This is a genomic window from Palleronia salina (assembly GCF_900141995.1).
Taxonomy (GTDB): domain Bacteria; phylum Pseudomonadota; class Alphaproteobacteria; order Rhodobacterales; family Rhodobacteraceae; genus Palleronia; species Palleronia salina.
Genome location: NZ_FQZA01000003.1, coordinates 279,304 through 381,548 on the forward strand (window position 1 = coordinate 279,304; position 102,245 = coordinate 381,548).

Below are 102,245 nucleotides of genomic sequence, written 5' to 3' on the forward strand. Positions count from 1 at the left end.
GATGGCCGGCAGCCCGTCCAGTGCCGCGGCGGCGCTTCCGTGTTCGGTCATGAGGCGGAAAAAGGTGCTGACGCCCACCCGGCGTGAGCGCAAGAGACGGAGCCAGTCGAGCCATTCTTCCTCGGAGTGGGGTGGGGTGAGGGGGGTGATGGAAGGGAATAAATCCAAGACCGTCCTGGCTCCGTCAATTGCACGAGGACTGTGCGTGCCGGATGGTTAAGCGTGTCTTAATGGCGGGCGGGCGGAGCAGCGCTTTTTGCTATCCATCTGTTAAGCCCGGTGAATTTTCTTCTATTGCAGCATTCGCGGGCGCGGTCGGTCTTGCGGCGCGTCGCTTGGGTACGGCGCCTGCATATCTGGACGCGGCCCCCATATCTTGTGGATAAGCTGCAAACGCTCGGCGGATTTTGGGGCTCTTGCTTGACAGCCCAGCCCCCTGGCCCGGACACTGGCCCCGATTCCCGCCGGACCGGATCTCCCATGCGATTTACCCGACTTCGACTCAATGGCTTCAAATCCTTCGTGGACCCGACCGACCTGGTCATCCACGACGGGCTGACCGGCGTGGTCGGGCCCAATGGTTGCGGCAAGTCGAACCTGCTCGAGGCGCTGCGCTGGGTGATGGGCGAGAACCGCCCGACGGCCATGCGCGGCGGCGGGATGGAAGACGTGATCTTCGCCGGCGCCTCCAGCCGGCCGGCGCGCAATTTCGCCGAAGTTTCCCTGCATATCGACAACGCCGACCGGCTGGCGCCCGCCGCCTTCAACGAGCACGACCAGATCGAGATCGTGCGCCGCATCACCCGCGACGCGGGCTCGGCCTACAAGGCGGCGGGCAAGGACGTGCGCGCGCGCGACGTGCAGATGCTGTTCGCCGATGCCTCGACCGGCGCGCATTCGCCCGCGCTGGTCCGGCAGGGCCAGATTTCCGAGCTGATCAACGCCAAGCCCACCGCGCGCCGCCGGATCCTGGAAGAGGCGGCTGGCATCTCGGGCCTCTACCAGCGGCGGCACGAGGCGGAGCTGAAGCTGAAGGGGGCCGAATCCAACCTGACCCGGGTCGATGACGTGATCGAGAACCTGGCGGCGCAGCTGGCACAGCTGGCCCGACAGGCGAAACAGGCCGCACGGTACCGCGAGATCGGCGCGCGGTTGCGGCAGGCCGAGGGGCTGCTTCTCTATATACGCTGGCGCGATGCCGACGCCGCGCGGGCCGAGGCCGAGGCCGCGCTGTCGGGCCACGTGACCGAGGCCGCGCGCGCCGAACGCGCCGCGGTCGCGGCCGCCCGCGCCCGCGAAGCCGCCGAGACCGCCCTGCCGCCGCTGCGCGAGGAGGACGCCATCGCCGCCGCGCTGGTGCAGCGGCTGGGCGTCGAGCGTGGCACGCTGGACGAGCAGATCCGCCGCGCCGACAGCACGATCGAAACCCTGTCGAAACGGCTCGACCAACTGTCCCGCGACGCCGAGCGCGAGCGCGCGCTGAACGCCGACGCGGGCGACAGCATCGCGCAGCTGGAGCAGGAACGCGCCGAGCTGGTCCGCGCGGCGGACGGCTTCGAAGGCGACCTCGCCGGGGCGGCCGAGGAGGCGCGTTCAGCGGGTGCCGTCCTGTCCGAACGCGAGGCCGCCCTGGCGCAATTGACCGAGGACGTGGCCCGGCTGGCGGCCCGACACCAGTCGGCCGAGCGCATGGTGGCCGACGGGCGCAAAACGCTGGAGCGGGCCGAACGCGGGGCCGAGGCCGCGCGCGGTTCGGTCGCCGAGGCCGAGGCGGCGCTGGAGAATGCCCACGGGGCCCAGGAGGAGGCGGCCGCCGAGCAGGATGCGGCGCAAGCCCTTGCCGCCCGGGCCGAAGCCGCGCTGGCCGCCGCCGAGGACGCCCGCGCCAAGTTGCAGGCCCAGGAATCCGATGCCCGTGCCGCCCGGTCCGAGATCGAGGGCGAGCTGGGCGCGCTGGGCGCCGAGGCGGCCGCGCTGGAGAAGCTCGTGGCCCGCGACACGGCCGAGGGCGGGCAGGTGATGGACAGCCTGTCGGTCGATCCCGGTTTCGAGGCGGCGCTGGGCGCGGCGCTGGCCGACGACCTGCGCGCGCCGGTGGTCACGCAGGGCTCGGGCTGGCACGCGCTGCCCGACTATCCCGCGCCGCAGGCCCTGCCCGACGGCGCTGCGCCCCTGTCCGACCACGTCCGCATGCCAGACGTGCTGCGGCGCCGGCTGGCTCAGGTCGGCGTTGTCGCGCCCGAGGACGCGGCGCGGCTGCAGCCGCGGCTGGCGCCGGGACAGCGGCTGGTCAGCACGGCCGGGGACCTTTGGCGTTGGGACGGATACGTCACGGCGGCGGCCGATGCGCCGTCGGCGGCGGCGCTGCGGCTCCAGCAGGTGAACCGGCTCGAAGGGCTGCGCAAGGACCTGGCGGCGCTGCAGTCGCGCGCGGCCGAGGCCAAGGCGGCCCACGACGCCCTGCGCGAACGGCTGGACCAGTTGACCGCCGCCGACCGCGACGCGCGGCAGGCCCGGCGCGAGGCCGACGCGCGGGTGGCCGACCTGGGCCGTCGCCTGAGCCGGGCCGAGGCCGACCGGACCTTCGCCGAGGGCAAGCTCGAGACCGCGCGCCTGGCCGTGACCCGTCACGACGACGAGGCGATGGCGGCACGGCGCGCGGTGACAGAGGCCGAGCGCGCCCTCGAGGGCCTTGCCGACCTGTCCCAGCAGCGCGCCCGCGTCGAGGACGTGAAGATGACGGTCGAGGCCGCGCGCATGACCATGATGGCGCGCCGGTCCGCCCATGACGAGCTGAAGCGCGAAGGCGAGGATCGCGCCCGGCGGCTGGCCGCCATCGACAAGGACCTGGGCGGCTGGCGCAACCGGCTGGAGAACGCTGGCGCCCGCCTGTCCGAGGTCGAGCGTCGCCACGCCGAGACCAAGGCCGAGCTGGCCGAGGCCCGCGCGGTTCCCGAGACGCTGGCCGCCAAGCGATCCGAGCTGGCCAGCGGGATCGAGGCGGCCGAGGCGCGGCGCAAGGCATCGTCCGACGCGCTGGCCGAGGGCGAGACGGTTCTGCGCGACGCCGCCCAGGCCGAGCGGGACGCCGAGCGCGCCGCCGGCACCGCCCGCGAGGCCCGCGCCAGCGCCGAGGCCCGGCGTGACGCGGCGCGCGAAACCGTCCAGGCCGCCGAAGCCCGCATCGAGGAAGTGCTGGAGCGCACGCCGGATCAGCTGCGCGACACGCTCGACACCGGCCCGGACGAGCTGCCCGCGGCGGACGCGGTCGAGGAAGAGCTCGCCAAGCTGCGCCGCCAGCGCGACGGGTTGGGCGCGGTGAACCTCCGGGCCGAGGAGGACGCGCGCGAGGTCGAGACCGAGCACGCGGCGCTGGTCAACGAGAAGGCCGATCTCGAGGCCGCCATCGCCGAGCTGCGCAAGGGCATCGCCGGGTTGAACCGCGAGGGGCGCGAGCGTCTGCTGACCGCGTTCGAGCAGGTGAACGGCAACTTCGCCATGCTGTTCACGCACCTTTTTGGCGGCGGCGAGGCGCGGCTGGAACTGGTCGAATCCGACGACCCGCTGGACGCCGGTCTCGAGATCCTGTGCTGCCCGCCGGGCAAGCGGCTGTCGACCCTGTCGCTTCTGTCGGGGGGCGAGCAGACACTGACCGCCATGGCGCTGATCTTTGCCGTGTTCCTTGCGAACCCCGCGCCGATCTGCGTGCTGGACGAGGTCGACGCGCCGCTGGACGACGCCAACGTGACGCGGTTCTGCGACATGCTGGACGAGATGACCCGCCAAACCGAGACGCGGTTCCTGATCATCACCCACCACGCGGTGACCATGGCGCGGATGGACAGGCTGTTCGGGGTGACCATGGGCGAGCAGGGCGTGTCGCAGCTGGTCTCGGTCGACCTGAAGAAGGCGGAACAGATGGTCGCCTGACCCGGCCGCGGTGGGGGCCAGCCCCCACACCCCCGGAGGTATTTGCGGAAAGATGAAGCGGGGACGGGACCGCGTTGACAAGCGGCGTCCGGGCTGCAGGTGTGGGGCACGCCGCAAATTGGAGGGTCCCCATGCCGCTGTCGATGTCCCGGAAAGACTTCCCCGAAGGTTTCGAGTTCGGCGTCGCCACCGCCGCCTACCAGATCGAGGGCACGCGGAACGGCACCGTGGGCCGGTCCCACTGGGACAGCTACGCCGCGACGCTGGGCAACGTGGCGAACGGCGAGAACGGCGATGTGGCTTGCGACCACTACAACCGCTATGCCACCGACCTCGACCTGGTGAAGGACGGGAATTTCGATACCTACCGGTTCTCGTCCGCCTGGACCCGTGTGATGCCCGACGGGCGCACGGTCAGCGAAGAGGGGCTGGTCTTCTACGACAAGCTGGTGGACGAGACGCTGGCACGCGGGCTGAAGCCGTCGCTGACGCTTTATCACTGGGAACTGCCCGAGGTGTTCGCCGACCGGGGCGGCTGGTCGAACCGCGACACCGCGCTGGCCTTCGGCGATTACGCCCGCGCGGTGATGGACCGGCTGGGCGACCGGGTGCAGGCCGTGGCCACCATCAACGAGCCGTGGTGCGTCGCGTGGCTGTCGCATTTCCTGGGGCTTCACGCGCCGGGGGTGCGCAACATCCGCACCGCGACGCGCGCGATGCACCACATCACCCTCGCCCACGCGGAAGGCATGAAGGCAATCCGCGACAGCGGCTCGACGGCCGACGCGGGCATCGTCCTGAACTTCGCCTGGCCCAAGCCGGACACCGACGCCGACACCGACGCCGCGCGCCGGTTCGACGGGATCCACAATCGCTGGTTCCTCGAGGCGATCACCAAGGGTCAGTATCCGGACGACATCCTCGAGGGGCTGGGCGCGCACATGCCCGCGGACTGGCAGGACGACATGGCGGCGATCTCGGCGCCCATCGACTGGCTGGGCGTGAACTACTACACCCGCACCACCCTGCGCGATCTGCCGGGCGCCGTCTGGCCCGCTTTCGAGGACGTGCCGGGCCCGCTGCCCAAGACCGACATGGGGTGGGAGATCTACCCCGGGGGCCTGGGCGACATGCTGAGCCGCATCGCGCGTGAGTACACGCAGGACACACCACTGATCGTGACCGAGAACGGCATGGCGGGGGACGACCACCTCGATGACGGCGCGGTCGAGGACCCGGTGCGCGTGCGGTACTTCGACGATCACCTGAAATCGGTCCTGCGTTCAATCGGCGAGGGCACCCCGGTGCGCGGCTACTACGCCTGGTCGCTGCTGGACAACTACGAGTGGTCCTTCGGCTACGACAAGCGGTTCGGGATCGTCTACGTGGATTACGACACCCAGGAGCGAATCCCGAAGGCGTCGTATCACGCGCTGAAGGACGCGATCGGCTGAGTGGCGCGGCGCCGGGCTGCGAACCCGGCGCCGTCGATCAGGCCGCGTGGGCGCCCTCGGCCAGCGAGGCGAGCTTGGCCCAGGCGATTTCCGGATCCACCGCGCCGAAGCCGGCGAAGGTGCCGAACCCGCAATCGCTGCCGGCGATGACCCGTTCGGCCCCGACGATATCGACGAAGCGGCGGGTGCGCTCGGCCACCAGTTCGGGATGCTCGACGAAGTTGGTGGTAGTGTCGACAACGCCGGGCACCAGCACCTTGTCGTCGGGGATATCGGCCTTGCGGTCGCGGAAGACCGACCATTCGTGGCCGTGGCGGGGGTTCGACGTCTCGAACAGCACATAGCGCGCGGGCACCGACATCAGCGTGTCGAACATCTTGGCCATGGGGATGTCGCAGACATGGGGGCCCTCGTAATTGCCCCAGCAGATATGGACGCGCACCCGGGCCGGATCGACATCCGACAGCGCGTGGGCCAGCGCCTCGACATGGGACTGCGCCACCTTCACGAAGTCCGCGTCGCTCAGGTCGTTGAACAGCATGTGCCGCGACAGCGCCAGGTCGGGGCAGTCGAGCTGCAGGTCCAGCCCGGCGCCGACGATGGTCTCGTATTCCGCCTTCATCGCGTCGGCCAGCGCCGCCAGGTAGGCCTCGCGCGTCTTGTAATGCGCGTTCTGCAGGAACAGCGAGATCACGCCGGGGCTGGCCGCGTTCATGAAACCGCGGGTGGCGCCGTGCGCGTCCATCGCGGCCTTGAGGTTGGCGATGTCCTTCTCGAGCTCGCCCTGGCCCTTGGACTTCACCTCGCCCACGCACATGGGACGGGCGTATTTCGGGGTGCCGCCACCTTCGGCCAGGCGCTTGAGGAAGGTCGGGAACCGCTTCAGGTCCGCGGGCGCGTTGCGGGGGCTGTCGCCGTCGAAGCCGGTATAGCGGTCCTTCACGTAGGTGGCGTAGCTGATCTTGCTGGTCTCGCCGTCGCTGACGATGTCGATGCCGGCCTCGACCTGCCGGCGCACCACGTAATCCACGCCCTCGGCCATGGCGGCGTCGAAATCGGCGGGGTCATATGGTTCACCGCGTTCGCGGGCGAAAATGAAGTCGACGATCTTCTGGCTGCGCGGCAGCGATCCGACGTGGGTGGCAAGTGTCATGGTCGGGGTCCTTTTCCTGCGCCCCGCCACGCGGGGCCTAGCTTGATCGTGTGGCAACCGCCGGGGCCAGCCGGTCCAGCACCATGTCGGCATGGGCGAAATTCGATTGCGCGTGCATCCGGCCCGGAAGGGCGAAACAGGTCAGCCCGGCGTCTTTCGCCGCCGTCACGCCGTCCCGATTGTCCTCGATCGCGATGGATCCGTCCGCGGTGCAGTCGAGTGCGGCCAGCGCGCGGTAATAGGCATCGGGCGCCGGCTTGGACTGGACCACGTCGCCGCGGGTCACGACGGTGTCGAAGGTGCCGCGCGACAGGCCCGTCGCGTCCAGCACGCAGTCGACATTCGCCGCCGATGTCGAGGTCACGAAGCCCAGCCGCCATCCGGCGGCGCGCGTCTCGGCCAGCGTTTCGGCCACGCCCTCGCGCAGGGGCACGCCCTCGGCCAGCTTGTCGCAGAAGATCTCGGTCTTGCGGCGATGGATCTGGCCCACGTCCAGACGCTGGTCGCGGTTGTCGGCATAGTCGCGGATGCGCTGCGCCCCTCCGGATCTGGTCAGCATTGCGGCATAGGCGTCCTCGCTCCAGTGCCAATCCAGCCCCGCCTCGCGGAAGGCGAGGTTGAAGGCGTCGCGTTGCAGGTGCGAGGTTTCGGCGAGTACGCCGATCGATCCGATAAGGAAGGCGGGCATATGGGGGCTCCGGTCGGGGATGCGTTGAGTCTCCGACCAGCGCGCAGGCGCGCGGGATTGTTCCGCCGGATCGCGTGTCTGCCCCTAGGCGCCGGGTCATGCCGTCCCCCTGCGACGGCGGGCCAGGAGCACGCTGTGCCCGCCGCAGGTCGCGTCCGACAGGGTCAATCGCTCGACCACCAGGCCCGCCTGCCGGGACAGCCGCCGGTAAGTGCGGGGGGAGAGGCTCGCATGGTAGACCGCCTCGCCGGCCACGCGGCCCGTGGTTTCGCCGGCCACCGGGCCGACGGTCAGCATCAGCCGGCCACCGGGGCGCAGGAGCCGCGCGAGGCGACGGAAACACCGTGCCTGCTGCAGCGGGCGCAGGTGGAAGAAGCCGTTCCACGAAACGATGCCGTGGACCTTTTGTCTTGGAACGAACGTGCGCATGTCGCCCGACCGCAGGGGCGCGACCGGGCCGCGCCGCCGGGCGATGGCCAGCATGTGGCGCGCGATGTCGATCCCGGTGACCGGCATCCCGCGACGGCGCAGCCAGCCGGTGATGGGCGTGCCGGTGCCGCAGCCCAGGTCGAGCACGCGGGCGCGGGGTGGCAGGGGCGCGGCGAAGCGTTGCAGCCAGCCGGCCTCGGCCACGTGCCGCGACCGGTCCCGGTCGAAGGCGCGCGCGTGGGCCGCGTAGACCGCGCCCGTCCGCCGCGCGAGGCTGTCCAGGTACCCCGCCGCCGTCATCAGCGCATCGACGGTCCCGCAGGGTCGTCGGTGGCGACCACGTGGTACAGCGCGGCCTCGCCCGTCATGGACGGCAGCGCGTTGTGGGGCAGGTCGGCGGGCACCGACATGGTGTCGCCGGGGGCGATCACCTCGGAGCCGCCGGGCCAGTTCACCCGCCAGTGTCCGCGCACCGGCATCAGGACCGACGGCCGGTCGTGCTGGTGCATCTCCTCGCGCGCCGATGACCGGGTCAGCAGGTCGACTTCGAAGCCCGGCTTGTCGCGGATGATCCCGGTTTCGCCGATCACCTTGCAGGCGCGGTCCTTGGCCAGCGCGGCCATGTCGTTGTAGCGGCGCACGCCCCAGCCCACGACCTGCATCGGCGTCAGCTCCTCGAACGCCCCGAGCTCGTCGTCGGTCAGGACCGGCATGGGCTTCACGCCCTCGGGAAGGGTCTGGCCCTTCTTCGTGTCGTAGAGCTTGCCGTTTTCGCCCAGCACCAGGCCATGGTCGCGCGCGTCCTCGATCACCTGCGGCGCCCAGATGACGCCGCCGCCCGCGTCGTCCCCGCCGAGGATCGCCATGATCATCCCGTAATCGGTGCCCACGTTCTCGAACCCGCGGAAGATGCCGGTGGGAATGTTGATGATGTCGCCCTGTTCCAGCAGCACCTCGCCCGCGTCGCCCCAGCGGCCCCAGAAGAACCGCCAGCGGCCCGACAGGACGAAGAACACCTCGGCCGTGCGGTGGGAATGGAGCGAGTTGCGGCAGCGCGGCGGCTGGCCGGCCGCGCCGATGTTGAAGCCGTGGGGTTCGTTGATGTGCACGTGCTGGTCGGCGGACTCGCTCACGCCGCCGCCGATGATCGTGAAGTTCTCCTTCTGGTCCGATCCGGGCGTGTGCGCGTCGATGAAAGCGGTCTTGCAGGGGATCAGTTCGCCGTAGCGGACGGTCGTCGGAATGGTCATGTTGCGTCCTCGTTCAGAAGGGTCTCGAAACGGTCGAGCATCGTGGCCCAGCCCTCGGTCACCTGCGACTCGGTCGGCTGGTCGTCGAGCGCGGCGATCTGGCTGGTGCAGTGCATCCGCGTGCCGTCACCGTGCGGCTCGACCTCGACGAGCGTCTGCATGGTCATCCGGCAGGCGCCGCCGAAGACGCCGCGGCCCTGGACCAGCAGGCGGTGGGGTGGGTCGCAGACGCGGATCTCGTCGATCATCTCGCCGATGCGGGTGCCCTCGTGCTCGATGGCGACGATCTCGGTGCCGCCGGCGCGGGTGTCATACCCTTCGTGCCGCATGCCCGACCCCTCGGGCGTCTCGAAGCGGGCGCGCCAGTCGGGGTTCGTCCAGCCCGCGAAGATCGTCTCGGGCGGCGCGAGAAAATCCCGGGTCAGGTGGACGGTGAAATGCCGCATGGCGTCATCCCTGTGCCAGGAGGATCTGCTTCCAGATCGCGATTTCGTCGTAGTAGCCGTATTCGCGCCGAAGGCCCCAGGGCCCGTATTCGGCATGGCTCATCCCCATGACGTGGACGCGCGCGCCGGTGGGCCGGCCGAAGGCGCCCCAGCCGTCGTGGGTCCCGTCCAGCGACCAGCGGATCGCGGCGCGCGGGGGCAGCATGTCGCCCTCCATCCCGATCTGATGGTGGATGGTGAAGGTGGCCGAGGGGAAGGACGATCGCAGACCGACCCAGAACCCGGTCGCGTCCTCGCGGCCCAGCGTCGCCAGCCCACCCGCGTAGTCGCCGATCACCGCGCGGTCATAGCCCTTGAGGATATGGGCGAAGTCGGCCTCCATGATCCGGGTCAGGGTCGCGGCGTATCGCTCGCCCCAGGCGTTGTCGTTGCCGCGCCCGTGGTAGCCGCCGTCGATGTCGTCCTCGGGCCGGAACGGCATGGTCGCGCTGCCCGGGCCGCCCTCGGCCTCGATCAGGCCTTGCGCATAGGCGCGCGGGTCCATCCCCAGGGCGCGGACGATGCCGCCATAGTCGCGCACCAGCCATTCGTCGTAGATCGTCTCGTCCCGCGCGGCGCAGTCGGCGATGACGCGCACGGTCCAGCCGCGGCCGGTGGCCGGACCGAACTGCCCGTCACGGGTATGGGTCGCCGTGGTGATCAGCCGGTGCGACGACAGGTGCCCGTGGGCGGGGTCGTTGGACCAGATCACGTCCTCGCCGAAAAGCTGCCGGTCCGGGAACTCGTGCACCGTCGCCATGGTCGAGGCGATCACCGCCTTGTTGCCGCGCTGGATCCCCATGGGCGAGCGCACGACGATGTCGTCGCTGTAATAGCGGTTCAGCGTCTCGATCCCGCGGTCTTCCCAGATCTGCTTGGTGATGCCGATGATGTAGCTGGGAAAATCGGCGAACTGTGCGGAATAGCTCATTCGGTCCATCCTTCGGGGCAGCGGGCCGAGCCGCGCAGGACAAGCGCGGCGTCGATCCGGATCGATTGCGGGGCGCGGTCGGGCTCGGCGATCTGGGCCACCAGGGTCTCGACCGTGGAATCGACCATGCGGCGCACCGGCTGGCGCACGGTGGTGAGATCGTAGGCGGGCCAGGCGGCCATGGGCACGTCGTCGAAGCCGACGACCGAAACGTCGCCCGGCACCGACAGGCCCAATTCGTGGCGCAACGTGTCCATCACGGCGAAGGCCATGTGGTCGTTGCCGACGAAGATGGCGTCGGGTGGCGTGGCGGTGTCCATCATCGCCAGCGTGGCCGCGCGGGCCGCGTCGCGGTCGTAAAGACCGTCGATCACGGCGACCGGCGCCGTCCCTGCCTCGGCCAGCCCGGCCTCGAACCCCAGCAGGCGGTCGCGCCCGGTCGAGGATTGCTGCCATCCCGCCACGTGGGCGATCCGCTGGTGCCCGCCCGCGACGAGAAACCGCGCGACCTGCCGCGCGCCCGCGTCGTTGGCCGAGGTGACCGAGGACAGGCCGACCCCGTCCTGCCCGCGGTTGAACAGGACGATGGGAATGCCTGCCTGCGCGCAGCGGTCGGTCAGGTCGTTGGTCATCGCCACCGACGCGGTGATGATCCCGTCCACGCGATAGGCCGTCAGTTCATCCATGACGCTTTCGATCTCGGCCGGGCTGTTGCCGACGGTGAAGACGAGGATGCGGTAACCCTCGGCCTTCAGCGCCCGCGACAGGAGTTCCAGCGCGACCGGGTAGAACGGGTTGTCGAAATAGGCGACCACCAGCCCGATGATGCCCGACCGCCCGGTGATCATCGCCCGGGCCCAGGGATTGGGGCGATAGCCCAGCTCTGCGGCCGCGCGGCGGACCTTCTGCGCCGTGGCCGCGCTGGCCGAGGCGCCCGAGAACACGCGGCTGACCGCCGACTGGCTGACGCCCGCCAGCCGGGCCACGTCCAGCGATGTGACCTGGCTGTTCATTCCGCCGTCCACCCTCCGTCCACCAGGAGAGATGTCCCGGTGACCAGCGCGCCGGCGTCAGACGCCAGGTAGACCACGGCGCCCATGATGTCCTCGACCGTGCCGACGCGCCCCAGCTTGATCTTGGACTGCACCCAGGCCACCCGCTCGGGGTCGCTGAAGGTGGGTTCGGTCAGGGGCGTGCGGATGAAGGTGGGGCAGATCGTGTTCACGCGGATGCCCTTGGGCCCCCACTCGATCGCCATGGACTTGGTGAAGCCCTCGACCGCGTGCTTGGTGGCGCAATAGACCGCGCGGTCGATCCCGCCCACATGGGCCATCTGGCTCGAGATGTTGATGAGGCTGCCCGGTTTGTCTGCGGCCAGAAGACCGTTCGCCACGGCCTGCGTCAGGAAATAGGCGGCGCGGATGTTCAGCTGGCTGACAGCGTCGAAATCCTGCGCCGTGGTGTCGGTGGCCGCGCTGTGGCGGGCCAGCCCGGCCGAGTTCACCAGGACGTCGAAGGGGCCGCGCCCGGCGACTGCCCGCGCCGTCGCGTCGATGTCGGTGATGTCGAGCGGCAGCGTCTCGGCCCGCCAGCCCTCGGCCCGCATCTCGGCCGCCAGCGCGTCGAGCTTGTCGGCCGAGCGGGCGACCAGCGTCACCTCGGCGCCCGCCTCGGCCAGCGCCACGGCGCAGCCTTCGCCGATGCCCGAGGAGGCGCCGGCCACCAGCGCGCGGCGCCCATTGATCCGGAAGGACGGTGTGCGGGGCAGGGTCATGCGGCCTCCGGGTACTGGATGCCCCGGAAGGGCGGGAAATCGGCATAGCGGGCAGCGCGCGCGGCCGTGGGTTCGGACGGTGCGTCACCCGCCGCCAGAAGCGTGCCGCGCGGCGCGATGTAGCTGGCGATCTTGCGCTTCGGCCGCTCGGACCAGGTGAGGTTCAGGGCCGCGAGCCTGGGGAAGAACTGCTGCTCGGAATAGGGCAGGTGGTCGTGGATCCACCAGGCGAGGTCGCGCCAGTCGCGCCCCCGCGCGTAGCCATCCGCGAACCACGGCGCAACGATGCAGACGGTCGCCCCCATGGCGCCGTCCGCGTCGCGCCGGTCCCAGATGTGGCCGCCGTAATTCAGTTCGTTGCGCGAGCATTTCTGCGGCCGTACCTCGGTCGCGCCGAAATGGTTCAGGTCGGGCGAACGATAGCCCGACCGCACGTGGATCGGGCCGAAGGTCTCGACCAGCGGGTCGAGCAACTCCACGCACAGCCGGGTGCCGGCCGTGACCAGCAGGTCGGGATCGTCGGGGATGTTGGCCTGCCCGTAGAAGCACCCGATCTCGGAGAACAGGAAGTCGCGCAGGAAGAAATGGCGCGACAGCCGCACGCGGCCCAGATCCTCCAGCGCGGTGTAACTTCGCGGGCGGCGTCTCATTCCGCGGCCTCGCCGTAGGGCACGTTGCGACCGCCATATCGGCGGACGCGCAGGTTGCACTGCTCGGCATGGCCGACGAACCCTTCCAGCATGCACAGCCGCGACCCGTAGGCGCCGATCATCGCGGCCGCCTCGTCGGTCAGGATCTTCTGGTAGCTGTGGGTCTTCAGGAACTTGCCGACCCAGAGACCGCCGGTATAGCGCCCGGCCTTCTTCGTGGGCAGAGTGTGATTGGTGCCGATCACCTTGTCGCCATTGGCCACGTTGGTGCGCGGCCCCAGGAACAGCGCGCCGTAGCAGGTCATGTTCTCGAGATACCAATCGTCGCGGTCGGTCATGACCTGCACATGCTCGGACGCGATGTCGTCGGCCAGCTTCAGCATCTCGTCGTGGTCGTCGCAGACGATCACCTCGCCGTAGTCGCGCCACGAGGCGCTGGCGGTGTCGGCGGTGGGCAGGATCGCCAGCAGGCGGTCGATCTCGGCCAGCGTCGCCTCGGCCAACTTGCGCGAGGTGGTCAGCAGGACGGCGGGCGAGTTGTAGCCATGCTCGGCCTGGCCCAGCAGGTCGGTGGCGCAGATCTCGGCGTCGACGGTCTCGTCGGCGATGACCAGCGTCTCGGTCGGGCCGGCGAATAGGTCTATGCCCACGCGGCCGAACAGCTGGCGCTTGGCCTCGGCGACGAACGCGTTGCCGGGACCCACCAGCATGTGGACGGGGTCGATGGTCTCGGTCCCCAGCGCCATGGCGCCCACCGCCTGGATGCCGCCCAGCACGTAGATTTCGTGCGCGCCGCCCAGGTGCATGGCGGCGATCACGGCCGGGTTGGGCTTGCCCTTGAAGGGCGGGGTGCAGGCCACGATGCGCGGCACGCCCGCGACGCTGGCCGTGGCCACGGACATGTGGGCGCTGGCCACCATGGGGAACTTGCCGCCGGGCACGTAGCAGCCCACCGATTGCACGGGGATGGTCTTGTGACCCAGGATCACGCCCGGCAGCGGCTCGACCTCGAGATCCAGCATGGTGTCGCGCTGGGCCTGGGCGAAGTTGCGCACTTGCTCCTGCGCGAACTTGATGTCGTGCAACTCCTGTTCGGACAGCTCGGCCATCAGGGCGTCGATGTCCGACTGGCTCAGCCGGAAGGATTCGGGCGTGTAGTTGTCGAACTTTTCCGCCAGCTCGCGCACGGCGGCATCGCCGCGCGTCTCGATCTCGCGCAGGGTCGTCTCGACCGTGGCGCGCACCTGTGCGTCGTCATCGGCGCGCTCGGACTGGGACTTGGCGGTCTTCAGATATTCCATCGGTCTACTCCGGCTCGGACGGTGTGGCGCGGCCTTCGTCGAAGGCTTCCCAGCCGTGGCCGTCGAACACGTCCCGGCCCAGCTGCGCGCAGACTGCGGCGAAATCGACCGAGACGGGGTTGTCGGCGATGCGCCCGTCCTCGACGCGCCAGAAATCCATGTACGGGATCCTCACGCGTTTGCCGGTGGCGGGGATGCCCATGAAGGTGCCGGAATGCGTGGCCTCGATATGACCCCAGCAGGCGGCCCAGTCGCCGTCGGCCATGAAATGCTCGGTCCTGTAGTCGCGGTCGGTGAAGGCCGCGCGCAGCGGCAGTTGCCAGTTGCGGCGGAATTCCTCGACCCCGCGCTTGGTGCCGCAACCCTGGTTGCCGCGCCACAGGAAGTCCTCGTGGAAATAGCGGGTCATGTCGTTCTCGCCGGCGGCGAGCCCGTCCTCCATCCGCTTCACCGCGTCGAGCGTGGCCTGCGATCTCGCGTCCCGGCTGCTCATCGGTTCGTCCCCAGCCGTTCGCCGCTGTCGCGGTCGAACAGGTGGCAGATGCCCGGCGGGATCGACACCGACACCTCGGTCCCGATTTCGGCGCGGTAGTCCTTGTCGGCCTTGACCGAGACCAGCGTGCCGCCCGCGCGCATGGTGACCATCGTCGCCTCGCCCAGCAGTTCGAGCGAGTAGATCGGCGCGCGCAATTGCCCGTCCTCGGCCAGTGCCGCGTCCTCGGCCCGGAAGCCCAGCGTCACCGGGCCATCGGGGCCGGTCAGGCCCGGTATGCGAACCTTGTCGGCCTCGAACGTGCCGTCCTTCAGGGTGCCGTCCATCAGGTTCATGGCCGGGCTGCCGATGAAGCCCGCGACGAAGGTGTTGGACGGGTTGTCGTAGATCTCGGTCGGGGTGCCCACCTGCTGGATCACGCCCCGCTGCATCACGACGACACGGTCGGCCAGCGTCATCGCCTCGATCTGGTCGTGGGTGACGTAGATCGTGGTGACCTTCAGCTCGTGGGACAGGTTCTTGATCTGCGCGCGGGTGCTGACCCGCAGCTTGGCGTCGAGGTTCGACAGCGGCTCGTCCATCAGGAACGCGTTGGGGGTGCGCACGATGGCACGGGCCAGCGCCACGCGCTGGCGCTGGCCGCCCGAAAGCTCCTTGGGGCGGCGATGCAGGAAATCGGTCAACTCGACCATCTCGGCGGCGCGGCGCACGGCGGCGTCGTGGTCGGCCTCGTTCGTCTTGCGCACTTTCAGAGGGAAGCGGATGTTCTCGTAAACATCCATGTTCGGGTAGAGCGCATAGGACTGGAACACCATGGCCACGTCGCGGTCCTTGGGGTCGAGGTCGTTGATCCGCCGCCCGTCGACCAGGATGTCGCCGCTGGTCACGTCCTCGAGCCCCGCGATCATGCGCATGGTCGTGGTCTTGCCGCAGCCCGACGGTCCCAGCAGCACCAGGAATTCGCGGTCTGCGATGGTCAGGTTGAAATCCGCCACGCCGACGAAATCGCCCCAGCGCTTGTGCACGTTCTTCAGCTGTATCTCGGCCACGGCGCACCCGGTGTTGCATACGTTTGCAAGCACCTTAGCCGCGGCAATTTGACTGCGGCAACCCTATTCCAAGGGGAATTTCGCACTCACGTGAGAAATTTGGTCTTGCCAAGTGGCCGCCCGGTCGCCCTTACTTGCAAGCGTATGCAAGTTTGCCGCGCCTTGCGCGCGCGTCCGAGCTGAAACACCGAAGACCCGGGGTCACCGGGCGCGAAACCATCTAGGGAGACCCGATACCATGAGCTTCATGAAAACCACCGCCCTGGCATCGGTGCTGGCCGTGACCGGCACCGCCGTGCTGGCCGATTGCCCCGTGACCGAGGGCCGCCTGTCCATCGTGGGCAACGAATTTCCCGCCATCCAGTCCGTCGCCGCGCTGGCGCAGGAGTGCATGGGCGAGGGCACCGAGGCCAGCGCCAACCTGACCGCCGACCACCAGAAGATCAACGTCGCCGGCATGAGCGGAAACCCGGCGGAATACACCAGCGCCATCATCGCCAACTCGTCCATCGTCGCGCTGATCAACGAGGACGTGATCCGCCCGCTGGACGACCTGATCGCCGAGTACGGGCAGGACATTCCGGACCTTCAGAAGATCACCATCGACGGGCAGGTCATGGCCATCGCCTTCATGGCGAACGCGCAGACGCTGGTCTATCGCGCCGACGTGCTCGAGCAGATCGGCGTGGACGTGCCCGAGACCTACGAAGAGGTGCTGGAAGCCGCCGAGATGATCCGCGAGCAGGGGATCATGGAGAACCCGCTGGGCGGGGCCTACGCCGCGGGCTGGAACCTCGCCGAGGAATTCGTGAACATGTATATCGGCCATGGCGGCCAGTTCTACGAGGCTGGCACGCCCCAGGTCGCCATCAACAACGAGGCCGGGGTCAAGACGCTCGAAATGCTGAAAGCGCTGAGCGAGTACATGAACCCCGACTACCTGACCCACGATTCGAACGCGACCAGCGCCGAGTGGGAAGCGGGCAACGTCGCGCTGATGAACATGTGGGGCTCGCGCTCGGGCGTGCTGATGGACGAGGAAGGCTCGGAGCCGCAGGTTTACGAGAACACCAAGGTGGCGCCGCCGCTGACCGTCGATGGCGGCGATATCCCGGCCTCGACCCTGTGGTGGGACGGCTGGACCGTCGCCAAGAACATCAGCGACGAGGACGCGGCCGCGACCTTCCAGGCGCTGGCCCATGCCACGTCGCCCGCGCTTCTGAACGACAAGACCATGGGCGAGGCCGTGTGGCTGATCGACGGCTACGAGCCCGCGCCGGTGAACGAGGGCGTGCTGGCCGCGACCCGCATGGGCACCCAGCCCTACCCGATGCTGCCCTACCAGGGGCTGCTGCACACCGCGCTGGGCGACAACATCGCCGACTACCTGCAGGGCAACGAGACGGCCGAACAGGCGCTGTCCGACATCGAGGCCGCCTACACGGCCGCCGCGCAGGAAAAAGGCTTCCTGAACTAAACGCGCCCCGGACGATCCGGCGGGGCGGCCACGCGCACGCCCCGCCACCCCCGGCAAGGACGACCCGCCATGAAACACAAGAGCTTCTTCTGGTTCGTCCTGCCGTCGAGCATCGCGATGCTCCTGTTCATCTTCTTCCCGATCCTGTCGGTGCTGCTGCAATCGGTCTTCACCGAGCATGAGCAGGTCATCAAGGAGGTCCGCAACTGCGGGCCCTTTGGCTGCCAGACCACCACCTCGATCGACCAGGAGGCGACCGCCGCCCTGCGCGAGGCCGAGCCCCTGGGCCGGTTCGTGGGTCTTGGCGTCTATTTCGATCGCGGGCACCTGGCCTTGTCCGAGGTCTCGCAGCTCTGGCGCGAAAGCGCGGGACTGGGCGCGTTCTTCGACCGCCTGCTGAACCTGCCGTTCTACAAGGCCATCGCCTTCACGCTGACCTATACCTTCGTGGTCACGCCGCTGACCATCGTGCTGGGCTTCGTCATCGCCGTGGCGGTGAACTCGGCCGCGCGGGCCATCCGCGGACCGCTGATCTTCGTGTCGCTGCTGCCCTTCATCATCACGCCGCTGGTGGGCAGCCTCGTGCTGTTCTGGATGCTGGACGCGCGGGGGATCATCGGCTCGGCGATGCAGGTGCTGGCGGATGATCCCGACCTTTCGGTGAAGGCGTCGACGCCGCTCATGTGGACGATGCTGATGGTCTACGGCGTCTGGCACAGCGCGCCGTTCGCCTTCATCGTCTACTACGCGGGGCTTCAGACGGTGAACCAGGACACGCTGGAAGCGGCGATGGTCGACGGTGCCTCGCGGTGGGAGCGGATCCGCTACGTCGTCATCCCGCACCTGCTGCCGATCACGACCTTCATCGCGCTGATCCAGCTGATGGACAATTTCCGCGTCTTCGAACCCATCGTCAGCTTCTCGGCGCAGGCCCATGCCACGTCGCTCAGCTGGGCGATCTACAACGACCTGTCGGGCGAGACGCGGCAGCTGAGCTCGGCCGCCGCGACGTCGTTCCTGACGATCATCGGCGTGGCGATCCTGCTGTCGCCGGTCATCGTGCGCACCTACCGCGATTTCACCAGGAAATAAGCCATGGCGTCCAAGGCCTTTCGCAAACCCCTTCCGCTGCAGGCGCTGCTGATCTTCTTTCTCGTGGTCTGGGTCGTCATGGCGGCCTTCCCGTTCCTCTGGACGGTCTGGGGATCCTTCAAGGTCGAGGGCGATTTCTTCTCCAAGGCCGACTGGGCCAACGCGATCTTCGGGACGCGGACCCGGGCCGAGACCGGGGACCTGTTCACCGGGCAGGGCTACTACGGCGCGTGGGTGCAGGAAGAGTTCTGGCGCGCGGCGCTGAACACGCTGATCGTCTGCGCGGCAACGGTGATGATCTCACTCACCTTCGGCACGCTGGGCGCCTATGCGCTGTCGCGGTCGACCTACCGCTACGCGTTCTGGTTCCTGATCATCGCGCTGATCTTCCGGGCCATGCCGCCGATCACGCTGGTGTCGGGATACCTCCCGGTGTTCTTCGACTGGAACCTGTGGGGTCACCTGCCCACGGCGATCATCGTGCTCGTGGCGATCAACCAGCCGTTCACGCTGTGGATGCTGCACAGTTTCTTCAACAACATCCCCAAGGACCTGGACGAAAGCGCCATGGTCGACGGCTGCACCCGGTTCCAGGCGTTCCGGCACGTGATCGTCCCGGTGATGTGGCCGGGGGTCATCACCACGGCCCTGTTCTCGTTCCTGCTGGCCTATAACGACTTCGCCATCACCGCGCTGGTCCTGTCGAAGGAGAACCAGACAATGGTGCCCAAGATCGCCAGCTTCCTCGGCACCACGCAGACCAAGGGCAACGTCATGTTCGCCGTGGCGGCGGTGGTGTCCGTGACCGCGCCGCTGTTCGTGATGATCATGTTCTTCCAGCGCCAGATCGTCAGCGGCCTGACCGCGGGGGCGGTGAAGGGCTGAGGCCGCGCCCCCGCACCGCGACGCGGCCATTCCACGTCCCCAGGGCCGCCATGCGAAATCGGTGCTTCATCGTGTCCCCGCCGCGCGCTAGTGTCGCACCGCCCACGGTGGAGCGTGGGCGCATGCGAAGGTTGCCGAGATGTCCTTCCAGGCGGAAAAGGCCCTGGTCCTCGACCACTACGACGCACTGTCGAGGGCGACGCCCGATACTGTCGCCGAAATACTGTCCGAGCGAACGGCGCCCGACTGGCTCTGGCGCGGCGTGCGCCCGTTCGAATCGCGCTGCGGCGCGCGCGACGTGGCCGAGACGCTCTGGCAGCCGCTTCTGGCCGCGATGCCGGGGCTGCAACGGCGGCCCGACATCTTCTTCGCGGGCCACTCTGACCGGGCCACGGGCGGTGTCTGGGTCGTCCAGATGGGCCATCTCATGGGGCTGCTGGACCAGCCCTTCCTGACGATCCCCGCCAGCCGCAAGATCGCGATGCTGCGCTATGCCGAGTTCAACCGTGTCGAGAACGGCCGGATCACCGAGACCGCGTTCTTCTGCGACCTGCTGCACATGGCCCGGCAGGCGGGCCTGAACCCGTTGCCACGGCAGACGGCGCAGCACCTGGTCCAGCCCGGCCCGCTGACCCATGACGGGCTGCTCTACCGCGACGCCGACCCGGCCGAGGGACGGGAGACCCTCGACCTGATCGAGCGGATGATCGGCGACATCAACACCCGCGCGCGGTTCGAGACGCCCGAACAGGAACTGGCGCAGACCTGGCACGACGACATGATCTGGTGGGGCCCCGAGGGGATCGGCGCGACCTACACCATCCCGCGCTATATCGAGCAGCACCAGCGGCCGTTCCGCACGCACCTGTCGGACCGCGTCTTCAACGGTCACGTGGCGCGTCTGGCCGAGGGAAGTTACGGCGGCTTCTTCGGCTGGCCCAACCTGTCGCTGACAAATTCGGGCGCCTTCATGGGCGTGCCGGGCGACGGGGTGACACGCGCCGACATGCGGGTCGTCGATATCTATCGCCGCGCGGGCGACAGGCTGGCCGAGAACTGGATCTTCATCGACATGCCCCATTTCCTGGCGATGCAGGGCGTGGACGTGCTGGGGCTGGACGCGCTGGTGCCGACGGTCTGAGGAAAATCAGGGCGCCTGGCGCAGCGCCTCGGCCCGGTCGTAGACGATGAGACCCAGTCGCTTGCCCGCGGCCACGCTCAGCGTGTCGCTGTCGATGCCCTGCTTGGCCTGGAAGCGCCGGATCGCGGCGCGGGTGGGCGCGTCGATCTCGCCCGAGGGTGGCCCCTCCAGCAGGTCGCGGACGATCAGGGCGCGCTGCACCGACAGGATGAACTCGGGCGTCCATTCTTCGCGGCAGGGGGTCTCGAACCAGATTTCCTTGCGGTCGCTGACGATCCGCTGCGAGGTCTGCGTGCGGTAGAGCGGGCCGTCCTCGAGCGTGCCGTCGGGCCGGCGGCGCGGGGGCAGGGCGGTCTGCTGGGTAATGGTCTCGATCACCGCGGGCGTGTCGTCGCGGCTGTGGCAGGCGCGGGGGCGTTCGGTGGCGATACGCTGGCTGCCGGTCGCCTCGAGCGCGGGTTCGATGAAGCGCGACACGCCGACCCCGCCCGCGCCGCAGGCGGACAGGCCAAGGCACAGGGCCAGGGGGGTCAACAAGGATCTCATCTGCTCGGCGGGCCTCTTGCGGGTCCGTATCGGCAGCACGCTAGCGTGGATCGCCGGCCGATCCTAGCGTCCAGCGGCCACCGGCGCGGGATCGGCGGCGGATGTGTCTTCCGTGCGCAGCAGGTCGTCCAGCATCCAGCTGATATCCTCGATCACCTCGGCGATGACATGGGTCACGCCGCCTTCGCGTTGCAGCCGCCCGGTCACCCGCAGGCAGCGCCCCGCGATGACGGCGCGGCGGAACGTCTCGTAGAGCGCTTTCCAGACGATGACGTTGCAGGTCCCCGTCTCGTCCTCGAGCGTGATGAAGATGACCCCGTGGGCCGTGCCGGGCCGCTGGCGCACCAGGACCAGCCCCGCCACCGCGACCCGCGCGCCGTTGGGGGCGCGGTCGAGCATGCCGTGCGGGATGCAGGCCGGCGGGCGCGGCCAGTCGTCGGGGCGGGGGGCGAAATCGGGCATGGGAACAATAATAGAACATCGCGCGCGCCGCGCCAAGATCGTCAAATCGCGTCTGGCCCTCGGCAGGGCGAAAGCCTACCTATGGCGCGACCGTAGGAACAGCATGGGAAGACCGCGCAAATGGCGAAGATCACCTATATCGAACACGGCGGAAAGGAGCACGTGGTCGACGTGCCCAACGGGCTGACCGTGATGGAAGGCGCGCGCGACAACGGTATCCCCGGAATCGAGGCCGATTGCGGCGGCGCCTGCGCCTGTTCGACCTGCCATGTCTACGTGGCCGAGGAATGGGTCGACAAGCTGCCGCCCCGCCAGGACATGGAAGAGGACATGCTCGATTTCGCTTACGAGCCCGACGCCAACCGTTCGCGCCTGACCTGCCAGTTGAAGGTCAGCGACGCGCTGGACGGTCTCGTCGTGCAGATGCCGGAAAAGCAGATCTGATGCGGCGCGCGGCGGCGGTGCTGGCCCTTCCGCTGGCCGCTGCCGCGCCTGCCGGGGCCGAGGGGATTGCCGCGGCCCGGTTCACCGACCCCACGACACGCTATGACCACGCGGTGCTGGGCGACGCAGTGGAATACGGCGCGCTGGAGATGCGGACCGAAACCGGTCGCCGGATCACCGTGACCCTGCCCGAAACCCGCGTGTTCGAGGACCTGGCGCCGCGGCTGGTCGATCTCGACGGCGACGGCGCGTCCGAGGTCCTGGTGATCGAGACCGACATTGCCCGCGGCGCGCGCCTGTCGGTCTACGGCGCGGACGGGCTGATCGCGGCGAATGACTTCATCGGCAGCAGAAACCGCTGGCTGGCCCCGCTCGGCGCCGCCGATCTCGACGGCGATGGACAGGTCGAGATCGCCTATATCGACCGGCCGCACCTTGCGAAGACCCTGGTGATCCTGCGCCGCGCGGGCGATCGGCTGGTCGAGGTCGCGCGCCATGCGGGCCTCACCAACCACCGTATCGGTGACGACTGGATCTCGGGCGGCATCGCCCGGTGCGAAGATGGGCGCATGGTGATGCTGCTGGCCGATGCCGATTGGCGGCGGGCCCGCGCGGTGACATGGGACAGCGCACGCTTCGCTATCAGGGATCGTGGCCTGATCCGGGGACGCGACGACCTGGCCCCGCGCCGCGCCTGCGGCTAGACGCCGCTTACGCCGGCCCGTGGTCGTCGTCCGGGGCCCCGAAGGCGCCCTGTGCCCGCAGTCGTGATACCTCGTCTTCCGACAGCCCCCAGCCGGACAGCGCATGCGTATCCGGCCGGGCGGCCTCGGCCGGCGACCGCCCGATGGCACCGGGCGTGCGCGACAGGCGCGGGGCGGGTGCGGGCTGTGTCACCCCGTCGATGCGCGTGAACACGTCTCGCGCGCGGTTGGCCGGATGCGCCGCCGCCTCGGGCTGCGACAGGACCGGCGTCACGCAGCCATCGCTGCCGTCGAACAGGGCCACCCAGTGGTCGCGCGGCTTCTGCCGGAAGATCCGCGCCAGAACGTCGGCGCAATGGGCGTCGTCCTCGGGGCGGGCCGCCACCATGCGCGGGTCGGAATCGAGGCCAAGGCGGGACAGCAGGATCTTGCGGAAGGCGGGTTCGATCGCGCCCACGACCAGCCATTCCCCGTCGGCACACTGATAGGTGCGGTAGAAATGCCGCCCGCCATCCAGCGGACCCGCGCCCGGCGTCGCGGCGCCCGCCGCGCTGGCCGCGCCGAGTGCGGTCACAAGCGAAGCAAGGTTCGCCGAGCCGTCGACGATGTTGGCATCCACCACCTGGCCCGTCCCGGTGGCCCGCGCCTGCATGACCGCCGACAGCAGCCCGATCACGGCAAACAGCGCCCCGCCCGCCATGTCGCCCACCAGCGGCGGCATCCCCCGCGGGGGCGCCCCGTCGCGCCCGAACAGCGACAGCACGCCCGACAGCCCGAGGTAATTCAGGTCATGTCCGGCCATTCCCGCCATGGGGCCGTCCTGCCCCCAGCCGGTCACGCGGACATAGGCCAGCGCCGGGTTCCGCGCGTGACATGCGTCCGGTCCCAGCCCCAGCCGTTCCATCGTGCCGGGGCGGTAGCCCTCGATCAGGGCCGAGGCATCGCCCGCCAGCCGCAGGATCAGGTCGCGGCCGGCCTGCGACTTGAGGTCCACCTGCACCATGGGGCGCGACCGGTAGAAGATCGCGGCCTGTGTCATCGCGGCGAAATCGAGACCGTCGCCCAGCGATGGATACCCGCCGGGCCGGTCGATGCGGATCACCTGCGCGCCCAGGTCGGCCAGCACCATGGCGGCGTAGGGCACCGGTCCGATGCCCGTCATCTCGATGATCTTCACGCCCGCGAGCGGACCGGTCGGCTGCTCCATGCCGCCAAGCCTAGCCGCGCCCGCGCCGCCTGCGCGACCCCGAAAATCGCGCGCGGGCCCTTCCATCGCCGCCCGGCCCGGTTAGGCTGCATCCCGGGCACAGTCGGGGAGGGGCGCATGCCGGGACAGTATTTCGACGAGTTCGAGGAAGGCCAGGTCTTCGATCACGAGTGGAGGCGCACGATCAGCCAGGCCGACAACCAGTGGTTCTCGCTGCTGACCATGAACCCGCAACCGCTGCATATCGATCACCACGCGGCGCAGGCGACCGAGTTCGGGCGTCCGCTGGTGAATTCGCTGTTCACGCTGGGCTGCATGGTGGGGATGAGCGTCAACGACACCACGCTGAACACCACGGTCGCCAACCTGGGGATGGAGAAGGTGAAGTTCCCCCATCCCCTGTTCGAGGGCGACACGATCCGCATCCGCACCACGGTCCTGGGCAAGCGCGAAAGCGCGTCGCGCCCGAACGACGGCATCGTCACGCTGCGCCACGAGTGCTTCAACCAGGACGACGTGCTGTGTGGCACCTGCGAGCGGGCGGCCCTGATGAAGAAACGGCCCGCCGATGGCTGACCTGGCGGGACGGCGCGCGCTGCTGGTGGGCGGAAGCTCGGGGCTGGGGCTGGCCGCGGCGCGGGCGATGCAGGCGGCGGGCGCCACGGTGACCATCGCCGGACGGAACCCCGACCGCGCGACCGAGGCGGCGCGCGCGCTGGGCTGCCACGTGGTCACGGGCGACGCGGCGGATCCGGACCAGTCGGCGCGCATGGTGGCCGAGGCGGCATCGGCCATGGGCGGGCTCGACACGCTCTGGTCCTCGGCGGGCGGGGACCCGATGCCCCGGCTCCAGCGCGACACGCCGCTGGCCGAGGTCATGGGCGACCTGACCGGGACGCTGGCCCCGGTCATCCTGCCGGCGCGCGCGGCCTTCGACCACTTGGCGGCGACCGGGGGCGGCAGCCTGATCCTGGTCGCGTCCGACGCGGGCAAGATCCCGACACCGGGCGAGACCGCCATCGGCGCGGCCATGGCGGCGATCATCCAGTTCGCCCGCGGGCTGGCCGTCGAGGGCAAGCGCGCGGGCATCCGCGCCAACATCCTCACGCCGTCGATCGTGCGCGGCACGCCGCTTTACGACCGGTTGATGGGCGATGCCTTCGCGGGCAAGCTGTTCGCCAAGGCCGAGTCCATGGCCAGCCTGGGCGTGGCCGAGCCGCAGGACCTGGCCGACCTGGCGGTGTTCCTGGCCGGTCCCGGCGCGCGGCGCATCACCGGGCAGGCCATATCGGTGACCGGCGGCATCTCCGCCCTGTAGCAAAGGAGGGCCGCGCATGGCCAAGGACCACGGCACGTTCGAGACGGCGAATAACAGCCCCGTCTTCTTCGACGACACCCACCGCATGCTGCGCGACCAGGTGCGCCGTTTCGTCGAGACCGAGATCAAGCCGCACGGCGACGCGTGGGAAGAGGCCGGGATGGTCCCACGCGACGTGCTGCGCCGGATGGGGCAGCTCGGATTCTTCGGCATCCGCTATCCCGAAAGCCTGGGCGGCGCGGGGCTGGACGAACGCGCCACCGTTGTCTGGGCCGAGGAGCTTGGCCGCTCGACCTTCTCGGGTGCGGCGATCACGGCGCTGGTCCATACCGACATGGCGTCGGTCCACATCTTCAACGCGGGCAGTGAGGCGCAGCGGCAGGATTGGATTCCCCGCTGCATCTCGGGCGACGCGATCAGCGCCGTCGCGGTGACCGAGCCCGGCGCCGGGTCGGACGTGAAGGGCATCCGCACCACCGCGCGCCGCGACGGTGACGACTGGGTCCTGGACGGCACCAAGCTGTTCATCACCAACGGGGTCCATGCGGACGTGTACTGCGTCGCGGCGCGCACCGATCCCGACGCGCGGCCCAGCCAGTCGGTCAGCATGTTCCTGGTGGAAAAGGGCACGCCTGGCTTCACCGTGTCCCGCGCGCTGGACAAGCACGGCTGGCTGAGCTCGGACACCGCCGAGCTGAGCTTCTCGGGCGCGCGGGTGCCGGCGGATGCGATGCTCGGCGCGCGCGGGCGTGGCTTCTACGAGATCATGAAGAACTTCCAGAACGAACGGCTGGTCCTGGGCGCCATGGCCATGGGCGAGGCGCAGGCGGCGCTGGAGCTGACGGTGGCGCAGGTCAAGCAGCGCACGGCCTTCGGCGCGCCGCTGTGGGACAAGCAGGCGATCCGGCAGCGGCTGGCGATGCTGGCCGCGCGGGTCGAGGCGTGCCGCCAGATGGTCTACGCGACCGCCGCGCGGATGGCGGGCGGCGAAGAACAGACCCGCGAGGTGTCGATGATCAAGGCGCTGGCGGGCGAGCTGGTGAACGAGGTCATGTATGACTGCGTGCAGTTCCACGGCGGCATGAGGTTCATGCGCGGCACGGCGATCGAGCGCATGGCCCGCGACGCCCGCGTGCAATCCATCGGCGGCGGCGCGACCGAGGTCATGCTGGAAGAGGTCGCCAAGCGGATGTGACCCGCCGCATCGTGCCCGACGATCCGTGATCATCCCGCCACCTGAAAGGAACAGCCATGGCCCCGCCCTTCATTCCCTACGACGCCGCTGCGCGCCTGACCTGGCCGGACGCGGTCGAGGCGATCCGCGCGGGCCACGAACGGCCGCGCGCCGACCTGGGGGACATCTTCCTGGGCCCCTCGGACGGCACGCTTCTGACCCGCGCGGCCTTCATCCCCGGGCTTGGCTACGGCGTGAAGGCGGTCAGCGTCATGCCGGGCAACCCGGGCCGTGGACTGCCCTCGGTCCAGGGGGCGATGACGGTCTTCGATCCCGACAGCGGGGCGGTCACCGCGCTGATCGACAGCAAGCTGGTGACCGAGTTCAAGACCGCCGCCGACTCGGTCCTCGGCGCCCGCCTCCTGGCGCGCCCGGACAGCCGGCACCTGCTGATCGTCGGGGCCGGTACGGTCGCGCGAAGCCTGGTCCACGCGTATGCCGCCGCCTTCCCGGGGCTCGAGCGCATCACGCTCTGGGCGCGCCGGGCTGAGCAGGCGCGAGACCTCGCCGACGACATGAAAGACGCCCCCATCCCGCCCGGGGTGGCCGAAGATCTTTCCGCCGCACTGGCCGAGGCCGACATCGTCTCGACCGCGACCATGGCGACGGAACCGGTTCTGCAGGGCGAGCACGTGCGCCCCGGCACCCACGTGGACCTGATCGGCGCCTTCCGCGCCGACATTCGCGAGGGCGACGACGCGTTGATGCGCAAGGGACGCCTGTTCGTCGACAGCCGCGACACCACGATCGGCCATATCGGCGAGCTGACGATCCCCATCGCCGCGGGCGTGATCGGTGCCACGGACGTGCTGGGCGACTTCTACGACCTCGTGCAGCCCGGGGCGGCGGCGCGTGGGGGCGACGATGAGATCACCGTGTTCAAGAATGGCGGCGGGGCGCATATGGACCTGATGATCGCCGACTACATCGCCCGCGCCATCGGCTGAGCCGCGCGGGAAGGAGCCAGAGCCATGACCGACACCTGCCCCCGATCCTGGCTGTTCGCGCCCGGCGACAGCGCGCGCAAGATGGAGAAGGCCCTGGGCTCGGGCGCCGACGCAGTGATCTTCGATCTCGAGGACTCGGTCGCGCCGGACGCAAAGGATGCCGCCCGCGCGACGACGGCAGAGGCGCTGGCCGCACCCGCGACCGGGGCCGCCCGCTGGGTGCGGGTGAACGCGCTCGACACCGGGCGGACGGACGCCGACGTGGCCGCCACCGTGGGGGGCGGGCCGGACGGCTATGTCCTGCCGAAATGCGAGGGGGCCGAGGATATCGCGGCGCTGGCCGCGATGATCGACGGCCATGGCGGCGCGACGGATCTGCCGATCCTCGTCATCGCGACCGAGACGGCGCGCGCCGTGCGCAACCTCGCCCATGCCGACTGGTCGCATCCAAGCCTCTACGCTATGGCGTGGGGGGCCGAGGACCTGGCGGCCGACCTGGGCGCGCTGGCCAACCGGGGCGAGGACGGGGCCTTCCTGCGCCCGTTCCTGCACGCGCGCGACACGATGCTGTTCGCGGCCCGTGCCGCCGGGGTCGCGGCCATCGACACCGTCTTCACCGATTTCCGCGACAGCGCCGGGTTGCGGGCCGAGGCGGCGGCGGCGATGACGCTGGGCTTCGCGGGCAAGCTGGCCATCCACCCGGCGCAGGTCGCGGCGATCCACGAGGCCTATACCCCGACCGCGGCGCAGGTCGACTGGGCCGAGCGGGTGGTCGCCGCGCTTGAGGGAAAGGCGGGGGTGGCGCAGCTGGACGGGCGCATGATCGACCAGCCGCACCTGCGCGCGGCGCGGCGGATCCTGGCGCTGCGCGACGCGGCGTGGGCTTGACGCCACCGCGCCCCGGCGCGACCTATGCGCCGAACCCAGATGAAGGAGCCCCCAATGTCCAAACCGGCAATCGACGATGTCCAGCTTGACCGGCTGGCCGACGTGGCGGTCCGCGTCGGGCTGAACCTGCAGGAGGGCCAGGACCTGATCTTGACCGCGCCCGCCGAGGCGCTGCCGCTGGTGCGGCGGGTGACGGCCGCGGCCTACCGCGCCGGGGCCGGGCTGGTCACGCCGCTGCTGTCGGACCCCGAGGTGACGCTGGCGCGCTACCGCGAGGCGGGCGATCACAGCTTCGACCGCGCGCCGGACTGGCTTTACGGCGGGATGGCCGAGGCGTTCGGCAACGGCGCGGCGCGCATGGCCATCGTCGGCGACGACCCGATGCTGACCGCCGACGAGGACCCTGAGCGCGTGTCGCGCGCCGGCAAGGCGAACTCGATCGCCTACAAGCCCGCGCTGAGCCACATCTCGAACTTCAAGATCAACTGGTCGATCCTGGCCTGGCCGGGCCGCGCCTGGGCCATGCGGATGTTCCCCGATCTCGACCCCGACGCGGCGCAGACGAAGCTGGCCGAGGCCATCTTCGCCGCCTCGCGCGTGTCGGACGAGAACGCCGTCGCCAACTGGCAGGCGCACAACGCCCGGCTGGCCGAGCGGACGGCGTGGCTGAACGACCAGCGCTTCGACGCCCTGCACTACAGCGGCCCGGGGCTGGACCTGACCGTGGGACTGGCCGACGGGCACGAATGGATGGGCGGCGCGTCGCGCGCGCAGAACGGCGTGGTCTGCAACCCGAACATCCCCACCGAAGAGGTCTTCACCACGCCCCACGCCGCCAGGACCGAGGGCCGGGTGCGCGCCACCAAGCCGCTGTCGCACCAGGGCACGCTGATCGACGGGATCGAGGCCACCTTCCGCGAGGGCCGCATCGTCGAGGTCAGCGCGACCAAGGGGCAGGCGGTGCTGGAGAAGCTGCTGGATACCGACGAGGGCGCCCGGCGGCTGGGCGAAGTGGCGCTGGTGCCCCACGGCTCGCCCATCTCGCAATCGGGCCTGCTGTTCTACAACACGCTGTTCGACGAGAACGCGGCCTGCCACATCGCGCAGGGGCAGTGCTATTCCAAGTGCTTCCTCGACGGCGACTCCATGAGCGAGGAGGACGTGGCCAAGGCGGGCGGCAACAGCTCGATGATCCACGTGGACTGGATGATCGGCGGACCCGAAACGGATATCGACGGCGTGCGTGCCGACGGCAGCAAGGTGCCGGTCTTCCGCAAGGGCGAATGGGCGTGAGAACAATCGGCGGGCGGGACCGGTGACGCGGATCGCCGTCGCCGGCGCCGGGCTGATAGGCACGCGCCACCTGGACGCCCTGCGTCTGGCGGGAATCCCCGTTCATTCGGTGATCGATCCGGACCCGTCCGCCGCCGACATCGCCGCGCGCCATGGCGTGCCGCATCACGCCGATCTTGCCGCGGCGCTTGCGACCCGGCCGGACGGCGTGATCCTGTCCACCCCGAACACTCACCACCGCGACGGCGCGCTGGCCTGCATCGCCGTCGGCGTGCCGGTGCTGGTGGAAAAGCCGCTGGCCGCGACCGTCGAGGACGCGCGCGCCATCGTCGCCGCCGGGCAGGCGGCGGGCGTCCCGGTCCTGACCGGCCACTATCGGCGGCACCAGGGCGTCGTCGCCGCGGCCAGGGAACGGATCGAGGCCGGCGCGCTGGGCACGCCCGTGGCCGCCCACGCGATGTTCTGGATCGCCAAGCCCGACGGCTATTTCGACACGGCCTGGCGGCGGGCCCCGGGGGCGGGGCCGCTGCTGGTGAACCTCATCCACGATCTCGATTTGTTGCGCTTCCTGCTGGGCGAGGTCGAAAGCGTGCGGGCCATCGCGTCGAACCGGGTGCGCGGCTTCGAGAACGAGGATCACGCCGCCGCGCTGATCGCATTCGACAGCGGCGTGATCTGCACGGCCCAGGTCTCCGACGCCATCGTCGCGCCCTGGAGCTGGGAGATGACCAGCCACGACAACCCCGCCTATCCGCCGACCGACCAGAACGCGCTCTGGATCGGGGGCACCCACGGATCGCTCGCCCTGCCGCGCGGCGATCTGTGGGACGACGGTGGCCGCCGCGACTGGATGACCCCGATCCGGCGCGAGACGCTGACGCGCGCCACGCCCGACCCGCTGGTGGCACAGGCGCGCAATTTCGCGGACGTGATCGCGGGCCGCGCGACACCGGTCTGCTCGGGCGCCGAGGGGCTGGCGACGCTGGCCGCGCTCGACGCGCTGATCCGCGCGACCCGGTCCGGCGGGGTCGAGCGTCCGACGCCCTGAGATGGGCTGGACAAGCCCGCGCCAAGGGGGCCATCTGGGGCCATGACCGATCCCCTTCCGCACCTCGAAACGCGCATCGCCCAGGCCCGCGGCGACGCGCCCGCCGACATCGTCCTGCGCGGGGGGCGGGTGCTGGACCTTGTGACCGGTGACCTGCTGGACGGCGACGTGGCCATCGCGGGCGACCGGATCGTGGGCACCTGCGACAGCTACGACGCCGCGCAGGTGATCGACGTGACGGGCCTGACGCTGGTGCCGGGCTTCATCGACACCCACCTGCACGTGGAAAGCAGCCTGGTCACGCCGCTGGAATTCGACCGCTGCGTGACACCGCGCGGCGTGACCACCGCCATCTGCGACCCCCACGAGATCGCCAATGTGTTGGGGGCCGGGGGCATCCGCTGGTTCCAGCGGGCCGCGCGGCTGACGCTGATGGATTTGCGGGTGCAACTGTCGTCCTGCGTGCCCTCGACCGACATGGAAACGGCGGGCGCCGAGCTGTCGGCTGAGGACATCGCCGAATTGATGGGCGACCCCAGCGGTATCGGCCTGGCCGAGGTGATGAACTATCCCGGGGTCATCCATCGCGATCCCGGGATGATGGCCAAGCTGCGACTGTTCGCGGACGGTCACATGGACGGGCACTGCCCGCTTCTGTCGGGGCGCGACCTGAACGCCTATGCCGCCGCCGGCATCCGGACCGAGCACGAGGCGACCAGCGCCGCCGAGGCGCGCGAGAAGTTGCAGAAGGGCCTGCGCGTGCTGATCCGCGAAGGCTCGGTCAGCAAGGATCTGGAGGCCTTGCAGCCGCTGCTGACCGACATCACCGCGCCCTACATGTGCCTGTGCACCGACGACCGGAACCCGCTGGATATCGGCGAGGAAGGACACCTGGACCACATGATCCGGCGGCTGATCGCGCTGGGCACTTCGCCGCTGGCCGCGTACCGCGCCGCGTCGCTGTCGGGGGCCGAGGCGTTCGGACTGAAGGACCGGGGCCAGATCGCCCCCGGCAAGCGCGCCGATATCGTGGCGGTCGGATCGCTCGAAGCGTGCGACGCGCGGCTGGTGGTCGCGGGCGGCCGGGTGGTGGACGACCGCGCCTTCGACGGGCGCGAAGACCTGCCCGGGATCGGCCGCGGTTCGGTCAAGGCGCCGAGGCTGGTGGCGGAAAGCTTCCGCTCGACCGCCAACCGCGAGGAAACGCCCGTCATCGGTATCCGCGAGGGGCAGATCCTGACCGATTACCTGACCGAGGCGGTGGCCGTCCGCGATGGCGACAAGCGGCCCGACCCGGCGCGCGACCTCGCGCGTATCGCGGTGATCGAGCGGCACGGCCGGAACGGCAACATCGCGACCGGCTTCGTGCGCGGCTTCGGGATGACGCGCGGGGCCATCGCGTCGACCGTGTGCCACGACCACCACAACATCGCCTGCGTGGGGGTCGATTACGACGCCATGGCGCTGGCCGCGAACCGGCTGGCCGAGATCGAGGGCGGCTTCGTCGTGGCCGATGGCGGCGCGATCCTCGCCGAGCTGGCGCTGCCCATTGCCGGGCTCATGTCTGACCAACCGTTCGAGCATGTGCGGGACCGGCTGATCGACCTGCGGGCCGCCGCGACATCGCTGGGCGTCACCCTGAACGAACCCTTCCTGCAACTGGCCTTCCTCGCCCTGCCGGTGATCCCGTCGCTGAAGATCACCGACCGCGGGCTGGTGGACGTGCTGAAATTCGAGATCATTCCATGAAACACGGCGGACAGCTGCTGGTCGATTGCCTGCACGCCCAGGGCGTGAGCCGCGTCTTCTGCGTGCCGGGCGAGTCGTTTCTCGCCGCGCTCGACGGGCTCTACGATGCCGAGATCGACACGGTGACGGCCCGGCAGGAAGGCGGCGCCGCGATGATGGCCGAGGCGCATGGCAAGCTGACCGGCACGCCGGGCGTGGCCTTCGTCACGCGCGGCCCGGGCGCGACCAATGCCTCGGCGGGTGTTCACGTGGCGATGCAGGACAGCACCCCCATGATCCTGTTCGTGGGGCAGGTCGCCCGCGACCAGCGCGACCGCGAGGCGTTCCAGGAGGTCGACTACCGCGCCATGTTCGGTCCGCTGGCCAAGTGGGTGGCCGAGATCGACCAGACCGATCGCATCCCGGAATACGTGTCGCGCGCCTTTCACGTGGCGCAGGCGGGCCGCCCCGGACCCGTGGTGCTGGCCCTGCCCGAGGACATGCTGTCGGCCGAAACCGATGCCGAAGCGGCCCCGGCCGCGACCTTGCCGCAGGGCGGCGCGCCCGAGGACCAGATCACGCGGGTGGTTGACGCCGTGGCGGCGGCCGAAAACCCGTTCCTGATCGTCGGCGGGGGCGGCTGGACCGGCGACGCCGCGCGCGCGCTGGGCGATTTCGCGGCGCACGCGCAGATCCCCGTGGGCGCGTCCTTCCGCTGCCAGGACTACCTGGACAACCGCCACCCGAACTACGCGGGCGACGTGGGCCTGGGCATCAATCCCAAGCTCGAGGCGCGCGTGAAGGAGGCCGACCTGCTGGTCGCGCTGGGCACCCGTCTGGGCGAGATCACGTCGGGCGGCTATACCCGCGTCGTGTCGCCCGTGCCCGCGCAGCGGCTGGTCCACATCTACAACGACCCGTCCGAGATCGGGCGCGTCTTCCGCCCCGAGATCGCGGTGACCGGCAACGTCGCGGCGATCACCCGGCAATTGGCCGAGGCCGCCCGCGCGCCCGACACGGATCGCGGCGACCAGGTGAAGGCCGCCCGCGCCGCCTACGAGGCGTGGCAGGAGCCGGTCGAGACCCCGGGCGATCTGAAGATGGAGCGGGTAATCGCCCATCTGAACGACACGCTGCCCGACGACGCGATCCTGACCAACGGGGCGGGCAATTACGCCGGATGGCTGCACCGGTACTATCGCTTCCGTGGCTGGCGCACGCAGCTGGCGCCGACCTCGGGTTCCATGGGATACGGCCTGCCCGCCGCGATCGCGGCCAAGCTGCACGCGCCCGATCGCGACGTGATCTGCCTTGCGGGCGACGGGTGCTTCCAGATGGTCAGCCAGGAATTCGGGACGGCATGCCAATACGGCGCGAATGTGGTCGTGCTGGTGGTCAACAACGGCCATTACGGCACGATCCGGATGCACCAGCACCGCCACTACCCCGGCCGCCCCTCGGGCACCGCCATGGTCAATCCGGATTTCGCGGCGCTGGCCCGCGCCTACGGCGCCTTCGGCGCCACCGTGCAAACCGATGCCGAGTTCGCCGAGGCCTTCGCCGCCGCCCGCGCGGCCGGGACGCCGGCGCTGCTGGATCTCAAGGTCTCGCCCAAGGCGCTTTCGACAACCTTGGAACTCCCCGAGTGAGGCCGCGCGGCCAGACCTTTCCTCGGTGTGGGATCAGCGGCGCGGCACGGTGTAGAGCACGAAGCCACCGACCCGGTTGACCTCGATCGCGCCGGTCTCGGTCACGAAGACGCCCAGGTTCTCGGCGCCCGCGGGGCAGGCGACCAGGTCGGCCGCGTCGTCCAGGAACTGGTTGGTGTAGTCGCTTTCGCCCACGCGGCGGCACTGGTCCGCGGCATCGCGGTAACCGCCCATCAGCGGCAGCTCGACCGGCGTGGCAGGCTGCGGCACGCAGGCGGCGAGCAGGGGCAGGGCGAGGGGGGCAAGGCGAGACATTTTCGGCTCCATCATGCTGGCGGGGGTCTCTCCCCTGCTAGCATCTCGTCGCGCCCGAGGTCAGCCGGAAATCACGCCGGGGATCGCCTGTGGATCATTGACCGGCCGCAACCCGCCGGACCAGCGCGATGCGATCCGCGTTCGGGGGGTGGGTGCCCAGGAACCGGTTGCCGGGGTCGGGCACGCGGTTGAAATAGGCCACGCCGCGCACCGGGTCGTAGCCTGCCCGCTGCGAGATCAAGGTGCCAAGCGCGTCTGCCTCGAGCTCGAAATCCTTCGAGAACCGGCGCGACCCGTAGAAGGCCCCCAGGTTCTGTGCCCGCTGGATCGTCACCGCGTCGCCGCCGCCCAGCGTGGCGAGCGCCCCGGCCAGCACCGCGCCTGTCGCAGCCGAGGCCTGGCCGCGGGCGATGTGGCCCTCGATATGGTGTGCGGCCTCGTGCCCCAGAACGAAGGCCATCTCGTCCGCGTTTGCGGCGGTCTGGATCAGCGGCAGGGTGAAACCGACAACGGGCTGACCCCCGGGACCCAGGGTCTGGAACGCGTTGGGCGGCAGGCCCGGCCGGTCATCCACGACCACGGCATAGTCGCAGCGCACGCCCCGCGTCCGCGTGCGGCATTCCTGCTGGGCGATGGGCATGACGCGGTTCACCACCGCCTGGAAGGTCCGTGCGCGGCTGGCGTCGATCCCCGAGGGCGGAGCCTGCGGCGCCGGCGCCTGGACCGGGGCGCCCGGCTCGGGGCCGGGCTGCATGATGACGACTTCGCCGCACCCGGCGAGGGCAAGCAGGGCGGCGACAAGAACTTGGCGGGCGTGGCGAACGATAGACATGGAGCGGAGAATAATCCTGCCGGCTGCGGCGACCAGTCACGTTTTCGCAGAGCGCTGGCCACTATCTTCCAGCACATGAGCGAAACGCCCCTAGTCATCTACAACGGCGCCTGCCCGATCTGCGCGCCCGAGGTCCGGTCGTACCAGCGGCAGGCCCGCGCGGCCGGGGCCGACCTGCGGTTCGAGGACCTCAACCACATGGACCTGCGCCGGTTCGACCTGACCGAGGACCAGGCAGCCAAGCGACTGCACGTGGTGCGGGACGGCGAGCTGATCTCGGGCGTGGACGCGTTCCTGGTGATCTGGCGCGAGCTGCCGAAGACCCACTGGCTCGCCCGGCTGATCGACCGGCCGGTGATCCGGCCCGTCGCGGGATGGGTCTATAACCGGGTCCTCGCCCCGATCCTCTTCGCCATGCACAAACGTCGACAAACCCGCTAGCGCCCGGCGGCACGCTGTCCTAGCGTGGGGTCATGTTTACCATCGAGCACGATTTCGACGCCACCGTCATAACCCTGGTCGACGAGGCCGCGGCCCACCGGCAGGAGGACGTGGTCGTGAACGCCTTCGACGATTGCGTGACCCTGGAACAGGTCGATCCGCGCACCGACATGGTCCGCACGGTGACCCTGTCGCTGGCACAGGTCCGCGACCTCGCCGCCGCGCTGGACCTGCCGGAGGGCGCTTATCGGCTGAACCTCAAGGCGACGTCCGGGGCATGACCACGGGGTTCTACTGGGACGAGCGGTGCTTCTGGCACGGCGGCGGCAACTACGCCTTCCTGTCACCCGTGGGCGGGCTGGTGCAGCCGCTTGCGGCGGGCGGGCTGCCCGAGGGGCCCGAGTCCAAGAGGCGGCTGAAGGCGCTGCTGGATGTCACCGGCCTGGCGGCCGAGCTGCGCTGCCAATCGGCCCCGCCGGCCACCTGGGAAGACCTGGCGCGGGTGCATCCCGAAGCGTTCCTGCAGAAGTTCAAGGGGCTGTCGGATGCCAGCGGGGGTGAGCTGGGCCTGCGCACACCTTTCGGCCCCGGCGGGTTCGAGATCGCGTCGCTGTCGGCCGGGCTGGCCAAGGCGGCGCTGACCGACGTGCTGAAGGGCGACATCCGCAACGCCTATTCCCTGTCGCGTCCGCCGGGGCACCACTGCCTGCCCGACTGGCCCAACGGTTTCTGCCTGCTGGCCAATATCGCCATCGCCATCGAATCCGTGCAGGCCGCAGGGCTGGCCAGGCGCATCGCCGTCATCGACTGGGACGTGCATCACGGCAACGGGACCGAGGCGATTTTCTACGACCGCGACGACGTGCTGACGGTGTCGCTGCACCAGGATCGCAACTACCCGCTGGACACCGGCGACGCGGCGGATCGCGGGCGTGGCGCGGGCGAGGGCTTCAACCGCAACATCCCGCTGCCGCCGGGCGGTGGCCGCCACGCCTACCTGTCGGCCTGGGATCGGCTGGTGGACCAGCAGGTCGCCGACTTCGCGCCGGATGCCATCGTGATCGCCTGCGGGTTCGACGCGTCCGGTGTCGACCCGCTGGGCCGGATGATGCTGTCGGCGGCCGATTTCGGGGACCTGACCCGTCGGGCCATGGCGCTGGCCGACCGGGTCTGCGACGGACGGCTCGTCCTGGTGCACGAGGGCGGCTATTCCGAGGTGCACGTGCCCTTCTGCGGCCATGCCGCCATCGGCGCGCTGGCGGGCAGCGGGATCGAGGCCGCGGATCCCATGCACCCGCGCATCACCGGGCAGCAGCCGGGCGCGGCGTTCGACGCCTTCACCGACAGCTGGATCGACGGGTTGGCCCACACGCTGGACGGCTAGCGCGCTCAGCCCACGCCGGTCAGGCGGAAGGACAGCGCCTCGGCCAGGTGCGGCGCTGCGATGGCGTCGGCGCCGTCCAGGTCGGCAATGGTGCGCGCTACCCGCAGCACACGGTGATAGCCCCGCGCGCTGAGGCCCAGCCGGTCCGCCGCCGCCGTCATCATTCTGCGCCCCTCGGCGTCCAGTGCGCAGCACGCATCCAGCACGGCACCCGTGGCGTCGGCGTTCTGGCGTACGCCGTCATGGCCGGCGAAGCGGTCGTCCTGCACCTTGCGCGCCGCCGCGACACGCGCCGCCACCGTGGCGCTGCTTTCGCCACCGGGCGCGGCGTCGAGATCGGCGAAGGCCACCGGCGGCACCTCGACCCGCAGGTCGAACCGGTCCATCAGCGGCCCCGAGATCCGGCCCAGGTAATCCGCACCGCACTCGGGCACCCGGGCGCAGGCGCGCGCCGGGTCGGGCAGGTATCCGCATTTGCAGGGGTTCGCGGCGGCCACCAGCAGGAACTTGCAGGGATAGCGGATATGGGCGTTGGCGCGCGCGATCACCACGTCGCCGGTCTCGATCGGCTGGCGCAGCGTCTCCAGCACGGGCCGCGCGAATTCCGGTATTATGGAGCAAACTCACCAAATAAGGTGATGCACATCACCGTATGTGGTGATAAACCTCATGCATGAGCAATGAATCAACATACCAACGCCCAAACACTGTAGCGGGCCTTGTTGCTAAGCATAAAGAACTGTCTGACCTGCGCGAGCGCTACAAGGCCCAGATCAAGAAGCTGACGGTAGACATAGACCACCTGGACGCGGCCATTCGCGTGTTCGATCCCAATGCGGACACCTACGCGATAAAAGAGTATGTCACGAAGCATCGCGCCCAGAAAGGCGCCGTGAAGCGCTTTGTACTGTCCTACATTCGCGAGGCCACCGGGCCCGTCACGTCGCGCCAGATCACTGAAGCATGGGCCGCAGATCGCGGCCTAGCGGCTGACGAAGCCACCTACACCACACTGCGTAAACGCATTGGGGCCTGCATAAAGGGGTGTGTGCAGCAGGGGCTTATCGAAGACCAGGGCTGGACGAAGGACCATGGTGAGAACGGGCCGTACAAGCTGTGGTCGCTACGGAATCTTGACTAGTAAGCAAAATTCCAATAGAAAAACCGGGACGGCTCCGCAGGCCGCCCCGGTCGTTTGCTGATTAGATCAGTCCGCGCCCCGCGGCGCTAGATATTCTGACGGTTTGCCACATGGGATGCTCCTTTCATTTCCCGGCTCGGGATTTGTTGGGGTCCTGAGCGCCGAAGAGGTCTGACCCCTCTTCGGCGTTCGCTTCTGAGGCACCTGCGGATGCCTCATTCTCGTAGCCAAGTGGAACATATGTTTTACCATTCTTGGCGATCTCGTTGTCTCGAACCATCCTAGCCAAAAGATTGTAGACCGAATTCTTATTCTTCATCGAACCAGGATTACGGCGCTTGATTTCAGCGAAGATCACATCGGCATCTACACCGGGATGACTGGCAACAAAATCTATCACGACTGTCTTGTTGCCTGTTTGGGAAGCCCTCTCTGACCGCACGTCTTCGCGCCGACCGGCCTGAACATCATCTTGAAAGCGTCGGAACAGGAAGGGCGTGAACATATGCCCGTTGTGCTCCACCAGCTCACCCTTCGCCACCGCCTTTGAAATTGTCCCGTAGAAGGCTGCGTCGGTTTCCGCCAACCGCTGAGACAAGTGAGTCTCGCTCAGCCGGTTCCGGATCTGACTGCGGGTCGCACCGCCGGAAAATTCAGACACAATTTCTAGAATTGTTTCCCGCCATCCCTTGTTATGCCGCAAGACGCGCCCAATGCTTGGATCAACCTCGACGGGCTCAACCTCGTTGATCGGAGATAGCGTCATACCGTACTTGGCTGCGAGCGCACTGGCTTCCTCAAGCTCAGCGATACGGCGCTCGGCCTCTTCTCGAATTTTTTGTTTGGCTCGCTCTAGCGCGTCCATCGCTACCAACCTCGACTGTCCTGCGGATCGATATAGAAGAGTCGCGATGAGTGCAAGAGCGTCGTGATGAAAATTAGGCCCGCCGCTGCCAATATCCGCACCACCGCGCCGATACTGGCGCAGCAGCAGATGCTGCCACGAGCATGGTAAACTGAGTGCCGTTAGCGGTGCGGCGCGCGTCCTCACGCCAAGCCATCTCTGCCGCGTAGGCGTCGAGGTAGCGACCGGCGATGTGGTGGTGGGTGCCGATCTCGGCGCGGCGCATCCGGCTAAAGAAGCTCTCGGCTTGGTTGGTGCAAGCACCGTCAAGGCTGTAGGCTTCTTTGTGGTTGATGCGCTTTATCGGAAAGTAGGCAGCTAGCCGGTCCCAATGGGAGGCTTCGTCAGCGTGAACGGTGGTGCCGGGCTGGACAGTCTGCGCCACAACCTTGACGCCTTCCATTTCGGCCTTCGCCACACGAGTGACGGTGCGCCCGCCACGTTCGCGCACGGCGATCACGACCTGACGCTTGCCGTTCTGATTGACCATCTTGCGACGATCCTTGCGGTCTTTCTTCTCGTTGGCAGGCTTCACGTAGCCACCGAAGTACGCGCCATCGACCTCCACGTCGCCAGACAGCGCGCCTTGCTCACGGGCCATCTCTATGGCCTCGCGAACCTTGTGCAGCAGCACAAAAGCCGTTTTGTAGTCCACGCCCAGGTCGCGGGACATGTGCAGCGCGCTGTAGCCCTTCGCACCGTTCACGAAGATTGCGATGGCGGCGAGAATGTCGCGCACCGCCAGCTTGCGGCTGGCGAAAATCGTGCCGGACGTGATGGAGAACTGCTTGGAGCAAGCCTTGCATTTGTAGACCGGGCGGGTGGCGAGATCGTAGCTCTCGGTTGATCCGCAGGCCGGACAGATCGGCGCGCCGTCCGTCTCGGGCCAACGCATCTTGGCGAACGCGGCCTTAGCGGCCTTGTCGCTCATGCGCATGACCTTTACGAGCGAGAGCGTTTTGGCGGCGGGCGAGAGAAGAAAGTGCTGCGACATCATCATATCCGGTGTGTTATTCACTGTATATAGGGCTATGAATCACCGTATGCAAGGGCTATATCATCGAATACGATGTTTTTGCAGCGGAGGTCGCGATGCCCAAGGATGTGTCAGTCGTCAACGACTACGAGACGAAAGCGAAAAACATACTAAAGGCTGAGTTGAAGCGGCGAGGGATCACCTACGGCCAGCTAGCCGACCGGCTGACTGCTCTTGGCACTCCCGAGACAGAGCGGAACCTGGCCAACAAGATAAGCCGAGGCAGTTTTACGGCGGCGTTCTTTATGTTGTGTATGGATGCGGTGGGTGCACATAGCGTTAGTCTCGACGCCTAACTGAGGTCACACTTGACGTACATCGTGAAGACAGGAGCGTTGCAAAACGCTTCATCGTCCTACATATCTGTGTATGTGCTGAACACACACAATCTAAACCAACCCTAACGACACTACCGGAAAATCCCACAGACAGGAGAACACGATGGCCATAAAGTCGCATGCTTTTGGCCGCGTGACGCTCACGAATGACGACGCAGAGAAGTTTTCTCGCCAAGTCAAATACGGGCGGCCGACCAAGACGGCAAAAGAGAGCGTTGCTCGCGGCCTAGAACTCACCAAGAAGTTCAAGGAAGGCGGAAAGGTCAGCTTCAAATCTTACCCCAGAGAAGAGAAGATCGCTGGCTGAGGAAGTCGAATTCGAACTAAAAATGCTTGAACCCGGCGATAGCTTCGCCGGGTTTTCTTTGGGTGATCAGCAGTATCAGCCCCTCAAAACCTTCCTCACAAGAGACTCCAAGGGCTACTCTGAGCAGCTTCTTGCGAAGACCTACGTGTTTGTGAGGGACGCAAAGGTTCGGGCCTACGTCACCTTGGTTTGCGGCGAAATCCAGGCTGAGAAGCCAGATATGGCCGATCTAGAGGGCGCTCAGTACCGCTATCAGCACTACCCCGCGATGAAGATCGCTCGTTTGGCCGTGCATAAAGAGTTCCGGAAGTTCGGGTTGGGGCGAGAGCTGGTTGACTTGTCGCTAGGGCTATCAGCGTGAACTGGCCCCCATTTCGACCGGACACTTGGGCATAACCATGGAGGCTTAGGCATATGCCTGAGCACGTGCTTATGTCTGAGATAGAGATCATCACCGATGGCGGCCGTCGGCGCCGCTGGTCCGCGAGTGAAAAGATGCGGATCGTCGAGGAGACGCTGGAGGAAGGCACCAGCATCTCTGTCGTGGCCCGCCGCAATGGCGTTGCGCCGAACCTTCTGTATCGTTGGCGACGCCTGATGCTGGATGGAGGAGCCGTGGCCGTGTCCGAGGATGACGACGTGACCAGCAATCGCGCTGTCCGGCAGATGGAGGAGCGCATCCGGGAGCTTGAGCGGCAGCTTGGCCGCAAGACGCTGGAGGTCGAGATCCTCAAGGAGGCGCTGGACAAGACCCGCTCAAAAAAACGGACGTGGCTCGCGCAGTCGCAGCCGAAGGACGGTTCCCGGTGACGGTCGTGGCCGAGACCCTGGGCGTCTCCCGTTCGAACCTGCACGCCCGGCTGAACGGGAGCGCGAAGCCGCGGCGGCGCTACCATAAGGCGCAAGACGCGGCGGTCCTGCCGTTGATCACGACGCTGGTGGCGGCGCGCCCCACATACGGCTATCGCCGGATCACCGCGCTCCTGAACCGGCAGCTCCGGGCGCAAGGGACCGGGCCCGTGAACCACAAGCGTGTCTACCGCATCATGAAGGCGCACAACCTCCTCCTGGCTCGGAAATACACCGAACGACCAGAGCTGACCCACGAAGGCAAGGTGGTCACGATGCGCTCGAACATTCGCTGGTGCTCGGACGGCTTCGAGTTCATCTGCTGGAACGGTGATGTCGTGCGTGGCGCCTTCATCATCGACGCGCACGATCGGGAGATCATCTCCTGGCGGGCTGTCGTGAACGCCGGCATCAGCGGATCGGACGTCCGCGACATGATGCTGGAGGCGGTCGAGCGGCGGTTCGGGGTTTACCGGACCCCGCATCCTGTCGAGATGCTGAGCGACAACGGCTCCTGTTACATCGCCCGGGACACGCGCATCTTCGCACACCAGCTCGGCCTGAGGCCCTGCTACACGCCGGTGAAGAGCCCGCAGAGCAATGGCATCGCCGAGGCGTTCGTGAAGACGCTGAAGCGCGACTACGTCCACGTAACGCCGTTGCCGGACGCCGCCACAGTCCTCGGATTGATCGCTGGGTGGATCGAGGACTACAACAACAACCACCCGCACTCAGGGCTGAAGATGCGCTCGCCTCGCGAGTTCATCGCAGCTCAAACTGCAACCGCCTGAGTGTCCGTTGAAACGGGGGCAAGACCACAGCGGAAGTAGCAAAAATCGCAGGATGCCGCTTTGTTGTCGTCGATGCAAAGCGCCCATCCATAGCATTTTATGAAAGATGTGGTTTTCGTATGCTTGACACAGACGAGAACCGAGAGCGCCAAGAGCCCATCATGTTTATCGACTTGAAGGGGTATGATTTATAGCGATAAACATCATCACATATGGTGAGTTTGCTCCATAATACCGGCGAATTCGGGGAACTCGTCCATGAACAGAACCCCGTTATGGGCGAGGCTGATCTGCCCGGGCTTCGCACCCTTCCCGCCGCCCACGATAGCGGGCATGGACGCGGTGTGGTGCGGCTCCATGAAGGGGCGGGTGCGGCTGATGCCGCCATCGCTGATAAGGCCCGCCAGCGAATGGATCATCGACGTCTCCAGCGCCTCGGCCGGGGTCAGCGGCGGCAGGATTCCCGACAGCCGCTGGGCCAGCATCGACTTGCCCGATCCGGGCGTGCCGACCATCATCAGGTGGTGTCGCCCGGCGGCCGCGATTTCCAGCGCGCGCTTGGCCCGTTCCTGGCCCTTCATGTCGGACAGGTCGCGCAGGGCGGGGCCGTCGGTGACCTCGCCCGGCTCGGCCGGGTTCAGCGGGGATTGGCCGGTCAGGTGCTGGATCGCGGCGGCCAGCGTCGGTGGCGCGATGACCGTCGTGGCGCCGACCCACGCCGCCTCGGCGCCGCAGGGGGCGGGGCAAAGCAGCGTGCGGTCGCATTCGGCCGCGGCCATGGCGGCGGGCAGCGCGCCGACCACGGCGGTCAGGCGGCCATCCAGCGACAGCTCGCCCAGGGCGACCGTCTCGGCCACGGTATCGCGCGGCACCACGTCCAGTGCCGCGAGGATGGCGAGCGCGATGGGCAGATCGAAATGGCTGCCTTCCTTGGGCAGGTCGGCGGGGGCCAGGTTGATGACGATCCGGTTGGGCGGCAGCGCGATGGACATGGTCTCCAACGCGGCGCGCACCCGGTCGCGCGCCTCGGACACCGCCTTGTCGGGCAGGCCCACGACCGAAAAGGCCGGCAGACCGGGCGCCACGGCGCACTGCACCTCGACCAGGCGGGCCTCGATCCCTTCGAACGCCACCGTGAAGGCGCTGGCGACCATCGCACCCCTTTCCCGTTAACCGAGGTTAACCATGGCGGGGGGCGGTTGATGAAAGGTTAACGTCCAAGGGCGCTCAGGCCGCGGGCCAGTCGATCCGCGGCCAGGTTTGGCGATAGACGCTGTCTTCGAGCGCGGCGCCCCGCTCGAGCCCCAGTTGCCGCCAGCGCCGGAAGGCCGGCTCGGCCAGGTGGGCGTCGACATAGGCGCGTGCCGTTCCCCCGACCGGCAGGCTGTAGCCGGCGATCCGCGCCGCGACCGGCGCGAAGAACGCGTCCGCGATGGAATAGTCGCCCGCCAGCCAGGGGCCGCCCGACCGCGCGAGCGCGTCCGACCAGATCACGTCGAGCCGCGCGAGGTCTGCGGCCACTTTCTCGGGCACCTCGACCTCGGCATAGGCCGTGCGCAGGCACATCGGGCAGTGCGACCGCAGCGCGGCGAAGCCCGCGTGCATCTCGGCCGCGAGGCTGCGCGCCAGCGCGCGCCGCTTCGGATCCGCGGGCCACAGGGGCTGGTCGGGCAACCGTGCCGCCAGTTCCTCGGCGATGGCCAGCGACTCGGCCACCTCGGCCCCGTCATCGCAGAGCAGGAACGGCACCGTGCGGGCCGGGGGGTGGCCGATCTGCTGCGCAAGCGGCGGCGTGCCGTAGATCTCGAGCCAGCGGATGTCGATCGGCAGGTCGAAGCGGAACGCCAGAAGGCCCACGCGCATGGACCAGGAGGAAAAGCCGGGATCGGCCAGGAAAAGCGTGTGTGTCATGGGGCGAGCTTAGGGCCGGGCGATCGCGCCGCGCAAATTCCCAATGGTGCGCGGGGACGTCACGGGTGGTGATTGATCGCCTGGACCTCGGCCGGATCGGCATAGCGGAACCGCGACAGGGACAGGTTCTCGATCCGCTGGGCGAAGGCGTCCGTGGTCCGCAGCCGGGCGACACGCTGGTACTGCGTCAGGATCGCGCCGAAATGGGCCACCACGATCACGTCGCCGCCCCGCGCCAGCAGCCGGTCGGCGGCGGCATCCACCCGCGCCTGAAGGTCGTGCCAGCTTTCGCCGCCGGGCGGGCGGTTGTCGCCGGGCTGGTCCCAGAAGGCGCGGATGCGGTCGGGATCCTCGGCGGACACGTCGTCATGCGTCCGCATCTCCCAATCGCCGAAATGGATCTCGCGCAGGTCCGGGTCGTCGGGCAGGCGCGGGCGGTTGCCCTGGATCGCGTCGGCGGTGGCGCGCGCGCGGTCCAGCGTGGAAGAGATCACGGGCGCGTCCGGCAGCGTTTCGGCCAGCCGTTTCAGCCTGTTGGCGTCCGAAAGGTCAGCGGGCAGGTCGGTCCAGCCCACCATGCCCTTGGCGTGGGTGGGACCGTGCCGGATCCACCACAGCACGCTCACGGAACCGCTCCCTTCAGCACCAGCGGCAGCCCCGCGGCCACGAGGACGGCCAGGTCGGCCTCGGCCGCGACACGCTGGTTCAGACGGCCCTGGGCGTTGCGGAACCGGCGGCCCAGCGGGGTGTCGGGGACGATGCCCTGCCCGGTCTCGTTCGACACGACGATCAGCGGTCCCGGATGTGCGGACAGCGCGGCCATCAGCGCGTCGCAATCCGCCGCCTCGTCCCGCTCGGCCAGGAGGACGTTCGACAGCCACAGGGTCAGGCAATCCACGAGGACCAGCGCGCCCGGCGGGGTTTCGGACAGCGCGGAGGGCAGGTCCAGCGGGGCCTCGATCGTCTGCCACCCGTCGCCGGCGCGCGCGGCACGGTGACGGGCGATCTTTTGCGTCATCTCGTCGTCGAAGGCCTGTGCGGTGGCCATGTAGATGCGCAGAATGTCGCACCCTTTTGCCAATGTTTCCGCATAGTTGGACTTACCCGAGGCCGCCCCGCCTAGAATGAAAGTGAGTCTTGGCAACAAAAAAACGGAACTTTCTTCGTGACGCGGCGTCTGGAGATCATAGGGCTATGTGAAAAGATAACCAATGCACCGTTCGCACATGCCCAGCCAAGGACGAAGACCACTGGGAGATTGATGAATGGCATTCGATGGCTTTTCCGACCAGACACTTTCGCGCCGCGCGATGCAAGCCGAGCTGCTGGACGCCGAGACCGAGCTGAAGCTCGCCTACGCGTGGCGGGACGAGCGGGATGAAGCCGCCCTGCACCGCCTGATTACCGCCTACATGCGCCTCGCCATTTCGATGGCCGCCAAGTTCCGCCGCTACGGCGCGCCGATGAACGACCTCATTCAGGAGGCCGGTCTCGGCCTCATGAAAGCTGCTGACAAGTTCGATCCCGACCGGGGCGTGCGCTTCTCGACCTACGCCGTCTGGTGGATCAAGGCGTCGATCCAGGACTATGTGATGCGCAACTGGTCCATGGTGCGGACGGGGTCGACCAGCAGCCAGAAGTCGCTCTTCTTCAACCTGCGTCGCGTGCAGGCCCGGCTTGAGCGCGAGGCCGCGGCCCGGGGCGAACCGCTGGATCGCCACCAGATGCGCCACATGATCTCGGTCGAGGTCGGTGTCCCGCTGCACGACGTCGAGATGATGGAAGGCCGCCTGGCCGGGTCCGACTTCTCGCTGAACGCGACCCAGTCGACCGAGGACGAGGGCCGCCAGTGGATCGACGCGCTGGAAGACGACAGCGCCCAGGCCGACGAGACCGTCAGCCACCGCAAGGACATCGACACCCTGCGCGAATGGCTGGTGGACGCCATGGGCCAGCTGAACGAGCGCGAGCAGTTCATTGTCCGCGAACGCAAGCTGCGCGACCAGGCCCGCACGCTGGAAAGCCTCGGGACCGAGCTGGGCCTGTCGAAGGAACGGGTTCGCCAACTCGAAGCGGCGGCGTTCCAGAAGATGCGCAAGTCGCTCGAGACCCAGTCCGCCGAAGTGCGTCACTTCCTCGCGTGAACGCTACACGTTCGATTTGGGCCGCCCTGTTCCTCGGGGCGGCCTTTTCCGTTGCGGCGGCGCAGGCGCAGGACGCGCCGGATGTGCCGCTGGAGGCGGATATCGTGGTCATGGGCGAGCTGCACGATATCGCGCTGCACCATGACAACCAGGCCGCGTGGGTGGCCCGCATGGCACCGGCGGCGGTCGTGTTCGAGATGCTCCCGCCCGAGCTTGCCGACATCGCCGAAAACATGCGCGGGGCGGACGCCGGGACGCTGGGCGATGCGTTGGCGTGGGAAGAACGGGGCTGGCCCGATTTTCCGAGCTACCACCCGATCTTTACCGCGGTCGGCGAGGCGCGCATCTACGGGGCCGAAGTCCCGCGCGATGACCTTTCGCGCGCAGTGTCCCAGGGGGCGGCGGCGGTCTTCGGCGACGGGGCGGAGCGGTTCCTGCTGGATCTGGATCTGCCGCTGGAAGAGCAGACGCTGCGCGAGGATCTGCAGGACCGCGCCCATTGCGGGCTGATGCCGCCCGAGATGCTTCCCGGCATGGTCGAGGTGCAGCGTCTGCGCGACGCTGTGCTGGCGCGCACGGCGCTGACCGCGCTGGACGAGACCGGCGGTCCGGTCGCGGTCATCACCGGCAACGGCCACGCGCGGACCGACTGGGGGGTGCCCGCGTACCTGCGGGCGGCCGATCCGGACGTCACGGTGCACGCCATCGGGCAGGTCCTGCCGGATGACGAGGCCATGCCCTTCGACACGCGCCTGTCCTTCGCGGTGGACCTGTCCCATCGCGGCGATCCCTGCGATGCGCTGCGCTGAGCGGCTGGACGCCATCGCCCCCCCGGCCTAGGGTCACGCCGACATGCTGGACGGCAAGCACATTCTCCTGATCGTGGGTGGCGGAATCGCCGCCTACAAGACGCTCGACCTGATCCGCCGCCTGCGCGACCGGGGCGCCGAGGTCACGCCGGTGCTGACCCGGGCGGGCGCGGAATTCGTCACGCCCCTGTCGATCAGCGCGCTGGCCGGGCGCAAGGTCTATTCCGACCTGTGGGACCTCACCGACGAGGCCGAGATGGGGCATATCCAGCTGAGCCGCGTGGCCGACCTGGTGGTCGTCGCGCCCGCCACCGCCGACCTGATGGCGAAGATGGCGCAGGGGCACGCGGACGACCTCGCATCGACCCTGCTGCTGGCCACCGACACGCCGGTCCTGGTCGCGCCGGCCATGAACGTGCGGATGTGGGAGCATCCGGCCACCCGGCGCAACCTGGCCACGTTGACCTCGGACGGTATCGCCCGCGTCGGCCCGAACGCCGGCGGCATGGCCTGCGGCGAATACGGCCCCGGGCGCATGGCCGAGGTCCCCGAGATCATCGCGGCGATCGAGACGCGCCTGGGCGGCGGGCCGCTGTCGGGGCGGCACGTGATCGTCACCTCGGGCCCGACGCACGAGCCCATCGACCCGGTCCGCTACATCGCCAACCGGTCCTCGGGCGCGCAGGGCAGCGCCATCGCCGCCGCGCTGCGGGATCTGGGCGCGCGGGTCAGCTTCGTCACCGGGCCCGCGACAGCCGCGCCGCCACAGGGTGTCGACGTGATCGCCGTGGAAACGGCGCAGCAGATGCTCGACGCGGTCGAGACCGCGCTGCCCGCGGACGCGGCCGTCTTCGCCGCCGCCGTGGCCGACTGGCGCGTCACCGGCGCCGCCGCGCAGAAGATGAAGAAGGGCCCCGCCGGTCTGCCCCAACTGGCGCTGGCCGAGAACCCAGACATCCTGGCCGCCGTGTCCGCCAAGGGCGCGGATCGACCGTCGCTCGTGGTGGGCTTCGCGGCCGAGACGGAGAACGTGATCGAACACGCCACCGCCAAGCGCCTGCGCAAGGGCTGCGACTGGATCGTCGCCAACGACGTGTCCGAGGGCACGGGGATCATGGGCGGGACCGAGAACGCGGTGACCCTGATCTCGGCGGACGGCGCCGAGGCCTGGCCGCGCGACAGCAAGGCAGCCGTGGCGCGGAAGCTGGCGCAGCGCATCGCGGACCACCTCTCTGCCGGCCAGGCGCAAGGGTCGGCGGCGGAATGACCAACAGGATCGACGTCAGGATACGGCGGCTCGACACCGCAGACCCCGCCATCGCGCTGCCCGATTACGCCAGCGCCGGTGCGGCGGGTGCCGACCTGCGCGCCAACTTCCCGGCCGCGGCGCGCGACGAGGGGCTGAGCCTTGGCCCCATGGAGCGCGCGCTCGTGCCCACCGGGCTGGCCGTCGCGCTGCCCGACGGGTTCGAAATGCAGATCCGCCCCCGCTCGGGCCTCGCCCTGCGGCACGGCCTGACGCTGCTGAACACGCCCGGCACCGTCGATGCCGATTACCGGGGCGAGGTCGGCGTGCTGATGGTCAACCTCGGGGCCACGCCGGTCACGATCACCCACGGCATGCGGATCGCGCAGGCGGTGGTGGCGCCGGTGGTGCAGGCCGCCTTCACCGGGACCGAAAGCCTCGACGACACCGATCGCGGCACGGGCGGCTTCGGATCCACAGGGGTCGACTGATGCTCATCGTCCTGATCATCGCGGGCGCGCTGTGGTGGTGGACCGGGCGCAAGGGATGGCCGACGCAGCCGCGCCTTCTGCTGCTGGGCCTGCTTTACGTCACCGTGCTGGCGCTGACGCTGATTCCCGGGCCGCTTCGTCAACTGCTGGGCGGCTCCACCGGCGAATGGCTGGTGGTGGGCGGCATCGGCGCGCTGGTCGCGGCCTACGGGTTGGGTCTACGTCGTCTGCGCAAGCGTGTACGGCCCGAGAACCGCCCGAAAGAGCAGCCCACCGGCACCTTCGCCCCGGGCGAGCTGGATCGCTACGCCCGCCACGTGGTGCTGCGCGAGATCGGCGGCACGGGACAGAAGCGGCTGAAACAGGCGCGGGTGCTGGTGGTCGGCGCGGGTGGTCTTGGCAGCCCGGCGATGCTGTACCTTGCGGCCGCGGGCGTGGGCACCATCGGGGTCATCGACGACGACCACGTCGAGGCCACCAACCTGCAACGCCAGGTGATCCACGCCGACGCGCGGATCGGGATGCCCAAGGTGTTCTCGGCCGAGGCCGCGATGAAGGCGGTTAATCCGTTTGTCGAGGTGAAGCCGTATCACCGGCGCCTGGATGCGGACATCGCCGGTGATCTTGTCGCCGACTACGATATCGTGCTGGAAGGCTGCGATGATTTCCGGACGCGGCAGGCCGTCAACGCGGCCTGCGTCGCGGCGGGCGTGCCGTTGGTCTCGGGCGCCCTGTCCCCGTGGGAGGGGCAGGTGTCGGTGTTCGAAGGGCGCGGCGCTGTGCCCTGTTATGCGTGCATTTTTCCCAAGGCGCCGGCGCCGGGACAGTCGGCCACCTGCGCCGAGGCGGGCGTGCTGGGTCCACTGCCGGGGATCATCGGGTCGATGATGGCGTCCGAAGCGGTGAAGGTGTTGACCGGCGCGGGCGAGCCCCTGCGCGGGCGCATGGCGATCCACGACGCGCTTTATGCCGAGAACCGGACGATCACCCTGTCGCGACGGGCCGACTGCGCCGTTTGCGGCAAGACGTGATCGGCGCGCGGCGGGGTTGCAGCCCACCGCCATGCGCGGTCTGATCGCCCAATGCCATTCAGGAGAACGCCCATGAAATCCGTGATTCTTGCCGCCGCCCTTGGCGTGCTCGCCATCCCCGCCCTTGCCGAGTCGCACCTGCCTGACCTGGACGGGCGCGAAGTCGTCGTCGTGACCGAAAACGCCTATCCGCCGCTGCAATACATCAAGCCCAGCACGGGCGAGGCGGTGGGCTGGGAATACGACGCGATGGCCGAGATCGCCGAGCGCATCAACATCGACGTCAGCTACGAGAACACGAGCTGGGACGCGATGATCCCGGCCATCTCGAACGCGCAGTACGACATGGGCATGACCGGGATCACCATCCGCGACGACCGGGCCGAGGTGGTGGATTTCTCGGATCCCTACATGCGCTCGGAAATGGTGATGCTGGTGGCCGCGGGCGAGGATCGGTTTTCCTCGGCCGAGGAATTCGCCGCGAACGAGGACCTGCTGATCGGCACCCAGCCGGGCACCACGCCCTTCTACGTGGGCATTTACGAGGTGCTGGACGGGTACGAGCAGAACCCCCGCATGCGCCTGTTCGAGACCTTCGGTGCGGCGGTGCAGGCCCTGCGGATCGGCGATATCGACCTGGTTCTGACCGACGGCACGGCCGGGCAGGGCTACGTCGCGGCCTCCAACGGTGCGCTCGAGATCATCGGCGAAAAGCTCGGGACCGAGGATTTCGGCTTCATTTTCCCCAAGGGCAGTGACCTTGTCGCGCCGATCAACGCCGCCATCGCCGACATGCGCGAGGACGGGACGATCGAGGCACTGAACCAGAAGTGGTTCATCGACACGCCCCTGGGCCAGTAGGTGCAAACGCGCGGCGACTTTCCGTGGTGGCTGGTCGCCGCCTCTGCCCTCGGGCTTTATTTCCTGTGGCGGATCGTCTCGGACGATCTGTATTCGCAGGTCCTGACGACCCTGTCGCGGGGTGTGGCGATCACGCTGTTCGTGACGGTCGTGGGCTTCGCGCTGGCATCGCTGCTGGGCCTGCTGCTGGCGCTGGGATCGACGGCGCGCTGGCTAGTGGTGCGGCAGGCCGTGCGCTTCTACGTGGAGATCGTTCGCGGCATCCCGATCCTCGTGCTGCTGCTCTACGTGGCCTTCGTGCTGGCGCCGTTCCTGGTCGAGCTTTGGAACCTCATCGGCCTGCCCGAGGCGCGCACCCGTGACTTTCCGCTGATCTGGCGGGCCATCCTCGCGCTGGTGATCGGCTATTCCGCGTTCATTGCCGAGGTGTTCCGCGCCGGATTGCTGAGCGTCGATCCCGGCCAGATCGAAGCGGCCAAGGCGCTGGGGCTGAGCTCGTGGCAGCGGTTCCGGCTGATCGTGCTGCCGCAGGCGATCAAGACGATCCTGCCGCCGCTGGGCAACGACTTCATCGCGATGATCAAGGATTCCAGCCTCGTCTCGGTGCTGGGCGTGCTGGACATCACGCAACTGGGCAAGGTCACCGCCGCTGGCAATTTCCGCTATTTCGAGACCTACAACGTCGTGGCGTTCCTGTACCTCGCCATGACCATCGGGCTGTCGCTGCTGCTCAGACGGCTCGAGCGGCACCTGAACCGCAAGCCCTGACGGGGTAGCCAAGCGGCGCGTTGCACCATAGCTCTTGTCACAGACCCCGATCAGGAGCCGATACGTGAAGAACCCCCTATTGCAAGATTGGACCACGCCGTACGAGATGCCGCCCTTCGGCGACATCACCGACGATCACTTCGAAGAGGCGGTGGATGCCGCGCTGGACGAGGCGCGCGCCAACGTGGCCGCCATCGCCGACAGCGACGCGGCCCCGACCTTCGCCAACACGATCGAGGCGCTGGAGCGCGCGGACGAGACGCTGGGCCGCGTGCTGGGCGTATTCTACACGCTGGCGGGCACCGACGCGAACGACCGGCGCGAGGCGCTGAGCCGCGCATTTTCGCCCAAGCTGTCGGCCTACGGATCCGAAATCGCGTCGAACGCGGCGCTGTTCGCGCGGATCGAGACGCTGTGGCAGGACCGCGACACGCTGGACCTGACCGACGAGCAGGCGCGCCTGCTGTATCTGACCCGCCGGTCCTTCGTGCGCCGCGGCGCCGAGCTGGACGGCATCGCCAAGGACCGACTGGCGCAGGTCATGCAACGGCTGGGCGCGCTGGGCGTCCAGTTCAGCCAGAACCTGCTGGCCGATGAACGCGAATGGGTGATGGAACTGGGCGAGGACGACCTGGACGGGCTGCCCGAGTGGCTCGTCGAGGCCGCGCGCGCCGCGGGCGAGGAGAAGGGCCGCAAGGGACCGGTCATCACCCTGTCGCGGTCGCTGATCGTGCCGTTCCTGCAATTCTCGTCCCGACGTGACCTGCGCGAGGCCGCCCATAGCGCCTGGACCGCGCGCGGCGCCAATGGCGGTTCCACCGACAACCGGGACATCGCCGCCGAGATCCTTGCCCTGCGCGAGGAACGGGCGGGATTGCTCGGCTATGACAGCTTCGCCGAATTCAAGCTCGAGACCGAGATGGCGGGCACGCCCGAGGCGGTGCGTGACCTGCTGATGAAGGTCTGGGAGCCCGCGCGCGCCAAGGCGGTCGAGGACCAGCAGCGCCTGTCCGCGATGATGCACAATGATGGCGTCAACGGCGAGCTCGAGCCTTGGGACTGGCGATATTACTCGGAAAAGCGCCGCGCGGAGGAACACGATCTCGATGACAGCGCGCTGAAGCCCTACCTGCAACTCGACCGGATGATCGAGGCGGCGATGGATTGCGCCAACCGTCTGTTCGGGCTGGAATTCGCGCCGGTGGACGTGCCGCTTTACCACCCGGATGTCCGCGCGTGGGAGGTCACGCGCGACGGGCGGCACATGGCCATCTTCCTCGGTGACTATTTCGCGCGCGGGTCGAAGCGGTCGGGTGCGTGGTGTTCGGCCATGCGGTCGCAGCAGAAGCTGACGGGCGACATCCGGCCCATCGTGATGAATGTCTGCAACTTCGCCAAGCCGCCCAAGGGCAAACCCGCGCTGCTGAGCTATGACGATGCGCGCACGCTGTTTCACGAGTTCGGCCATGCCTTGCACCAGATGCTGTCCGACGTGACCTACGAGTCGATCAGCGGCACCAGCGTGGCGCGGGACTTCGTGGAGTTGCCCAGTCAGCTTTACGAGCATTGGCTGGAGGTGCCCGAGGTGCTCGAGAAATACGCCACCCACGCCGAGACGGGCGAGGCGATGCCGCGCGAGATGCTCGACCGGCTGTTGGCCGCGAACACCTACGACATGGGGTTCAGCACGGTCGAATACGTGGGCTCGGCGCTGGTCGATCTCGAGTTCCACGCCGGCGAGGCGCCCGAGGATCCCATGGCGTTCCAGGCCGAGGTGCTGGACGGGATCGAGATGCCGCGCGCCATCGGCATGCGCCACGCCACCCCGCATTTCGCCCATGTGTTCTCGGGCGACGGGTATTCGTCCGGCTACTACAGCTACATGTGGTCCGAGGTGATGGACGCCGATGCCTTCGCCGCCTTCAAGGAAGCGGGCGGGCCCTTCGACGCCGAGACCGCGCAGAAGCTCGAACGTCACATCCTCAGCGCCGGCGGCAGCCAGGACGCGCAGGAGGCCTATGTCGCGTTTCGCGGGCGGATGCCCGGGGTCGATGCGCTGCTGAAGGGCAGGGGACTGGACGACGCGGCCTGACGGCGGGGCGGTAACGGCTCTGGTGCGCGGTTCGCCGCGCGCCTAGGCTTCCCCGAACGCGCGAGGGAGGCCGCCATGACGAAGATCACCGGGGTCGACGCCCGCCTGTACAACATCCCGCTGGACGAGGTGCTGGAGGACGCCAAGCACGGCGCCCACAGCCATTTCCACCTGGTCACCGCGACCGTGCGGCTGGACGACGGCTCGGAAGGGACGGGCTACACCTATACCGGCGGGCGCGGCGGCCATTCCATCCTGGCGATGATCGAGCACGATCTCGCGCCGTGGCTCGTCGGGCAGGACGGCGCGGACCCCGAGGCCCTGCATGATGCCATGCAATGGCACATGCATTACGTCGCGCGCGGCGGGGTGGCGAGCTTCGCGATCTCGGCCGTGGATATCGCGCTGTGGGATGCGAAGGGGCGGCGCAGCGGGCAATCGCTGTTGCAGATGGCCGGCGGGCACGCCGACCGCTGCCATGCCTACGCGGGCGGGATCGATCTGAATTTCACGCTTGAGAAATTGCAGCGCCAGACCGAGGGCTACCTGTCGCGCGGCTTCACCGCCATCAAGATCAAGGTCGGGCGTCCGGACCTGGAAGACGACGTGGCGCGGTTGACCGCCATCCGCGCGATGCTGGGGCCGGACCGTCCGCTTATGGCCGACGCCAACTATGCCCTGAGCGTGGACGAGGCCATTGCCGCCGCGCGCGCGTTCCAGCCGCTGGATCTCATGTGGTTCGAGGAGCCGACGATCCCCGACGACTACAAGGGATACGGGCGCATCGCGGCCGAGACGGGCATGCCGCTCGCCATGGGCGAGAACCTGCACACGATCCACGAGTTCGAATACGCCTTCGCCGAGGCGGGGCTGAGCTATGTGCAGCCGGATGCCAGCAATTGCGGCGGGATCACCGGGTGGCTGCGGGTCGCCGCGCTGGCCAAGCGGCATGGCATCCCGGCCTGTTCCCACGGGATGCAGGAACTGCACGTGAGCCTCGTTTCGGCCCAGCCCAACGCGGGCTGGCTCGAGGCGCACAGCTTTCCCATCGACCGCTACACGCATCGCCCCCTGGCACTGGAGGACGGGCTGGCGGTGGCGCCGGACGTGCCGGGCATCGGGGTCACGTTCGACCGCGAAAAGCTTGCGGCGGCCCACGAAGCGTAGGCCGCCGCGGCGTTCATCGGGCCGGCGGGATCACCGGCCCGGGCCGGTTCAGGCGGCGATCAGGCCCATGGCTTCCAGCTTCAGCAGGACCTGGTGGGCGCAGTTGTCGACATCCACGCTTTCGGTATCCAGCCGCAGCTCGGGGTTCTTCGGCTCGTCATACGGGTCCGAGATGCCGGTGAACTCCTTGATCTTGCCTTCGCGCGCCAGCTTGTAGAGCCCCTTGCGGTCGCGGCGCTCGCATTCCTCCAGCGACGTGGCGACGTGGACTTCCACGAAGGCGCCGAAGGCCTCGATGTCCTCGCGCACCGCCCGGCGGGTGGCCGAATAGGGCGCGATGGGCGCGCAGATGGCGATACCGCCGTTCTTGGTGATCTCGGACGCGACATAGCCGATGCGGCGGATGTTCAGGTCGCGGTGTTCCTTCGAGAAGCCCAGCTCGGAGCTGAGGTTCTTGCGCACGATGTCGCCGTCCAGCAGCGTCACCGGGCGGCCGCCCATCTCCATCAGCTTGACCATCAGCGCGTTCGCGATGGTAGATTTGCCGCTGCCCGAGAAACCGGTGAAGAAGACGGTGAAGCCCTGCTGCGAACGGGGCGGCGACGTGCGGCGCAGTTCCTTCACCACCTCGGGGAAGCTGAACCACTCGGGGATTTCCAGGCCTTCGCGCAGGCGGCGGCGCAGCTCGGTGCCCGAGATGTTCAGGATGGTGACGTTGTCCTTGTCCGCGATCTCGTCCGCGGGCTCGTACTGGGCGCGTTCCTGCACGTAGACCATGTGTTTGAAGTCGACCATCTCGATGCCCATTTCGTCCTGATGCTCGCGGAACAGGTCCTGGGCGTCGTAGGGGCCGTAGAAGTCGTCACCGGCCGAGTTCTTGCCGGGGCCCGCGTGGTCGCGGCCGACGATGAAGTGGGTGCAGCCATAGTTCTTGCGGATCAGCCCGTGCCAGACAGCCTCGCGCGGGCCGGCCATCCGCATGGCCAGCGGCAGCAGCGACATGGTGGTGGTGGCGGCCGGGTACTTGTCCAGCACCGCCTCGTAGCAGCGCACGCGGGTGAAGTGATCGACGTCGCCGGGCTTGGTCATGCCCACGACGGGGTGGATCAGCAGGTTGGCCTGCGCCTCGCGCGCGGCGCGGAAGGTCAGCTCCTGGTGGGCGCGGTGCAGCGGGTTGCGCGTCTGGAACGCCACCACGCGGCGCCAGCCCATCTTGCGGAAATAGGCGCGCAGCTCGTTCGGGGTGTCGCGGCGGGCCTTGAAGTCGTAATGCACGGGCTGCTGGATGCCGGTGACGGGGCCGCCCAGGTACACGGCGCCGGCCTTGTTGTGCAGGTAATTCACGGCCGGGTGCGCGTCGTCATCGGCGCCGAATACCTTCTCGGCCTCGTGCGCCTTGTTGGGCACCCACTTGTCGGTGACGGTCATGGTGGCGAGGATCACGCCTTCCTGGTCGCGCAGGGCGATGTCCTGGCCCAGCTCGATGCCGTCGGCGAATTTCTCGGACACGTCCAGCGTGATGGGCATGGGCCAGAGGGTTCCGTCGGCCAGCCGCATCGTGTCGACCACGCTGTTGTAATCCTCTTCGCCCAGGAAGCCCTTCAGCGGCGCGAAGCCGCCATTCATCAGGAGTTCCAGGTCGCAGATCTGGCGCGGGGTCAGATCGTGGCTGGTCAGCTCGCCCGCCTCGGTCTTCAGCTTCTGGGCGCTGTCATACGACACGAACAGTTCGGGGATGGGGGACAAATTGCTTTGCATGGGAGAAATCCTGTTGAGGTTCGGGACTAGCTTGCTGGACGCGCCCGTGAGCTCGGCGTGGAGCGCGTCGTATTCTGCGAATTTGCGGGCGAGGAAGAGATCGGTGAGCCGGGACTTTTCCGCCGCCCCTTTCGCGGTAAGGCCATAGGCGACCCGCTGGCGCCGGTCGGCGCTGTCGCGCTGGTCGAGGCGGATGAAGCCCCGCGCGATGGCGTCCTTGATCTGGGCGTTGAGTCGGCCAAGACTGACCCCGAGCGCCGCCGCGGTGGCCCGCTGGGACGCGGCAGGGGCAAGGTCCAGCTGCCGGAGCAGTTGGAACAGCGCCGCATCGGCGTCGGTCATCAGGGGCTTAGTTGCGGTGGGCACGGGCGACTCGGAAGTTCGTTCACGATTGAACGCATACGCAGGAATGTACGTTCAATAAAGAACAAACTTCAGTCGGGCCGAAATCACCGGAGTCCTGCCGCGCGCAGGGAACCGGTGCCGCGCCGCGTGCCCGATTGTTTCCCGCTCAGCCCTCGGCGGCGCGATTCCGCAAGGCCGCCTTCTGCACCTTGCCCATGGTGTTGCGCGGCAGGGCGTCGATGACGGCGTAGCGCGCGGGGTGCTTGTAGCGGGCCAGCCTGTCGCGCACCGTCGCCTCGATCGCCGCGATGTCCGGCCCGTCGCCCTCGGGCACCAGGAAGGCCACCGGCGTTTCGCCGAAATCGGGATGCGGTGCGCCGACCACGGCGGATTCAAGCACGCCGGGTTGGCGGTCGAGCAGGTCCTCGAGCTCTTTCGGATAGACGTTATAGCCGCCCGAGATGATGAGATCCTTCGCGCGGCCGACGATGGTGACGTAGCCGTCGGCATCTTGCGTCGCCAGGTCGCCGGTGATGAAGAAGCCGTCCTCCCGCAGCTCTCCGGCGGTCTTCTCGGGCATCTGCCAGTAGCCCTTGAAGACGTTCGGGCCGCGCACCTCGATGACGCCGGTTTCGCCCACAGGCACGACGTCACCCGTCTCGGGATCGCAGATCTTCAGCTCGACCCCCGGCAGCGGCAGGCCCACGGTGCCGGCCCGACGGTCCCCCTCGTAGGGGTTCGAGGTGTTCATGTTCGTCTCGGTCATGCCGTAGCGTTCGAGGATGCGGTGTCCGGTCCGGTCCTCGAACCGGCGGTGGGTCTCGGCCAGCAGCGGCGCCGAGCCCGAGATGAAGACCCGCATTTTCGCCGTCAGCTCGCCGTCGAAGCGGTCGTCGTCCAGCAGGCGGGTGTAAAAGGTCGGAACGCCCATCAGCGCCGTGGCCCGCGGCATATGGGCGATCATCGCATCGATATCGAAGCCGGGCAGGAAGATCATCGAACCGCCCGCCAGGAGCGTGACGTTGGTGCCGACGAACAGCCCGTGGGTGTGGAAGATCGGCAGCGCGTGCAGCAGCGTGTCCCCCTGAGAGAAGCGCCAGTGATCGACCAGCGTGCGCGCGTTCGAAAGCAGGTTGTCGTGGCTGAGCATCGCGCCCTTGGACCGGCCCGTGGTGCCCGAGGTGTAGAGAAACGCGGCCAGGTCGTCCGGGCCGCGCGTCACGGTCGCGAAACTGTCGGGCGCGGCGTCTGCGCGGCCCTGCAGCGTCCCGCCCGTGGCCCCGAGCGTCAGCAGGCGCACGCCGGCGCCTTTGGCCATGGGCGCGAGCGCGTCCGCGCTATCGGGGGCGCAGACGAAGACGCGGGCGCCGCTGTCTTCGACGAAATAGGCAAGTTCGTCGGCGGTGTAGCCGGTGTTGAGCGGCAGGAAGATCAGGCCCGCCTGCGTGCAGCCCGCCATCAGCGCCAGCGTGTCCGGCAGCTTGGGCAGTTGCAGCGCCACCCGATCGCCCGGCGCAAGGCCGAGGTCGGTCAGGGCGTGGGCGAATTGGGCCGCGCGGCCGACGAAGGCGGCGTAGCTGATCGTTCCGCCATCGGGCAGATGCAGAAAGGGGGCCGCGTTGTCCGCGTGCCCCCCGTAAAGCGCGTCGTAGAGCGTATTGGCCATGGCCGGATTACTGCGCCGGGACTTCCGCGCCGTAGCCGAGCGGATTGGTCTCGACCTTGCCGCTGTCCTCGCCCTGCGCTGCCAGGAAGCGCTCGGCCTCGAGCGCGGCCATGCAGCCCATGCCGGCGCTGGTCACCGCCTGGCGGTAGACGTGGTCGGTCAGGTCGCCCGCGGCGAAGACGCCGGGAATCGACGTCTCGGTGCTGTCGGGCTTGGTGACGACGTATCCGCCGTGATGGGTGTCGAGCTGGTCGGCCACCAGCTCGGACGCGGGCGCGTGGCCGATGGCGATGAACACGCCCGTCACCGGCACCTTGGTGATCTCGCCCGTTTCCACATGCTTGGCCGCGACGCCCTCGACGCCCTTGGGGCTGTCGGCGCCGTAGACATGGTCCAGCTGATGGTCCCACAGAACCTCGACCTTGGGGTGGTTCAGCAGGCGGTGCTGGAGGATCTTCTCGGCCCGCAGGGTGTCGCGGCGATGGATCAGGGTCACCTTGCTGGCGAAGTTGGTGAGGAACAGGGCCTCCTCCACCGCGGTGTTGCCGCCGCCGACAACGGCGACCTCCTGCCCGCGATAGAAGAAGCCGTCGCAGGTGGCGCAGGCCGACACGCCGAAGCCCTTGAACTCGTCCTCGGACGGCAGGCCCAGCCACTTGGCCTGGGCGCCGGTGGCGAGGATCAGCGCGTCGGCGGTGTAGACGTCACCGCTGTCGCAGGTGGCGGTGAACGGGCGCTTGGACAGGTCGACCGAGGTGACGTAGTCCGACACGATCTCGGCGCCGGTGTCGCGGGCGTGGGCTTCCATCCGCACCATCAGGTCGGGCCCCATGATCGACGACTCGCCCGGCCAGTTCTCGACATCGGTGGTGATGGTCAGCTGGCCGCCCGGTTGCAGGCCCTGGATCAGCACCGGGGCGAGCATCGCGCGTGCGGCATAGACGGCGGCGGTGTAGCCCGCGGGCCCCGAGCCGATGATCAGAACTTTTACGTGGCGGGTGTCGGCCATCGGAACGCTCCTGCGGATCTGTGGTTTACAGGGATATAGGCGCAGACCGGTCGGGCCGAAACCCCCGGCGTCGTTCGGCAGGTGACGCGAATGTGCCGAATAATGTTGCGCGCTCTTGAAATAATATTGCGCCGAGCGTAAGGCAAACGTAAGTCTCAGAAAATAGCGGCGAGGATGACATGGCCGGGCACAAGCTTGACGCGATCGACCGACTGATCCTTGCGGAATTGCAGGCCGACGGGCGCATGACCAATGTCGAACTGGCCAAGCGCGTGGGCATTTCCGCGCCGCCCTGCCTGCGCCGGGTGCGCACGTTGGAAGAGCAGGGCTTCATCAAGGGCTACCACGCGAAGGTCGATTCGCGGGGCCTGGGGTTCGAGGTGCAGGTCTTCGCCATGGTGGGTCTGCAAAGCCAGGCCGAGGCCGACCTGTCGGCTTTCGAGGCGCGCTGCCGCGATTGGCCGCTGGTTCGCGAATGCCACATGCTGAACGGCGAGGTCGATTTCATCCTGAAATGCGTGGCGCCCGATCTGTCGACTTTCCAGGCGTTCCTGACGTCGCAACTGACCAGCGCGCCGAACGTGGGCAGCGTGAAGACATCGCTGGTCATCCGGGTGGCCAAGGACGCGCCGGGCGTGCCCTTCGACGTGCTGGAAGATCGGTTGGCGCGCACCGCCTGAGGCGGGCCGTTCCCCCAAAGACAAAGGGCCGACGCGTGGCCGGCCCTCGATCCCTAAACGAGTAGATTTCAGGGCGTCAGGCGGCCACCAGGTCGGCCACCTGGTGTTCGGCGAGCCGTGTCATGGCGAGCTTGCCGAAATCGCGGGCCGAGTTCAGGTGCGGGAACATCGACATGTAGAAGCGCTGCATCTCGTGGCCCATGGCGGGGTCTAGCGTGCCGGGATGCACGCTTTCCAGCTCGATCCCGTTGACCTTGAAGGTCACGTGCCGCGCGAAGCCAAGGTGATAGCACTGCACCGCGGACAGGGGCGTGATCTGGATGACGCTTTGCCCGTCGACCAGCCCCCCGATGGGGACCAAAGCCTCGTCCGCGCCGATCAGCGATTGCAGCACCGAGCGGCGGGTGACGATCCGGGCGGCCGTGCCCAGGATCAGGTCGGGCGTCGGGCGACCCACCCCCAGCGCATCCACCGGCAGACGGTAGAGCGGTTTGCCCCGCGCGCCGGGAAGGACGGTGTGACTGCCCACCCAGGCCAGTTGCATGACGCCTTTCTCGGTCACGATCTCGAGCCCGGGATAGGCATCCTCGACCGCGATGGGCCCGTTCGGCGTGTTCAGCAGCGCGCCGCGCACCAGCGCGGTGAAGGCCTGCGTGAACAAGGGCACCTGCGGCCCCATGCGCACGAAATCCTGGACCTGTCCCGCGCTGTCGAGCCACGCCACCTGGTAGCGCTGGGTCAGCGGCGGCATGATCTGTTCGGGCGCGGTCTGGCGCCGTACCGTCCACGGCTTGTTCGAGGGCGGAAAAGCGTGCGGCGGCGTATTGGTGTCGAGGCTGGCCATGAACCCTCCTGGCTGTTGTCGGACGCCGCGACAGGCGCGGGCAACGGTCGGGATGAAAACGCCGCCCGGCGGGGCGGCGCGTCGGGCCTCAGGCGCTGGCGCGCAGGGCGGGGACCACCTTGCGGTCGCTCCGGGCGCCGCGCGCGAACGCGGGCGTGGGCTGAGGCTTCTTGGATTCGGCGATGGCGGCGGCGAGCCAGCGGCGCTTGGTCATCTGGGGCATCCTTTCAAGTGGCTCATCGAGCCGGTTTGCCTTGAAAAGATGCGGGTCAATTGGGGCGGTTTCTGGACGTCTGGGCGACCATTCGGCGGTGAGACCGTGCCGTCCCGTGCGCCGTGTCAGGCCCGGATCGCCGCGATCAGGCGGCCGTAATCGGCCTCCTGCCGGTGCGTGGAGCGGCGATACGAGAAGAAGCGCAGCGGGTCTGCATAGGTGCAATGGCGCACCCATTCGGCCTGGCCCACCCCTGCGCGGCGCAGCCGCCAGAGCCCGTATCCCGGCAGGTCGAACTGCATCCTGTCGCCCGCGCCCGCGGCGAAGAAGCGCTGCGTCTCGGGGGCGTCGGCGGTGATGTCGTCGAACATCTCGGGGCCGACCTCGTAGGATGCCTGGCTGATGCTGGGGCCTATGACGGCGGCGACCCGTTCGCGCCGGGCGCCGGCCGTCTCCATGGCGTCGAGCGTCGCCTCGATCACGCCGGACAGCGCGCCGCGCCAGCCGGCATGGGCCGCGCCGACGACCCCGGCCTCGGGGTCGCCCAGAAGGATCGGCATGCAATCGGCGGTCAGCACGCTGATGGCCCGATCGGGACGGGTGCTGACGATGCCGTCGGCCTCGGGCGGGGCTGTCGGGTCGACCTCGTCCACATGCACGACGCGCGGCGAATGGACCTGGTGCACCCCTGTCAGCGCCGGTGGCGCCACATCCATCGCGTGGGCCACGCGGTCGCGGTTGATCCGCACGATATCGTGTTGGTCGGACGAGCCGTACCCGCAGTTCAGCCCGTGGAACACGCCCGACGACGCGCCGCCCGCCCGGGTGAAAAAGCCGTGGCGGAAGGGCTGCAGCAGGTCGGAGGTAAGGATTTCAAGCGTCATCTGGCACGAAGGGATCAAGACCGGGAGGCGGACCCGCAGCATCGTGCAAGGCCATCACCTTGAAAAGGGTGCCCATCTCGTCGGGGTGGGTCAACCGCCTGTGCGCGGCCACGTGGGTGTCGAGCGCCTCGCCGGTGAGACCACGCGCCAGCGATTGCGCCCGGGCGGTGATGCCCAGCCGCTCGAGCCAGACGCCCTGCGGCACCGCCGCAGTCGCCGCGCAGGGGGCCGCGTCCGCCAGTGCCCCGAAATCCACATGCGCGGTCAGGTCGGCCTGACCGGGGGTGGCGAGCGGATCGACCTTCTGATGCGCCCGCAGAGCCTGGAACGTGTCCCCCAGTGATCTTTCCGACCCGTAATCGACGATCAACGCCGCGCCGCCGTGGTCTGCCACGTGGCCACCGATCTCGGCCGCAAGCGCTCGGGCGGGTCCGCAGGTCTCGACCATGTCGCCGTCGGCCGTGTCGTCGAGGCGCGGCGCCAGGTCCGCCATGGGCGCGGGGTCGCTGAGACCGAAGCCCAACGCGCCGTCGCGCACCGCGACCAGCCGTTCCCGCCACAGGTCGCCGTCGCGCAGGAACTGGCGGACGGGCAGGGCGTCGAACAGCTCGTTGGCGACGAGGAAAATCGGCTTGGGCGGAACGTCGGACAGGGTGTCGATCCACTCCATGGCCGAATCCTTCAGCGTTTCGGCCTGCGCGGCGCGCAGACGGGGGGATCCCTCGATCAGCAAGACCTTCACCCGGTCGCGAAAGCCGGGCACGCCACGCGTGGCGCGCAGGAGGTCCGCCATCAGCGTGCCGCGCCCGGGTCCAAGCTCGACCAGCACCGCCTCGGGGGCGCCCCGGTCCAGCCAGGCCTGGGCCAGCGCGAGTCCCACCAGCTCGCCGAACATCTGACTGATCTCGGGCGCGGTCACGAAATCGCCCGTGGCGCCCAGCGGATCGCGGGTGGTGTAGTAGCCGTGCTCGGGGTGCATCAGGCAGGCGGTCATGTAGTCCGCCACGGTGATCGGCCCGGTGGCGTGGATCTGGCGGACGAGACGCTCGGCCAGCGGTGTCGTCATGCGGCCGCCCGCGTCCGGGCGCGCAGCCAGAAGGCCGCACCCAGCGCCACCATGGGCAGCGACAGGAGCTGTCCCATCGAAAGGCCCGCAGCGCCGATCTGCACCACGTATCCCATGGGGTTATCGGGTGTGATGAACTGCGCGTCGGCCTGGCGGAAGAGCTCGACGAAGATGCGCGCCGCGCCGTAGCCCATGAGGAACAGCCCCGTGACCTGGCCCGGCCGCTTCAACCAGCGCCGCGCGAACACGGCCAGCAGGATCAGTCCGCCCAGGACGATCCCCTCCAGCCCCGCCTCGTAGAGCTGCGAGGGGTGCCGCGCGCAAGGGCCGGTGACGCCCGGGCAATCCTGCGCGGCGGGGCCCGGGAAGATCACGCCCCAGGGCAGGTCGGTGGGCCGCCCCCACAGCTCGGCGTTGATGAAGTTGGCGATGCGCCCCAGCAACAGGCCGGGCGGCGTGCCGAGCGCCAGCAGGTCCAGCACCGACATCCACGCCATCCCGTTGCGCCGGGCGAACCAGGCGGCGCCCGCCGCCATGCCCAGCATCCCGCCGTGAAACGACATGCCCCCCTGCCAGATCGCGGGGATCTGCGCGGGGTTCGCCAGGTAATACCCGGGCTGGTAGAACAGCACGAAGCCCAGCCGCCCGCCGACCAGGATTCCCAGGATCACGGCGGTGATCAGGTCCTCGACCCGGCCCGGTTCGATCGGCGCGCGATTGCCGGCCCACAGGTGGTCGCGCCGCACGGCCATCACCGCCAGTCGCCAGCCCAGCAGGATGCCCACGACATAGGCCATCGCGTACCAGCGCAGCGCGAAGGTGAACCCGCCCAGGTCGATCGAGAAGATCTCGGGCGAGATGTCGGGGAAGGGGATCGCGAAAACCATGGCCGGTGTTGAGCCCGCGGGTGCGGGAAGTGTCAAGGTTGAGAATCCGCGCGGCCGGGGCCATATCGGGTGAAAGCACGCGAAAGGACCGCCGCCATGCAAACCCGCTCGAAGATGTTCGATGACCTCAGCCAGCTGATGACCAACGCCATGGGCGTGGCCCAGGGCGCAAGGGACGAGGCCGAGACAGCCATGAAAGGCATGATCGACCGTTGGCTGGCCGATCGCGACTTCGTGACGCGCGAGGAGTTCGACGCCGTGCGCGCCATGGCCCAGAAGGCCCGCGAAGAGAACGCCGCGCTGAAGGCTCGGCTCGACGCGATGGAAGGCAAGGGCGACTGAGCCTTTCGCGGGACCGTTCCGGCCGATGCGCATCACTTGTCTCAATGGCTGGGGCGGCACGCTGCATGACCACCTCCTGCCGTGGCTGGCGGACGCGCCGCCCGATATCCTGTGCCTGCAGGAGGTCGTGCATTCCCCCGACACTGAGGCCGACTGGCTGACCTACCGGGACGGCGATCACGTCCTGCCGCAGCGCGCGAATTTCTTTCGCGACGTATGCGCGGCCATGCCGGACCACCAGGCCGTCTTCTGCCCCGCCGCGCGCGGCGTGCTGTGGCAGGGCGAGACGGCGATCCCGTCGTTCTGGGGGTTGGCCACGTTTGTGCACCGGGCGCGGCCCATCATCGGGCAGGTTCAGGGGTTCGTTCACAAGGACTATGCGCACGACGGCTACGGCGAGCATCCCCGCTCGCGCAGCGCCCACGGCGTGCGGGTCCATGATGCCGATCTCGGCCGGTCCGTGAGCGTCGTGCATATGCACGGCCTGCGCGATCTCGCCGGCAAGATGGACACGCCCGAACGCGCGGCGCAGGCGGCGCGGCTGCGGGACATGTCGCGCCAGATGTCACGTCCGGGCGACCTGCGCGTGGTCTGCGGGGATTTCAACGTTCTGCCGGACAGCGAAACACTGGAGATCCTGCGCGCCGACGGCCTGACAGAGCTGGTGACGGCGGGCGGCCATGACGGCACCCGGACCTCGCATTATACGAAGCCCGGGAAATTCGCCGATTACATGCTGGTCGATGATCCCGATGCCGTGCGCCGGTTCGACGTGGTCCGCGCGCCCGAGGTGTCGGACCACTGCCCGCTGGAACTTGAGCTATGAGCGGTCGGCCAGCAGCGTCCCGATCCGCTCGATCGCCCGTTCGATGTTCTCCATCGAGTTCGCATAGCTGAAGCGCAGGTAGCCCTCGCCATGGGCGCCGAACGACGTGCCCGCCACGGTCGCCACATGCGCGTCGGACAGGAACACGTCCTGCGCCTGCCGCGCCGACTGGCCCGTGCCCTCGATATTCGGGAAGGCATAGAAGGCCCCGCCCGGATCGGCGCAGCGCATGCCCGGCACGGCGTTCAGCAATTCCACGATGCGCGTCCGGCGGCGGTCGAACTGGGCCACCATGTCCCGCACCGCGTCCTGCGGCCCCTTGAGCGCGGCGATCCCCGCGTGCTGGGTGGCCGCGTTCACGCAGGAGTGGTCGTTGATGCACAGCCGTGTGACGTGATCGACCATGCTGTCGGGCCAGATCGCGAAGCCCAGCCGCCAGCCGGTCATGGCGTATGTCTTGGACCAGCCGTCCAGCAGGATCAGCCGGTCCCGGATCTCGGGGTAGCTCAGAAGCGAGACATGCGCCCGCCCGCCATACAGCATCTGCGAATAGATCTCGTCGGACATCAGCGCCACGTGCGGGTGGTCCTGCAGGCCCGCGACCAGCTTGTCGATCTCGGCCTTCGGCGTGACGCCGCCCGTGGGATTGGCGGGCGAGTTGATGATGATCAGCCGCGTGCGCTCGGTGATCTGGCCCAGCACCGTGTCGGCGTCGAAGGCGAAGCCGTTCTCTTCCTTCAGGGCGACGGGGACGGGTGTCGCGCCGGTGTAGTTGATGACGCTCTCGTAGATCGGGAAGCCCGGGTTGGGATACAGGATCTCGACCCCTGGGCGTCCGAACATGAGACAGGCGAAGAACATGGTCGGCTTGCCGCCCGGCTGGACCACCACGCTGTCGGGATGCACCGCCGTGTCGCCGCCCAGCCTGTGCCGCGCCTCGAGATCCGCCGCCACCGCCTCGCGCAGGGCGGGCAGGCCGTTGGCGGGCGTGTAGCCGTGGGCGCCGTCCGCCAGCGCCTTGCGGCCCGCCTCGACGATATGGTCGGGCGTGCGAAAATCGGGCTGCCCGATGCCAAGATTGATGACATCGTGCCCCTCGGCCTGCATGCGCGCGGCGCGGGCCAGCACCTCGAACGCGGATTCGGTGCCCAGCCGCGACAGCGACGGGGCGAAATCGGGCTGGAACGTCATCAGTAGGTGGCCCGCCCGCCCGACAGGTCGAACGCCGCCCCGGTGGTGAAGCTGTTCTCGCGCGAGCACAGGAAGCCGATCATCTGCGCCGCCTCGGGCAGTTCCAGGAACCGGCCGCGCGGGATCTTCGACAGCATGTAGTCGATATGCTCCTGGCTCATCTGGTCGAAGATGCGGGTGCGCGCGGCGGCTGGCGTCACGCAGTTCACGGCGATGTCCATGTCGGCCAGCTCCTTGCCCAGCGACTTGGTCAGCCCGATCACGCCGGCCTTCGACGAGGAATAGGCGCTGGCGTTGGGGTTGCCTTCCTTCCCGGCGATGGAGGCGATGTTGACGATCCGCCCGTAGCCCGCCTTGCGCATCCCCGGCACCACGGCCCGGTTCACGTGGAAGGTGCCCATCAGGTTCACGTTCACGATGCGCTGGAACTCGGCGACATCGTAATCGGCCAGCGGCGAATTGCTGCCCGCGATCCCGGCCGAGTTCACGCAGATCGACACCGCGCCCAGCGCGTTCTCGGTCGCGGCCATGGCCTCCGACACGCTGTCCCAGTCGGCCACGTCCGCGCCGAAGCCTTCGCAGCCGTCCATGCTGCGGGCGACCTCGGCCACCAGGTCGGCGTCGCGGTCCCACAGGGCGACCTTCGCGCCGGCGCCCGACAGGACCTGCGCCACGGCAAGCCCGATCCCCTGCGCGCCGCCCGTCACGACCGCTGTCTGTCCCTCGAAATCGAATGTCATCATCTGGTGCCTCCTTTTGGTATACCAAATACCATTCCGCGGGCGCATGGAAGGGGGCTGGTCACCCCGGCGCGCGAATGGTCAAATGCCGCGACAAGGGAAAAGGAGCCAACCGATGCAGTGCGTCTTCGTCCAGATCCGGTGCCGGCCCGGTACGGCCTACAAGGTCGCGGAAGAAATCGTCCTGCGCGAATTGCAGTCCGAGCTCTACTCGACCTCGGGCGATTTCGACCTGCTGCTGAAGCTCTACATCCCCAAGGGCCAGGACGTGGGCAAGTACATCAACGATCACCTGCTGGATATCGACGGGATCGAGCGGACGCTGACGACGCTGACCTTCCGGGCCTTCTGATCCGGCGGCGCCTCACCGCGCCGCCCCCGTCTCGGCTCCTGCCCGACCGACGAGGCGCAAATCCACATCACTGGTCTGCAAATACTCACGGCGCACCGTTGGCAGGCAGAACGCCGCCCGAAACGGCGCGGCGGTCGCTTTCATCACGGGTCGTCGAATACCTCTGCGGACCGTCCGCATGCCTGCGTGCAAGCCCGGCGCGGGGCGGCGATCAGGCCGCGGCGATGGCGGTGTCGATGGCGCGGCCCAGCTTGTCGGTCAGCTCGTCGATCTGGTCGTCATTGATGATGAAGGGCGGGGCCAGCAGGATGTGGTCGCCTGATTTGCCATCGACCGTGCCACCCGCGGGATAGCAGATCAGGCCTTCGGCCATGGCGGCCTTCTTGACCTTCACGTTGATCTTGCGGCTCGGCTCGAACGGGGCCTTGGTCTCGCGGTTCTCGACCAGTTCGACCCCGCGGAAGAGGCCGCGACCGCGGATATCGCCCACATGGGGATGCTGGCCGAACCGCGCCTGCAGCGCCTGGACCAGCCGGTCGCCCTTGCCGGGAACGCCTGCGACCAGCCCGTCATCCACCAGCCGCTCCAGCACCGCGCCCCCCGCGGCGGCGGCCAGCGGGTGGCCGTGATAGGTGTGGCCGTGCTGGAAACTGCCCGAGCCGTCGGCGATGGCGCGATAGATGCGTTCGGAGGCCAGCATCGCGCCGATGGGTGCGTAGCCCGCGCCCAGGCCCTTGGCGATGGTCACGATATCGGGGGCGATGCCGTCCTGCTCGCAGGCGAACAGGCTGCCCGTCCGCCCCATTCCGCACATCACCTCGTCAAGGATCAGCAGGATGCCGTGGGCGTCGCAGATCTCGCGTATGCGCTGGAAATAACCGGGTGCGGGATCGACCGCCCCTGCCGTGGCGCCTACCACGGGCTCGGCGATGAAGGCCATGACGCTGTCGGGACCCAGCCGCTGGATCTCGGCCTCGAGCTCGTTCGCGGCGCGCTGGCCATAGGCCTCCAGGCTCTCGTCCGCGTGCTTTTCGCGGTAGGCGAAGCAGGGCGCGATGTGGCTGACCTCGATGAGCAGGGGCGCGTATTTCTCGCGCCGCCAGGCGTTGCCGCCGGCCGCCAGCGCGCCCAGCGTGTTGCCGTGATAGCTCTGCCGCCGGGCGATGACGCGGTGGCGGCCCGGCTGGCCGATTTCCAGGAAGTACTGGCGTGCGAGCTTCAGCGCGGCCTCGACCGCCTCGGATCCGCCGGCCAGCAGGTAGGCGCGGGCTATGTCGCCCGGCGCGTTGTCGATCAGCTTGCGGGCCAGCCGCTCGGCCGGCTCGGAGGTGAAGAACCCGGTATGGGCGAAGGCCAGCTTGTCCAGCTGCCCGTGGATGGCCGCGCGCACCTTCTCGTCCGAATGGCCCAGGCACGAAACCGCCGCGCCGCCGGACCCGTCCAGGTATTGCCGCCCGTCGGTGTCGTAGAGGTAGACGCCCTCGCCGTGGCTGGCCGTGGACAGCGTGGCGGAGGAGCGGCCGAAGACCGCGCTGTCAGCCCCGGACGACATAGACCGACTTCTTCGAGTGGCGCACGACCCGGGCCGCGTTGGGGCCCAGCAGATACTCGGTCATGTGATGCGGCGGCGTGCCCATGACGATCGTGTCCACGTCCAGGTTCTCGCCCGCCTTGATGATCTCCTCGTAGATCCGGCCGTGCACCACGTGGGGGTTCACGTCCTGCTCGGACGGAATGTTGGCGTTGACCCACTTGGTCAGGTCCTCGCCGATCTCGTGCAGAGCCTGCTCCATGAAGCTGTCGGAGAAATAACCGCCCACCATCGACGAGCCGAAGTTCGGGATGACCGTGACGACATGCAGCGTACCGCCCTTCGCCATCTCAAGCGCCTTGGGCAGCGCGTGTTCCCACGAGGGGGACGAGGACAGGTCGACGGGCAGCAGGATGGTCTGTGACATGGATGTATCCCTCTCAGAAGGCGGGTTTGGTCTGGCGGCGGCGTTGCAACACGATCACCAGGCCCAGCACAAGCAAGGCGGGGATGTAGAAGATCTGCGCCGGCATCCGGTCACGCGGGGCCAGCACCTGGCTGATGCGCACGGGGTCGTCGGCATAGAAATCGAAATTGCTCAGCTGCTCCTGGACGCTGGTGCCGAACATCGGCTCTTCCAGCGCGCCCTCGGTCTCGCCCGGGCGCAGCATCAGGCCCGTTTCCTGAACGCGGGTCGAGGGGTCGCCCTCGGCCACGTCGATGGGCAGCGTGGTCTCGGTCATGTTGCCGGTGTTGAAGTCCGGCCCCGAGATCCTGACCCGGATCCGAGATCCCGGCTCGGCATCGGCCAGCGCCTGTTCGAACTGCGCGGGCGGGATGTCGGCGAAGCGCGGGCTCACCTGGTTCAGCCAGAAGTTCGGCACGAAGAAGGTGAAGGCCACCAGCAGAAGCAGGATCGATTCGAAGATCTTGGACTTGGCCAGGAAATAGCCCTGCGTCGCGGCAGCGAACAGCAGCATGGCGAAGGTCGCGACGATGAAGACGAACACCGCCTGCAGGATGCCCGCCGTCGTGCCCAGGTCGACGCCGTAAAGGATCAGCGTCGGGTTGTAGATGAACAGGAAGGGCAGGGCGACGGTCCGCAGGCTGTAGAAGAACGCGGTGAAGCCGGTCTTGATCGGGTCGCCCCCCGACACCGCGGCGGCCGCGAAACTGGCCAGGCCCACAGGTGGCGTCACGTCGGCCATGATGCCGAAGTAGAACACGAAGAGGTGCGCGGCGATCAGCGGCACGATCAGGCCTTCCTGCGCGCCGAGGCTGACGACGACGCCCGCCATGAGCGAGCTGACCACGATGTAGTTCGCGGTCGTCGGCAGGCCCATGCCCAGCACCAGGCTGAAGAGGCCGACGAGCACCAGCATGATGATCAGCACGCCGCCCGACAGCTGTTCGACCAGCGCGGCCAGTTCGGTGCCGATGGGGGTCTTCGTCACGGTCGCCACGATGATACCGGCGGCGGCGGTCGCGACGCCGATGCCGATCATGTTGCGCGCGCCGGCGATCAGGCCATCGATCAGGTCATAGAACCCTTCGGAGGTTGCGACCGCGACGGACTCGCCCTTGCGGAACATGGCCTTCAGCGGTTTCTGCGTGATGATGATGAACAGCATCAGCGCGGTCGCGTAGAAAGCCGACTTGGCCGGGCTTTGCTGTTCGACCATCAGGAACCAGACGAGGACCAGGATGGGCAGCACGTAGTGAAGGCCGGTCTTCCAGACATCGGCAACCTTGGGCAGCGTGATCTCGCCGCCCTTCTCTTCAAGCGTTTCGGGGTCGAGGTCGGTCTGACGCGCGGCCACCCACACCAGGTAGAGATAGACGACGCCGAGCCCGATCATGGCGATGGGCGCGACCAGCGACGGCACCACGGCGTTCAGCCCGTTCAGCAGATAGATCAGGGCGGTGAAGCCCGCGCCGAAGATCGCGAAGCCGATGGCGAAGTTCAGGGCCATGCGCAACAGCGAGGCGCCTTCGCCCAGCGATTTCATGTCCTTTTTCAGGGCTTCGAGGTGCACGATGTAGACCAGCGCGATGTACGAGATCACGGCAGGAATGAAGGCGTGCTTGATGACCTGCACGTAGGAAATGCCGATGAATTCCACCATCAGGAAGGCCGCGGCGCCCATGACCGGGGGCATGATCTGGCCGTTCACCGACGATGCCACCTCGACCGAGCCGGCCTGTTCGCTGGTGAAACCAACCCGCTTCATCAGGGGAATCGTGAACGTGCCGGTGGTCACCACGTTGGCGATGGACGAGCCCGAGATCAGGCCGGTCATGGCCGATCCGACGACCGCCGCCTTGGCCGGTCCGCCGCGCAGGTGGCCGAGCCCCGCGAAGGCAAGCTGGATGAAGTAGTTGCCGGCGCCGGCCTTGTCGAGCAGCGAGCCGAACAGCACGAAGAGGAACACGAAGGCCGTCGAAACGCCCAGCGGGATGCCGAAGACACCCGCCGTATCCAGCCATTGCGCGTTGATGAGCGCGGTGAAGGACAGGCCCTCATGCGCGATGAGATCGGGGATCAGCCAGCCCTCGCCGAAATAGGCGTAGGCCAGGAAGATCGCGCCGACGATGGTCAGCGCGGGGCCCAGGGCGCGGCGCGACGCTTCGAGCAGCAGGACGATACCGATGGAGCCGATGATGACCTGCGTCTGCGTCGGCAGGCCCGAGCGTGCGGTTTCGGCCAGGTAGTCGGCGAACCAGAACACGTAGAGCGCACAGGCCGTCGCCACGATGCCGAGCACCCAGTCAGCCAGCGGCACGCGGTCGCGCGGGCTGGACTTGAAAGCGGGGTAGCAGAGATAGGCGAGGATCAGTGCAAAGGCCAGGTGGATCGGCCGCGTCTGCGACGAGTTCAGGACCGTGACCCAGCTGAACCCGCCGAACCACAGCTGCGGCTGCGCGATCCAGAGCTGGAACAGCGACCAGGCCAGCGACAGCCCCCCGATCAGAAGCGCGACGCCCTTGGCATTGGGCGTGCGCGCGCCCGCATCCGACGAGGCGACGAGATCTTGGAGTTCCTCGTCCGTGAACTGGCGGTCACTGCTCTGCTGATCGGCCATGTGTGGTCCCTCTTTCCCTGTCTCGCGCCTTCGTTCTGGGCGCGACTCGTTAAGCTTAACGTCAAAAGATGTGACCGGAAGGGGGAAAAAGGACCGCAAAACAAGGCTCACAGGGAAGACGCGGGTGTTTTTGCGCCGGTGCCCGCTAATTGGGCGCCTCTCCGGAACGCGAAAGGGGGCGACCGAAGTCGCCCCCTTGCAGGAAGTGTCGAAGGTCGCGGCGCGCCTTACTCGGCCAGACCGGCTTCCTCGTAGTAGCGCGCGGCACCCGGGTGGATGGGCGCCGACAGGCCGTCATTGGCCATCTGCTGGGGCTCGAGGTTGGCGAAAGCCGGGTGCAGGCTGCGGAACTGGTCGATGTTCTCGAACACCGCCTTCACGACCTCGTAGACCACGTCTTCGCTGACCGCGTCCGAGGTGACGAAGGTCGCGCCGACGCCGAAGGTTTGCGTGTCCTCGTCATTGCCGCGATACATGCCGCCGGGGATGGTGGCCACGCGGTAGTAGCCGTTTTCCTCGACCAGCTTCTCGACCTCGGGGCCGGACACTTCGACCAGGACCGAGTCACAAGCGGTGGTGGCTTCCTGGATCGAGCCGGACGGGTGGCCGACCGAGTAGACCATCGCGTCGATGTTGTTATCGCACAGCGCCTGGCTCTGCTCGGCGGCCTGGAGCTCGGAGGCGAGAGCGAAGTCGTCGGTCGTCCAGCCCTTCTCGGCCATCAAGCGCTCCATCAGCGCGCGCTGGCCCGAGCCGGGGTTGCCGATGTTGACGCGCTTGCCTTCCAGGTCGTCGAAGGTCTCGATGCCGGCGCCGGCACGGGCGACGACGGTAAAGGGCTCGGGGTGGACCGAGAACACCGCGCGCAGGCCCTCGAAGGCCTCTTCGAACTGGCCTTCGCCGTTATAGCTCTGGCTCTGCACGTCCGACTGGGCGACGCCGAATTCCAGTTCGCCCTGGCGGATGGCGTTCACGTTGAAGACCGAACCGCCGGTCGATTCGACCGAGCAGCGGATGCCGTGGTCGGCGCGGCCGCGGTTCACCAGCCGGCAGATCGCGCCGCCGGTGGGATAGTAGACGCCGGTCACACCGCCGGTGCCGATGGTGATGAACGTCTCTTCCTGCGCGGCCACGGGGCCGGCCAGGCCGACGGTCAGGGCGGCGATGGCAGCTGTTCTGAGATAGGACATGGTGTCTCCCTGTTTCGCTTACTTCTTTTTCAGGGGGCCCGCCTTCTGGCGCGCCCCGATACCCTTAAGGATGGCAGAGTTTTCCCGGTGGGCAAGTCCTTGGTTTCGGCCGCCGCCCGGAGCGCGCCGCGGGGCCGACAGCGCCGACATGGCTATTGTTGCCAAACCGGCGCCTAGCGTTTCCGAGTCCGACGCCGAATTTTCTTGACGTGGATCGAGACTTGCCCGCTAGGATAAGTCGTTGATCCGTGGGGGATTTCTGAAATGATTGGCTTCGTTTTCGCCGCCGGGCTGCTGGCGGTGCTGGGTTTTGCGATTTTCGACGACGATGATGATTCGGAGCCGCGGGATGCGGACCTGGAGCTGGAGGGCACGAACGGTGCGGATACCCTCCAGGGGGGCGCGGGGAATGACTTGCTGCTCGGGCTCGACGGCAATGACCGCATCGACGCGGATGCGGGGGCCGACACGGTCGAGGGCGGCCCCGGCGACGACAGGCTTTTCGGCGGACCGGGCAACGACCGGATCGACGGCGGCGAGGGCTGGGACCGGATCGACGGGGGACAGGGCAACGACCTGCTGGTCCCGGGCGCGCCGACGCCGCCCGAAGCCCCGTTCGGCACCGATGAAAACGGTGACCTGATCGTCCCCAATCCGCCCTTCGACTACATCACCGGCGGCCCGGGCGACGACACCATCGCCGGGATCGAAGGGGAGTTCTTCGCCGCGAACGGCGATGCAGGCGACGACCGCATCACCGGGTCGACCGACGGAGACCTGCTGGTCGGCGGTGCCGGCGCCGACTTCATCAACGGCGCGCAGGGCGACGACTACCTTTACGGCGGCGACCTTGCCTTGCCGCTGGACCAGGGCGGCGGGTCCGAGTTCGTCGAGGACATGGCCCCCGACACCCTTCAGGGCGGACGCGGCGATGACCTGCTGCTTCTGCAAGGCGGTGACACCGGTACAGGCGGCCTGGGCCTGGATGTCTTCGCCATGGCCGAAAGCGGCGAGGATGTGGCGCCCGGCGCGCAGATCACGGTCACCGACTTTACCCTGGGCGAGGATTTCCTGCTGCTGTTCTTCCCGCCCGGCGCCGAGGCCGAGAACAGCCTGGAAACCTATATCGACGCCCAGCGCCTGACCGAGGCCGGCGTCGAGATCGACCTGGGCTCGGGCGCGACGCTGGTGCTGCAAGGTGTGGCGCAGCGGCTGGGTCTCGGCGACATTGCCGTCGTCGAACAGGACGAAGTCGCCCTTTGAGCGACGGCCACCCGCGCAGGATGGTGATCGCTGCGCGGGTGGCCTTTCGGCAGGTGCCGGTTATAACGTCCGGAACTGGCAGCCAATATGCTGCCATTCGCCCGACTGGACCCGTTGACCCATGCCGCACCACCGGACCGATGACCTGGACGAGCTGATCGCCTGCCCGGTCTGTGACGCGCTCTACCACGCACGCATGCCCGAAACGGGCGAGCGGGTGACCTGCTCGCGGTGCCACCACGTGCTGATCGCGCCGAAGGAAGGGGCGTTCCTCCGGGTCATCGCGCTGGCCCTGACGGTGATGATCCTGATGCTGGGCGCGACCTTCTTTCCGTTCCTGTCGATCGACGCGCAGGGCTTTTCCAACGCGGCGTCGGTTTTCGACTCGGCCCTGGCCTTCACGGATGGCGGCTGGATGGTGGCGCTGTCCTTCGCCACCGCCGCGCTGATCGTGCTGATCCCGGTGCTGCGGGCCGCGCTGGTGATCTACGTGCTGGGGCCGCTGGCCTTCGGGCGCAAGCCGTGGCCCGGTGCCCGCGCCGCGTTCCGCTGGTCCGAGGACCTGCGCCCGTGGTCCATGGCAGAGATCTTCGTCATCGGGGTCGCCGTGGCGCTGGTGAAGGTCAGCGACCTTGCCCGCGTGGATTACGGACCGGCCTTCTTCATGTTCGCGGCGCTGGTGGTGGTGATCGTGCTGCAGGACGGATCGATGTGCAGATGGACCATATGGAAGACGCTGGAAGACAAGAAAAGCTCGTAAGCGCCCGGCGCGCGGGGCTGGTCGCCTGCACCCGCTGCACCCGCGTCTGGCCCGCCGGCACCGATGTCTGCGGCCGGTGCGGCAGCGACTTAAGGTCGCGCGACTACCGATCGCTCCAGCGGGTCTGGGCGTGGCTGACGGTGGGCATCATCTGCTACATCCCCGCCAACCTCTACCCGATGCTGCGCACGCGCGTGCTGTTCACCGAGACCGAGTCGACCATCGTCGAGGGCGCGCTGGACCTTGCGCTGCACGGCGCGGTGGGCATCGCGCTCATCATTTTCATCGCGTCGGTGATGATCCCGGTCGGCAAGTTCATCGCCATCGGCTGGCTGGCCTACTCGGTCGCCAAGCCCCTGACGATGGAGCCGCATCGCCGCCACAAGTTGTATGAATTCGTCGAATTCATCGGCCGCTGGTCCATGATAGACGTCTTCGTTGTTGCCATTCTGTCGGCCTTGGTACAGCTAAATGTAGCGGCAGCCATCAATCCCGGCCCTGCCGCCTTCACCTTCGCGCTGTCGGTGATCTTCACGATGCTGGCCGCCCAGAGTTTCGACGCCCGGATGATCTGGGACACCGACGAGGATCCCCGCGCCAGATGAGTGACAGCAATTCACCCGGGTCGCCGGGCGCGGCCGAGCCCGAAATGCGTCGCGCGAAGCGGTCGATCCTGAACCGTGTCTCCATCGTCTGGCTGGTGCCGATCCTGGCATTGATCGTGTCGCTGCTGGTGGTCTGGCAGAACGTCAACGACCGGGGCCCCCTGATCGAGGTCGTCTTCGAGGATGCATCGGGCATCAGCACGGACGAGACCGAAGTGCGCTATCGCGACGTGGCGGTGGGCGTGGTCGAGGCGCTGGATTTCACCGAGGACCTGCAACAGGTTGTGGCCCAGATCCGCATGGACAAGGAAATCGCCGCGTACCTGGACGAGGATGCCGAGTTCTGGGTGGTCAAGCCCGAGGTCTCGGCGCGTGGTGTGTCGGGGCTCGATACCGTTCTGAGCGGTGTCTACATCGAGGCCAGCTGGGACAGCGATATCGGCGCGCCGCAGTCCCGCTTCGATGGCCGTCCGCAGGCGCCGCTGGCGCCTTACGGCCGCGAGGGCGTGTCGTTCCAGCTGCGGGGCCAGTCGGTCGAGGGCCTGTCGGAGGGCACCGAGATCTACTACCGCGGCATCGCGGTGGGTCAGATCGCCAACCTGCGTCTGAGCGAGGATGGCGCGTCGGTCATCGCCGATGCGTTCGTGCAGGCGCCGCAGTCACGCCTGATCTCGACCGCCACGCGGTTCTGGGACACCTCGGGCTTCACCTTCAGTTTCGGCGCGCAGGGCGCGCAGCTGAGCGTGTCCTCCCTCGCTTCGCTGGTCTCGGGCGGGATCAGCTTCGACACGCCCGTCTCGGGCGGCGAGCCGGTGACCGACGATACGGTCTTCCGCCTGTTCGGCGACGAGGAAACCGCCCGCAGCTCGGTCTTTTCCGACAGTTCGGACGGCGAGCCGGTGAACCTGTCCATCGTGTTCGAGGAAAGCGTGCCGGGGCTGGAGCAGGGCGCGGACGTGGATTTCGGCGGCATCGTCGTCGGCTCGGTCACCGCGCTGACGGGCCTCGTGGACGAGGCGCGGTTCGGCGACCGCGACATCCGGCTGCTGACGACGATCGAGATCCGGCCCGGCAAGCTGGGGTTGGAAGGCGGCGCGACCGAGGACGACGTCTACGACTTCTTCGATTTCGCCGTGGCGCGCGGGCTGCGGGCGCAGCTGCAATCGGCCTCGATCCTGGGCGGTTTGCAGATCGCGCTGGTCGAAACCCAGTCGCTGACCGACGCCGAGCTCGACTTCGATGCCGAGCCCTATCCGCAGATTCCGTCGATCGCGCCCGACCTGTCGGATTTCACCGACACGGCGCAGGGCGTGTTCAACCGGATCAACGCGCTGCCCATCGAAGAGCTTCTGGACAACGCCAATTCCCTCATGTCGTCGGTCACCCGGCTCGTGAACGAGGATGGCGTGCAGGAAACCCCGGACGAGATCCTGCGCATCCTGGCCGCCGTGCGGGGGCTGATCTCGTCGGAGGGGATCCAGTCGATCCCGAACCAGGCGAACGAGCTGATGCTCACCCTGAACGAGACCGCCACCGACCTGCGTGGTGTCGTGGCCGAGCTTCAGGCCGCCGGCGCGGTCGAGCAACTGACCGAGGCGCTGGCCGCGGCCGAGGAAGCCGCCGACGCGGTCGTGGTCGCGACCGCCGATTTCCCGCAACTGGTCCAGAGCGCGGATGGCGTCGCGCAGGAGGTCCAGTCCCTGGTGGTGTCGGTGAACGAGCTGCCGCTGGACGTGGCGGTGAACAACGTGAACGACCTGATCGCGCGGATCGATACACTGATCGCGGGCGCCGAGGTGCAGGCGCTGCCGGGCGAGGTGAACGATACGCTCGCCGTCCTGCGCGACACGCTCACCCAGGTCGAGGAAAGCGGGCTTCTGCCCCAGGCGACCCAGACCCTGGCCACCGCCGAGGGTGCGCTCACCGACCTGACCGCCGATCTGCAGTCCGCGCTGGCCGAGGCCGAGCGTGCGGCCGCGGCCGTGACCGAGGCCACCGCCGACCTGCCGCAGGTCCTGTCCACGGCCGACACCGCGGCCGCCGAGGTGGCGGCCCTGGTGCGCAGCGTGAACGAGATGCCCCTGGGCGACGTGGTCGCCAATGCCGAAAGCCTGGTGGGCCGGATCGACACGCTGGTCGCCGGCGCCGAGGTGCAGGCGCTCCCGGGCGAGGTGAACGACACGCTGTTCGTCCTGCGCGACACGCTGGCCCAGATCGAGGAGTCGGGGCTGCTCGAACAGGCCACCCGGACGCTCGCCACCGCCGAGACATCGGTCACCGACCTGACCCTGCAATTGCAGGAGGTCCTGACCGAGGCGCAACGCGCCGCCACCTCGGTCGCCAACGCCACGGACCAGACGCCTGAGCTGATCGACCGGGCCAACCGCATCGCCGAGGACCTGGAAACGCTGTCCTCCGAGGCGGCGACCATCCCGGTGCAGGAGCTTTCGGCGCAGGTGTCCGAGCTGGTCGCCTCGGCCAACACGCTGGTGTCCAGCGACGATACCCAGCGGCTGCCGGGCGCCCTGGCCGATGCCCTGAACGAGGTGCAGCGCGTGCTGATCACCATCCAGGACGGCGGGCTGATCGAGAACGCGAACCAGACCATGGCCTCGGCCGAGCAGGCCGCCGACGCGATCCGCCGCGCCGCCGACCAGCTGCCCGCGCTGCTGACCACCACGTCGCGCCTGCTGGTGCAGTCGGGCGAGGTTCTGCAGGGCTACGAGGCCAATGGCCAGCTGGGCTCGCAGGCCCGCGCCACCCTGCGCGAAGTGCAGGAAGCGGCCCAGTCCATCGACTCGCTCGCCCGCCAGATCGAACGTTCCCCCAACTCGCTGCTGTTTGGACGCTGACATGACCCGTATCGCCCTTGCCCTCGTCCTGACGCTCGCCGCCTGCGGTGGCACGCCGCTGCGCTACGAGCTGCCGCCTGTGCCCGAGACCGACCGCATCGCGGTGTCTTCGGGATCGGTCGAGGTGCGCGACGTGTCGCTGCCCACCTACGCCAGCCAGGAGGTGATCTTCGTCGAGGACGAGACCGGCGCGCTGGTCAGCGACGACAACCTGCTTTGGGCGGACGACCCCGAGCGGGCCTTCACCGAGGGACTCGCGCTGGGCCTGGCCCGGCTGACCCGCGCCCGCGTCGCGGCCGAGCCCTGGCCGTTCTACGAGCCGCCCGCTGCCCGGGTCGAGGTGCGCTTTTCGCGCGCGCTGGCGGGCGCGGACGGCCAGTTCCGCATCGCGGGGCAGTATTTCGTGGCCTCGCCCGACGGTACCCGCCGCGACACCGCGCGCCGCTTCGATCTGTCGGCGCCCTACGCCGCGGCCAATGCCACGGCCATCGCCGCCGCCAAGGCCCGGGTCATCGACGACCTGGCCCGGATGATCGCGCGCGACGGGCTCTAGGGCTCCGACCCGCTTCATCTTTCCAGAAATACCTAAAGGGGCGGCTTCCCGGCCCGCCGGTCCTGCGCCTGGCGGAACCGCTCGACGATCGGCCGAAGGGCCACGTTGGCCCCCAGCCGCGCGGCCAGCAGGTAGGTGCCGGCCACCTTGCGCTGCACGAACAGGGTTTCGGTGGGCGGCACGTGCCAGAAATCGCGCTCGGCGCCGATGGACATGCCCTTGCGCCGCAGCCGGCCCAGCAGGTCCGAACCGGCGAAATCGTGGGGCCGGTCGCTCAGCACCGGCTCCAATGCCGTCTCGAACATGTCGAGGATGGTCTCGCGGTGGCGCGTGGGATCATCCGCGCCGAAGATGCCCACCGCCTGCATGGCCGTGCTCTCGGCGGCACGGTCGCGGGCGAAACCGGCCTCCATCAGCGCGCGGTACGCGGCGACCAACGCGGGCGACAGCGCCCGCGTCGCCCCGAAATCGAGCAGCACGATCCGGCCGGTGTCGGGCTGCCAGCGGTAATTGGCGAAGTTCGGATCGGTCTGCATGTAGCCGAGGTCGAACAGTTCGCGCAGAACCAGCGCGATCAGTCGCGCGGCGATCGTGTCGCGCGTCTCCTGCGGTCCCGTCTCGACCGCGTCGAGCGGCTGGCTTTCGATGTAGTCCATCGCCAGGATGTCGCGCGTGGACAGGTCCGGTTGCAAACGGGGCACGACGAACTCCGGATCGTCGCCCAGCAGCCCGTGGATCCGCTCCAGCGCCTCGGCCTCGCGGATGTAATCCGCCTCTTCGTGCAGCTGCCGTCGCGCGTCGTCCAGCAGCCCCGAGAGATCCATCTGTCGCGGCACCACGCCCGGCATCCGCATGAGCCCGCCGATATTGCGCACGTCGCTGTCGATGGAGCCGCGCACGCCGGGATACTGCACCTTGATCGCCAGGTCGCGCCCGTCTTTCGTCTGCGCGCGGTGCACCTGCCCGATGCTGGCCGCCGCGATGGGCCGTACGTCGAAACGGCGGAACCGCTTCTGCCAGTCTGACCCCCAATTTTCCTCCAGCACCCGGCGTAGCTGTTTCGGCGGCATCGGGTCCGCGTCGGCGCGCAGCCGGGCGAAGATCGCGGCCAGCTCGGGCGGCAGCAGGTCCGCCGTCTCCATCGAGATGAGCTGCCCCACCTTCATCGCCGCGCCGCGCATGCGCGACAGCTCGTCCGTCAGGGCCTTGGCGTTCGCGGGCGTCATCAACAGGTCGTTCAGCCGGGGGCGCCGCCCGCGCGCCACCTGTCCCGCGCCCGAGGCCAGCGCCCGGCCCGCCATGCCACCGGACATGCGGCCCATGCCGAACAGGCGCGATAGCCGGTCGGCGGGCACGGCGCGCCCGGTATTGCCGTTGAAATCCTCGGACATAGGGTCTCCTGTGGTCTGGCACTGATCTATCCCGGACCACGCGGCCCGCCAGCCGCAAACGGTCGCAGCCCCGGAGCCCGCCATGCCGCCCGACACTCTCTGGCACGACAGCAGCGCCGAACCCGCGCCGGGCACGTCGTTGCAAACCGATATGCGCGTCGACCTGGCGGTGATCGGCGGCGGTTTCACCGGCTGTTCCGCCGCGCTCGAGGCCGCGGGGCAGGGCGCATCGGTCGCCCTGTTCGAGGCGGGCGAGATCGGCGACGGCGGATCGGGCCGCAACGTGGGGCTGGTGAACGCGGGGCTCTGGCTGCCGCCCGACGCCATCGCCCAGGCCATCGGCGCGGAGGAGGCCGGACGGCTGGTCGACCTGCTGGCGGGCGCGCCGGACCGGGTGTTCGACCTGATCGACCGCCACGGCATCGACTGCGCGGCGCTGCGGGCGGGGACGCTTCATTGCGCCCACGCGCCCGGGGCATTGAACGGCCTGCGCGACCGGCTGGCGCAAGGAAACCGTCTAGGGGCCCCGCTGCGGCTGCTGGATTCGGACGAGACCGCCCGGCGCACCGGCGCGACCGGCCTTGCCGGGGCGCTGTTCGATCCGCGGGCGGGCACGATCCAGCCGCTGGCCTACGCCCGCGGCCTGGCGCGCGCAGCGGCCGCCGCCGGGGCGAAGATCCACGTGCAAAGCCCGGTGCGCCGCATCATCCGCCATGGGGAGGATTGGCGGCTCGAGGTTGGCGGACACACCGTCACCGCGCGGGCGGTCCTTCTGGCCACCAACGCCTATCACCGAGACCTGAGCGGGCCGGTGCGCCCGCGCTTCGTCACGGTGGGCTACTCGCAATTCGCCACCGACCCGCTGCCCGGGGACTTGCGGGAACGGATCCTGCCCGGGGGCGAGGGCTGCTGGGACACCGCGCGGGTGATGAGCAGTTTCCGGGTGGACGGAGCGGGCCGGCTGATCCTCGGCGGTATCGGCGACCTGTCTCTGCCCGGCGGACGCATTCACCGGGCCTGGGCGCGCCGCAAGCTCGCCGCGCTGTTCCCCGAGGCGGCCCACCTGCCCTTCGCCCATGCGTGGTCGGGGCGCATCGCGATGACCGGCGACCACGTTCCGAAGATCGTGGCGTTCGGGCAGGACGCGCTGGCCGTGTTCGGCTACTCCGGCCGGGGCATCGGGCCCGGAACCGCGTTCGGCACGCTGGCCGCGCGGGCCCTGCTCGCCCGTGATCCCGCCCACCTGCCGTTGACGCCGGTGCCCTCGCACGACGAACCGTTCGCGCGCGGCCGGGCCGCCGCGTTCGAGCTGGGGGCCGGCGCCGTGCACGCGACGACGATGCTGCGGCGGGGGCGGGGCTAGCGAAGGGGCCGTTCACATCCTGCCCAAAATTTACCGTTTGATAAAAAATTTTTTCGTGCAAAGCTCGATCCCGAACCAGCCGTTGAGGAGCGCGCATGTCCAACCCCCTGACCCCCGGTATCGCCGCAGGCCGCCTGTCCGCCGACGAGATCGCCGAGAACTTCGCCGACCTGCACGCGCCGCTGGACATGCACGAGGCGCGCGTCGCCGCCGACCGGTGCTATTTCTGCTACGACGCGCCCTGCGTCACCGCGTGCCCGACCGAGATCGACATCCCGCTGTTCATCCGCCAGATCGCCAACGGCCAGCCCGAAAGCGCGGGGCGCACCATCCTGAACCAGAACATTCTTGGTGGCATGTGCGCGCGGGTCTGCCCGACCGAGGACCTGTGCGAAGGCGCCTGCGTGCGCGAGGCGGCCGAGGGCAAGCCGGTGCAGATCGGCCGGCTTCAGCGCCACGCCACCGACAGCGTGATGGCGCGGCAGGGCCACCCCTTCGACCGTGCGCCCGCGACGGGCAAGCGCGTGGCGGTGGTCGGCGCGGGGCCTGCGGGCTTGGCCTGCGCGCACCGGCTGGCCATGCGCGGCCATGATATCGTGCTTTACGATGCCAAGGACAAGCCCGGCGGGCTTAACGAGTTCGGGATCGCCGCCTACAAGTCCACCGACGATTTCGCCGCGCGCGAAGTCGACTGGCTGTGCCAGATCGGCGGGATCGAGCTGAAGCCCGGCCACGCGCTGGGCCGCGACATCACGCTGGACGGTTTGAAGGCCGAGTTCGACGCCGTCTTCGTGGGCGTGGGCCTTGGCGGGGTGAACGACCTCGACGCGCCGGGGGCCGAGCGCGACGGTGTGCAGGACGCGGTGGGCTTCATCGCCGCGCTGCGCCAGGCCGACGACTTGACCAAGCTGCCCGTGGGCCGCAACGTGGTCGTGATCGGCGGCGGCATGACGGCGGTGGACGCCTCCGTGCAGTCCAAGCTGCTGGGCGCCGAGAACGTGACCATCGCCTATCGTCGCGGCAAGGACCGCATGGGCGCCTCGGAATTCGAGCAGGACCTGGCCACGTCGAAGGGCGTGCGCATCATCTGCAACGCGCAGCCGGTGGCGATCCATGGCAACGGCGCGGCCGCCGAGATCGAGTTGGAATACACCGCCGACGACGGATCGGGCCTCAAGGGCACGGGCGAGACGCTGCGCCTGCCCGCCGACCAGGTGTTCAAGGCCATCGGCCAGACGCTGACCTTCGAGGGCCTCGCGCTCGACGGCCGCAAGATCGCCGTGACCGGCGCCGGCCGCACCTCGGTCGAAGGCGTCTGGGCGGGCGGCGACTGCACGCCGGGCGACGACCTGACCGTCGTGGCGGTGGCCGAGGGGCGCGATGCGGCCGAGGATATCCACGCGACGCTCATGGGCGTCGCCGCGCCCGAAACCGGCGCCGTGATCGGCGAAGCGGCGCGTGCCTGAACTTCCCGAGGTCGAGGCCGCGCGCCGCCGGATCGAACGCGGCGCGCTCAACCGCACGATCGAAGCGGTGACCTACGGCGACGACATCACGCATATGGACCTGCCCGACCGCGCGGCGCTGGACCGGTTCACGGGCACGCAATTCTCCACCGCCACGCGGCACGGCAAGTTCATCTTCGCGGGCACGCAGGGCGGGCCGTGGATGATGATCCACCTTGGCATGGCCGGATCGATCCGCGTCATGGACGCGGACGAGGTCGACGCCGACTACATCCGGCTGACGGTTGCGTTCGAGGGCGGCACCCGCCTGACCTTCCGCGATCCGCGCAAGTTCGGCGAGATCGTCGTGGTCGAGGATGTCGAGGATTACGTGGCCGAACGCGGGCTTGGCCCAGATGCGCTGACCATCGGCGACAACGCGTTCGCCGACGTGATCGGCGGCACGCGCGGGGCCGTGAAGTCCGCGCTGCTGGCGCAATCCAAGCTGGCCGGCGTCGGCAACCTCTGGGCGGACGAGTCGCTCTACCGCGCCGGAATCCTGCCCGACGCGCGGGCCTGCGACCTGGAGGCAGGCCGGATCGGGAAGCTGCATGGCGTCGTCGGCGACACGCTGAAGGCCGTCGTCGATACAGATGCCGTCTATTCGAAACTGCCCGCCGACTGGCTGATCCACCGCCGTGACGAGGGTGCCGATTGCGGGATCTGCGACGGCGCCATCGCGAAAACGAAGGTGGGCGGGCGCACGTCCTATTTCTGCCCGGACCACCAGACCGGGGCGTGATACTGCGCGGCCGGATCCCGGGGCGCGTCCTGAATTGATGAACGGGAGGGCCTGACATGGCTGATCTGACGACCGATTTCGTGGGCATCAAGAGCCCCAACCCCTTCTGGCTGGCCTCGGCCCCGCCCACCGACAAGGAATACAACGTCCGCCGCGCCTTCGAGGCCGGCTGGGGCGGCGTCGTGTGGAAGACGCTGGGCGCCGAGGGCCCGCCCGTGGTCAACGTGAACGGCCCGCGCTACGGCGCGATCTGGGGCGCGGACCGCAGGCTTCTGGGACTGAACAACATCGAGCTCATCACCGACCGCCCGCTCGAGGTGAACCTCGAGGAAATGGCGCGGGTGAAGTCGGACTATCCCGACCGCGCGCTGATCGCGTCGATCATGGTGCCCTGCGAGGAAAGCGCCTGGAAGGCGATCCTGCCGCGGGTAATGGAAACGGGCGCCGACGGGATCGAGCTGAACTTCGGCTGCCCCCACGGCATGGCCGAACGCGGCATGGGCAGCGCGGTGGGGCAGGTGCCCGAATACATCGAAATGGTCACCCGCTGGTGCAAGCAGTATTACGACCGCCCCGTGATCGTGAAGCTGACCCCCAACATCACCGACATCCGCAAGCCCGCCCAGGCGGCGAAGAACGGCGGTGCGGACGCGGTGAGCCTGATCAACACGATCAACTCGATCACCTCGGTCAATCTCGACACCATGTCGCCCGAGCCGTCCATCGACGGCAAGGGCAGCCATGGCGGCTATTGCGGCCCGGCGGTGAAGCCCATCGCCATGAACATGGTGGCCGAGATCGCCCGTGATCCCGAAACCCACGGCCTTCCGATCAGCGGCATCGGCGGGATCACCACCTGGCGCGACGCGGCCGAGTTCATGAGCCTCGGCGCGGGCAACGTGCAGGTCTGCACCGCCGCCATGACCTATGGCTTCCGCATCGTGGAAGAGATGAAGGCGGGCCTGTCGGCCTGGATGGACGAAAAGGGCTACGCCTCGGTCGCCGAGGTCGTGGGGCGCGCGGTGCCCAACGTCACCGACTGGCAGTACCTGAACCTGAACTACGTCACCAAGGCGCGGATCAGCCAGGACGACTGCATCAAGTGCGGCCGCTGCTTCGCCGCCTGCGAGGACACGTCCCACCAGGCCATCGCCATGTCGCCGGACCGGACCTTCACCGTGATCGACGAGGAATGCGTGGCCTGCAACCTGTGCGTGGATGTGTGCCCGGTCGAGAACTGCATCACCATGGAAGAGCTGCCCAAGGGCGCCGTCGACCCGCGCACAGGCAAGACCGTGGGCGACTATGCCAACTGGACGACGCACCCGAACAACCCCGCGGCGCAAGCGGCGGAGTGACGGGTGGATGACGCCGACCGCCGTCTGCTGACGGACCTGTTCGACGCGGCCGTCGCCGCGGCGGACCCCGCTCGCGCCATCGCGCGCGCCATGCCCGCGCCGCCCAAGGGGCGCACGGTCGTGGTGGGCTGCGGCAAGGGCGCGGCGCAGCTGGCCGCGGCGTTCGACGCGGCGTGGGAGGGGGACCTGACCGGCGTCGTCGTCACGCGTTATGGCTACGCGACCGACGCAGGCCGTATCCGGGTGATGGAGGCGTCGCACCCCGTGCCCGACGCGGCCGGGCTCGAGGCATCACGGGCGCTGATGGACGCGGTGTCGGGGCTTGGCCCGGACGACCTGGTGGTCGCGCTCATCTGCGGCGGGGGATCGGCCCTTCTGCCGCTGCCGCCCGAGGGGATGGATCTCGACGATGAACGCGCGCTGAACGAGGCGCTTCTGGCCTCGGGCGCGCCCATCGGCGTGATGAACGCCATCCGCAAGCACGCCAGCCGGATCAAGGGCGGACGCCTCGCCGCCGCCGCGCATCCGGCGCGGGTCGTATCACTGGTCGTGTCGGACGTGCCGGGCGATGATCCGGCCGAGGTCGCGTCGGGGCCCACGGTACCGTCGGCTGTCACGCTGGAAGAGACCCGCGCGCTGATCGAAAGCTACGGGATCGACCTGCCCGAGATCATCCGCGGCCACCTGGAAACCGACGCTGCCCGCGCGCCCGCGCCGGGCGACGACGTGTTCGCGGGAAACGAGGTCCACGTGGTCGCCTCGGCCAGCATCTCGCTCGAGGCCGCGGCGGCGCGGGCGCGCGAAGCGGGCTACGACGCCGTAATCCTGTCGGACGCGATCGAGGGCGAGGCGCGGGACGTTGGCCAGGTTCACGCCGCCATCGCGCGCGAGGTGGCCATGCGCGGGCGGCCCTTCTCCGCGCCGGTCGTGATCCTGTCGGGGGGCGAGACCACGGTCAGCCTGCGCGGCAAGGGGGGGCGCGGAGGGCGCAACACCGAGTTCCTGTTGTCCTTCGCGCGGGCCATCGACGGGCTGCCGGGCATCGCCGCGCTGGCCGCCGATACCGATGGTATCGACGGGTCCGAAGACAACGCTGGCGCCTTCGCGACCGGCGACACGGCGGCGGCCTTGCGTGCGGCTGGTGTCGATCCGGGCGGCGCGTTGGGGCGCAACGATGCCTGGGGTGCGTTCGAAGCTGTGGATGCGCTGTTCGTGCCCGGTCCCACCGGCACCAACGTGAACGACTTTCGCGCGATCCTCGTCCGCGCCGCCGACTAGGCGCCCGGCCGCAGCAGGCGGTCGAAGAGCTTCGTCAGGTGTGCCTCGGCCCCCCGCAGCGGGTCGTCGGTATCGAGCACCGCGCGCACCTGCACATCGAAATCGGCGTAGTGCTGGGTCAGTGCCCAGACCGACATGATGGTGTGATGCGGGTCCACCTGCGCCAGCCGCCCCTCGGCCACCCAGTCGGCGATCAGCGCGGCGGCGCCGTCGACGAGGTCGCGCAGGGTGCTGGCCAGCGTGTCGTCGATATGCGGCGCGCCAGACAGGATCTCGTTCGCGAACAGCCGGCTTTCGCGCGGGTAGTCGCGGCTCAGCGCCAGCTTGCGCCGAACGTAGTCCAGCATCTCGTCCAGAGGCTCGCCCGCCGGATCGATGTCGCGCAGCGGCTCGAGCCAAGCATCCATCAGCTGCAACAGAAGCGCGCGGTGGATCGCCTCTTTCGACTGGAAATAATAGAGCAGGTTGGGCTTCGACAGGCCCGCCTCGCCGGCGATCTGGTCCAGTGTTGCGCCGCGGAAGCCATAGCGCGAGAATACCTCGAGCCCGGCGTCGAGAATGGCGGCCCGGTTGCGGGACTGGATGCGCGTCTCAGGCATTTGCGGGACGGCCAAGCTTCGTGCGTCGCGGGCGCATTCCGCCGGTTTTTTGAGCAATTGCCGCCTGCATGGTCGCGATCCTTGACTGGTTCCGAACCTCTGTTAGCGTGCATTTTACCGATTGGTCAAATCATTGCGAGGACGCCCCATGCCCCCAGCCGCCCCCGGTGAAAACATGCGCATTAACGGCGACCGGCTGTGGGACAGCTTGATGGACATGGCGAAGATCGGACCCGGCGTCGCGGGCGGCAACAACCGCCAGACGCTGACCGATGACGATGCGCGGGGCCGCGCGCTGTTCCAGGCCTGGTGCGAGGATGCGGGCTGTACCATGGGCCTCGACCAGATGGGCAACATGTTCGCGCGGCGCGAGGGGACGGACCCCGACGCGCTGCCGGTCTACGTGGGCAGCCACCTCGACACCCAGCCCACCGGTGGCAAGTACGACGGCGTGCTGGGCGTGCTGGGCGGACTCGAGATCATCCGCAGCCTCAATGATCTGGGCGTGAAGACGAAACATCCGATCGTGGTGACGAACTTCACCAACGAGGAGGGCACCCGCTTCGCGCCCGCCATGCTCAGCTCGGGCGTCTTCGCCGGCATCCACGAGCAGGACTGGGCCTATGCGAGGACCGACGCCAAGGGCCTGAGCTTCGGCGACGAGCTGGAGCGGATCGGCTGGAAGGGCGCGGAAGAGGTCGGCGCCCGCAAGATGCACGCCTTCTTCGAGCTGCATATCGAGCAGGGCCCGATTCTCGAAGCCGAGGGCAAGGATATCGGCGTGGTCACGCACGGGCAGGGCCTGTGGTGGCTCCAGATCACGCTGACCGGCAAGGACAGCCACACCGGCTCGACCCCCATGAACATGCGCAAGAACGCCGGGCTCGGCATGGCGCGCATCCTCGAGCGCGTGCACGAGATCGCGATGGAGGCGCAGCCCGACGCCGTGGGCGCGGCGGGCCATATCGACGTCTACCCGAACTCACGCAACGTGATCCCCGGCAAGGTGGTCTTCACCGTGGATTTCCGCTCGCCCGACCAGGCCAAGCTCGACGGCATGAAGGCGCGGCTGGAAGAGGAAGGCCCGAAGATCGCCGAGGACCTGGGCCTGGGCTTCGAGATCGAGACCGCCGGCCATTTCGACCCCGTGACCTTCGACGAGGGCTGCGTGAAGGCGGTCCGCGACGCGGCCGAGCGGCTGGGCTATTCGCACCGCGACATCGTCTCGGGCGCGGGCCACGATGCCTGCTGGATCAACCGCGTGGCCCCCACCGCGATGGTCATGTGCCCCTGCGTCGACGGGCTGAGCCACAACGAGGCCGAGGAAATCACCAAGGACTGGGCCAAGGCCGGCGCCGACGTGCTGCTGCACGCGGTGGTCGAGACGGCCGTGGTCGAGGCGTAGGCGCAACCGCCCCCACGCGTCGCGCCCTCAACAAACAGGGAGAATGCCAATGACCAAAGTCATCAAGAACGGCACCATCGTCACCCACGATCTGACCTACAAGGCGGACGTCCTGGTCGACGGCGGCAAGATCATCGAGATCGGCGAAGGGCTGACCGGCGACGAGGAAATCGACGCCACGGGCTGCTACGTCATGCCCGGCGGGATCGACCCGCATACCCATCTCGAGATGCCGTTCATGGGCACCTATTCCGCCGATGATTTCGAGTCCGGCACCCGCGCGGCGCTGGCTGGCGGCACGACGATGGTCGTCGACTTCGCGCTGCCCAGCCCCGGCCAAGGGCTGCTCGACGCGCTGAAGATGTGGGACAACAAGTCGACGCGCGCGCATTGCGACTATTCCTTCCACATGGCCGTGACGTGGTGGGGCGAGCAGGTCTTCGACGAGATGGAGACCGTCGTGAAGGAGCGCGGCATCAACACCTTCAAGCACTTCATGGCCTACAAGGGCGCGCTGATGGTGCAGGATGACGAGATGTACGCCTCGTTCCAGCGGTTGGCGGAACTCGGCGCCATCGCCATGGTCCACGCCGAGAACGGCGACGTGGTGGCGGATCTGTCGGCCAAGCTGCTGGCCGAGGGCAATAACGGCCCCGAGGGCCATGCCTATTCCCGTCCGCCCCAGGTCGAGGGCGAGGCGACGAACCGCGCGATCATGATCGCCGACATGGCGGGCGTGCCGCTCTACGTCGTGCACACCTCGTGCGAGGACAGCCACGAGGCCATCCGCCGCGCGCGCCAGCAGGGCAAGCGCGTCTGGGGCGAGCCGCTGATCCAGCACCTGACGCTGGACGAGTCCGAATACTTCAACCAGGACTGGGACCACGCCGCGCGCCGGGTGATGTCGCCGCCCTTCCGCAACAAGCAGCACCAGGACAGCCTGTGGGCCGGGCTGCAGGCGGGGTCGCTGTCGGTCGTGGCCACCGACCATTGCGCATTCACCACCGATCAGAAGCGCACCGGCATCGGCGATTTCACCAAGATCCCGAATGGGACCGGCGGGCTCGAGGACCGGATGCCGATGCTCTGGACCCACGGGGTGGGCACCGGGCGGCTGACCCCGAACGAGTTCGTGGCGATCACGTCGGCCAACATCGCGAAGATCCTCAACTGCTATCCCCGCAAGGGCGCGATCCGCGTTGGCAGCGACGCCGACATCGTCGTCTGGGATCCCGAGGCCGAGAAGACGATCACCGCGGGCGCGCAGCAGTCGGCCATCGACTACAACGTGTTCGAGGGCAAGAAGGTGAAGGGCCTGCCGCGCTATACCCTGTCGAAGGGCCGCGTGATGTTCGACACCGGCAAGATGCTGGGCCAGGAAGGCCACGGCGAATTCGTCAAACGCGCGCCCCTGGGCGAGGTCAACAAGGCGCTGTCGTCGTGGAAGCAGATCACCGCGCCGCGGCCGGTGGAACGCTCGGGCATCCCGGCGAGCGGGGTGTGATGCAGGCAACGGCCCAGGGTCGCGCGCCGGCCGGATCCGTGGTCGAAGCCAAGGCGCTGAACCTGACCTTTCACACCAATGACGGACCGGTTCACGCGCTGAAGGACGTGAACCTCGCGGTCGAGCGGGGGGAGTTCGTCAGTTTCATCGGCCCGTCGGGCTGCGGCAAGACCACGTTCCTGCGCTGTGTCGCCGGGTTGGAGACGCCCACGGGCGGCAGCTTGTCGGTCAACGGGCTGGACCCCGACGCCGCCCGCCGCGCGCGGGCCTACGGCTACGTGTTCCAGGCGGCGGGGCTTTATCCCTGGCGGACCATCGGTGGAAACATCCGCCTGCCGCTCGAGATCATGGGCTTTTCCGAGGAGGAAAAAAAGCGCCGTGTGCGCGATACGCTGGCCCTGGTCGACCTGGACGGGTTCGAGAACAAGTATCCCTGGCAGCTCTCCGGTGGCATGCAGCAGCGGGCGTCGATCGCACGGGCGCTCAGCTTCGATGCGGACCTGTTGTTGATGGACGAACCGTTCGGCGCGCTGGACGAGATCGTGCGCGACCGGCTGAACGAGGAGCTGCTGTCGCTCTGGGCGCGGACCGGCAAGACGATGCTGTTCGTCACCCACTCGATCCCCGAGGCGGTGTATCTGTCCACGAAGATCGTCGTGATGTCCCCCCGCCCGGGCCGCATCAGCGACGTGATCGACAGTCCGCTTCCGAAGGAGCGACCGCTCGACATCCGCGACAGCCGCGACTTCATCGACATCGCCCACCGCGTGCGCGAAGGCCTCCGCGCCGGGATGGAGGCGGCATGAGACGGGCGGATACGAGGGGCACGCGGCCCCCCGCATCACTGGTCACGGTCATCGGCTCTCCAGCCTGTACCGTAGATTCATGGTTGCCCCGGATTTCTGAACATTCTCTTAACGGCTGCCGCTTGGCTCCCTTGCTCCGTCGCACCATGAGTATTTTCGGACCAGTGATGACCGGAGCGCGCGTCAGCTTCATCACTGGTCTTCAAATACTCATGTCGAAGCCGTGCAACTCGGACGCCGGGAGGACGGCGGGATGACCGACACGCCGCTTTCCGCCCCGGGCGCGGGGGTCGGCCGCTCGGGCCGCGTGGCGCTGTGGCTGCGGGGCGCGGGCGGGCGGATCGTGCCGGTCCTGACCGTGATCGCGGCGCTGATCGCGTTGTGGTACGTCGCCTGCATCCCCATGAACGCGCATCAGTCCGTTCTGCTGGCCGAGCGGTCCGGCGCCGAGGTGACCCCCGCGGCCGCGTCCGAGCGGCGCAACATGGGGGGCATCGCGCTCAGCCTGCGGAATCCGGGCCCCGCGCTGTCGGCTGCCTTCGCGCAGGATCGACCGGTCCTGCCCGCGCCGCACCAGGTGGCGGTCGAGTTGTGGGACAGCACGGCGGGCATGCGGCCGACTTCGAAGCGCAGCCTGATCTTCCACGGCTGGATCACTCTTTCGGCCACGCTCGCTGGGTTCGCCGTGGGCACCGCGCTGGGCATCCTGCTGGCCGTGGGGATCGTGCACAGCCGCGTCATGGACATGAGCGTCATGCCCTGGGCCATCGTCAGCCAGACCATTCCGATCATCGCCATCGCACCGATGATCATCGTTGTGCTGTATTCCGTGGGCGTGCAGGGCCTGCTGCCGAAGGCGGTGATCAGCGCCTACCTGTCCTTCTTCCCGGTCGTCGTGGGGATGGTAAAGGGGCTGCGCAGCCCCGACGCCATGCAGCTGGACCTGTTGCGCACCTACGGCGCGACGGGCGGGCAGACCTTCTGGAAACTGCGGCTGCCCGCGTCGCTGCCCTACCTTTTCGCGTCTCTGAAGATCGGGGTTGCCGCGTCGCTGATCGGTGCCATCGTGGGCGAACTGCCCACCGGCGCGGTGCGGGGTCTGGGCGCGCGGCTGCTGGCCGGTAGCTACTACGGGCAGACGGTGCAGATCTGGTCGGCGCTCTTTGCCGCCGCGATCCTGGCCGCGGTGCTGGTGGCGATCATCGCCGGGATCGAGCGGATGCTGCTGCGGCGCATGGGGCTGGCGCGATGACGCTGGTGATCTTCGCACTCGTCCTCTGGGCCGCTGGCTTCGCGCTGAACGCGCGGCTGGCCACCGGCCCGGCCGCCGACACCCGTTCGGTGCAACTGGCCGTCCCGGCGATCTTCGGCCTGACCCTGATCGGGATGTGGGAGCTGATCGTCCGCGGGCTCGACGTGCCCGGCGTCATCCTGCCCCCGCCCAGTGCCGTCGCCGCCGCCTTCGCGGGGGAGCTCGACGTGATCTGGGCCGATTTCGTGCAGACCTTCGTGAAGGGCGCCCTGTCGGGTTACCTCATCGGCGCGCTGGCCGCGTTCGCCTTCGCCATCCTCGCCGACCGCTACGATTTCCTGAAACGCGGACTGCTGCCCGTGGGCAACTTCATGGCCGCGCTGCCCATCGTCGGCACCGCGCCGATCCTGGTGATGTGGTTCGGCTTCGACTGGGAGTCGAAATCCGCCGTGGTCGTGGTCATGGTGTTCTTTCCGATCCTCGTGAACACCGTGGCGGGGCTGGCCGATACGCAGGCCATGCAGCGCGACCTGATGCGCACCTACGGGGCGAGCTATGTCCAGACGCTGTTCAAGCTGCGTCTGCCGGCGGCCATGCCCTTCATCTTCAACGGGCTGAAGATCAGCACGACGCTGGCCCTGATCGGTGCGATCGTTGCCGAATTTTTCGGCTCTCCCACGCTCGGGATGGGCTTTCGCATCTCGACCAGCGTCGGACAGCTGGCGCTGGACATGGTCTGGGCCGAGATCGTGGCCGCGGCCCTTGCGGGCTCGGCCTTTTACGGCATCATCGCCTTCATCGAGAAGCGGGTGACCTTCTGGCACCCGTCCCACCGGGGCTGAACCTCGGGGAGATCCAACAAGGAGAAACATGTAATGAAGACCAGGATCATAGCCGCGGCCGTGGCCGCATTTGCCGGTGGCGCAGCGTATGCTCAGGACGAGGTCACCCTTCAGCTGAAATGGGTCACCCAGGCCCAGTTCGCCGGATACTACGTGGCCGAGGACCAGGGGTTCTACGACGAAGAGAGCCTGGACGTGACTATCCTGCCGGGCGGACCCGACATCGCGCCGCCGCAGGTTCTGGCAGGCGGCGGGGCCGACGTCATGGTCGACTGGATGCCGTCGGCCCTGTCGGCGCGCGAAAAGGGCCTGCCGATCGTCAACATCGCCCAGCCGTTCAAGACCTCGGGCCTGATGCTGACCTGCTGGAAGGACACCGGCATCACCGGCCCCGAGGATTTCCGCGGCCGCACCATCGGCGTCTGGTTCTTCGGCAACGAATACCCCTTCCTGAGCTGGATGAGCCAGGAAGGCATTCCCACGGACGCCTCGGATGACGGCATCACCGTCTTGAAGCAGGGCTTCAACGTCGACCCGCTGTTGCAGCGCCAGGCCGACTGCATCTCGACCATGACCTACAACGAGTACGGCCAGGTGCTGGACGCGGGCGTCGGCGAGGACGAGCTGGTGAACTTCAAGTACGAGGACCAGGGCGTCGCCACGCTGGAAGACGGGCTTTACGTGCTCGAGGAGAATCTCGAGGACCCGGCATTCGTCGACAAGATGGAGCGCTTCGTCCGGGCCTCGATGAAGGGCTGGAAATGGGCCGAGGAGAACCCCGAAGACGCCGCGATGATCGTGCTCGACAACGACGAGACCGGCGCCCAGACCGAGTCGCACCAGATCCGCATGATGCAGGAGATCGCCAAGCTGACCGCCGGCTCGAACGGCGCGCTTGCGGAAGAGGATTACCGCCGCACCGTCGATACTCTGCTGGCCGGCGGGTCCGACCCGGTCATCTCGAAGGAGCCCGAGGGCGCCTGGACCCACGAGATCACCGACGCCGCGCTGAACTGAGCTCGGCGCGCGGCCTTCGGGCCACGATGGAAGACGCAGCCGCCCGATATTTGGGCGGCTGCTGTCGTTTTGCCGGCCTCGCCCGCCCAAGCCCTGTGCAAACGCGCGCGGCTTGCTAGGATCGCCGCAGGATGAACGACACGCAGACCCTTGGATCACCCCAGGTGCAGCCCCGCTCGGTGGGGGGGCTGTCCGTTGTCGCCGCGGCGCGCGGCGGGGTCAGCGCGCTGTCGGACCTGCGCCAGTCGGGCGCGCTGAAGGCGCTGTTCCCGACCCCGCGCGGCGCGGGTGTGACGGCGGTCTGCATCAATACCGGGGGAGGCATCGCCGGGGGGGACCGGTTCGAGATCTCGGCGACGGCCCACGCGGACGCGCGCCTGACCCTGACGACGCAGGCGGCCGAGCGGGTCTACCGGGCCGCGGCGGCCGTGCCCGGCCGTGTGACGACGCGCCTGACGGTCGAGCGGGGTGCGACCCTGCACTGGCTGCCGCAGGAAACGATCCTGTTCGACGGTGCGCGGCTCAGGCGGCGGCTTCGGATCGAGATGGCCGAGGATGCGCGGCTGCTGATGGTCGAGCCGGTGGCCTTCGGCCGCCACGCGCGGGGCGAGGTCTTGCGCGGTGGCGCGTTCGAGGACCGCGTCGCCATCGACCGCGCGGGCGCACCGTTCTACCGCGATGCAACGCGGCTGTCGGGTGACATCGCCGGGCACCTGGCACGACCCGCCATCGCGGGCGGGGCAGGGGCCATGGCCCTTGTCGTCTTGGCCGAACCCGAGGCCGAGCGTCATCTGCCGGCCGCGCGCACCGTGCTGCCTGCCGGTGCGGGCGCCTCGTCGCCGGCGCCGGGCCTGCTGGTCGCGCGGTTGTTGGCCGGCGATTCCTTCGACCTGCGCCGCGCCCTCATCCCGCTGCTCGAACGGTTGTCGGGCGCCGCATTGCCCCCTGTCTGGAGATCCTGAATGAACCTGACCCCCCGCGAAAAGGACAAGCTGCTCGTCGCCATGGCCGCGCAGGTGGCGCGCGCCCGGTTGGCCCGCGGCGTGAAACTGAACCACCCCGAGGCCATCGCGCTCATCACCGATGCGGTCGTCGAAGGTGCGCGCGACGGCCGCAGCGTGGCCGACATGATGCAGGCGGGGGCGCAGGTCGTCACCCGCGATCAATGCATGGAGGGCGTGCCCGAGATGATCCACGACGTGCAGGTCGAGGCGACCTTTCCCGATGGCACCAAGCTGGTGACCGTGCACAACCCCATACGCTGAGATCCCGCGACGCGATACCGGCGCACCACGAAAGGACGGCCCATGATCCCCGGAGAATTCCTGACCGCAGACGGCGACATCACCCTGAACGAGGGGGCCGAGGCCATCACGCTGATGGTCGCCAATACCGGCGACCGGCCAATCCAGGTGGGCAGTCATTACCACTTCGCCGAGACCAACGCCGCGCTGGATTTCGACCGCGACGCGGCGCGGGGGATGCGACTGGACATCGCTGCCGGCACCGCCGTGCGTTTCGAGCCGGGACAGCGGCGCGAGGTTTCGCTGATCCCCTATGGCGGTGGTCGGCAGGTTTTCGGCTTCAACGGCGCGGTGATGGGCGCGTTGTGAGGGCCGCCCTGACGCTCGCCCTCGCTGTGTTTCCGCTGGCGGCCGGTGCACAGGCCCCGAATTGCGCCAACCCGGTCACGCAGGCCGACATGAACCAGTGCAGCTATGCCGCCTGGCTGGCCGCGGATGCCGAACTGAACCGCCTCTGGGGCATCGCCAAGCCCCGGGCCGACGCGGGCGGTTACGGCCAGGCCCTGCTCGACGCACAGCGGGCCTGGATCGCCTATCGCGACGCGGCCTGCGCCGCCGAGGCCGCACCCTATGCCGGCGGATCGATCCAGCCGCTCATCGTCAATTCCTGCTTCGAGCGGCTGACCCTGCGCCGCAACGAGGACCTGCGCACCGATCCTTAAGCACTATGGAACCCGTCGCAATTTGAGGGTTTTAATCAGGTTAACTCGGCAGATCGGAGCACGCTCATGACCCTGCCTCTCGACATGTGGCGCAGTGCCATGGCCTCGGCGCAAATGGTGGCCGAAGCGCAGGCGGTCATCGCGTACCGCCTTGCCGGGCTGGCCGGTGTCTGGTCCGTCGCCCCCACGGAAAACGCGGTGATGATCGGCGAAAAGGGCCCTGCCCTGCTGGACGCGCAAGCGGCGGCCTGGACCGCCGCGATGCGTGGCGGGCGCCCCGACCAGGTCTACAACGCCTGGCTCGGCCCCATCGGCAAGGCCACGCGGGCGAATGCACGGCGGTTGGGCAAGCGCGGATTGCGCCAGCGCGCCTGAATATTGGGCAAAGGGCGCGGCATTCACCGCCCGCCCTTGTCAGATCGCCACCAGCCCGGAACAGTGTCGGTGAAAACCGCCTGAGACCGGGACCCCGCCATGCCGACCAAGATTGCCCGCGCCGACTATGCCGCCATGTTCGGCCCCACCACGGGCGACAAGGTCCGCCTGGCCGATACCGACCTGCTGATCGAGGTCGAGCGCGACCTGACCACCTATGGCGAAGAGGTGAAGTTCGGCGGCGGCAAGGTCATCCGCGACGGCATGGGGCAGGGGCAGGCCAGCCGCGCGCAGGGCTCGATGGACACGGTCATCACCAACGCGCTGATCGTCGACCACACGGGCATCTACAAGGCAGACGTGGGCCTGCGCGACGGGCGCATCGCCAATATCGGCAAGGCGGGCAACCCGGACGTGCAGTCCGGCGTGGACATCCATGTCGGGCCGGGGACCGAGGTGATCGCGGGCGAGGGGCGCATCCTGACCGCCGGTGGCTTCGACAGTCACATCCACTTCATCTGCCCCCAGCAGATCGAGGACGCGCTGCATTCCGGCGTGACCACGATGCTGGGCGGCGGCACCGGGCCGGCCCACGGCACGCTCGCCACCACCTGCACGCCGGGGCCCTGGCATATCGGGCGCATGCTCCAGGCGCTGGACGGCACGCCCGTCAATCTCGGCCTCTCGGGCAAGGGCAATGCCAGCCAGCCCGCTGCGCTGGTCGAGATGGTCAACGCGGGCGCCTGCGCGCTGAAGCTGCACGAGGATTGGGGCACCACGCCCGCCGCCATCGATTGCTGCCTGAGGGTGGCCGACGACATGGACGTGCAGGTGATGATCCACACCGACACCCTGAACGAATCCGGCTTCGTCGAACGCACGGTCGAGGCCATCGCGGGCCGCACGATCCATGCGTTCCACACCGAGGGCGCAGGCGGCGGCCATGCGCCGGATATCATCAAGATCTGCGGCGACGAGAATGTCCTGCCGTCATCCACGAACCCGACGCGCCCATTCACCGTGAACACCATCGAAGAGCATCTGGACATGCTCATGGTGTGCCACCACCTCGACAAGCGGGTGCCCGAGGACATCGCCTTCGCCGAATCCCGCATCCGGCGCGAAACCATCGCCGCCGAGGACATCCTGCACGACATGGGGGCGTTCTCGATCATCGCCTCCGACAGCCAGGCCATGGGCCGCGTGGGCGAGGTCATCATCCGAACCTGGCAGACCGCCGACAAGATGAAGAAGCAGCGCGGCGCCCTGCCCGAGGAGACCGGCGACAACGACAACATGCGCGTGCGCCGCTACATCGCCAAGTACACGATCAACCCGGCGATCGCCCACGGCATGAGCCACGAGATCGGCAGCATCGAGGTCGGCAAGCGGGCGGACCTGTGCCTGTGGAATCCCGCCTTTTTCGGCGTGAAGCCCGAGATGGTGCTGGTGGGCGGTTCGATCGCCATGGCGCAGATGGGCGACCCGAACGCGTCGATCCCGACGCCGCAGCCCGTCTACTCGCGCCCCATGTTCGGCGCCATGGGCCGCGCGGCCGAGCGCGGATCGGTCCTGTTCGTCAGCGAGGCGGCCCATGCGGGCGGCATCAAGGCCCATCTGGGCCTCGCCAAGGACACGGTGGCGGTGAAGGGGACGCGCGGCATCGGCAAGCGCAACCTGCGCCTGAACGATGCCCTTCCGGTGATGGAGGTCGACTCCGAAACCTACGAAGTGCGCGCCGACGGCGAGCTGCTGACCTGCCAGCCGGCCGACGTCCTGCCCATGGCGCAGCGGTACTTCCTGTTTTGAATCAAGAGGCTGGGCATGGGATCGGGGCGGTTTCCGGGTTGCGCCCGCTGCAACGCGGCTATTCCGCATTGGGGCTAACGCTGCACTGCAGCAAGGCCTACCTTCAAGGTCAACGCACAACAGCAGACCCGGAAGGATACGATCGCCATGGCCGATATCAGCTTTCACCCCACCCACGTCGCCCAAGATGCCCTGTCCGGCATCAAGAACGTGTTCGCCCAGATCGGGCACGGCCTGGTCGCCATGGGCGAGAACTCCGGCCGCTACCGCCGTCTGACTGCCCTGAACCGCATGTCGGATGCGCAACTGGCCGAGCGCGGTCTGAAGCGCGAGGACATCGTGCGGCACGTGTTCGCGGACGTCTTCTACGTCTGATCCCGGCGGACGGGGTGGTGCGATGACCGCGCTGCCGCCCCGCGCCACGCGCGTCCTCAACACCGCGGGGGACGCGCCCGTCGATACCGTCCGCCTCGACTACGCTGCGCGGCTTTTGCGCCGCAAGCGGCTGGTGGGGCAGGGCGGTCTCGAATTCCTCGTCGATCTTGAACAGGTCACTTCGCTCGACCACGGTGCCGGGCTTTGTCTCGAGGACGGCCGCATCGTGGCCGTCGCCGCCGCGGACGAGCCGCTGGTCGCCATTACCGGGCAGGCCCTGGCGCGTCTGGCCTGGCATATCGGCAACCGCCACACCCCCTGCGAAATTCATTCCGACCGGCTGGTCATCCAGCGCGATCCGGTGATCGAGCGGATGCTGACGGGACTCGGCGCCGATCTGCGCCCGTTCATGGGCCCGTTCCGCCCAGAAGGCGGCGCCTATGGCCATGGCCGGACCATGGGTCATTCCCACGGTGAACACGCCCATGGATGACGGCTTGCTCGTGCTGGCCCAATGGCTGTCGCCGGGCTTCCCGCTGGGCAGTTTCGCCTATTCCCAAGGTCTGGAGTCCGCGATCGCCGACGGGGTCGTGGGCGACGCCGAAACGCTCGAACTCTGGCTGGCCGACACGCTCGCGCATGGTACGGGCCGGACCGATGCTATCCTGATTCGGACTGCCAATGCTGCGACGGATCGGAATGCCTTGTCCGAGGTCGACGCGGCCGCGCGCGCCTTCGCGTCCTGCGCCGGGCGCAGTATCGAGTTGCACGACATGGGTGCCGCCTTCTCCAATACCGTGGACGCGGTCTGGGCTTTCGGGCTGGACGGGCTGTCCTTCCCCGTCGGGTTCGGTGCCGCCTGCCGCGCGCGCGGCATCGACGTCGACCGGGCCGGGCCCTTCTACCTGCACGCGGGCGTGGCCAATGTCGTCGCCGCGGCGCAACGGCTGATGCCACTGGGCCAGACAAGGGCGCAGGGGGTCATCGCCGCGCTGTCGCCCCTGTGCGAACGGGTCGCCGCGGAAACGCGCGGGGCCACGCCGGACGATATCGCCACCGCAAGCTTCGCCGCCGACATCGCGGCAATGCGCCACGAAACACTGGAACCGAGGATCTTCCGCACATGAGCCGTCACGGTCCCCTTCGCATCGGCATCGGCGGCCCCGTGGGCGCCGGAAAGACCACGTTGACCGCGGCGCTGGCCCAACGGCTGCACCCGGGCCTGTCGCTGGGCGTCATCACCAACGACATCTACACGCAGGAAGATGCCGAGGCGCTGATGCGGATGCAGGTGCTGCCGGGCGACCGCATCATCGGGGTCGAGACGGGCGGCTGCCCCCACACCGCCATCCGCGAGGACGCGTCGATCAACCTGGCGGCCGTGGCCCGCATGCGCGAACGGCACGCCGATCTCGAGGTCGTGCTGATCGAGTCGGGCGGCGACAACCTGTCGGCCACGTTTTCGCCCGAGCTGGCGGACCTGACGGTCTATGTCATCGACGTGGCCGCGGGCGAGGAGATCCCGCGCAAGGGCGGCCCGGCCATCACCCGGTCTGACCTGCTGGTGATCAACAAGACCGACCTCGCCCCCCATGTGGGCGCGTCGCTCGAGGTCATGGCGCGCGATGCGGCCCGGATGCGCGGCGACCGGCCGGTGGTCTTCGCGTCCCTGCGCCGGGGCGAGGGCATCGCCGAGATCATCGAGATCCTTTCGCGAGAGGGTGGATTCGCCTTGCCGAGGAAGGCCGAGACCTCCGACGCCTGACCCGGCGCGCCCGGCGCGGGGCCTTTCCGTGGACAGGCGCGGCGCCGCACGCTACCCCTTGGGGACACGTGGCGAGGGAGGCGCGACATGTCCGATATTCCGGTCCCGGGGGCAGGCGAATGCTGAAGGGAATCGATCCGCGGCTGAATGCCGACGTTCTCTTCGCCCTGCGCGCCATGGGGCATGGCGACACCCTGATCATCGCCGACACGAACTTCCCGGCCGACGCGATATCGCGCGAAACGGTATTGGGCGAGTTGCTTCGCATGGAGAACCTGACAGCGGCCGAGGCCATAGACGCGATCCTGTCGGTCCTTCCGCTCGACACGTTCGTGGATGATTTCGCCGCCCGGATGGCGGTCGTCGACGATCCCGACTCGGTGCCCGACGTCCAGCGCGAAGTGCAGGCCACGATCGACGCCGCCGAGGGCGCACCGCGTCCGATGGTGGCCGTCGATCGCTTCGCCTTCTACGACCTGGCGCGCGACGGCTACGCCGTCATCCAGACCGGCGAGCGGCGATTCTACGGCTGCTTCATGCTGCGCAAGGGCGTCGTGGGGCCGGACGCATGAGTGTCGTGATCCTTGGCGTCTTCGTCGCCGATACCGCCTTCCATGCCGACCGGATGCCGGTCATGGGCGAAACCGTGTTGGGCCGAGACTTCGTGCTCGGTCCCGGCGGAAAGGGCTCGAACCAGGCGGTGGCCGCCGCGCGCGCCGGGGCCGACGCGCATTTCGTCACCCGACTCGGCACGGACGATTTCGCACGGCTCGCCCGGCAGACCTGGGGGGATGCCGGTGTGACGCCCCACGTGATCGACACGCCCGAAAGCTATACCGGCGCGGCCTTCATCTTCCTCGAGCACGGGACCGGGCAGAACGCGATCATCGTGTCCCCCGGGGCCGCCGGGCTGATCACGCCCGCCGATATCGATGCCAATGCCGGGCCGATCGGTGGGGCGGACGTCTTCGTCACACAGCTGGAACAGCCGCTCGACGCCGCGCTTCGGGGGCTGGAGGTCGCGCGTGCGGGTGGGGCCCGGACGATTCTCAACCCCGCCCCGGCCAGTGAGCTGCCGGACGAGATGCTGGCGCTTTGCGATTACATCACCCCGAACGAGACCGAGGCCGAGACGCTCACCGGCATCAAGGTCAATTCGACCGATGCCGCGCTGAAGGCGGCCAAGGCCTTCCGGGCAAAAGGCGTGGGGGCCGCGATCATCACGCTGGGGGAATCGGGGGCGCTCTACCACGACGGGGACACGACCCTGCACGTCCCGGCGATGTCGGTCGGCAAGGTCGTGGACACGACAGGGGCGGGCGATGCCTTCAACGGGGGATTCGCCACCGCCCTGTCCGAGGGAAAGGCGCCCGAGGAAGCCGTGAGATTCGGCAACGCGACGGCCGGGCTGTCGGTGACTCGCCCCGGCGCGGCCAGCGCGATGCCCACGCGGGCGGAAATCGAGTCGCTCCTGCGGGGGTAAGAAACCACCGCGGCGCAGGACGTTCCCGGGAAATGGCGCGGATTTTCCGGATCACGGACCGGTGATCCGCCCGGGATATGCTGCCGGCGCCTCGGGTAAGCCCCTGAATATCGGGGCCTTTGCCGGTGTCAGGATCGGCCTGGGCCGCGTGCCCGGGAAGGCTGCTTCAGAAAACTTCTCTCGGTGTTGAAAAAACTGCTTGCGGGTTTTGTCGTGTCTCCCTAGATAGCGCTTCACCGGCGGGGCAGCGGCCTTGGTCGG

General features: G+C 68.5%; 106 protein-coding genes and 2 pseudogenes (1 of these 108 running past the window's edge). 66 read left to right on the forward strand and 42 right to left on the reverse strand.

Annotation, left to right across the window (positions count from 1 at the left end; all coding sequences use genetic code 11):
- Positions 1 to 150 carry the start of a DNA-processing protein DprA gene (gene dprA / locus BUB76_RS18130; protein ID WP_373280047.1) on the reverse strand. The gene continues 1,257 nt to the left of window position 1, outside the view, so 150 of the gene's 1,407 nt are visible here — the first part of the coding sequence; its start codon is at positions 148 to 150; its stop codon lies beyond the left edge, outside the window.
- Between the two features lie 330 nt (positions 151 to 480).
- On the opposite strand from dprA, the gene smc reads away from it, so the two are divergent.
- A complete protein-coding gene (gene smc / locus BUB76_RS06680; protein ID WP_073127972.1) occupies positions 481 to 3,930 on the forward strand; it encodes a chromosome segregation protein SMC in 3,450 nt (1,149 codons plus the stop codon).
- Between the two features lie 143 nt (positions 3,931 to 4,073).
- Positions 4,074 to 5,384: a GH1 family beta-glucosidase gene (locus BUB76_RS06685; protein ID WP_308417666.1), complete on the forward strand. Its 1,311-nt coding sequence runs from the start codon at positions 4,074 to 4,076 to the stop codon at positions 5,382 to 5,384.
- Between the two features lie 37 nt (positions 5,385 to 5,421).
- Here the strand turns inward: BUB76_RS06685 and BUB76_RS06690 are convergent, their stop codons facing one another.
- The 12 genes from BUB76_RS06690 to BUB76_RS06745 all read right to left on the reverse strand — a co-directional run bounded on the left by BUB76_RS06690 (position 5,422) and on the right by BUB76_RS06745 (position 15,587).
- The gene (locus BUB76_RS06690; RefSeq protein ID WP_073127974.1) at positions 5,422 to 6,537 is read right to left on the reverse strand and encodes a cobalamin-independent methionine synthase II family protein; all 1,116 of its coding nucleotides are present in this window, start codon (positions 6,535 to 6,537) and stop codon (positions 5,422 to 5,424) included.
- A gap of 37 nt (positions 6,538 to 6,574) precedes the next feature.
- The gene (locus BUB76_RS06695; RefSeq protein WP_073127975.1) at positions 6,575 to 7,225 is read right to left on the reverse strand and encodes an HAD family hydrolase; all 651 of its coding nucleotides are present in this window, start codon (positions 7,223 to 7,225) and stop codon (positions 6,575 to 6,577) included.
- A gap of 96 nt (positions 7,226 to 7,321) precedes the next feature.
- The gene (locus BUB76_RS06700; RefSeq protein WP_073127976.1) at positions 7,322 to 7,954 is read right to left on the reverse strand and encodes a class I SAM-dependent DNA methyltransferase; all 633 of its coding nucleotides are present in this window, start codon (positions 7,952 to 7,954) and stop codon (positions 7,322 to 7,324) included.
- A complete protein-coding gene (locus BUB76_RS06705) occupies positions 7,954 to 8,904 on the reverse strand; it encodes a cupin domain-containing protein (RefSeq protein WP_073127977.1) in 951 nt (316 codons plus the stop codon). Before BUB76_RS06705 ends, BUB76_RS06700 begins: the two co-directional genes overlap by 1 nt.
- Positions 8,901 to 9,350, reverse strand: a complete 450-nt coding sequence (locus BUB76_RS06710) for an SRPBCC family protein (RefSeq protein ID WP_073127978.1) — start codon at positions 9,348 to 9,350, stop codon at positions 8,901 to 8,903. The genes BUB76_RS06705 and BUB76_RS06710 overlap by 4 nt, the downstream gene beginning before the upstream one ends.
- Positions 9,351 to 9,354: 4 nt before the next feature.
- Positions 9,355 to 10,329 carry a nuclear transport factor 2 family protein gene (locus BUB76_RS06715; protein ID WP_139250799.1) on the reverse strand — a complete coding sequence of 325 codons (975 nt, stop codon included), beginning with the start codon at positions 10,327 to 10,329 and terminating at the stop codon, positions 9,355 to 9,357.
- Positions 10,317 to 11,333 carry a LacI family DNA-binding transcriptional regulator gene (locus BUB76_RS06720; protein ID WP_073127980.1) on the reverse strand — a complete coding sequence of 339 codons (1,017 nt, stop codon included), beginning with the start codon at positions 11,331 to 11,333 and terminating at the stop codon, positions 10,317 to 10,319. Before BUB76_RS06720 ends, BUB76_RS06715 begins: the two co-directional genes overlap by 13 nt.
- Positions 11,330 to 12,094, reverse strand: coding sequence for an SDR family NAD(P)-dependent oxidoreductase (locus BUB76_RS06725; RefSeq protein WP_073127981.1), 765 nt, complete (start codon positions 12,092 to 12,094; stop codon positions 11,330 to 11,332). The genes BUB76_RS06720 and BUB76_RS06725 overlap by 4 nt, the downstream gene beginning before the upstream one ends.
- Entirely contained in the window at positions 12,091 to 12,744 is a 654-nt protein-coding gene (locus tag BUB76_RS06730; RefSeq protein WP_073127982.1) for a hypothetical protein, read from the reverse strand. The genes BUB76_RS06725 and BUB76_RS06730 overlap by 4 nt, the downstream gene beginning before the upstream one ends.
- The gene (hisD, locus tag BUB76_RS06735; protein ID WP_073127983.1) at positions 12,741 to 14,045 is read right to left on the reverse strand and encodes a histidinol dehydrogenase; all 1,305 of its coding nucleotides are present in this window, start codon (positions 14,043 to 14,045) and stop codon (positions 12,741 to 12,743) included. The genes BUB76_RS06730 and hisD overlap by 4 nt, the downstream gene beginning before the upstream one ends.
- A gap of 4 nt (positions 14,046 to 14,049) precedes the next feature.
- Positions 14,050 to 14,538, reverse strand: coding sequence for an ester cyclase (locus BUB76_RS06740; protein WP_073127984.1), 489 nt, complete (start codon positions 14,536 to 14,538; stop codon positions 14,050 to 14,052).
- The gene (locus BUB76_RS06745) at positions 14,535 to 15,587 is read right to left on the reverse strand and encodes an ABC transporter ATP-binding protein (RefSeq protein ID WP_073127985.1); all 1,053 of its coding nucleotides are present in this window, start codon (positions 15,585 to 15,587) and stop codon (positions 14,535 to 14,537) included. The genes BUB76_RS06740 and BUB76_RS06745 overlap by 4 nt, the downstream gene beginning before the upstream one ends.
- Before the next feature lie 238 nt (positions 15,588 to 15,825).
- On the opposite strand from BUB76_RS06745, the gene BUB76_RS06750 reads away from it, so the two are divergent.
- The 4 genes from BUB76_RS06750 to BUB76_RS06765 all read left to right on the forward strand — a co-directional run bounded on the left by BUB76_RS06750 (position 15,826) and on the right by BUB76_RS06765 (position 20,182).
- Complete coding sequence (locus BUB76_RS06750; RefSeq protein WP_073127986.1) at positions 15,826 to 17,064, forward strand: ABC transporter substrate-binding protein; 1,239 nt, start codon at positions 15,826 to 15,828, stop codon at positions 17,062 to 17,064.
- A 69-nt stretch (positions 17,065 to 17,133) separates the two neighbouring features.
- Positions 17,134 to 18,156: a carbohydrate ABC transporter permease gene (locus tag BUB76_RS06755; RefSeq protein ID WP_073127987.1), complete on the forward strand. Its 1,023-nt coding sequence runs from the start codon at positions 17,134 to 17,136 to the stop codon at positions 18,154 to 18,156.
- Between the two features lie 3 nt (positions 18,157 to 18,159).
- Positions 18,160 to 19,041 (forward strand): carbohydrate ABC transporter permease, encoded by an 882-nt coding sequence (locus tag BUB76_RS06760; RefSeq protein ID WP_073127988.1) that lies wholly within the window; start codon positions 18,160 to 18,162, stop codon positions 19,039 to 19,041.
- A gap of 139 nt (positions 19,042 to 19,180) precedes the next feature.
- Positions 19,181 to 20,182 carry a nuclear transport factor 2 family protein gene (locus BUB76_RS06765; protein ID WP_073127989.1) on the forward strand — a complete coding sequence of 334 codons (1,002 nt, stop codon included), beginning with the start codon at positions 19,181 to 19,183 and terminating at the stop codon, positions 20,180 to 20,182.
- Between the two features lie 6 nt (positions 20,183 to 20,188).
- Here the strand turns inward: BUB76_RS06765 and BUB76_RS06770 are convergent, their stop codons facing one another.
- Entirely contained in the window at positions 20,189 to 20,716 is a 528-nt protein-coding gene (locus BUB76_RS06770; protein WP_084140574.1) for a peptidoglycan-binding domain-containing protein, read from the reverse strand.
- 75 nt (positions 20,717 to 20,791) lie between these two features.
- Positions 20,792 to 21,190 carry an OB-fold nucleic acid binding domain-containing protein gene (locus BUB76_RS06775; protein ID WP_073127991.1) on the reverse strand — a complete coding sequence of 133 codons (399 nt, stop codon included), beginning with the start codon at positions 21,188 to 21,190 and terminating at the stop codon, positions 20,792 to 20,794.
- Positions 21,191 to 21,310: 120 nt separating this feature from the next.
- On the opposite strand from BUB76_RS06775, the gene BUB76_RS06780 reads away from it, so the two are divergent.
- Positions 21,311 to 21,634, forward strand: a complete 324-nt coding sequence (locus tag BUB76_RS06780) for a 2Fe-2S iron-sulfur cluster-binding protein (RefSeq protein WP_073127992.1) — start codon at positions 21,311 to 21,313, stop codon at positions 21,632 to 21,634.
- Positions 21,634 to 22,338 carry an FG-GAP repeat domain-containing protein gene (locus BUB76_RS06785; RefSeq protein ID WP_073127993.1) on the forward strand — a complete coding sequence of 235 codons (705 nt, stop codon included), beginning with the start codon at positions 21,634 to 21,636 and terminating at the stop codon, positions 22,336 to 22,338. The genes BUB76_RS06780 and BUB76_RS06785 overlap by 1 nt, the downstream gene beginning before the upstream one ends.
- 7 nt (positions 22,339 to 22,345) lie before the next feature.
- Here the strand turns inward: BUB76_RS06785 and BUB76_RS06790 are convergent, their stop codons facing one another.
- Entirely contained in the window at positions 22,346 to 23,545 is a 1,200-nt protein-coding gene (locus tag BUB76_RS06790) for a CaiB/BaiF CoA transferase family protein (RefSeq protein ID WP_073127994.1), read from the reverse strand.
- Positions 23,546 to 23,662: 117 nt separating this feature from the next.
- Between BUB76_RS06790 and BUB76_RS06795 the strand changes: the two genes are divergently transcribed.
- Genes BUB76_RS06795 through BUB76_RS06835 form a run of 9 tightly spaced genes read left to right on the forward strand, consistent with a single transcriptional unit; the run spans position 23,663 to position 33,650 of the window.
- A complete protein-coding gene (locus tag BUB76_RS06795) occupies positions 23,663 to 24,121 on the forward strand; it encodes a MaoC family dehydratase (RefSeq protein ID WP_073127995.1) in 459 nt (152 codons plus the stop codon).
- Positions 24,114 to 24,863, forward strand: coding sequence for an SDR family NAD(P)-dependent oxidoreductase (locus BUB76_RS06800; protein WP_073127996.1), 750 nt, complete (start codon positions 24,114 to 24,116; stop codon positions 24,861 to 24,863). The genes BUB76_RS06795 and BUB76_RS06800 overlap by 8 nt, the downstream gene beginning before the upstream one ends.
- A 16-nt stretch (positions 24,864 to 24,879) precedes the next feature.
- The gene (locus tag BUB76_RS06805) at positions 24,880 to 26,058 is read left to right on the forward strand and encodes an acyl-CoA dehydrogenase family protein (protein ID WP_073127997.1); all 1,179 of its coding nucleotides are present in this window, start codon (positions 24,880 to 24,882) and stop codon (positions 26,056 to 26,058) included.
- A gap of 56 nt (positions 26,059 to 26,114) precedes the next feature.
- Entirely contained in the window at positions 26,115 to 27,044 is a 930-nt protein-coding gene (locus tag BUB76_RS06810; RefSeq protein WP_073127998.1) for an ornithine cyclodeaminase family protein, read from the forward strand.
- A gap of 24 nt (positions 27,045 to 27,068) precedes the next feature.
- Positions 27,069 to 27,932, forward strand: coding sequence for an HpcH/HpaI aldolase/citrate lyase family protein (locus BUB76_RS06815; protein ID WP_073127999.1), 864 nt, complete (start codon positions 27,069 to 27,071; stop codon positions 27,930 to 27,932).
- 54 nt (positions 27,933 to 27,986) lie between these two features.
- A complete protein-coding gene (locus BUB76_RS06820; protein ID WP_139250800.1) occupies positions 27,987 to 29,225 on the forward strand; it encodes an aminopeptidase in 1,239 nt (412 codons plus the stop codon).
- A gap of 22 nt (positions 29,226 to 29,247) precedes the next feature.
- The gene (locus BUB76_RS06825; protein ID WP_073128001.1) at positions 29,248 to 30,273 is read left to right on the forward strand and encodes a Gfo/Idh/MocA family protein; all 1,026 of its coding nucleotides are present in this window, start codon (positions 29,248 to 29,250) and stop codon (positions 30,271 to 30,273) included.
- 42 nt (positions 30,274 to 30,315) lie between these two features.
- Complete coding sequence (gene ade / locus BUB76_RS06830) at positions 30,316 to 32,022, forward strand: adenine deaminase (RefSeq protein ID WP_073128002.1); 1,707 nt, start codon at positions 30,316 to 30,318, stop codon at positions 32,020 to 32,022.
- Entirely contained in the window at positions 32,019 to 33,650 is a 1,632-nt protein-coding gene (locus BUB76_RS06835) for a thiamine pyrophosphate-binding protein (protein ID WP_073128003.1), read from the forward strand. The genes ade and BUB76_RS06835 overlap by 4 nt, the downstream gene beginning before the upstream one ends.
- Positions 33,651 to 33,683: 33 nt before the next feature.
- Here the strand turns inward: BUB76_RS06835 and BUB76_RS06840 are convergent, their stop codons facing one another.
- Positions 33,684 to 33,965, reverse strand: coding sequence for a hypothetical protein (locus BUB76_RS06840; protein WP_073128004.1), 282 nt, complete (start codon positions 33,963 to 33,965; stop codon positions 33,684 to 33,686).
- 94 nt (positions 33,966 to 34,059) lie between these two features.
- A complete protein-coding gene (locus BUB76_RS06845; protein WP_073128005.1) occupies positions 34,060 to 34,797 on the reverse strand; it encodes a M48 family metallopeptidase in 738 nt (245 codons plus the stop codon).
- A 75-nt stretch (positions 34,798 to 34,872) separates the two neighbouring features.
- Between BUB76_RS06845 and BUB76_RS06850 the strand changes: the two genes are divergently transcribed.
- From BUB76_RS06850 to BUB76_RS06860, 3 genes are read left to right on the forward strand one after another with little or no spacing between them, the layout of a single operon-like run.
- Positions 34,873 to 35,238, forward strand: a complete 366-nt coding sequence (locus BUB76_RS06850) for a thiol-disulfide oxidoreductase DCC family protein (RefSeq protein WP_073128006.1) — start codon at positions 34,873 to 34,875, stop codon at positions 35,236 to 35,238.
- Positions 35,239 to 35,270: 32 nt separating this feature from the next.
- Positions 35,271 to 35,519 (forward strand): DUF8831 family protein, encoded by a 249-nt coding sequence (locus tag BUB76_RS06855; protein ID WP_073128007.1) that lies wholly within the window; start codon positions 35,271 to 35,273, stop codon positions 35,517 to 35,519.
- Positions 35,516 to 36,622 (forward strand): histone deacetylase-like amidohydrolase, encoded by a 1,107-nt coding sequence (locus BUB76_RS06860; RefSeq protein ID WP_073128008.1) that lies wholly within the window; start codon positions 35,516 to 35,518, stop codon positions 36,620 to 36,622. The genes BUB76_RS06855 and BUB76_RS06860 overlap by 4 nt, the downstream gene beginning before the upstream one ends.
- A 5-nt stretch (positions 36,623 to 36,627) precedes the next feature.
- On the opposite strand, the pseudogene BUB76_RS06865 reads toward BUB76_RS06860, so the two are convergent.
- A pseudogene (locus tag BUB76_RS06865) lies at positions 36,628 to 37,230 on the reverse strand (magnesium chelatase subunit ChlI family protein); the annotation flags it as partial.
- 65 nt (positions 37,231 to 37,295) lie between these two features.
- On the opposite strand from BUB76_RS06865, the gene BUB76_RS06870 reads away from it, so the two are divergent.
- Positions 37,296 to 37,763: a hypothetical protein gene (locus tag BUB76_RS06870; RefSeq protein WP_073128009.1), complete on the forward strand. Its 468-nt coding sequence runs from the start codon at positions 37,296 to 37,298 to the stop codon at positions 37,761 to 37,763.
- A 124-nt stretch (positions 37,764 to 37,887) separates the two neighbouring features.
- Here BUB76_RS06870 and BUB76_RS17610 read toward each other — a convergent pair whose 3' ends face one another.
- The gene (locus tag BUB76_RS17610; RefSeq protein ID WP_139250801.1) at positions 37,888 to 38,628 is read right to left on the reverse strand and encodes a hypothetical protein; all 741 of its coding nucleotides are present in this window, start codon (positions 38,626 to 38,628) and stop codon (positions 37,888 to 37,890) included.
- A gap of 73 nt (positions 38,629 to 38,701) precedes the next feature.
- Complete coding sequence (locus BUB76_RS06875) at positions 38,702 to 39,661, reverse strand: IS1595 family transposase (protein ID WP_073128093.1); 960 nt, start codon at positions 39,659 to 39,661, stop codon at positions 38,702 to 38,704.
- Positions 39,662 to 39,759: 98 nt separating this feature from the next.
- On the opposite strand from BUB76_RS06875, the gene BUB76_RS06880 reads away from it, so the two are divergent.
- The 4 genes from BUB76_RS06880 to BUB76_RS06900 all read left to right on the forward strand — a co-directional run bounded on the left by BUB76_RS06880 (position 39,760) and on the right by BUB76_RS06900 (position 41,988).
- Entirely contained in the window at positions 39,760 to 39,999 is a 240-nt protein-coding gene (locus tag BUB76_RS06880) for a DUF6471 domain-containing protein (RefSeq protein ID WP_073128010.1), read from the forward strand.
- A gap of 145 nt (positions 40,000 to 40,144) precedes the next feature.
- Positions 40,145 to 40,348, forward strand: coding sequence for a hypothetical protein (locus tag BUB76_RS06885; protein WP_073128011.1), 204 nt, complete (start codon positions 40,145 to 40,147; stop codon positions 40,346 to 40,348).
- Positions 40,349 to 40,370: 22 nt separating this feature from the next.
- A complete protein-coding gene (locus BUB76_RS06890; protein ID WP_073128012.1) occupies positions 40,371 to 40,709 on the forward strand; it encodes a GNAT family N-acetyltransferase in 339 nt (112 codons plus the stop codon).
- A 53-nt stretch (positions 40,710 to 40,762) separates the two neighbouring features.
- Positions 40,763 to 41,988, forward strand: a protein-coding gene (locus tag BUB76_RS06900; protein ID WP_139250802.1) for an IS3 family transposase whose coding sequence is annotated in 2 segments (ribosomal slippage) — positions 40,763 to 41,105 and positions 41,105 to 41,988 — 1,227 coding nt in all. Because the reading frame shifts where the segments join, the coding sequence is not laid out codon by codon here.
- Positions 41,989 to 42,206: 218 nt separating this feature from the next.
- Here BUB76_RS06900 and BUB76_RS06905 read toward each other — a convergent pair.
- From BUB76_RS06905 to cobU, 4 genes and pseudogenes are all read right to left on the reverse strand, one after another.
- Positions 42,207 to 43,142: pseudogene (locus tag BUB76_RS06905) on the reverse strand (YifB family Mg chelatase-like AAA ATPase); the annotation flags it as partial.
- A gap of 73 nt (positions 43,143 to 43,215) precedes the next feature.
- The gene (locus BUB76_RS06910) at positions 43,216 to 43,899 is read right to left on the reverse strand and encodes a glutathione S-transferase (RefSeq protein WP_073128016.1); all 684 of its coding nucleotides are present in this window, start codon (positions 43,897 to 43,899) and stop codon (positions 43,216 to 43,218) included.
- A gap of 59 nt (positions 43,900 to 43,958) precedes the next feature.
- On the reverse strand, positions 43,959 to 44,525 hold the full coding sequence (locus BUB76_RS06915) for a histidine phosphatase family protein (RefSeq protein ID WP_073128017.1): 567 nt from the start codon (positions 44,523 to 44,525) through the stop codon (positions 43,959 to 43,961).
- Positions 44,522 to 45,046, reverse strand: coding sequence for a bifunctional adenosylcobinamide kinase/adenosylcobinamide-phosphate guanylyltransferase (gene cobU / locus BUB76_RS06920; RefSeq protein ID WP_175550274.1), 525 nt, complete (start codon positions 45,044 to 45,046; stop codon positions 44,522 to 44,524). The genes BUB76_RS06915 and cobU overlap by 4 nt, the downstream gene beginning before the upstream one ends.
- A gap of 118 nt (positions 45,047 to 45,164) precedes the next feature.
- Here cobU and BUB76_RS06925 point away from each other — a divergent pair, with 118 nt between their 5' ends.
- From BUB76_RS06925 to BUB76_RS06965, 9 genes are all read left to right on the forward strand, one after another.
- Positions 45,165 to 46,043, forward strand: coding sequence for an RNA polymerase factor sigma-32 (locus BUB76_RS06925; protein ID WP_073128019.1), 879 nt, complete (start codon positions 45,165 to 45,167; stop codon positions 46,041 to 46,043).
- Positions 46,040 to 46,852, forward strand: coding sequence for a ChaN family lipoprotein (locus tag BUB76_RS06930; protein WP_073128020.1), 813 nt, complete (start codon positions 46,040 to 46,042; stop codon positions 46,850 to 46,852). Before BUB76_RS06925 ends, BUB76_RS06930 begins: the two co-directional genes overlap by 4 nt.
- Positions 46,853 to 46,895: 43 nt before the next feature.
- Positions 46,896 to 48,119: a bifunctional phosphopantothenoylcysteine decarboxylase/phosphopantothenate--cysteine ligase CoaBC gene (gene coaBC / locus BUB76_RS06935; protein WP_073128021.1), complete on the forward strand. Its 1,224-nt coding sequence runs from the start codon at positions 46,896 to 46,898 to the stop codon at positions 48,117 to 48,119.
- On the forward strand, positions 48,116 to 48,589 hold the full coding sequence (gene dut / locus BUB76_RS06940) for a dUTP diphosphatase (protein WP_073128022.1): 474 nt from the start codon (positions 48,116 to 48,118) through the stop codon (positions 48,587 to 48,589). Before coaBC ends, dut begins: the two co-directional genes overlap by 4 nt.
- Positions 48,589 to 49,620 carry a HesA/MoeB/ThiF family protein gene (locus BUB76_RS06945; protein WP_073128023.1) on the forward strand — a complete coding sequence of 344 codons (1,032 nt, stop codon included), beginning with the start codon at positions 48,589 to 48,591 and terminating at the stop codon, positions 49,618 to 49,620. Before dut ends, BUB76_RS06945 begins: the two co-directional genes overlap by 1 nt.
- A 72-nt stretch (positions 49,621 to 49,692) precedes the next feature.
- Complete coding sequence (locus BUB76_RS06950; RefSeq protein WP_175550275.1) at positions 49,693 to 50,481, forward strand: transporter substrate-binding domain-containing protein; 789 nt, start codon at positions 49,693 to 49,695, stop codon at positions 50,479 to 50,481.
- Positions 50,482 to 51,249, forward strand: a complete 768-nt coding sequence (locus BUB76_RS06955) for an amino acid ABC transporter permease (RefSeq protein ID WP_073128025.1) — start codon at positions 50,482 to 50,484, stop codon at positions 51,247 to 51,249.
- A gap of 64 nt (positions 51,250 to 51,313) precedes the next feature.
- Positions 51,314 to 53,341: a M3 family metallopeptidase gene (locus BUB76_RS06960; protein ID WP_073128026.1), complete on the forward strand. Its 2,028-nt coding sequence runs from the start codon at positions 51,314 to 51,316 to the stop codon at positions 53,339 to 53,341.
- A gap of 75 nt (positions 53,342 to 53,416) precedes the next feature.
- A complete protein-coding gene (locus BUB76_RS06965; RefSeq protein ID WP_073128027.1) occupies positions 53,417 to 54,508 on the forward strand; it encodes a mandelate racemase/muconate lactonizing enzyme family protein in 1,092 nt (363 codons plus the stop codon).
- 48 nt (positions 54,509 to 54,556) lie between these two features.
- Here BUB76_RS06965 and BUB76_RS06970 read toward each other — a convergent pair whose 3' ends face one another.
- The 3 genes from BUB76_RS06970 to trxB all read right to left on the reverse strand — a co-directional run bounded on the left by BUB76_RS06970 (position 54,557) and on the right by trxB (position 59,286).
- Entirely contained in the window at positions 54,557 to 56,608 is a 2,052-nt protein-coding gene (locus BUB76_RS06970; protein ID WP_139250803.1) for a bifunctional sulfate adenylyltransferase/adenylylsulfate kinase, read from the reverse strand.
- Positions 56,609 to 56,777: 169 nt separating this feature from the next.
- Positions 56,778 to 58,277 carry a malonate--CoA ligase gene (locus BUB76_RS06975; RefSeq protein ID WP_073128029.1) on the reverse strand — a complete coding sequence of 500 codons (1,500 nt, stop codon included), beginning with the start codon at positions 58,275 to 58,277 and terminating at the stop codon, positions 56,778 to 56,780.
- Positions 58,278 to 58,284: 7 nt separating this feature from the next.
- On the reverse strand, positions 58,285 to 59,286 hold the full coding sequence (gene trxB / locus BUB76_RS06980) for a thioredoxin-disulfide reductase (RefSeq protein ID WP_073128030.1): 1,002 nt from the start codon (positions 59,284 to 59,286) through the stop codon (positions 58,285 to 58,287).
- Positions 59,287 to 59,465: 179 nt separating this feature from the next.
- On the opposite strand from trxB, the gene BUB76_RS06985 reads away from it, so the two are divergent.
- Entirely contained in the window at positions 59,466 to 59,966 is a 501-nt protein-coding gene (locus tag BUB76_RS06985; protein ID WP_073128031.1) for an Lrp/AsnC family transcriptional regulator, read from the forward strand.
- 76 nt (positions 59,967 to 60,042) lie between these two features.
- Here BUB76_RS06985 and BUB76_RS06990 read toward each other — a convergent pair whose 3' ends face one another.
- The 5 genes from BUB76_RS06990 to lgt all read right to left on the reverse strand — a co-directional run bounded on the left by BUB76_RS06990 (position 60,043) and on the right by lgt (position 63,861).
- On the reverse strand, positions 60,043 to 60,810 hold the full coding sequence (locus tag BUB76_RS06990) for a Hint domain-containing protein (protein ID WP_084140576.1): 768 nt from the start codon (positions 60,808 to 60,810) through the stop codon (positions 60,043 to 60,045).
- An 88-nt stretch (positions 60,811 to 60,898) separates the two neighbouring features.
- Positions 60,899 to 61,024: a hypothetical protein gene (locus tag BUB76_RS18250; protein ID WP_269085817.1), complete on the reverse strand. Its 126-nt coding sequence runs from the start codon at positions 61,022 to 61,024 to the stop codon at positions 60,899 to 60,901.
- A 125-nt stretch (positions 61,025 to 61,149) separates the two neighbouring features.
- Positions 61,150 to 61,908: a peptidoglycan editing factor PgeF gene (gene pgeF, locus BUB76_RS06995; protein ID WP_073128095.1), complete on the reverse strand. Its 759-nt coding sequence runs from the start codon at positions 61,906 to 61,908 to the stop codon at positions 61,150 to 61,152.
- Positions 61,898 to 62,974, reverse strand: a complete 1,077-nt coding sequence (locus tag BUB76_RS07000; protein ID WP_073128032.1) for a class I SAM-dependent methyltransferase — start codon at positions 62,972 to 62,974, stop codon at positions 61,898 to 61,900. Before BUB76_RS07000 ends, pgeF begins: the two co-directional genes overlap by 11 nt.
- Complete coding sequence (lgt, locus tag BUB76_RS07005) at positions 62,971 to 63,861, reverse strand: prolipoprotein diacylglyceryl transferase (protein ID WP_073128033.1); 891 nt, start codon at positions 63,859 to 63,861, stop codon at positions 62,971 to 62,973. The genes BUB76_RS07000 and lgt overlap by 4 nt, the downstream gene beginning before the upstream one ends.
- 96 nt (positions 63,862 to 63,957) lie before the next feature.
- On the opposite strand from lgt, the gene BUB76_RS07010 reads away from it, so the two are divergent.
- A complete protein-coding gene (locus BUB76_RS07010; RefSeq protein WP_073128034.1) occupies positions 63,958 to 64,203 on the forward strand; it encodes an accessory factor UbiK family protein in 246 nt (81 codons plus the stop codon).
- A 25-nt stretch (positions 64,204 to 64,228) separates the two neighbouring features.
- Complete coding sequence (locus BUB76_RS07015; protein ID WP_073128035.1) at positions 64,229 to 65,029, forward strand: endonuclease/exonuclease/phosphatase family protein; 801 nt, start codon at positions 64,229 to 64,231, stop codon at positions 65,027 to 65,029.
- Here BUB76_RS07015 and BUB76_RS07020 read toward each other — a convergent pair.
- A complete protein-coding gene (locus BUB76_RS07020) occupies positions 65,024 to 66,220 on the reverse strand; it encodes a pyridoxal phosphate-dependent aminotransferase (protein ID WP_073128036.1) in 1,197 nt (398 codons plus the stop codon). The genes BUB76_RS07015 and BUB76_RS07020 overlap by 6 nt on opposite strands.
- Positions 66,220 to 66,963 (reverse strand): SDR family NAD(P)-dependent oxidoreductase, encoded by a 744-nt coding sequence (locus BUB76_RS07025; RefSeq protein WP_073128037.1) that lies wholly within the window; start codon positions 66,961 to 66,963, stop codon positions 66,220 to 66,222. The genes BUB76_RS07020 and BUB76_RS07025 overlap by 1 nt, the downstream gene beginning before the upstream one ends.
- Before the next feature lie 112 nt (positions 66,964 to 67,075).
- On the opposite strand from BUB76_RS07025, the gene BUB76_RS07030 reads away from it, so the two are divergent.
- Complete coding sequence (locus BUB76_RS07030; protein ID WP_073128038.1) at positions 67,076 to 67,312, forward strand: Lrp/AsnC ligand binding domain-containing protein; 237 nt, start codon at positions 67,076 to 67,078, stop codon at positions 67,310 to 67,312.
- 211 nt (positions 67,313 to 67,523) lie between these two features.
- Here BUB76_RS07030 and BUB76_RS07035 read toward each other — a convergent pair whose 3' ends face one another.
- The 4 genes from BUB76_RS07035 to BUB76_RS07050 all read right to left on the reverse strand — a co-directional run bounded on the left by BUB76_RS07035 (position 67,524) and on the right by BUB76_RS07050 (position 73,116).
- Positions 67,524 to 68,864: an aspartate aminotransferase family protein gene (locus BUB76_RS07035; RefSeq protein WP_073128039.1), complete on the reverse strand. Its 1,341-nt coding sequence runs from the start codon at positions 68,862 to 68,864 to the stop codon at positions 67,524 to 67,526.
- Positions 68,848 to 69,270, reverse strand: coding sequence for a universal stress protein (locus tag BUB76_RS07040; RefSeq protein WP_073128040.1), 423 nt, complete (start codon positions 69,268 to 69,270; stop codon positions 68,848 to 68,850). Before BUB76_RS07040 ends, BUB76_RS07035 begins: the two co-directional genes overlap by 17 nt.
- 13 nt (positions 69,271 to 69,283) lie before the next feature.
- Positions 69,284 to 71,926, reverse strand: coding sequence for a TRAP transporter permease (locus tag BUB76_RS07045; RefSeq protein ID WP_073128041.1), 2,643 nt, complete (start codon positions 71,924 to 71,926; stop codon positions 69,284 to 69,286).
- A 227-nt stretch (positions 71,927 to 72,153) separates the two neighbouring features.
- Positions 72,154 to 73,116 (reverse strand): TAXI family TRAP transporter solute-binding subunit, encoded by a 963-nt coding sequence (locus BUB76_RS07050; RefSeq protein WP_073128042.1) that lies wholly within the window; start codon positions 73,114 to 73,116, stop codon positions 72,154 to 72,156.
- 264 nt (positions 73,117 to 73,380) lie between these two features.
- On the opposite strand from BUB76_RS07050, the gene BUB76_RS07055 reads away from it, so the two are divergent.
- The 5 genes from BUB76_RS07055 to BUB76_RS07075 all read left to right on the forward strand — a co-directional run bounded on the left by BUB76_RS07055 (position 73,381) and on the right by BUB76_RS07075 (position 79,149).
- Positions 73,381 to 74,379 carry a calcium-binding protein gene (locus BUB76_RS07055; protein WP_073128043.1) on the forward strand — a complete coding sequence of 333 codons (999 nt, stop codon included), beginning with the start codon at positions 73,381 to 73,383 and terminating at the stop codon, positions 74,377 to 74,379.
- Positions 74,380 to 74,500: 121 nt separating this feature from the next.
- Positions 74,501 to 75,139, forward strand: coding sequence for a paraquat-inducible protein A (locus tag BUB76_RS07060; RefSeq protein WP_073128044.1), 639 nt, complete (start codon positions 74,501 to 74,503; stop codon positions 75,137 to 75,139).
- Positions 75,106 to 75,744 carry a paraquat-inducible protein A gene (locus tag BUB76_RS07065; RefSeq protein ID WP_073128045.1) on the forward strand — a complete coding sequence of 213 codons (639 nt, stop codon included), beginning with the start codon at positions 75,106 to 75,108 and terminating at the stop codon, positions 75,742 to 75,744. Before BUB76_RS07060 ends, BUB76_RS07065 begins: the two co-directional genes overlap by 34 nt.
- A complete protein-coding gene (locus BUB76_RS07070) occupies positions 75,741 to 78,596 on the forward strand; it encodes a PqiB family protein (protein WP_073128046.1) in 2,856 nt (951 codons plus the stop codon). The genes BUB76_RS07065 and BUB76_RS07070 overlap by 4 nt, the downstream gene beginning before the upstream one ends.
- A gap of 1 nt (position 78,597) precedes the next feature.
- Complete coding sequence (locus tag BUB76_RS07075) at positions 78,598 to 79,149, forward strand: PqiC family protein (protein WP_073128047.1); 552 nt, start codon at positions 78,598 to 78,600, stop codon at positions 79,147 to 79,149.
- 32 nt (positions 79,150 to 79,181) lie between these two features.
- Here BUB76_RS07075 and BUB76_RS07080 read toward each other — a convergent pair whose 3' ends face one another.
- Positions 79,182 to 80,540, reverse strand: a complete 1,359-nt coding sequence (locus BUB76_RS07080; protein ID WP_073128048.1) for an ABC1 kinase family protein — start codon at positions 80,538 to 80,540, stop codon at positions 79,182 to 79,184.
- A gap of 82 nt (positions 80,541 to 80,622) precedes the next feature.
- On the opposite strand from BUB76_RS07080, the gene BUB76_RS07085 reads away from it, so the two are divergent.
- From BUB76_RS07085 to BUB76_RS07105, 5 genes are all read left to right on the forward strand, one after another.
- Complete coding sequence (locus tag BUB76_RS07085) at positions 80,623 to 81,903, forward strand: NAD(P)/FAD-dependent oxidoreductase (RefSeq protein WP_073128049.1); 1,281 nt, start codon at positions 80,623 to 80,625, stop codon at positions 81,901 to 81,903.
- A 95-nt stretch (positions 81,904 to 81,998) separates the two neighbouring features.
- Positions 81,999 to 83,369: an NAD(P)-dependent oxidoreductase gene (locus tag BUB76_RS07090; RefSeq protein WP_073128050.1), complete on the forward strand. Its 1,371-nt coding sequence runs from the start codon at positions 81,999 to 82,001 to the stop codon at positions 83,367 to 83,369.
- Positions 83,362 to 84,150 (forward strand): Fpg/Nei family DNA glycosylase, encoded by a 789-nt coding sequence (locus BUB76_RS07095; RefSeq protein WP_073128051.1) that lies wholly within the window; start codon positions 83,362 to 83,364, stop codon positions 84,148 to 84,150. Before BUB76_RS07090 ends, BUB76_RS07095 begins: the two co-directional genes overlap by 8 nt.
- Positions 84,151 to 84,206: 56 nt before the next feature.
- Complete coding sequence (preA, locus tag BUB76_RS07100; RefSeq protein ID WP_073128052.1) at positions 84,207 to 85,508, forward strand: NAD-dependent dihydropyrimidine dehydrogenase subunit PreA; 1,302 nt, start codon at positions 84,207 to 84,209, stop codon at positions 85,506 to 85,508.
- A gap of 3 nt (positions 85,509 to 85,511) precedes the next feature.
- On the forward strand, positions 85,512 to 86,786 hold the full coding sequence (locus BUB76_RS07105) for a glycerate kinase type-2 family protein (RefSeq protein WP_073128053.1): 1,275 nt from the start codon (positions 85,512 to 85,514) through the stop codon (positions 86,784 to 86,786).
- On the opposite strand, the gene BUB76_RS07110 is transcribed toward BUB76_RS07105, so the two are convergent.
- Positions 86,783 to 87,385 carry a TetR family transcriptional regulator C-terminal domain-containing protein gene (locus BUB76_RS07110; protein WP_073128054.1) on the reverse strand — a complete coding sequence of 201 codons (603 nt, stop codon included), beginning with the start codon at positions 87,383 to 87,385 and terminating at the stop codon, positions 86,783 to 86,785. The two genes, BUB76_RS07105 and BUB76_RS07110, sit on opposite strands and share 4 nt — an antisense overlap.
- 148 nt (positions 87,386 to 87,533) lie before the next feature.
- Between BUB76_RS07110 and BUB76_RS07115 the strand changes: the two genes are divergently transcribed.
- The 18 genes from BUB76_RS07115 to rbsK all read left to right on the forward strand — a co-directional run bounded on the left by BUB76_RS07115 (position 87,534) and on the right by rbsK (position 101,984).
- Positions 87,534 to 88,790: a Zn-dependent hydrolase gene (locus BUB76_RS07115; protein ID WP_073128055.1), complete on the forward strand. Its 1,257-nt coding sequence runs from the start codon at positions 87,534 to 87,536 to the stop codon at positions 88,788 to 88,790.
- A gap of 49 nt (positions 88,791 to 88,839) precedes the next feature.
- On the forward strand, positions 88,840 to 90,294 hold the full coding sequence (gene hydA, locus BUB76_RS07120; protein ID WP_073128056.1) for a dihydropyrimidinase: 1,455 nt from the start codon (positions 88,840 to 88,842) through the stop codon (positions 90,292 to 90,294).
- On the forward strand, positions 90,294 to 91,100 hold the full coding sequence (locus BUB76_RS07125) for an ABC transporter ATP-binding protein (protein WP_073128057.1): 807 nt from the start codon (positions 90,294 to 90,296) through the stop codon (positions 91,098 to 91,100). The genes hydA and BUB76_RS07125 overlap by 1 nt, the downstream gene beginning before the upstream one ends.
- 253 nt (positions 91,101 to 91,353) lie before the next feature.
- On the forward strand, positions 91,354 to 92,352 hold the full coding sequence (locus BUB76_RS07130) for an ABC transporter permease (RefSeq protein WP_084140577.1): 999 nt from the start codon (positions 91,354 to 91,356) through the stop codon (positions 92,350 to 92,352).
- Positions 92,349 to 93,194 carry an ABC transporter permease gene (locus BUB76_RS07135; protein ID WP_073128058.1) on the forward strand — a complete coding sequence of 282 codons (846 nt, stop codon included), beginning with the start codon at positions 92,349 to 92,351 and terminating at the stop codon, positions 93,192 to 93,194. The genes BUB76_RS07130 and BUB76_RS07135 overlap by 4 nt, the downstream gene beginning before the upstream one ends.
- Before the next feature lie 33 nt (positions 93,195 to 93,227).
- The gene (locus BUB76_RS07140) at positions 93,228 to 94,211 is read left to right on the forward strand and encodes an ABC transporter substrate-binding protein (RefSeq protein ID WP_073128059.1); all 984 of its coding nucleotides are present in this window, start codon (positions 93,228 to 93,230) and stop codon (positions 94,209 to 94,211) included.
- Positions 94,212 to 94,342: 131 nt separating this feature from the next.
- Positions 94,343 to 95,173 carry an urease accessory protein UreD gene (locus BUB76_RS07145; RefSeq protein ID WP_073128060.1) on the forward strand — a complete coding sequence of 277 codons (831 nt, stop codon included), beginning with the start codon at positions 94,343 to 94,345 and terminating at the stop codon, positions 95,171 to 95,173.
- On the forward strand, positions 95,174 to 95,476 hold the full coding sequence (locus BUB76_RS07150) for an urease subunit gamma (protein WP_073128061.1): 303 nt from the start codon (positions 95,174 to 95,176) through the stop codon (positions 95,474 to 95,476).
- 42 nt (positions 95,477 to 95,518) lie between these two features.
- Positions 95,519 to 95,824: an urease subunit beta gene (locus BUB76_RS07155; protein ID WP_073128062.1), complete on the forward strand. Its 306-nt coding sequence runs from the start codon at positions 95,519 to 95,521 to the stop codon at positions 95,822 to 95,824.
- A 26-nt stretch (positions 95,825 to 95,850) separates the two neighbouring features.
- A complete protein-coding gene (locus BUB76_RS07160) occupies positions 95,851 to 96,177 on the forward strand; it encodes a lysozyme inhibitor LprI family protein (protein ID WP_084140578.1) in 327 nt (108 codons plus the stop codon).
- Between the two features lie 66 nt (positions 96,178 to 96,243).
- The gene (locus BUB76_RS07165) at positions 96,244 to 96,552 is read left to right on the forward strand and encodes a hypothetical protein (protein ID WP_073128064.1); all 309 of its coding nucleotides are present in this window, start codon (positions 96,244 to 96,246) and stop codon (positions 96,550 to 96,552) included.
- Between the two features lie 99 nt (positions 96,553 to 96,651).
- The gene (gene ureC, locus BUB76_RS07170) at positions 96,652 to 98,361 is read left to right on the forward strand and encodes an urease subunit alpha (RefSeq protein ID WP_073128065.1); all 1,710 of its coding nucleotides are present in this window, start codon (positions 96,652 to 96,654) and stop codon (positions 98,359 to 98,361) included.
- A gap of 147 nt (positions 98,362 to 98,508) precedes the next feature.
- Positions 98,509 to 98,736, forward strand: coding sequence for a DUF1127 domain-containing protein (locus tag BUB76_RS07175; protein WP_073128066.1), 228 nt, complete (start codon positions 98,509 to 98,511; stop codon positions 98,734 to 98,736).
- A 22-nt stretch (positions 98,737 to 98,758) separates the two neighbouring features.
- Entirely contained in the window at positions 98,759 to 99,229 is a 471-nt protein-coding gene (locus tag BUB76_RS07180; protein ID WP_073128067.1) for an urease accessory protein UreE, read from the forward strand.
- A complete protein-coding gene (locus tag BUB76_RS07185; RefSeq protein ID WP_236737876.1) occupies positions 99,183 to 99,863 on the forward strand; it encodes an urease accessory protein UreF in 681 nt (226 codons plus the stop codon). The genes BUB76_RS07180 and BUB76_RS07185 overlap by 47 nt, the downstream gene beginning before the upstream one ends.
- A complete protein-coding gene (gene ureG / locus BUB76_RS07190) occupies positions 99,860 to 100,501 on the forward strand; it encodes an urease accessory protein UreG (protein WP_073128069.1) in 642 nt (213 codons plus the stop codon). The genes BUB76_RS07185 and ureG overlap by 4 nt, the downstream gene beginning before the upstream one ends.
- Before the next feature lie 119 nt (positions 100,502 to 100,620).
- Entirely contained in the window at positions 100,621 to 101,073 is a 453-nt protein-coding gene (locus BUB76_RS07195) for an RbsD/FucU family protein (RefSeq protein WP_073128070.1), read from the forward strand.
- Positions 101,070 to 101,984: a ribokinase gene (gene rbsK, locus BUB76_RS07200; protein ID WP_073128071.1), complete on the forward strand. Its 915-nt coding sequence runs from the start codon at positions 101,070 to 101,072 to the stop codon at positions 101,982 to 101,984. The genes BUB76_RS07195 and rbsK overlap by 4 nt, the downstream gene beginning before the upstream one ends.
- Positions 101,985 to 102,035: 51 nt before the next feature.
- Here the strand turns inward: rbsK and BUB76_RS18055 are convergent.
- On the reverse strand, positions 102,036 to 102,245 hold a 210-nt coding region (locus BUB76_RS18055), incomplete at its 5' end, for a hypothetical protein (protein ID WP_214607522.1).

What these genes read in the sequence shown, in the direction of transcription:
- BUB76_RS06910 (WP_073128016.1), bottom strand. Translation starts at nt 43,899, where the DNA reads ATGACACACACGCTTTTCCTGGCCGATCCCGGCTTTTCCTCCTGGTCC.
- lgt (WP_073128033.1), bottom strand. Translation starts at nt 63,861, where the DNA reads ATGGTTTTCGCGATCCCCTTCCCCGACATCTCGCCCGAGATCTTCTCG.
- BUB76_RS06925 (WP_073128019.1), top strand. Translation starts at nt 45,165, where the DNA reads ATGGCATTCGATGGCTTTTCCGACCAGACACTTTCGCGCCGCGCGATG.
- BUB76_RS06720 (WP_073127980.1), bottom strand. Translation starts at nt 11,333, where the DNA reads ATGAACAGCCAGGTCACATCGCTGGACGTGGCCCGGCTGGCGGGCGTC.
- BUB76_RS07030 (WP_073128038.1), top strand. Translation starts at nt 67,076, where the DNA reads ATGCAGTGCGTCTTCGTCCAGATCCGGTGCCGGCCCGGTACGGCCTAC.
- BUB76_RS06750 (WP_073127986.1), top strand. Translation starts at nt 15,826, where the DNA reads ATGAGCTTCATGAAAACCACCGCCCTGGCATCGGTGCTGGCCGTGACC.
- BUB76_RS07075 (WP_073128047.1), top strand. Translation starts at nt 78,598, where the DNA reads ATGACCCGTATCGCCCTTGCCCTCGTCCTGACGCTCGCCGCCTGCGGT.
- coaBC (WP_073128021.1), top strand. Translation starts at nt 46,896, where the DNA reads ATGCTGGACGGCAAGCACATTCTCCTGATCGTGGGTGGCGGAATCGCC.
- BUB76_RS07115 (WP_073128055.1), top strand. Translation starts at nt 87,534, where the DNA reads ATGCCCCCAGCCGCCCCCGGTGAAAACATGCGCATTAACGGCGACCGG.
- BUB76_RS07090 (WP_073128050.1), top strand. Translation starts at nt 81,999, where the DNA reads ATGTCCAACCCCCTGACCCCCGGTATCGCCGCAGGCCGCCTGTCCGCC.
- BUB76_RS07130 (WP_084140577.1), top strand. Translation starts at nt 91,354, where the DNA reads ATGACCGACACGCCGCTTTCCGCCCCGGGCGCGGGGGTCGGCCGCTCG.
- BUB76_RS07150 (WP_073128061.1), top strand. Translation starts at nt 95,174, where the DNA reads ATGAACCTGACCCCCCGCGAAAAGGACAAGCTGCTCGTCGCCATGGCC.
- BUB76_RS07085 (WP_073128049.1), top strand. Translation starts at nt 80,623, where the DNA reads ATGCCGCCCGACACTCTCTGGCACGACAGCAGCGCCGAACCCGCGCCG.
- BUB76_RS06885 (WP_073128011.1), top strand. Translation starts at nt 40,145, where the DNA reads ATGGCCATAAAGTCGCATGCTTTTGGCCGCGTGACGCTCACGAATGAC.
- ade (WP_073128002.1), top strand. Translation starts at nt 30,316, where the DNA reads ATGACCGATCCCCTTCCGCACCTCGAAACGCGCATCGCCCAGGCCCGC.
- BUB76_RS07165 (WP_073128064.1), top strand. Translation starts at nt 96,244, where the DNA reads ATGACCCTGCCTCTCGACATGTGGCGCAGTGCCATGGCCTCGGCGCAA.
- BUB76_RS06775 (WP_073127991.1), bottom strand. Translation starts at nt 21,190, where the DNA reads ATGCCCGATTTCGCCCCCCGCCCCGACGACTGGCCGCGCCCGCCGGCC.
- BUB76_RS07140 (WP_073128059.1), top strand. Translation starts at nt 93,228, where the DNA reads ATGAAGACCAGGATCATAGCCGCGGCCGTGGCCGCATTTGCCGGTGGC.
- ureG (WP_073128069.1), top strand. Translation starts at nt 99,860, where the DNA reads ATGAGCCGTCACGGTCCCCTTCGCATCGGCATCGGCGGCCCCGTGGGC.
- BUB76_RS07020 (WP_073128036.1), bottom strand. Translation starts at nt 66,220, where the DNA reads ATGACGTTCCAGCCCGATTTCGCCCCGTCGCTGTCGCGGCTGGGCACC.
- BUB76_RS06815 (WP_073127999.1), top strand. Translation starts at nt 27,069, where the DNA reads ATGACCGACACCTGCCCCCGATCCTGGCTGTTCGCGCCCGGCGACAGC.
- BUB76_RS07000 (WP_073128032.1), bottom strand. Translation starts at nt 62,974, where the DNA reads ATGACGACACCGCTGGCCGAGCGTCTCGTCCGCCAGATCCACGCCACC.
- BUB76_RS06985 (WP_073128031.1), top strand. Translation starts at nt 59,466, where the DNA reads ATGGCCGGGCACAAGCTTGACGCGATCGACCGACTGATCCTTGCGGAA.
- BUB76_RS06875 (WP_073128093.1), bottom strand. Translation starts at nt 39,661, where the DNA reads ATGTCGCAGCACTTTCTTCTCTCGCCCGCCGCCAAAACGCTCTCGCTC.
- BUB76_RS06760 (WP_073127988.1), top strand. Translation starts at nt 18,160, where the DNA reads ATGGCGTCCAAGGCCTTTCGCAAACCCCTTCCGCTGCAGGCGCTGCTG.
- BUB76_RS07185 (WP_236737876.1), top strand. Translation starts at nt 99,183, where the DNA reads ATGGCCGGACCATGGGTCATTCCCACGGTGAACACGCCCATGGATGAC.
- BUB76_RS06975 (WP_073128029.1), bottom strand. Translation starts at nt 58,277, where the DNA reads ATGGCCAATACGCTCTACGACGCGCTTTACGGGGGGCACGCGGACAAC.
- BUB76_RS06790 (WP_073127994.1), bottom strand. Translation starts at nt 23,545, where the DNA reads ATGGAGCAGCCGACCGGTCCGCTCGCGGGCGTGAAGATCATCGAGATG.
- BUB76_RS06890 (WP_073128012.1), top strand. Translation starts at nt 40,371, where the DNA reads ATGCTTGAACCCGGCGATAGCTTCGCCGGGTTTTCTTTGGGTGATCAG.
- BUB76_RS07025 (WP_073128037.1), bottom strand. Translation starts at nt 66,963, where the DNA reads ATGATGACATTCGATTTCGAGGGACAGACAGCGGTCGTGACGGGCGGC.
- trxB (WP_073128030.1), bottom strand. Translation starts at nt 59,286, where the DNA reads ATGGCCGACACCCGCCACGTAAAAGTTCTGATCATCGGCTCGGGGCCC.
- BUB76_RS06690 (WP_073127974.1), bottom strand. Translation starts at nt 6,537, where the DNA reads ATGACACTTGCCACCCACGTCGGATCGCTGCCGCGCAGCCAGAAGATC.
- BUB76_RS06855 (WP_073128007.1), top strand. Translation starts at nt 35,271, where the DNA reads ATGTTTACCATCGAGCACGATTTCGACGCCACCGTCATAACCCTGGTC.
- BUB76_RS07135 (WP_073128058.1), top strand. Translation starts at nt 92,349, where the DNA reads ATGACGCTGGTGATCTTCGCACTCGTCCTCTGGGCCGCTGGCTTCGCG.
- BUB76_RS07195 (WP_073128070.1), top strand. Translation starts at nt 100,621, where the DNA reads ATGCTGAAGGGAATCGATCCGCGGCTGAATGCCGACGTTCTCTTCGCC.
- rbsK (WP_073128071.1), top strand. Translation starts at nt 101,070, where the DNA reads ATGAGTGTCGTGATCCTTGGCGTCTTCGTCGCCGATACCGCCTTCCAT.
- smc (WP_073127972.1), top strand. Translation starts at nt 481, where the DNA reads ATGCGATTTACCCGACTTCGACTCAATGGCTTCAAATCCTTCGTGGAC.
- BUB76_RS06845 (WP_073128005.1), bottom strand. Translation starts at nt 34,797, where the DNA reads ATGTCTATCGTTCGCCACGCCCGCCAAGTTCTTGTCGCCGCCCTGCTT.
- BUB76_RS07145 (WP_073128060.1), top strand. Translation starts at nt 94,343, where the DNA reads ATGAACGACACGCAGACCCTTGGATCACCCCAGGTGCAGCCCCGCTCG.
- BUB76_RS07070 (WP_073128046.1), top strand. Translation starts at nt 75,741, where the DNA reads ATGAGTGACAGCAATTCACCCGGGTCGCCGGGCGCGGCCGAGCCCGAA.
- BUB76_RS06705 (WP_073127977.1), bottom strand. Translation starts at nt 8,904, where the DNA reads ATGACCATTCCGACGACCGTCCGCTACGGCGAACTGATCCCCTGCAAG.
- BUB76_RS06715 (WP_139250799.1), bottom strand. Translation starts at nt 10,329, where the DNA reads ATGGACCGAATGAGCTATTCCGCACAGTTCGCCGATTTTCCCAGCTAC.
- BUB76_RS07045 (WP_073128041.1), bottom strand. Translation starts at nt 71,926, where the DNA reads ATGGCCGATCAGCAGAGCAGTGACCGCCAGTTCACGGACGAGGAACTC.
- BUB76_RS06740 (WP_073127984.1), bottom strand. Translation starts at nt 14,538, where the DNA reads ATGAGCAGCCGGGACGCGAGATCGCAGGCCACGCTCGACGCGGTGAAG.
- BUB76_RS06725 (WP_073127981.1), bottom strand. Translation starts at nt 12,094, where the DNA reads ATGACCCTGCCCCGCACACCGTCCTTCCGGATCAATGGGCGCCGCGCG.
- BUB76_RS06965 (WP_073128027.1), top strand. Translation starts at nt 53,417, where the DNA reads ATGACGAAGATCACCGGGGTCGACGCCCGCCTGTACAACATCCCGCTG.
- BUB76_RS06880 (WP_073128010.1), top strand. Translation starts at nt 39,760, where the DNA reads ATGCCCAAGGATGTGTCAGTCGTCAACGACTACGAGACGAAAGCGAAA.
- BUB76_RS06700 (WP_073127976.1), bottom strand. Translation starts at nt 7,954, where the DNA reads ATGACGGCGGCGGGGTACCTGGACAGCCTCGCGCGGCGGACGGGCGCG.
- BUB76_RS06840 (WP_073128004.1), bottom strand. Translation starts at nt 33,965, where the DNA reads ATGTCTCGCCTTGCCCCCCTCGCCCTGCCCCTGCTCGCCGCCTGCGTG.
- BUB76_RS07050 (WP_073128042.1), bottom strand. Translation starts at nt 73,116, where the DNA reads ATGTCCTATCTCAGAACAGCTGCCATCGCCGCCCTGACCGTCGGCCTG.
- preA (WP_073128052.1), top strand. Translation starts at nt 84,207, where the DNA reads ATGGCTGATCTGACGACCGATTTCGTGGGCATCAAGAGCCCCAACCCC.
- hisD (WP_073127983.1), bottom strand. Translation starts at nt 14,045, where the DNA reads ATGGAATATCTGAAGACCGCCAAGTCCCAGTCCGAGCGCGCCGATGAC.
- BUB76_RS06835 (WP_073128003.1), top strand. Translation starts at nt 32,019, where the DNA reads ATGAAACACGGCGGACAGCTGCTGGTCGATTGCCTGCACGCCCAGGGC.
- BUB76_RS06820 (WP_139250800.1), top strand. Translation starts at nt 27,987, where the DNA reads ATGTCCAAACCGGCAATCGACGATGTCCAGCTTGACCGGCTGGCCGAC.
- BUB76_RS07040 (WP_073128040.1), bottom strand. Translation starts at nt 69,270, where the DNA reads ATGTCACAGACCATCCTGCTGCCCGTCGACCTGTCCTCGTCCCCCTCG.
- BUB76_RS06950 (WP_175550275.1), top strand. Translation starts at nt 49,693, where the DNA reads ATGAAATCCGTGATTCTTGCCGCCGCCCTTGGCGTGCTCGCCATCCCC.
- BUB76_RS06860 (WP_073128008.1), top strand. Translation starts at nt 35,516, where the DNA reads ATGACCACGGGGTTCTACTGGGACGAGCGGTGCTTCTGGCACGGCGGC.
- BUB76_RS07125 (WP_073128057.1), top strand. Translation starts at nt 90,294, where the DNA reads ATGCAGGCAACGGCCCAGGGTCGCGCGCCGGCCGGATCCGTGGTCGAA.
- BUB76_RS06795 (WP_073127995.1), top strand. Translation starts at nt 23,663, where the DNA reads ATGCCGGGACAGTATTTCGACGAGTTCGAGGAAGGCCAGGTCTTCGAT.
- BUB76_RS06765 (WP_073127989.1), top strand. Translation starts at nt 19,181, where the DNA reads ATGTCCTTCCAGGCGGAAAAGGCCCTGGTCCTCGACCACTACGACGCA.
- BUB76_RS06810 (WP_073127998.1), top strand. Translation starts at nt 26,115, where the DNA reads ATGGCCCCGCCCTTCATTCCCTACGACGCCGCTGCGCGCCTGACCTGG.
- BUB76_RS06945 (WP_073128023.1), top strand. Translation starts at nt 48,589, where the DNA reads ATGCTCATCGTCCTGATCATCGCGGGCGCGCTGTGGTGGTGGACCGGG.
- BUB76_RS06800 (WP_073127996.1), top strand. Translation starts at nt 24,114, where the DNA reads ATGGCTGACCTGGCGGGACGGCGCGCGCTGCTGGTGGGCGGAAGCTCG.
- BUB76_RS17610 (WP_139250801.1), bottom strand. Translation starts at nt 38,628, where the DNA reads ATGGACGCGCTAGAGCGAGCCAAACAAAAAATTCGAGAAGAGGCCGAG.
- BUB76_RS06805 (WP_073127997.1), top strand. Translation starts at nt 24,880, where the DNA reads ATGGCCAAGGACCACGGCACGTTCGAGACGGCGAATAACAGCCCCGTC.
- BUB76_RS06785 (WP_073127993.1), top strand. Translation starts at nt 21,634, where the DNA reads ATGCGGCGCGCGGCGGCGGTGCTGGCCCTTCCGCTGGCCGCTGCCGCG.
- BUB76_RS06970 (WP_139250803.1), bottom strand. Translation starts at nt 56,608, where the DNA reads ATGACCGACGCCGATGCGGCGCTGTTCCAACTGCTCCGGCAGCTGGAC.
- BUB76_RS06990 (WP_084140576.1), bottom strand. Translation starts at nt 60,810, where the DNA reads ATGGCCAGCCTCGACACCAATACGCCGCCGCACGCTTTTCCGCCCTCG.
- BUB76_RS07015 (WP_073128035.1), top strand. Translation starts at nt 64,229, where the DNA reads ATGCGCATCACTTGTCTCAATGGCTGGGGCGGCACGCTGCATGACCAC.
- BUB76_RS06710 (WP_073127978.1), bottom strand. Translation starts at nt 9,350, where the DNA reads ATGCGGCATTTCACCGTCCACCTGACCCGGGATTTTCTCGCGCCGCCC.
- BUB76_RS06730 (WP_073127982.1), bottom strand. Translation starts at nt 12,744, where the DNA reads ATGAGACGCCGCCCGCGAAGTTACACCGCGCTGGAGGATCTGGGCCGC.
- dut (WP_073128022.1), top strand. Translation starts at nt 48,116, where the DNA reads ATGACCAACAGGATCGACGTCAGGATACGGCGGCTCGACACCGCAGAC.
- BUB76_RS07065 (WP_073128045.1), top strand. Translation starts at nt 75,106, where the DNA reads ATGGAAGACGCTGGAAGACAAGAAAAGCTCGTAAGCGCCCGGCGCGCG.
- BUB76_RS06870 (WP_073128009.1), top strand. Translation starts at nt 37,296, where the DNA reads ATGAGCAATGAATCAACATACCAACGCCCAAACACTGTAGCGGGCCTT.
- ureC (WP_073128065.1), top strand. Translation starts at nt 96,652, where the DNA reads ATGCCGACCAAGATTGCCCGCGCCGACTATGCCGCCATGTTCGGCCCC.
- BUB76_RS07035 (WP_073128039.1), bottom strand. Translation starts at nt 68,864, where the DNA reads ATGTCGTCCGGGGCTGACAGCGCGGTCTTCGGCCGCTCCTCCGCCACG.
- BUB76_RS07180 (WP_073128067.1), top strand. Translation starts at nt 98,759, where the DNA reads ATGACCGCGCTGCCGCCCCGCGCCACGCGCGTCCTCAACACCGCGGGG.
- BUB76_RS07055 (WP_073128043.1), top strand. Translation starts at nt 73,381, where the DNA reads ATGATTGGCTTCGTTTTCGCCGCCGGGCTGCTGGCGGTGCTGGGTTTT.
- BUB76_RS18250 (WP_269085817.1), bottom strand. Translation starts at nt 61,024, where the DNA reads ATGACCAAGCGCCGCTGGCTCGCCGCCGCCATCGCCGAATCCAAGAAG.
- BUB76_RS06755 (WP_073127987.1), top strand. Translation starts at nt 17,134, where the DNA reads ATGAAACACAAGAGCTTCTTCTGGTTCGTCCTGCCGTCGAGCATCGCG.
- BUB76_RS06780 (WP_073127992.1), top strand. Translation starts at nt 21,311, where the DNA reads ATGGCGAAGATCACCTATATCGAACACGGCGGAAAGGAGCACGTGGTC.
- BUB76_RS07110 (WP_073128054.1), bottom strand. Translation starts at nt 87,385, where the DNA reads ATGCCTGAGACGCGCATCCAGTCCCGCAACCGGGCCGCCATTCTCGAC.
- BUB76_RS07010 (WP_073128034.1), top strand. Translation starts at nt 63,958, where the DNA reads ATGCAAACCCGCTCGAAGATGTTCGATGACCTCAGCCAGCTGATGACC.
- BUB76_RS07175 (WP_073128066.1), top strand. Translation starts at nt 98,509, where the DNA reads ATGGCCGATATCAGCTTTCACCCCACCCACGTCGCCCAAGATGCCCTG.
- BUB76_RS07060 (WP_073128044.1), top strand. Translation starts at nt 74,501, where the DNA reads ATGCCGCACCACCGGACCGATGACCTGGACGAGCTGATCGCCTGCCCG.
- BUB76_RS06850 (WP_073128006.1), top strand. Translation starts at nt 34,873, where the DNA reads ATGAGCGAAACGCCCCTAGTCATCTACAACGGCGCCTGCCCGATCTGC.
- BUB76_RS06695 (WP_073127975.1), bottom strand. Translation starts at nt 7,225, where the DNA reads ATGCCCGCCTTCCTTATCGGATCGATCGGCGTACTCGCCGAAACCTCG.
- BUB76_RS07080 (WP_073128048.1), bottom strand. Translation starts at nt 80,540, where the DNA reads ATGTCCGAGGATTTCAACGGCAATACCGGGCGCGCCGTGCCCGCCGAC.
- pgeF (WP_073128095.1), bottom strand. Translation starts at nt 61,908, where the DNA reads ATGACGCTTGAAATCCTTACCTCCGACCTGCTGCAGCCCTTCCGCCAC.
- BUB76_RS07155 (WP_073128062.1), top strand. Translation starts at nt 95,519, where the DNA reads ATGATCCCCGGAGAATTCCTGACCGCAGACGGCGACATCACCCTGAAC.
- hydA (WP_073128056.1), top strand. Translation starts at nt 88,840, where the DNA reads ATGACCAAAGTCATCAAGAACGGCACCATCGTCACCCACGATCTGACC.
- BUB76_RS06685 (WP_308417666.1), top strand. Translation starts at nt 4,074, where the DNA reads ATGTCCCGGAAAGACTTCCCCGAAGGTTTCGAGTTCGGCGTCGCCACC.